This window comes from Lachnospira hominis (ex Hitch et al. 2025) (assembly GCF_040096395.1).
In the GTDB taxonomy this organism is placed as follows: Bacteria; Bacillota; Clostridia; order Lachnospirales; family Lachnospiraceae; genus Lachnospira; species Lachnospira hominis.
Genome location: NZ_JBBMES010000002.1, coordinates 1 through 115343, shown reverse-complemented (window position 1 = coordinate 115343; position 115343 = coordinate 1). Strand labels below are relative to the sequence as shown.

Here is a 115343-nt window from a genome sequence, read left to right as displayed (position 1 = left end):
CGTAGCAGATTAAAGCGATATTTGCTGTTCTGTTTGGATCGTATTCGATACCAATAACCTTTGCAGGAATTCCTTCCTTATTTCTCTTGAAGTCGATTAATCTATACTTCTGTCTGTTTCCGCCGCCGTGATGTCTTACAGTGATTTTACCCTGATTGTTACGTCCGGCTGTCTTCTTCTTAGAAGCGAGTAATGATTTCTCTGGTGTCTTCTTTGTGATTTCTGAGAAATCAGAACCAGTCATATTTCTTCTGGAAGGTGTATATGGGTTATATGTTTTAATTCCCATTATATTCTCTCCTTTCGAGTTGTGTAATATTGTTTTCTACACTGTTGCGTATATTTTAGAGGCCTTCAAAGATTTCGATATCTTTGCTGTCTTCTGTGAGCTGAACGATTGCTTTCTTTGTCTTAGCAGTCATACCTTCAACTCTGCCTCTTCTCTTTTTCTTACCAACGCTGTTCATTGTGTTTACTTTAGCAACTTTTGTTCCTTCAAACATCTTCTCAACAGCTTCTTTAATCATTGACTTATTTGCTTCAGGATGTACAAGAAATGTATATTTCTTTGTAGCCATATCAGCCATTGATTTCTCTGTGATAACAGGCTTGAGGATTACATCATAATACTGTACGTTTGCCATTATGCATACACCTCCTGGAGTTTCTCTACAGCAGCCTTAGTAACAACGAGAGTATCATACTTTAATACATCGTATGTGTTAATCTCATTTATAGCTGAAACTTTAACTGTAGGAATATTTCTTCCTGAAAGAACAACGTTCTTGTTCTCGCCCTCGAGAACTACGAGTGCCTTAGAAACCTTTAAGTTGTTCATAACTTCTGCGAATTTCTTTGTCTTGATTTCATCAAGTTTGAACTCATCAAGAACAACAATCTTGTTGTCAGCAACCTTTGAAGTTAAAGCTGAAAGAAGAGCAAGCTTCTTTTCTTTCTTGTTCATCTTGAATGAATAATCTCTTGGCTTTGGTGCGAATACGATACCGCCGCCAGTCCACTGTGGAGCTCTTGTAGAACCCTGTCTTGCATGACCAGTTCCCTTCTGTCTCCAAGGTTTTCTTCCGCCACCAGAAACTTCTGAACGTGTCTTTGCGCTCTGTGTTCCCTGACGATTATTTGCAAGCTGGTTTACTACAGCCATGTGTACAAGATGTTCGTTAATCTCAACACCAAATACAGCATCGTTTAATTCGATAGAACCAACTTCCTTGCCTTCAATATTGTAAACAGATACGTTTGCCATCTGTGTGGTCCTCCTTCCTTAGCAAAAACTACTTTGCAGCTTTTACTGTTTCTTTCAGTGTTACTAATGATTTCTTAGGTCCAGGTACTGCACCTTTTACTAAGATTACGTTGTTTTCAACATCAACTCTTACTACTTCGAGATTCTGGATTGTGATTCTCTTTGAACCCATATGTCCAGGCATTCCTTTTCCCTTGAATACTCTACCAGGTGTTGTTGCTGATCCGTTTGAACCCTGATGTCTGTGGAATTTAGAACCGTGAGCCATAGGTCCTCTTGACTGGCCCAATCTCTTGATTGCACCCTGGAAACCTTTACCCTTTGAAATAGCAGTTGCGTCAACTTTGTCTCCTGCAGCAAAGATATCAGCCTTGATTTCATCTTTAACTGAATACTCTGAAGCATTTTCAAACTTGAACTCTCTTACAAATCTCTTGTAAGGAACCTCTGCCTTGTCAAAATGTCCTTTAACAGGCTTGCTGACTAACTTTTCTTTAATATCAGCGAAACCTACCTGAACTGCATCGTAACCGTCGTTTTCTACAGTCTTAACTTGTGTAACAACACAAGGACCTGCCTGAAGAACAGTTACAGGTGTTAAAACACCGTCTTCATTGAAGATTTGAGTCATTCCGACTTTTGTAGCTAAAATTGCTTTCTTCATTGATCTTCCTCCTGTTTTAATCTACAGCGGACAAGATGATATGCCTGATTAAACATATGCACAGCGCATCCTGTCATCCTAGAACAGCTAATATAAGTGGAACCTGCACCACTGTTGCCAAGTTGCTTCTATATTAAACCCTTAGGATTAATGCTCTTAAAAATAATGAAAAAAAGTTTAAGGAATGATTAGTTCATAACCTTAAGATTGATGAATACACCAGCTGGCATCTCTAACTTAGATAATGCATCTACAGTCTTCTGTGAAGGTGTTAAAACATCGATAAGTCTCTTATGAGTTCTCTGTTCAAACTGCTCTCTAGAGTCTTTGTACTTGTGAACAGCTCTAAGAATTGTAACAACTTCCTTCTTTGTTGGAAGAGGTACCGGACCACTCACCTGAGCTCCTGTTTTCTTAACTGTTTCGATGATTTTCTTCGCAGACTGATCAACTAACTGATGATCGTAAGCTTTCAGTGTAATTCTTATTACCTGATTTGCCATAAAAAAAGTCGCCTCCTTTTCGCACTTTATAATGTAAGTACGACAAGCGGTGACTGTACACACTCCCACGCGTATCGAAAATTCTCATCTCAATAACTGCGTGTCATCTCTGCTCATGCAGATGATTAATATTTGTACAGTGACTTGTCGCCAGGTTCATCTGCCGGTTAATACCGGCCTTGACATTCGCTCCACGGAAAACCTGCCTTGCGGCAGCAACCTCACGCTTCTACGCTATCAATGTCACAGCAAGTGATAGTATACATGATAAGTTTGATAAAATCAATAAATTTTATTGTTCTTTTTTTAGTACAATATTAATATAATTTTCCTTCTTTCACATTGCCGTCTACAATTGTAAGAACTCTGTCTGCATGGTCTGCCATCTGCATATCGTGCGTCACCATTATTATTGTCTGGTTATATTTTTTTGATGCCATTGAAAGCATATCTGCAACTATTTTTGCACTCTCGGCATCAAGATTGCCTGTAGGTTCATCTGCAAATATTACGGCTGGATGCGTGGCAATTGCCCTCGCAATTCCCCCACGCTGCTGTTCGCCACCCGACATCTGTGAAGGATATTTTCCTTTACAATGTGATATTCCAAATGATTCAAGTATTCCATCAATCTCTTCTTCAGGTGCATTCTTATTGTCAAGTGCAAACGGAACTACAATATTTTCATACGCTGTAAATTCAGGAAACAGGCTGTAATCCTGATATATAAAGCCTATCTTCTCACGCCTGAACTTTGAAAGCTGTTTATCTTTCATCTCAAACACATTCATCCCTTCAATTTCCACAGTTCCTTCATCAGGTCTGTCCATAGTTCCTATTATCCTTAAAAGTGTAGACTTGCCCGAACCGCTCTTTCCAACTATAGCCGTAAACTCCCCCTTTTTAAATAATACATCACTTTTCTTCAAAGCCTCTACATCAACCGAACCTGCATGGTATGTTTTTGAAATTCCTGCTGCATTTAAAATTATATTTTCCATAATAACCACAACTCCTTTATATTTTCTTAATCTGACTTCTGTATACAATAAACTGAATTATCATCTGAAGTGGAAGCGTAAATACGCACCACAGCGATTCACGCAACACTTCTATCATAAATATGCGGACAATTCTTGACCTGCCGGCCCCCAGTCTTTTTAACAGTACTATTTTATCAGTCCTGTTCTCAATCCGGTTCTTTGTAAGCACCGTTATAATAAGAAGATTAATTATAATTACCGCCAGCATTGTTATGCCATATTCAAGAAATGCATTAAGCACATTCGTGCGGTACTCGCTTTTAAGCTCAGAATTGGTTGTAAATATTACATCATTTGACTTGCAGTAAATCTGTACAATATTATCAGTTGCCGAATAAGAAGCAGCAATATTATATTTTATTGTAAATGTATTATCTTTAAGTTCACACTTCAATTCTTCCGGCAATTCTTCGCCGTAAATTTTTTCAAGAAGTTCATTCTGTTTTTCACATTCTGTCTCAGCGAGTTTCTTGGATGCAACTGCTGTATAATATCCAAAATCCGGAATAATGTCTTTTAGTTCATTTTTTATTTCATCAGTGACATACACAACTCCTGCAGCTTCAGGTGATACGCATGTACCATATTTCATATCATATTCCAGACCGAGATATTCCGATGAAGCCCCATATTCTGTTCTTAATAAACTCTGATAAGTTCTTCCTCTTTCTGATGTCACAAGCTGATAGGCATATATCTTATCCTCAAGATGTTTTTCAATTGCAGCATCGTAAAAGAAATTATATTCTACATCATCTTTACCTCTATCAAATATATTAAAATAAGAACTAGACGACATCTTTCTATCTGCTCCCGGAAGAAGCACATTATAATAATGAAAGTTTATTTTACTTCCTTCCTTTATAGAATCGTCATACTGCTCATATGGATTCTTATCAACAAACACAATTATCTTTTCTCCATCAGCAAATGAATCATAGTCAAATCCGCTTCCTGCATACTGTTTTAATCTGTCATATAATATTTTGTCCGCATCAAGATAATATGTTGTATAAAGATATTTATCTGCATATCCAATCATTTTATCTTTTGAATTGGATGAAGATTTTGAAAAACGTCTTGCCCCCATTTTTTCATAATCCATACTATCCCAGGTCCAGTTACGCATAGACTCAAAACATGAATATGTTATACTCTCTACTCCATTTAACTGTTCTACTTTATCAAGAAATGATTTATCTATTCCTTTTAACAGACTTGTATTTCCGGGTTTACAATATATATCATGTGCTGTTATATCGAGTTGTCTTACCACCTCTTCATTAGATTTTGCATAAGTATATATGCCGTTCTTTGCTTTTTCGTTACTCTCCTGCTCTTTTGTGATATACTCATCTCTTGTAATAAGCGGTATCTGTTTCTGAAGAAGATACTTCATTGTATCCATATTGCTGTTGTCTATATAATTTTCCAAAGAATACTTTGTAGTCATTGGAAGTGTATATTCAAGGCTCCTGTCTGACTGCTGGAAACCAGTCATATCATACATATTCTCAATGGACTTATAATCTTTAACTGCATTGCTTATATTAAGGAAGCAAAAAATTATAACCGCCGTAACACCAAGGGAGAAAATCCGGACACCAAGTCTTTGTCCCAATCCACTGCTTCTTGATATTCTTACCTGCATCTGCCATGTAAGATTATTCTTTTTAAGCTTTCCTTTATAATTATAAGAAACTTTTGATTTGCTTTTCTTCCTTGAATTCTCTGTCCAGACACCTGAACTTTTCCTAATCATGCTTACATTGACAAGCTCTGACATAACAATTGCAATTAATATAGTCAGAATACATTTAAAAATAATGGCCGCTGTAATCTTAAAAAATGAAATTCCTTTATACCACTCAAGATACCAGCACAAAGCTCTCGCACCAAACATTGCAATAAAACTTCCAAGCACACCCGCAGCAACCAGTATTGTGACATTTTCCACAAGACGCATCATATGTACCTGTTTTTTTGACGCACCTATAAGCTGTATTCTTTTATAAAATCTGTTTCTGCCATGCTGATAACCTATAACCTGATAAGTAAGGGATGCAACTCCGATTATCATTACAAGTATGTAAATATAATTATAAATATCTTTCGGTCCCCACGCCTCAAAATCATACACACTTGTATTATAGAAAATCTTTGATGTTATGTTGCCCTGAAGTTCATTATAAATACTGTTGTAATCCTTATTTCTTACTGTATTTTTAAGACTGTACAGCCACACTTTGGATTCTTTTGAATCAAGCTGTTCACACGCTTCCTTCGTTATTACTCCGCATGGGATATATTTTCCGTATTCCCATACATCTGAATAATCTCCGAACACACCGCAAAGTGTGTATACAGCCTGTCTTTCCGGGTCCTCACGGCTTTTATTGTCATTCTGATAATATTTTATTACTATTTCCTGTCCCAACTGACCGTTATATCCGAGTTTTGCGAGCGTCGTCCAGTCACAGGCTATCTCATTTTCATTTTCAGGCAATCTTCCTTTATCAAGTTCTATATTAGCCTGTTCCATAAACTCAGGTGTCATGTAACCTATACACCCTCTTGCCTTGTCCCAGTTTCTGTTATAAATTGTACCGTATACTCCGGCTTCTACAGGTTCATCAAGATAAATACTATCTTTCAAGGTATTGTATGGCTCTCCACTGCTTTGCATTACAAACCAGCTTCCGAACCTCATAAAATTCTCCGCCACCTGCCATTGATACATATTTTCCTGAAAAAGCAATATACATGTTATAAAAAATGATGCCAGCATTGTCGCTATACACACACCGGCTACTTCTTTTTTTCTGTGCCACATCCCTCTGTAAAAAAGTTTTGAAAGCTTCTTATTCATAAATCAGCCCCGCCTTTCGTCATTTTGTGATACACCTCATTCAAACTCAACTTCGTAAAACGTATAATGTGTAAATGTGTTATTGTTATATGTCTTTATCTTGTAATATTTTGTCTCGGCAGTTCCGTCAGTATATGTCGTGTCTATTCTTATTACTGCTTTATTCAATTCTTTACAGAACTTGACATTCAAATCATTGTAGCTGGTCGCACTTGAATTTTCATCTCCGAACAGTACAATTATCGGTCTGTGAGTATCACCATTTTCTATAATCTGTTTGTCTGTCCCATTTACCTTAAAAATATCATCAGCCTCTGATATTCCTATCTTATCAATAGTTTCCTTATAAGAATCTCCGAGCTGTTTAATATAACCTTTTGCGTTATATAATGAATACTCTTTTTTTACCATCTTATCGTCTCTGTCCACATACGGCAGTGCCACATACTTATACCAGCAGGTTCTCTTTTTATAATCAAATGACCTGTCACCAATAAAAAAAGATTTATCCGTTCTCAGTGAAAATGATTCCTGCCTGATTTCCGTCTCTGATTTAACCTTTTTTTCAATCAATGGATATGTGACAATCATTTTCTTTGTCTTAAACTCATGATACCTGATGCCGTCTTCCTCAAAATCTCTCTCCTCAACATCCGACGCCAACACTATCTTTTCAAGATATTCGTCACCAAGTGTCATATCCTCCGGAACTCTTTTACGTTTTTCGCATCCCGTTCCTGCTAATATCATCCCGATTGCAAGAACAAGACAACTCCCCCTGATTAAAAATCTTCTTTTCATAAATACCTCTTTTCCCTTTAAACTCCCCATACAATTTAAAGATTTTAAAATTGCAGATTGAATTTTGCTCTTCTAAATCTATATACGAAGTATTTTATTTTTTAGTTGTAAAATGTTTATATTTTTTTAACATTTAAAAACCGGCCGCAAAAGCCAGATTTTACTGACTTTACGACCGGTTTCTGATATTATATATAATTTTATTTTTGAAAATTTTTAATTCTGCTTCTGGGCTTCTATCTTTTCTGCAAGGTCGTTAAGATACACCCATCTGTCCATCTTGTGTTCAAGCTGTGCTTCAACATCCGCTTTTTCCTGCATCAGTTCATTCAACCTGCTGTACTGTGTTGCAGCACCTGCAATCTCACCATCAAGTTCCTCAATTTTTGACTCAAGTGATGCAATATCATCATCTATCGTATCATATTCTTTTTGCTCGGCATATGTAAACTTCAGCTTGTTTTCTCTTTCCTTATAATACTTTTTAGGTTTTGCAGATGTCGTATCACCAGATACAGCTTCTTTTACTGACTGTACGGCACCATCAGATGCAATACCGTTTTCTGCCTGTTTTTTCTCATAATAATCCGAAAAACCACCCTCGTACTGCTTTAATCTGCCACCGCCCTCAAATGAAAAGATACGGTCAACAGTTCTGTCAAGGAAATATCTGTCATGCGAAACCACTATAACTATTCCTGCAAATCCATCAAGATAATCTTCTAATATTTCAAGTGTCTCAATATCAAGGTCATTAGTCGGCTCATCGAGTATAAGGACATTAGGTGCACTCATAAGCACGCTTAAAAGATACAGCCTTCTTTTCTCGCCACCGGACAGCTTGGATATTGGTGTCCACTGGCTCTTTGGTCCAAAAAGAAACTTCTCGCACATCTGCGAAGCAGTAGCTTTTCCTGTAGCTGTTGTCACATACTCTCCTATGCTTCTTACAAATTCAAGAACAGTCATCTTTTCATCAAGAGGTTCATTTTCCTGCATAAAATAGCCAATTCTTACAGTATCGCCAATCTCCACACTGCCCGAATCAGGCTTAAGATTGCCTGTTATTATCTTCATAAGAGTAGACTTGCCACATCCGTTTTTTCCGATTATGCCGATTCTGTCATCACGCAGAAAAATATATGTAAAATCATCTATCACTTTCTTTTCTCCAAAGCTTTTACATATATCTGACAATTCTATAGTCTTTTTGCCAAGACGCGTGCTTACAGAATTCATTTCAAGTGCTTTATTTTCAAAGCTTGCTCTTGCCTGCCTTGACGCTTCTTTCATATCTTCATATCTGTCAATTCTTGCCTGCTGTTTTGTCGAACGTGCCTGACAGCCGCGTCTTATCCATTCAAGTTCCCGGCGTAAAATATTGGCACGTTTAGCTTCCGTCGCACGCTCCATCTCCTCACGCTGGGTTTTTAACTCAAGAAACCCGGAATAATTTGTATCGTAACCATATAATTTGCCACCGTCAAGTTCAACAATCCTGTTTGTTACATTATCAAGGAAATACCTGTCATGCGTTACCATTATAAGTTCGCCCTTGAATTTCTTAATATATTCTTCAAGCCATATAACCATATCACTGTCAAGGTGGTTGGTAGGCTCATCAAGTATAAGAACCTCGGCAGGTGACACAAGTGTTCTTGCAAGTGCAATCCTTTTTCTCTGTCCGCCGGAAAGAGTATTGATTGCAGCGTCAAAATCAGTTATTCCAAGCTTTGTAAGTATTGTCTTTGCCTCAGCTTCACTTGCATTATTTTTATCTTTAATAACATAACCCACAATCGTATCACCCGGATTAAACTGCGGTGCCTGTGCAAGATATGACACTGTAACTCCACGCCCGGAAACAATTTCTCCCGCGTCAGGTTCCTCAATTCCTGCAATAATTTTTAAAAATGTTGATTTTCCTGTACCATTTACGCCGATAACGCCTATTTTGTCGCCTTTATTTACGCCAAGCACGACTTTATCAAACAATACCTTTTCACCATATGTTTTACTGATTTTTTCTGCATTTAAAATATTCATGATTCACTGTCTTCTCCGTGATTATAAAGTTCCTTTAATTTCTCTGCAAGTTTTGGATCACTCTTTTCAAGCTTTTCTATATGCTCTTTTCTTACCTGTATCATATGTTTATAAGCCTTAGGGTTGGCATTTTTAAAATGTGCTGCCATCTTTCTTCTGTGTTCATGAAGTGCCTTGATAGCTTCCGGATTAAGGCTCTGAAGCTTCTTCTCAACAACAGCACGCCTCTCTTCAATTCTTTCCTCAAGCTGTTTTGGATCATGATGTCCTCGCTGTGCTATTTCTGACAGATGCATCTCAAGTCTGTCAAGAAGTTCATCTTCATCAAACAAACCGATACGTCCCCATGACGCATGCTGCTCAGCATCTTTAATAATACCTTTTTCATCTATATCGCCATCAGCAACTTTTCCGGCAACTTCAAGTGCAAGTTTTTCCATCCGTTCATCAGCATCATCCCCGAAAGCCCATTCAAACTCGGCAAGTTCATCATTGCTCTCAAGCACTGTGTCCATAGGAGTCATGCCATCCCTGTCTTCAAGCGGATATGGTCTAACTACTCCGGCGTCTCTTAAAGCTAATGAAATGGTTCTTCGCACAGCACCTTTTTCAATAAGCTCACCGGCTCCAAGCTTTCTTAGCAGATCATTTACTGCACCGACATGCTCGGTTATGTAAAATTTTATTCCTTTGTTTTCAAGCTTTCCTGCAAGAAGCACAAGTCTGTCTGCCGCGGTTATATCAATGCTTCCAATACCGCTGGCATCAACTATAACCCGCTTTGTGTCAGGCATTACCGCCTTTTCTATATCATTTACAAAAACATTGATATTTGCAAAAAACAAAGTACCGCTGAACCTGTAAATAACAGTATTTTTTACAGCATGTGCATTACGGTTTCTCTCCATATCATAAAAACCGTTCTGTCCCGGAATAACACCCAGAAGTCCTCTCGGCGGAACCGACGCCTTTATAATAACTGAAACAAATGAAAGCACAATACCAATTATAACGCCGTAAATAGTTCCAAAGATAAGAACACCAAGAAATGCTCCCGTAAATATTGCAAACTCTACTTTATCAGTCTTCCAGAGCTTCTTTGCCATTCCAAATTCAAGAATTCCTATAAGTGCCGCAATAACTATACCTGTAAGAACCGGAACCGGAAGATATGCAATAAATCCTGTTCCAAACATAAGAACAAGAAGCATTGTCACAGCAGCTACAAGAGACATCATCTGTGATTTAACGCCAAACTGCTCTGCAATACCCGTTCTTGATACACTACCGTTAAGCGGACAGCATCCGTTAAATGCGGCACAGAAATTAGAGACAGAATATGCAAGAATTTCTCTGTTATTTTGTATTTTGTAATCATTTTTTATTGCATAATTGCACGCAGTTAAAAGTGTAGATGACACAATTACAAGTGCAACCGTAAGACCAAGTGTTATAATCTGTGCCGGATGTTCTGACAATACCGAAAAATCAAGCATTTTAAACTTTGGAAGTCCCGGCTCAACCTTAGGAAGCAGTTTGACACCATATCTGTCAACATGAAATACTGCAGTGGACAATGCACCGACAAGCATCATAATTACTGACATTGGAAACTTTTTTGATATTTTTTTGCTTATAAGCACAACAGCAATCGTACCCACACCCATAATGAGTGAAAGCAGATTAAAACTTCCAAGCTGTGAAATTATGTGGCTTACAAGTTCAAATACTTCACCTGTTCCGGCTGTTCCACCAAAAAGCTTTGCAACCTGCATAAGTATGATTGTACATCCGATTCCCGATATAAATCCGCCAAGCACAGGCTTTGATATATAATTAACAAGCTTTCCCGCCCTTACTAAGAAGAAAAGCAGAAGCCAGCATGCAGTAACGAATGTTATGACAGGCACAACCCGCATCGCTTCTTCACTTCCTGATGCAATTCCAAGCGTTGCAATTGTTCCGCCGACAAGTGCCGCAGGAGCCGCATCAACACCAAATACAAACTGTGGTGATGAAGAGATAAGTCCAAACACTATTACAGGAAAAAGTGAACCATAAAGACCATATACTACAGGAAGCCCTGCTACCTGGGAATATCCCATGGAAATAGGGATTGATATAAGTGCAACTATAATACCTGATATTATGTCTTTCATCAGATATTCACGTTTATAATTCTTAAAATTCAAAATGTCCCTCCTACTATTTTTTGCAAGAGAAATACAGTTATCTATGCAGAATCCCTGTATCCTCTCTTTGTTTATGCGAAGTAATTTTTCTTTGTGTATTTTATTTTATATCATAATGGCTTACATGTCTGCAAATTTTTTATAAAAAATATCGTTCTGATTGTGCAAATGATTATTTTAATGTATACTGATAGCGGTATACTTTGTATTATTTATAAAATGAAAGGTAATAAATTTTATGTTTATCGCACAAAACTGGAAAGATTATGAAGTTATAGATACATCTGACAAAGAAAAACTTGAACGCTGGGGAGATTACATACTTGTAAGACCGGACCCACAGGTTATCTGGAATACTCCAAAGACTAACAAAGGCTGGAAGCATATGAATGCCCACTACCACAGAAGTGCCAAAGGCGGCGGCGACTGGGAGTTCTTTGATTTGCCAAAACAGTGGCAGATTTCATATAACAGTCCTTCATTTGACACGCCTCTAATATTTAACCTGAAGCCGTTCAGCTTCAAACACACAGGCCTTTTCCCTGAACAGGCTGCTAACTGGGACTGGTTTGGCAAACTTATATCAGATGCAAAAGCTGCAGACCCTGAAAGAACAATCAAGGTTTTAAATCTTTTTGCTTATACAGGCGGTGCAACACTTTCATGTGCTGCTGCCGGTGCAGCCGTAACACATGTAGACGCTTCAAAAGGCATGGTGACATGGGCTAAGGAAAATGCCGCTTCAAGCGGACTTTCGGATAAGCCGATACGCTGGATTGTAGATGACTGTGTCAAGTTTGTAGAACGTGAAATCCGACGTGGCAATCACTACGATGCAATTATTATGGATCCCCCATCTTACGGACGCGGTCCTAAGGGTGAAATCTGGAAAATAGAAGATGCAATCCATCCGCTTGTATCTAAGTGTGCCGGACTTCTTACAGACAAGCCTTTATTTTTCCTTATCAACTCATACACGACAGGACTTCAGCCTGCAGTTTTAAGTTATCTTTTAAATACCGAATTAAAGAAATTTAACGGTCATGTTGACTCTCAGGAAGTCGGACTGCCCGTAACATCTAACGGACTTGTGCTTCCATGCGGAGCATCCGGACGTTTCTATCTGTAAATTAAATAAAAAGCAAGCCATGCACATGATGTAACTTTGGAATGTAATCCATGAATCACAACACTGCATGGCTTTTTTATACTCTTTATTGAATCTTCATATTAGGATAAATTCTTTCTATCAGCTTATCCTTATAAATGCTGTCACACATATGCTCAACAGGATTTGACGCTTCAACTCCGGCTTTTCTTGAAACATATCTGCCTATCGCTGCACCTGAAACAGCCATGTCAAGCACCATAAATATAACTATAATCCATGTCATTATCTTTCCCGCAACAGGTGGTATCTTTTCAAGTAAAAAGCTTGCCGCCGGATATAGAAGTTTTACCCATGCTATTGCCGCTATTCCCCAGTATACGCAAAAAAGGAGATTTACTCTTCCGTTAATATTATATGGAAGATGACTGTAATCCCAGAATACTGTTCCGAATACAACTTCCGTAAAAACAGAACAGCTATATTCATAAACTCCGCCGAGGAAAAAGCCTCCTGCAAATATAAAAAGCGGATTCTTATCCTTTAAAGGATAAAGCATGGCAGTTGCCAATGCACCTCCAAGTCCCCATACAATACTGAATGTTCCGTATATAAGACTGCTTCTGCTCATAAATACACCGGAAGTAGCCCACACAAACACAGTCTCAACCCAGTCTCCGATTAATGCACTAACAAAAAATATCCACACAAGCTTATCTATGCAAAGCCCCTTTGCAAATATTCTGTCCTTAGTCCTTCCAAAACCTACTTCGTCATTAATTTCCTGACCTATAAGTTCAGGAAATGCTTTATACATACGCCTTGAAATAATTTCATATGTTTTTCTTCCGAGCGTGCTCTTTGTCTTTTTGAGCGTGTCAGCCACATTACCATATATTCCGCCTGCATAATGCCATTTTAACATAGTTGCTGCTGTCACAAACAAATCAATTAAAAACACAACTATCGCAATAATCTCAAGAACTTTTACAACATTTACAGGAATAAGCGAATAGACAATGCACACCAGCGGATTGATAAGCCATACAGTAACTGCTGCCGTAAATCCCCAACCAAACACGCTGAATGCACATGTATATCCACCGACATTAAGCTTCATATCAGAATAATCCCAGAAACGTCTTCCTGTAATTCTCTTCAAAATTGCACCTGACGCATATTCCGTCATAAATACAATAACCATACATGTAATAAACTGATAAAGTGGGTAATCCCACAAATCATTAATATCAAGAAGAACTATAATCATAATAATTCCATACTGGATACTGAGTGGTCCATTAAGAAATCCTCTGTTTAAAATCTTTCCATATCTGATCGCAGCCACTGTCATATCAAAAATCCATCCGAGGAAAGAGTATACAAAAAATAAAAATATCAACTGAATAAACGTATATTGCATATTATATCTCCATTATAAATTAAAATTATAAAGCCGGGCCAGTGCCGTGTCTGCCTACACAGACATGTTCATATTATATAATAAAAACATTTTTACCACAACCAAAAATTATATTAATAAGTAGCTTTTTATTTACATCCAATACTCCGGTGTAAACTTTCTGTAAAGATATTTTTTAACATGTGTCTTGTCACATGTAAAGTCTTATGCTATAATCTCACGTAATATTTTAGCAAATACCAAAGGAGGCCGCCTCATTACCGGGGCTTTATTTAATTATGGATATTATTGAAGAAATCAACCGTCTTAAAAAAGAAAAAAATGCAGTCATTCTGTCTCACTACTATGTCGATGATGATGTCAAAGAAGTAGCCGATTATACAGGTGATTCATATTATTTAAGCAAAGTTGCAAAGGAGACTGATGCCGATATTATCGTTTTAAGCGGTGTGTCGTTCATGGGCGAAAGTGCAAAGCTTTTAAACCCTGAAAAAACAGTACTTATGCCCGACAGTCATGCTGACTGTCCGATGGCACATATGGCAACTGTTGAATACATAGAAAAAGTAAAAGAAAAATATGATGACATTGCCGTTGTCTGTTATATAAACTCAACTGCACTTTTAAAAAGCCACTCTGATGTGTGTGTAACTTCCGCAAATGCTGTAAAAGTTGTCAAAGCTCTCCCTAATAAAAACATTCTTTTTATACCTGACGAAAATCTCGGAAGATATGTTGCAAGCCAGGTTCCTGAAAAAAACTTCATTTTCAATCCGGGATTCTGTCCTATCCACAAAGGCATAAGTGCCGCAGAACTTGCCGAATGTAAAAAGAAGTATCCTGATGCCGAAGTTCTTACCCACCCTGAATGTACACAGGACGTGCTTGCACTCTCCGACTTCATCGGCAGTACATCAGGAATTATAAAGTATGCCGGAGAAAGCAAAGCCGCTTCATTTATCATATGCACAGAATGTGGCGTATTATACGAATTAAGAGAAAGATATCCTGACAAAACATTCTATACTGTCGGACTTCCTACATGTGTAAATATGAAAAAAGTCACTCTTGAAAAAATACTTGATGTCTTAAAAACCGGTAAAAATGAAATTTTCTTAGACAACGATTTAAAAGATAAAGCTCTTGCATCACTTGATAAAATGCTCGAACTTGCAAAATAAGCAGACATTAACACAATCGTTTGCAGAATGGAGATTATTATGCAGAATAATTCAAACCTGAAAAAAATCAATGCAGATATAGTTATAGCAGGCACAGGCGTTGCCGGAATGTATGCAGCACTCAGCCTTCCTGAGGATAAAAACATAATCATGATAACAAAATCAACTGCCGAAGAAAGCGATTCATTTCTTGCACAGGGCGGTATATGCATGTTAAAAAACGATAATGACTACGACAGCTACTATGAAGACACTATGCGTGCAGGCCATTACGAAAACAATCCTGAGGCTGTAGATATAATGATTCGTTCATCACAGGAGACAATCCGTGAACTTATAGGTTATGGGGTTGACTTCAAACATAATGAAAACGGCAGTCTTGCATTTACAAGAGAAGGTGCACATTCAACATCTAGAATTCTTTTTCACGAAGATATAACAGGAAAAGAAATCTCATCAAAACTGCTTGCACAGGTACGAAACCGTTCCAACATAACAATAATGGAAAACACTACAATGCTTGATATCATCGAAAAAGATAACACATGCTACGGCATCATTGCAGCCGATGAAAATGATACTCTCTATGCAATAACGGCACCGTACACATTATGGGCATGTGGCGGCATCGGCGGTCTGTATACACACTCAACCAATTACAGACAGCTCACAGGCGATGCACTTGCAATAGCCTTAAATCACAATATTGAACTTGAGCATCCTGATTACATACAGATTCATCCTACAACACTCTACTCTTCAAAACCCGGAAGACGTTTCTTAATCTCAGAATCCGTCCGCGGTGAAGGTGCCGTTCTTCTTAATGGAAAAGGTGAGCGTTTCACAGATGAATTACAGCCAAGAGATGTTGTTGCAGCAGCAATATTTAATGAAATGGAAAAGGAAAACAGCAATCACGTATGGCTGTCGCTTGCACCTATTGACGAAGCAGTGATACAAAATCATTTTCCTAATATATATGAGCACTGTCTTGAGGAAGGCTATGATGTCACAAAAGAACCTATTCCGGTTGTTCCTGCACAGCACTATTTTATGGGCGGCGTAAAAGTTAATATGAAGAGTAAAACAACAATGAATAACCTGTATGCAGCTGGTGAAACAAGCTGCAACGGCGTACATGGTGCCAACCGCCTTGCCAGCAACTCACTTCTTGAAAGTCTTGTATTTGCAAAACGTGCTGTCAATGACATGGATTTTGACAATACATCGCAGTGCCCGGATTTTATAATTGATAATATCAACACATCACTTTATACTAATAAAGAAGAAATCGCTGCAAACTACCGCGAATCTGTTTTAAATGAAATAGAACGTGCTAAAAATGAAACAAATGCCAAAAAATCAGCTTAAATATTATTTTTATAACAATAAATACCAATATTGCACGAAAGGATTTTTACCATGAATTCAATAACAATGAAATTAAATGCAGACCATCTGATACAGCAGGCTCTTGCTGAAGATATAACAAGTGAAGATATAACAACTAATGCCGTAATGCCTGATGCATGTCCGGGAGAAGTTGAACTTATATGCAAACAGGACGGAATAATATGCGGACTTGATGTATTTATGCGTGTGTTCAGCCTCCTTGATGAAAATACTGAATTTGATATGAAAGTAAAAGACGGCGACAAAGTTACAAAAGGCCAGCTTATGGGAGTCATAAAAGGCGACATAAGAGTCCTTTTGTCAGGCGAGAGAACTGCACTTAACTACCTTCAGCGAATGAGCGGAATTGCAACATACACAAGAAGTATCGCCGACCTGCTTTCCGGCTCCAAAACCCGTCTTCTCGATACAAGAAAGACAACTCCAAACAACAGAATCTTTGAAAAGTATGCCGTTACAGTCGGCGGCGGATACAATCACCGCTACAATCTTTCCGACGGTGTTCTCCTTAAAGACAACCACATCGGTGCAGCCGGAAGTGTCAGAAAAGCCGTTGAAATGGCAAGAGACTATGCCCCATTTGTAAGAAAAATCGAGGTTGAAACTGAAAATCTTGACATGGTACGCGAAGCTGTCGAAGCTGGTGCAGACATCATCATGCTTGACAACATGACACCTGAACAGATGAAAGAAGCTGTAAAAATAATAGACGGCAGAGCAAAAACAGAATGTTCAGGAAATGTAACAAAAGAAAATATTGACAGATTAATTAATATCGGCGTAGACTATATTTCAAGCGGTGCACTTACACATTCAGCACCTATTATGGATATTTCCCTCAAAAATCTTCACAGAATATAATTTTATTTTACATGAAATATTTATATAACGAAGAAATGTAGAAAGGCATGGTTAAAAATAAAATGAATGGAGAAGAACGTCGCAATAAAATAATAGACTATATTGAACACAGTCCTGTTCCTGTATCAGGCACTGCTCTTGCTAATCATTTCAGCGTGAGCAGACAGGCAGTTGTACAGGATATTGCTCTTCTTCGTGCTTCAGGAAATGATATCCTTTCAACAAACCGCGGATATGTTATCGCTCCAAAGCCAAAGGTTTTTACTCGCACATTTAAAGTTTCACACAGCGATGACCAGACTGCTGATGAGCTTTCTTTAATCGTTGATTTAGGCGGCAAAGTTCTCAATGTATTTGTTGACCACAATGTATACGGCCGTTTTGAAGCAAAGCTCGATATTACCTCAAGACGTGATGTCGCCCGATTCATTAAAGATGTGGAAAGCGGCAATTCATCACTTCTTAAAAATGTGACATGTAATGAACATTTCCACACTATCGAAGCTCCAAGTGAAGAGATTCTTGATGAAATTGAACAATCATTAAAGCAGAATGGATATATAAAATAAACAAAAACCGCAATTCCGGTATTTACTCCGGAGCTGCGGTTTTTATCATAAAATGATGTTCTATTTATTATTTTACCGGGATTTTTTTATCCATCTTCAAAATATGGTTTTTAAGCCATCCGAGAAGGAAATCTATAAGTTCGCAGAGGTACTCATGCTGGCTGTCATCAACCTCTTCCATATTAATTTCTGCAAGTCTTTCAACAAATGACTCATGTGCAAGTTTCTGTGCTGCAAGTCCCTCATAACCGATTTTTTCCATATAATTCTCTTCATCCTTAAAATGAAGTTCTGTATAATCTTTAAGTTCTGCAATAATAGAAACTATTGAATCATATTTATCTGCAAGAAACGGATTATTAATTACATCATATGTACGCTCAATAATCTCAAAAAGCTTTTTATGTTCATCATCTACAAAATCAATATCTGTTTTGTATTCATCTGTAAATTCAAACATGCTCTTTTTCTGATTGTCTCCCGCACCTGCCGGCTTTTCAGATATCATTTTGCCAATCATTATATCGCTGCCAAGAATATGATGATAAAGCCATTTTGCAAGGAATTTCACAAGTTCTGTAAGCTCTTTTACAGCCTCCTCATCTGTCATTGAATCAAAATCAACACCGGCAACTTTTGCCGCAAATGAAGCATGTTCTTTTTTCTGACGTGCAAGCTCCGGGTCACCTATCTTTTCCATATAAGCTTCCTCATGTGCAAAATGCTCTGCCGCATAATCTTTCAAATGATTAACAACATTTTTTACGGCAGGAACGCTTACCTGTCCATCGTTAAGCATTTTTGCTGCATCGTTTATCATCTTAAAAAGCTGCTCATGTTCTTTATCTATTGCTTCTATTCCAATAAGACAATCCTTAGTAAATGTATACATACTTATTATCTCCTATTCTGTTGTTTTTTATAATTTTATCCATTATAATCCATAAAGAAACATGTCGCAATAACAATTTTGTACCAGAAAGGCCGGTAAAATATTATGTATGAAAATATGATTGCAATAACTAACAGACATCTTTGTGATGAATTTTCTTATTTTGAACAATTACAATTTATCGCATCACTTCACCCAAAAGCAATAGTTCTCCGTGAAAAGGACTTATCACCGGAAGAATATGCGGAACTTGCCGGGAAAGCAATTGAAATATGCAATAATGAAAATGTAATGCTTATTCTTCACAATTTTTATGATGTTGCAATAAAATGTAATCACCCATTTATTCATCTCCCACTGCACATATTATCAGAACTTGACAAGCAGAAAGGCTCATTTTTTAAGATAAAAGGTACTTCCGTTCACTCTGTTGAAGACATGCTTCTTGCCAAAAAACTTGGTGCAGATTATGCATTTGCCGGTAATATTTACGAGACCGACTGCAAAAAGGGTCTTGCAGGAAGAGGACTTGATTTTCTAAAAAGTGTTGTTGAAATTGCAGATTTTCCTGTCTATGCGATAGGAGGAATAACGGCAGCACGTATGCCTGAAATTCTTCAGGCAGGTGCTGCCGGTGGATGTATGATGTCTGGTTTTATGAAAATGACACCGTAATAATGTTATTTATTGTACTTTTTTATCTTCGCCATCTGCGAAAACTTTTCTGAATCCATAAGGGAAAGTGAATCAATAAGACCGATATGATATGTGCCAAGTCCTCTGGAATCATCAGCCAGTTCGCCACTTATACCAAGCACTGCTGCTGCAAGCACACAAGCCGTAAGTGCATCTGTAACAGACATAAATACTGCTGTTATACAATTAAGTATACATCCTGTACCAGTTACATCTGCCATTCTGGATGAACCATTTGAAATATGATAAACTTCTTTTCCATCGCTTATAATATCTGTCTCACCGCTTGCCATAACAACACAGCCATTAGCAGCTGCATAATTCTTAACAATATAAGACATCTCTTCTATTGACTTTGGATTGGCTGAATCAACCTTATCCTTATCTGACACATCTATTCCAGATGATGCATCAAATCCCATTCCACATACCGCCTTTATCTCTGATACATTTCCCTTGATAACTGCCGGTCTGCACTGGGTAATATATTTCTTTGCAAGGTCTGCACGCATTTTACTGCATGTAACACCAACCAGGTCAATTACTGATGAAATACCGGCTTTGCATGCTGCTTTACCGGAAATCATAATTGACTCCGCTCTTGCATCAGTAATATTAGCAAGACTTACTGCAAGTGATTTTGACATTAATGTTATATTTTCCACTTCCAGCGGATGTTCTGCCATAATAGGCTTTGCTCCAAGTGCAAGCACTGCATTGGCACAGTCATTAATTGCAATCGGGCTTGTAATACAATGAATAAGCGGACTTTGGCTGTCAATTTTTCCTTTTACATCATTCCATTTATTATACATAAGATTCTTTTGATTCCTTCTTTGGTTTCTTCACGAACCAGAATACCACAGCTGCTATAATAAATACAGCAAAAACTATGTATTTTATAATTGAAACAAAACCTGTCGGATTTGTTACAAAATTATTTACAATTACAACTGTTGCAAGATATCCGATAAATCCAAGACATGCTATGCCAATTGCATCATTTGTGACAACATCTGAACCTTCATATACATTTGAACCAAGTGCTGTCTGGAATTTTGATAAAAGCTTTGCTTTCTGAAGCTGCTTTAAGAAAATAAATGCAATACTTCCTCCGATAAGTGTTCCTGCGATAAATGAAGGAACATAGAAAAACCATGTAAGACCTGTTTTTCCCCAGAATAATGTCATTACAGGATAAGAAACTATTGCACCGATGATACCTGTTCCTATTACTTCTCCTAAAAATGCACATATAAGCTTACCCTTTGAAAGACGGTAAAGCATACCTGAAAAAAATGCACCGAATATCGCTCCTGTAAGTGCAAGTGGCGGAATTCCCATAAATGCCATACGGATAATTCCGATTGCAAGTGCACAGATAAATGCATACCATGGTCCGAGCATAACAGCACATGTTACATTAATAAAATGTGCCATAGGACACATTCCCTCTACTCGAAGAATCGGTGAAATTACTACGCCGATTGCCACCATCATAGCAAGGAAAATAAGCTTTGTTAATTTTTGACTTTTGTTCATGTTTCTCCTCTTTTCCGCTGTATAGACGTATACCGGCTATGAGAAATACGCTTTGCAAATTGAAAAAGGATACGCCTTGCGACGTATCCTTAATATCTTCTATAATTTGTTCAGCTTATATGCAAACCATATCTTTTTGTAATATGTCTGCTGATTATAATTCACTCATAATATAGAACTTCCAGATATAACGATTACGCCAAAAACAGCTATTAAAATTATTGGCGGTCGATGCTCACATGCATCCTCTCAATCCGAAACACGGACTCCCATCGCTATACTTTCCATACACAGTACCAGGGCGCTCCCCCTCGTACCATACCTGTATTTTCAAATACACATACAAAAAGTTCTTTTATTATTATACGAATTCATTCTGTTTTGTCAAGCCTGATTACTCAGCTGTGCTGAATAATGCTGTTGAAAGATATCTGTCACCTGAATCCGGAAGAAGTGCAACAATAGTCTTTCCTTTATTTTCAGGTCTCTTGGCAAGAATGTCTGCTGCCTTTAATGCGGCACCTGATGAAATACCTACAAGTATTCCTTCGCTTCTTGCAAATGTTCTTCCTTCTTCAAATGCATCATCATTTTCAATTGTAATAACTTCATCATATACCTTTGTATTCAATACTTTTGGAACAAATCCGGCACCTATTCCCTGAATCTTGTGTGCTCCAGGTGTTCCCTTTGAAAGAACCGGGCTTGTTGCAGGTTCTACAGCAACAATCTTAATATCAGGATTCTTTGACTTCAAGTATTCGCCTACACCTGTAACTGTTCCGCCTGTACCAACACCGGCAACGAATATATCAACTTTTCCATCTGTCTGTTCCCATATTTCAGGACCTGTTGTTGCCTTGTGTACTGCTGGGTTAGCAGGGTTATCAAACTGTCCCAGAATAACAGCTCCCGGAATTGACTCTTTGAGCTCTTCTGCCTTTGCAATAGCACCTTTCATTCCCTTAGAACCTTCTGTAAGTACAAGTTCTGCACCATATGCTGCCAGAAGATTTCTTCTCTCAACACTCATTGTATCAGGAAGTGTAAGAATTGCTCTGTAACCTTTTGCTACAGCTACTGCTGCAAGACCGATACCTGTATTTCCTGAAGTTGGCTCAATAATTGTAGCCCCCGGCTTTAATTCACCCTTCTTTTCTGCATCTTCAATCATTGCAAGTGCTACTCTGTCCTTAACTGAACCCGCCGGGTTAAGATATTCAAGCTTAACTAATATATCCGCATCAGTTGCACCTGCCTTGGCTGCATATCTTGATGCTCTTAAAAGAGGTGTTTTACCGATTAATTCCAAACTGCTCTCAACTATTTTACTCATATCAAATCCTCCTTGTTTTTGCGAAGCAAACAAGAAAAACAAAGTTTTTCTTGTTATCGCGGTATTCGCCAAGGTTTTAAGCAAGCTTAAACTTTGGCTCATTACTCGCGTAAATCCGACTCCCATAATAGGCATAGGATTTTAGTCTCCTTGTTTTTATTCCTACTGTTTTAGTATGATTGCTATGTTTTGAATTATATTCCCTATATTCCTAGTTGTCAAGTAGGTTTTTGACGTTTTTTTATTCTCTTTTTTAAAATGAGCCACTTGTATTTCTATACTTACCGTAATACCACATTTTATACACACTGTATCTGTCATTTGAACAGTCAAGCAAGGCATTAAGTTTATCTTCTCCACGCATACCGCCATTCATTGCCGAGACACGGAATGTAACTTTAATATATGGTCTGCCGTCACACATTACCAACTCTTTGTCGCATGATTCTATGTCCAGCTTTAACATTTCAGATTTTTTGATATTCTTGACATTATAAAATTTGTTATTATACCACTTTTCTATTATTGATGTCATATCAGCCTTCACATCATCTGTAATTAATTCTTTTGCATCCGAATTGCCATTATATATGCTTATAACTTTTGATAATGTTTCATCAACAGCTCCCGACATATCAATATTGCTATCATACAATGGCTCTTCTTCCCATATATACTTCGATTCCGATTTTGACGGCACATTATCATTATCGGTCCGTGACTGCATCTGTGACTCATTCTGTGAATTATTGCCGGCTGGTTTATTATCATTACCACTTGTGCACCCTGTCACCATAAACATTGCAAGACATATAATAAATATTAATTTTTTCATGATACCCTCCATTTTCTCAGAGCAATAATATAAATAACCAGCCCTGATATAATCATCATAACAGGCATAACAAACATTCCTATGCCTCCTGCAAACCTTATATAATACCTGTTAAAATCAACCGGTATTACAACAGAAAGATAATACATAAATGGAACTTTCAATATATAAAGAACGTGTGGCAATAAAATTACCACGGAAAGTGCAACTGACCTCTTATAATCCATAAAAAATGAAATTCCCAATACCATAAATCCTATGACAATAAACATTATCAGCCTTATAATCTGACACAATGCCATATACCCACGGATTGAAACTTTTAGTGGAAATGCTGCAAACGTAATAAGGCTTTGAACCGGTGCATTTATATTGTTAAATGTATATAAAGATACTTCATTAGTGTAATTAAAAGCTAATGATATCCCCCATATTACAACTGCTGTCAATGCCACTTTCACAGTCTTATTAATCCATGTAATATTCCTCTTTTTTGATGTTCTCGAAAGTACATACATTCCACATTTTCTTTCATATGAAAAATCCCCGGCAGTCATCAGTATAATTGCAATTATACAAATAAGATTAATGCTCTCCTGATTATTATAATTACGCTCTCCCAGAATATCATTATAAGTATCCGGCTTTACAATAACTGCATTGATAGATTTTTCATTGCTGATTTTTCTTACATGTTCAACAGTTGAAACCATGACAGCATATGCACTTTCCATATCTGAAACAGACTTTTTCTGGTTATATGTAAGATTTTCAATCTTTTTTAATTCATCTATATTATTTTTTAAAGCAGATATATATGTATCACATTCTTCATCAGGTATCCGCCCCGAAAATTCATCATAAAAGTTTACAAGATACAAATTGTTGTTACTATAATTAACGCCTCTGTATATCTTACAATTTGCAAACAGATATATTGCCAGAATAAGAATTATAAATCCTTTCTGAATTATAAATGACTTATAAAATTCCATAAAAACCGAATTGGTTCTGCCAAAAATCTGCTGCCATAATTCTCTTAATCTCTGATATACTTTATCTAAAAATCCCTGTTTCCGGTCCGGATAGATATAATATCCCATTAAAAGCATGCCACAAAAACCAATACATGCAATAACTGCCGTCAACACAAATGTTGTCCCCGATATATCGGCAATAAATCCCGTATATCCCCAATTTTCATATATAAAATACGAATATTGCGGTATTATCACATTAATAATATTTACATAATGTAATATACAAAGTGCACTATTCTTTTCAATATTGTTATATAAAAGATATTCACACAAAAATATTGCAAGAATAACAACCATTGCAATCTTATAATTCTTAAACATACTCACAAACAAATACGAAATTAAACCAAAAGATATCATTGCAACAGCGAATATCGCACAATACATGATAAAAAACTGCCATATGCTTATTTTTAGCGGAAACATTGAAAACATCTGTGAACTTTGTATCGTAACATTCAGATACCTGATGCCTCCGTACATATAAAGAAACATTCCGTATATTAATGTATTAAAAATATATGAACATATAAAACTGAACAGACACAATATTCCACATCTTTTTAATATAAGATTGACTCTTCCGCAGGATGATGCATGTGTAAGATAAATCATGCGGTTATCACGCTCATCCACAAAAATAACAACGAGCATTATAATCATTATGGCAAATATAACAGAGCCTTCCTTAAAATCCATGAATTTCTCAATCGCTGCGGTATTTGCCGGAGTAACATCCATATCCGCCAGTTTTTTTATGTCTTTTGCATATTTTTTTGCATTTAATCTTCCGAAATTATCCTCGTCGGCATACAGGCTGCTATTTAATATCTTTTCATATCCTGCCATATCCGTTACTTTGCTTTTATAATTTTGTGCATATTCTATTTTATCTTTTAAGACTGCCCTTGCCTGACGTATATACTGTGCTTCTTCGTTATCTTCAAGTTTCACCGAAAACACAGACTTATAAGCTTCGTCCTGTGACATTTTATTAAGATTGCTTATATATTCATCAGTCAGGCTGCTATAATAATCATATGCCTTTTTATCATTATCATTGTTTGTTTTAAAAATGCACATGCCTGCAGCTATAACCAATATAACAATAACAATGCCCCAAATTTTACGAAAAACTCTTACAATTTCCATATACCACACCTCACTCCCCATATATAAAACTAAGGTGTAACATTAATAATCTTACAATTTCCTGTTCCTATATCTTTCTTGTCAATAACAGCATAAGAATATGTTGTAACAGTTTTTTGCTGTCCTCTTAACTTTTCAACACATTCTTTATATTTTTTTATATTCTGTTCTGAAAATTCAACCCCTGTTTTAGAATATCCTTCTACAGCAAACAACATATATCTGCTGTCTCCGTTAAAAAAATCAAACTGTAATCCATTCCCCTCTGTTCCCACTTGATTTTCTTTTGCATACTCGTCATTTGTTGTGAATTCTATAACGTCAACAATATTTCCTTTTGTATCCAATATATCAAGTTTGTTTTTTAATTCTTTATTTTTTCTATTTTCGACAATGGAAAAATCAACACGTTCAAGAATATAAATATACTTATCATCAATTCCGAGAAAGTCTGTATACGCTTCCTTTTTCCCTGTGTCCTGTGATAAATCAATAACAAATATCTCTTCATTATCTTTTGAAACTGTATTCATCTTATTAAGTATATATGAATCTTCTGTCAGTGAAATAAAATACATATTTCCCGATTCATCAATATATGCACCATTATTCCAATCATCAGCCTCGCCTCTGAAAATACTTCCGTCTGACATGTGATCGTAAACTTTTGACACATTATTGTCATTAATATCTATACTCTCAAGTACATAATCATTTGTAACATCTGTAATGCCGCTTACAAGTTTTACATATACCTTTTCGCCAACAGGATACAATGTAATTGTCTCTCTTATACCATATACAGTCGAATATTCTTTTATAAACTGTGGCTGTGTATTTGTGCCAACCTGTACGTAATACAGATACTGCGTCTTTTCGGAAGTTAAAATATAATACAGCTTTCCGTGGCTGAAACATGCTCTCTGCCTGCTGCTTACAACAGACATTCCATTAACCGAAAGTACCGCTTCTGTCTTTTTGTCACGTCCGGTTTTATCATATGAAACAAGCAGGTCTTTCTCATCTGTTCTTTCAATCATATAAAGACGGTTATTATAATACCATAAACCTCCGGTTACTCTGCTTTTATCAGACACATATGCATCACAATCCTGCGAATTATGTTCACAATTAAGCTTAGTACAAAGAGGCATAACACTCTTATTAACCATATCAAAATAATACAAAAATCTTTCAGAGCCTGTAGATATTGCAGCATCACCTATAAAATAATACCCGCTTGGTGATGCCGCACTGCTATTACTCATATAATACTGAGGTGCATCATTATCAAACACGTAATCACTGTATTCATAATCAACATTTTCAGACGATCTGCCTTTATTTGAACAGCCAACAAATATCATTACCGCAAATGCCGGTATTAAATAAAAAAGTTTCCTGTATCTTTTCATATATTTCCCTCACCATACATTAATTAAATTAATAATCACTATCTTCTATTATCTTTCTGTACTTCCCAAAAATATTATAAATATTCTTCCTCTTTGACTGACTTACAGGAAGAACAGCTCCGTCCATTAACTCAACATGATTATAGCTTGTATTTTTTATGTATTTACAATTTACCAGATAAGACTGATGTGTCCTCACAAATGGCACTTTATTCAAATCAGCTTCTATATCACTAAGTTTGCCATAAAACTCAATTTTTTCATTGTCTGTTTTTACCATGCATATTTTTCTTTTATCGCTGAAAAAATACTTTATTTCATCGGTCATTATATTCTTTATACTTTTATTTGAAATATAATTAAATATGTAGTCATCATTTTTTATCGTCTCAGTCATCCCCGCCACCTATATAATGTACCTCTCAAATAACATATACTCACGAATTTGATTTCAACTTTTTTTGTTAGAAAATTTAAAATCTTTACTTATATTTAACACTTTTCGACATGTTTTTGCAATACTTTTTGAATAAATTACAACCTAATTGTAATAATCAATCAGTTTGCGGTCTTTTTTTTACAATTTTCTTTATTGCAACTACAAATGCATCAACAAGAAAGATTGCAATCGCAATCGCTCCAGCTGCACCTATCGTATATACGAGGCTTGATAATGCACCATCCATGTCTGACAGAAACAGATTATAGACGGTCTGATACATTCCTGCTCCCGGAACAATAGTAAGAATTGCGGGAATAAGCATCGTCGTAACCGGTGTCTTTAATATTCTTGCAAGTATATGTGAAGCAACAGCAAGCACCAGCCCTGATACAAAAGTTGCCGTAAGCATTGTTGAAATTCTGTCTATATATAAGTAAACTGCCCAGCCTGCCATTCCAAGAACACCATTTATAAAAAGGCACTTTTTAGGTGCTTCATTTATCACTGAAAAACTGATAATTGCACAAAAGGCAAATATACACTGCATAATCATCTCACAACACCTCCCATTATAAGAAATCCGACATATACACCAAGTGCAATCATTGCTGCACGGACAAATGATTCAAGAATTTTGGCATTTCCAGCCGCATAATCTCCATGAAGTGTATCACGTATAGCATTGGTTATTGCGGCTCCGGGAACAAGAACCATTATTGCACCAACAATAACATGATTAAGGTGAAGCTGCGGATTAAATCTTACAAAAAGCGATGCAATAACCGAAATAATCACGGAAGAAATCAAATCCTGTATCAAATCATTAAATTCAGTTACTTTTCCAATATGCAGCCATCCGACAAGACATAGCCCCACTATTCCTGTATAGAACATGTCTTGCCAGTTTCCTCCAAACATACCTGTAAAAAAAGCAACTCCAAGAATTATACATATATCTTTAAGCCACCATGGATATACATTTCTTTTCAGGTGTTTTATCTGATAAAAAGCCTCCTCAAGCGTAATTTCACCTTTATAAAACTTTCTTGAAATATCATTGACGCTTGCTATCATATTAAGATTAGTTGTGCTTTTATTTACACGACGTACAACTGTAAGTGCGTCAATATCAGGGTCATCAAGAGAAATCATAAATCCAGTCGAAATAACAAACGCCTGTGTTGTTTTAAGTCCTGACACTTTGAGAATATAATTTATTGTCTCTTCAACCCTGTAAATTTCAGCACCATTTTCAAGCATTACCGTTCCTGCCAGTGCCGCCGTATCTATCAGTAATTTGTAATCCATATTTTCCATTAATTTCATCCTCTATTCTAAGCAGCCTGTTATACTTTGCGACTCTCTCACTTCTGCTTGGTGCCCCGCATTTTATCTGGCCTGCATTAAGGCCTACAGCAAGGTCTGCAATAGTCGTATCTTCTGTCTCACCCGAACGATGCGATATAATCGCTTTATATCCGGCTTTGTGAGCCATCTTTACAGCTTCAATTGTCTCAGACACGGTTCCAATCTGATTAAGCTTGATAAGAATTGCATTGGCACATCCGCTCTCTATTCCTTTTTTTAACCTCTCAGTATTGGTGACAAATAAATCATCTCCTACAAGCTGACATTTGTGTGCAAGCCTGTTTGTAAGCATTTTCCAGCCTTCCCAGTCCTCTTCGTCTAGTGCATCTTCAATAGATATAACCGGATATCTGTCAACTATCTGCTCCCAGTGTATAACAAGTTCTTCAGAAGTAAAAGTATTTTTTGACTTAGGAAGCTCATATTCTCCACACACACTTCCCTTCCATTCGCTTGCTGCCGCATCAATTGCAAGTGCAAAATCTTTTCCCGGAATATATCCGGCTTTTTCTATTGCATTTACAATATAAGACAATGCCTCTTCATCGCTTACAAGGTCAGGTGCAAATCCTCCCTCGTCTCCAACTGCTGTCGAATACCCGTCTTTTTTTAATATACTCTTCAAAGTGTGAAATACTTCAGCACACATACGAAGCCCTTCCCTGAAATTCCCGGCACCAACAGGCATTATCATAAATTCCTGCACATCAAGCGTATTACCCGCATGTGCACCACCGTTTAATATGTTCATCATAGGTACAGGCATAGTATCAGCTGCAATTCCACCAAACAGTCTGTAAAGAGGAATCTTTAATGACGCAGCCGCAGCATGTGATGCTGCTATAGACACCGCAAGTATTGCATTGGCACCAAGTTTTGACTTATCTTTTGTTCCGTCAGCTTTAATCATTGCCGCATCAATGGCATAAATATCACAAGATTCCATGCCCTTTAATGTGTCGTTAATAACTGTATTAACATTTTTTACAGCATTAAGAACACCTTTTCCCATATACCTTTTTTTATCATTATCTCTTAATTCCAGTGCCTCATATATACCTGTTGATGCACCACTCGGTGATATCCCATATCCTACACTTCCATCCGATAATTTTACACACGCTTCAACAGTCGGATTTCCTCTTGAATCCAATACTTCTCTTGCAGTAACTTCTTCAATAATGCTTCCGGATTTCATATATGCACTCCTTAATTAACTGTTTTAATATGATTTTTCAAAAGCATTATTCCCCAAAAAATCATTTATTAAACAGTGCATATTATTTTTAATCTAGTTCTGCTTTTCCTGTATATAATTCGTAATATCTTCCTTTCATTGCAAGAAGCTGCTCATGTGTTCCCCATTCTATAATTTCTCCATTCTCAAGAACCATAATGGCATCCGCATTTCTTATAGTAGACAATCTATGTGCAATTACAAATGTAGTTCTGTCTGACATAAGTCTGTCCATTCCATCCTGAATCTGACGCTCTGTAATTGTATCAACTGAACTTGTCGCCTCATCCATTATAAGCACCGGTGCCTTGGATAATGCCGCACGGGCAATATTAAGAAGCTGCCTCTGGCCCTGACTGAGATTAGAGCCATCTCCCTCCAGCACAGTATCATATCCTTCTGACAAATGACGTATAAAGTAATCAGCATTGGCAGTCTTTGCTGCCGCTATAACCTCCTCATCAGATGCATCAAGCCTTCCATATCTTATATTCTCCATGACTGTTCCCGTAAAAAGATGTGTGTCTTGAAGTACAAGTGCTATATTCTTACGCAGTTCTTCCATATTTAATGTTCTTATATCCCTGCCATCAAGCGTAATTCTGCCGTCCCATATTTCATAAAATCTTGTCAGCAGATTAGTTATTGTTGTCTTTCCCGCTCCTGTTGAACCTACAAAAGCAATCTTTTGTCCCTTTTTCGCAACAAGACTTATATGTTTTAATACAGGAGTATCTTTTCTATATCCGAATGTAACATCATCCATGACAATCTCACCTTTCACATTGTCAGGAATATCACCCGTTACATCTTCCACTTCCATATCACATATATCAAACACTCGCTCTGCACCGGCAAGTGCAGAAAATATTGTATTCATCTGCATTGTAATCTCATTAATCGGTCTTGAAAATTGTCTTGCATAAGTTACAAATATCGTAAGTCCTCCGATGTCAAAGCCTTTAAGCACACATAAAATACCGCCAATCATAGCTGTAAGCGAATAATTGACCTGTCCGAGATTTCCTACAACAGGTCCCATAATTCCACCAAAAAACTGTGCTTTTATCTGCTTGTCTTTCAAGTCATAATTATATTTTCTAAAATCTTCCACTGCCTGTTTTTCATGGCAGAAAACCTTGACAACTCTCTGGCCGCTTATTGTCTCCTCTATACACCCGTTTAGGGCACCGAGCGACTTCTGCTGTGCTGCATAATACTTCCTGCTTCGTGACACAAGAAATCTGCCGGAATAAATAATAACAGGTGCCATGACAAATGTTATTAATGAAAGCCATATATTGGTATATATCATCATCGCAAATGTTCCGACGAGCGTCATTATTCCGGAAAACAGCTGTACTGCCGTGCTGTTTAACATCTCACCTACAACATCAACGTCATTAGTATACCGGCTCATCAGATCACCCTTGCTGTTCATATCAAAAAATGATACCGGAAGCTTCTGCATATGTACGAATAAATCACGCCTTAAAGAAAACATTGCTCTCTGTGACACTTTTAACATAAGCTTTGCCTGGAAATATGTTGCCAGAACTCCCAGAAGATAAACCGATGCCATAACAACAAGTGCCATCGCCAGACTCTTTATACCGCCATTTTCATTAAATCCTATAATATAATTATTAATCACCGGTCTTAACATATACGATGCCGCAAGCGTACTGGCTGTACTCGCGAGAACACAACACAATGCACCAGCCAGCTGAAGTTTTGTCTCTTTCATATAAGAAAAAAGACGGATTATCGTATTTTTAGTATTCTTGGGTCTTTCTTTCTTTTTTCCCATAGACCCGCCGGTTCCTTTCATGGCTCCGGTAACTCCGCCCATTGGTGGCATATTACCCCACCTCCTTACTTATCTGGATATCAAATATTTCCTTATATAAAGGACATGTCTTTAAAAGTTCTTCATGTGTTCCAAATCCCTTTACACATCCATTATCCATGACAAGAATCTCATCAGCTTCCATAACTGATGTAATTCTTTGTGCAATAATTATCTTTGTCATATCTGAATACTTTCCATATAATACATTTCTTATATATTTTTCAGTTGCAGTATCAACCGCACTTGTCGAATCGTCAAGAATCAATATCTTAGGATGCTTTAATAAGGCTCTAGCAATACAAAGTCTCTGCTTCTGTCCGCCCGACACATTAGAACCACCTTGTCCAAGCTGTGTATTATATCCTTCTCTAAAGCCTCTTATAAACTTATCAGCCTGTGCGTCTGCCGCTGCCTGTGCAATCGTTTTTTCATCTGCATTTTCATTGCCCCACCTGAGATTTTCATAAATATCTCCCGAAAACAGCGTATTTTTCTGAAGTACCATGCCTATACCATTTCTTAAATTATCAAGCGAATACTCTTTGACATTAACTCCATCCACACATACTTCACCCGCATCAACATCATAAAGACGAGAAATAAGGGACACAAGTGTAGTCTTGCCACTTCCTGTCGGACCGATAATACCAAGTGTCTGTCCTGCTTTTACATCGAAGCTTATATTCGACAAGACATTTTCTTCACTGTTCTTATAATATCTGAACGACACATTTTTAAATGATATATTTCCATCCTCAACTTTTCTTTCCTTATATAATGCATTATCATCTGTCAGGTCAATCTCTTCTTCAAGCACCTCTCTTACTCTTCTAAATGATGCGACTGCTCTTGCCCAATTTAAAAATACAATTGAAAGCATCGTAAGGCTTCCCATAATCTGGACTATATAATTAGTAAATGCCGTAAGGTCGCCCACCTGCATCTTCCCACCTATAATCATGTTGCCGCCAAACCATACAACAGCAACGGTCGTAGCATTGAGTGCAAGCGTCATGACAGGCTGATACTTAATCATAATATTCATGGCATGGATATTTTTATCAAACAAGTCCTTATTATGCTCATCAAAACGCTTTTCTTCATAATCTTTTCTCACAAATGACTTAATAAGCCTTATGTTGACAAGCCCCTCCTGAACGCACGAATTAAGACAGTCAATGCTGTTTTGCAAAGCCTTGAATCTTGGAAATGCCTTTTTCATTATTATAATAATAGAAATAACAAGTACAGGAACGACAATTATAAATACAATAGCAAGCGATGGACTTATTACAAATGCCATAGTTATTGCACCTATAAGTATTCCCGGAGACCGAAGGCACGCCCGGAGTGTCTGCATTATCATATTCTGAATCTGCGTAATATCATTGGTAAGCCTCGTAATAAGCGACCCTGTTGAAAACTTATCTATATTGTTAAATGAAAACTTCTGTATCTTTTCAAATAAATCCATACGCAGGTCAGCACCAAAATTCATGGCTGCATTAGCCGCAAACCATGCACCAAGCACGCCTCCGACCGCCATACATACTGCCACTAAAACCATGACAAGCCCGATTCTTGTTATATATCCTACATCATGATTGGCTGCTCCGACATTAATAATCTTTGACAACAGCCATGGCAGGATAATCTCACCCGCAACTTCAACCAGCATAAAAATTGGTCCTAAAATATAATAATAAACATATGGCTTTATATATTTTAAAAATAGTTTCATAAATGCCTCTTTTCTTTTCTATATCTACTTATACGCTCATACTATATAGTTATAGTATATAGTATATTACTTGAAAAATCAACTATATTATTTCTCATTTACATTGTTTTTTTTTATAACTTGTGCTAATATATCAATGAGCGTTATTCTTTAAAGAAAATGCATCAGCTTTATTCACTATATTTTATTTTAAATACTTTTAAAAAGAACCGACCTTTAAGGCGGTTACATAACAAACTGTTCTGACAGATTGTATTAGCAAAAGTATTTATTCTGATGTCAGACATTCATGTTGCTAACAAGCCTTGATGTCTCTTTAATTTTAGCGTTCATTTTTATCCCTATATTTAATTAAAAAAGAAGAAAATCCTTTCATCATCATGAGGCATATTGCATCAAAGATGCACATTAGGATTTTGCTTCGCAAAACAAGGAGGCAATCCTCTCCTCGCTTGAGGAGCTCGGATTTTGCTTCGCAAAACAAGGAGGCAATCCTCTCCTCGCTTGAGGAGCTCGGATTTTGCTTCGCAAAACAAGGAGGATATTATGAATTCTAAGGGAAACACAAAATTTTTAGTCGAGCTTGCGTTAATGGTCGCAATTATTATCGTTATGGCTCTCACACCACTCGGTTATATTAAAACACCGGGACTTTCTGTAACACTTTTGACTATTCCGGTAACTGTCGGTGCCGTAATGTTAGGTCCTGCCGGCGGTGCGGTATGCGGTGCGGCTTTTGGTCTCACAAGCTTCTACCAGACTTTCGGCATGAGTGCATTCGGTTCTGTACTTCTTACAATCAATCCGTTTGGAACATTTATCACTACAGTTGTAATGCGTGTACTTGAAGGCTGGCTTACAGGTCTTATATTCAAAGCACTCCGTCAATCAAAGCACCTTACAAAGGCATCATTTTACATTGCAAGTCTTGCATGCCCTCTTCTTAATACTCTGCTTTTCATGAGTTCACTTGTAATATTCTTTTACAACACTGAGTATATACAGGGCTTTGCTCAGGCATTTGGTGCCACAAATCCATTTATGTTCGTAATCGCATTTGTAGGAGTTCAGGGTGCTATTGAAGCCGTAATCTGTTTTGTTGTAGGAAGCATTTTAACACGCACGCTTTACAAGGTTTTAAAAGCAGGAGGCGTTAAAAATGAATCAGCAAAATCTGTTCTTTAATGAAATTGATGTAAACACTGCAACCAACGGCACACTTGGATTTAAACTCGGTCATGCAGCAGACAATAAATCCAAAACCGGCGTATCGGTAATATACTTTCCTGACGGTGCAAAGGTTGGCTGCGATATAAGCGGCGGAGGTCCCGCCTCAAGAGAGACCCCTCTTACAATGCCGCTCACAGCTGACAATCCCGTAAATGCAATCGTTTTTTCAGGCGGCTCAGCATATGGACTTGCCGCATCAGATGGTGTAATGAAATGTCTTGAAGATAATGGTATCGGATATGATACCGGCGTCGCTAAAGTTCCGCTTGTATGCCAGTCATGCATATTCGACCTTGGTTATGGTAATTCGCATGTCCGCCCTGACTACAAAATGGGTTACGAAGCATGCACAAACGCACTTAACCGCTCATCTGCTGATTTTACAGCCGGTGATTCCGTTGAAGCAAAAAATCATGAAACATCAGAGATTATCGGCAATGTCGGTGCCGGTACAGGTGCAACCGTCGGTAAAATCGGAGGCATGAATTACGCACAGAAATCAGGTCTTGGAATACATTCTGTGAGAGTCGGAAAACTCACACTCACAGCCATTGTTGTCGTCAATGCACTCGGTGACATTTTCAATCCCAAAACAGGAGAAAAAATCGCCGGATTCCACAAACCTGACCGTTCAGGCTTTGCCGACAGCATAACAGCAGCACTCCACAATATGCTGCCAAAAGACCCATTTACAGGAAATACAACAATCGGTGCAATTATAACAAATGCTGAATTTTCAAAAGCCGAGATGGGTAAAATCGCTTCAATGACACGAAATGCCTATGCAAGATGCATCAATCCTGTAGGCACAATGGCAGACGGCGATACAATATATGCTGCAAGTATTCCATCCGGTAATGAGCCTGTGAAAGCAGACATTAATATTGTAGGTACTCTCGCAGCCGAAGTTATGTCAGCAGCCATTTTAAAAGCAGTTAAATACTCACATATTTCTGATGAAGAATATTTAAAAAACATTTAAATAATCACAAAAAAATCATGCCGGCTTTCAAAAACTACCGACATGATTTTTTTGTTGTAAATTATCCGAATACAGACTATAATTATTTTATACAATTTCGTAAACCAATTTAATATCTATGTTAATTACACAGAAATGGAGATTTTATGAAAAAACAGACAGATAAAATAATTAATAAAAATTTCAAAAAAGTAGAAAAGAAAATCGAGAATCATGCTTCCGAGCTGGAACGCAACAACAAAATTGCAATGTATTCACACCTTGTTGAAGTTATTATTATAACTTTATTCTGCATCCTTGAAGCCGCAACAAGAGGAAAATCATGGCTTTTTGTAATAATTCTTACAACAATCGGCTTTGCACCTGTCATATGCGAATTCATAGCATGGGGGAAAAACCATGAATCACAGGCAATACGCCATTTTGTAGCAATTGGTTATGCCGTATTTTATACATGCACAATATTTACAACTTCATGCAGTGCAATATATGTTATGGCTCTTCCAATGATATTCATCGTATCTGTTTACAATGATTTCAAATACATGCTTATGGTAAACACAGGTGTTGTAATTGAAAGTTTCATATCCGTATTTATCGGTGCGTCAACCGGAAAATTTGGTTATCTCGGACTTGATGCAGCTGCAATCCAGATTGTAACAGTATTAATAACAGGTGTACTCGCATGTCTGCTCGCACTTACAACAAAGGCAAATGCACAGCAGAAAATTGATGTCGTTAAAGAATCACAGCAAAAGACACAGGAAGTTCTTGACGATATTTCCCAGATGTCTGCACATATGCAGAATGGTATTGCAGAAATATATACGCAGCTTGAAAAGTTAAATGATTCAGCAAAACTTACACAGTCAACAATGGTTCAGGTTTCTACCGGTGCTGCCGATACAGCAGACGCAGTACAGAACCAGCTCTCACAAACTGAAGAAATCCAGAAAAAAGTCAGCCTTGTTGACACTGCTGCAAATGAAATATCTGACAGCATGATGGAAACATTAAACATACTTACAAGCGGCAGCAAAGATGTTGAACAGCTTGTTGCAAATGTAGATATTTCAGTTAAAAACGGTCAGCATGTGGCAGACAAGCTCTCTAACCTCAGTGTACGTATTAAAGAAATGCATTCAATCATAGCAATGATTGAAGAAATTGCTTCACAGACAGAATTACTTGCCCTCAATGCAAGCATTGAAGCCGCACGAGCCGGAGAAGCCGGTAAGGGCTTCGCTGTAGTTGCAACTGAAATTTCAAAAATGGCAACTCAGACAGGTGATGCTACAGAAAATATAACAAAACTTATTGAAAATATTTCAACTGCTATTGAAGAAGTTGTAACTGTAATCTACGAAATGATTGACGGAATCAACACAGAAAAAACTTCAACCGAAAGTACAGCAAAGAGCTTTGACAATATTCAGAATAATACATATGCAATACGCGATAATGTTGAACAGCTCACACATAGCATAATTGAACTTAAAAATGCCAACAATGTAATTGTCGATTCTATCCAGACAATATCCGCTGTTTCACAACAGCTTTCAGCACATGCTTCTGAAACTACTAATAATGAAGAAGAGAATGTCAAAATCCTTGAAAGTATTGCAGATAAAATGCATGGTCTCATTGATACCGTCAAGGAAGACAACTCTGCATCTTTATAAAATTCAACATAAAAAACATCTGGCAGTGTTAAAATCTGTCAGATGTTTTTTATCTTAATTATAATTTATCTTACTTCAGTTTCTCGTTCAATTCATCAATCATTGCCAAGGCCTTGTCTTTATCCTTTTCACCTATATATTTTGTAACTGAAAAAAGCCAGCTTCATTGCTATTATAAGTGCAGCCTGCAAAATAAGTGATATAATTACACTTTGCATGCCGCTGTCGTCATTGACATAGAAAAACTTATATGTGGCTCCGAAAAAAATGACATAAACATAATAATAAATGCCGATAATTTTGATTTTTTAGGTGTCAGCATAAATGTAATAGCTACCAGTTCAATACCAGAGCCAAAAAAATACAAAAAGAAATTAATCGCAGTTATCATATGCCTTCCTCCTGATTATTCGTATATACAAGAGAAAACATAGTACTGTATATGCCATCTTTAAAACCGTATTCAAGCCTTCCGTTATACTGCTGTGCTATGTCATCAAGAATTTTCATTCCCCATCCGTGTTCTGAGCTTCTGATTTTCTTTTTCCGATTCTTATCTGCCGAATTTTTAACAAGATGGTTGCTGCCCTCTATATATATTATTGATTTATATGCTACAGTCTGAATCTGTCCACGCTGTTTTATTACAAGCTTTTGTAAATTCATGTTTCTTTTTGAATTTTCAATCTTATATTGAATCATCACAAACTGCAATATCCATATTTATACGCTCCCGTTTATACATATTAATAAAATATGCCTTTTACTTATAAAATAATATTAACATTATTTTTGACATTTTTCTATATTTTTCTTGAATTTTTTTAACATTTTTACTTGCAATTTAAAAATATTGTGTTATATTATCAATATACATTTTATAAATTTGGTGGTTATATATGGATTTGCAGTCTCTTACAAAACAACTTATATATGATGAACACAATATCGAAACTCCCGATATCTATCAGAAGTTCGGCATTGTCTGTCCTGAATATTCATCCCGTGATATAGAAGTAAAGGAATATCCCATGCCCGACAAGGAGCATTTATTTACTCTGCTATGGGATATACCTGATAACAGCAGCCTTTATGCAACTATTCTTCCATGTGATACACCATTTACATACAGCTGTCATTTTAAACATGGCATGAGAACCCAGATGCACTCACATGAATATCTTGAATTATTTTATATTATTGACGGAGAATACCGTCAGAAGATTCTCGGCAGCGAATTCACATTCCATAAAGGCGAACTGTGCCTTATAGATAAGAACTGCCAGCATCAGGAGATTCTTGACAGCAGCAATGCAACTATTCTGTTTCTTGGCATAACTAACTTCATGTTTGACGATATTGTAAAGCATCATGTTACGACAGAACGTATTTCTTCTTTTTTAAGCACTGCATTACTTGAACAGAAAACATTACAACAATATCTTCACTTCCGTCCACATTCCGATGGAAAAGTTTTAATGGAGCAGACACTTACAAGCCTTGTTGAAGAACTAAAGCGTCATGATGAAGCCTCTCCTTTTATATGTCAGGGACTTCTCATAAGAATTTTTCACATTCTTAGTACCAAATATGAATTTTCTCTGTCAAAGCAGCTCCGCAAACGTATGAATTGGATTCTTTTTGAAGAAATCACTAATTATATCAATAATAATCTTAATAATATTTCAATTATGCAGCTTTCCAATGAATTTCATTTTCAGGAAGATTACTTTAACCGGCTGCTCAAGAGCCAGACTGGTCTTACATATACGGAATATCTTCAGTCACTGCGTCTCAAAAAAGCTGAAGACATGCTGATTAACACTGACCACACAATTGACACGATTTCTCACGAAGTCGGATACCAGAACAAAGGATATTTTTATAAAATTTTCACTGACAAATATAAGATTACGCCGGCACAGTTCCGTAAGAAAAATAAGTCATAAAAAACTTTGTTGATTTAATTTTACATAAAAATGAAAATGCAGAGCCAACCATTTAGTATGCCCTGCATTTTCTATAGAATTATGTAAGAAAAGGTATCTATTATAGCAAATTTATTTAATCATATAGTTACATATCCCATTTCCAATCCCTAATTTCCGGCATATCAATACCATATTCATGGATATACTGTTTATGTTCAACAAGCTTGTCATTCATTTCCTGAACAAGATATGAACCCCTGTTGCCAAGCTGTGGAAGATACTTAACAGCATTCTTTACAAGATGGAAACGGTCAATTTCATTCTGGACACGCATATCGAATGGAGTTGTGATAGTTCCTTCTTCCTGATATCCATATACATGAATGTTTCTGTTAGTTCTTCTGTATGTAAGTTCGTGAATAAGTGTATGGTAACCATGGAATGCAAATATGATTGGTTTATCTTTTGTAAACAATGCATCATATTCTGCATCACTTAATCCATGTGGATGCTTTGACTTAGGCTCAAGCTTCATAAGGTCTACTACGTTGATAACACGAATTTTAATCTCCGGAAGTGCCTTTCTTAAAATTGTAACTGCTGCAAGAGTCTCAAGTGTAGGTGTATCACCGCAGCATGCCATAACAATATCAGGTTCCTGACCCTGGTCGTTACTTGCCCATTCCCAGATACCGATACCCTGTGTACAATGCTTTACAGCCTGCTCCATTGTGAGCCACTGCTGTCTTGGATGCTTAGATGTAACAAGTACGTTTACATAGTTACGGCTTCTGATACAATGGTCAAAACATGAAAGAAGACAGTTAGTATCAGGTGGAAGATAAAGTCTTACAACATCTGCTTTCTTATTGGCAATATGGTCAAGGAATCCCGGATCCTGATGTGTAAATCCGTTATGATCCTGCTGCCATACATTTGAACTTAATATAAGATTTAATGATGCAATAGATGCTCTCCATGGAAGCTGGTTACATACCTTCAGCCATTTTGCATGCTGTGCACACATTGAATCTACAACTCTGATAAATGCTTCATAACTTGCAAAGAATCCATGACGTCCTGTAAGAAGATACCCTTCAAGCCAGCCTTCACACATATGCTCACTGAGCATTGAATCCATTACACGTCCGTCCTGTGCAAGGAATTCATCTGTATCATATTTTTCATTATTCCAGTCACGGTTAGTAACTTCAAATACTTTTCCAAGTCTGTTTGACATAGTCTCATCAGGTCCGAATATACGGAAATTCTTGGCATCATCATTCAACTTAAATATATCTCTTACAAATCCGCCAAGTTCAATCATATCCTGTGCTTCAACGGCACCCGGCTTAGGAACGTCAATTCCATACTCACGGAAATCTGGAAGTCTCAAATCTCTTAAAAGCTTACCACCGTTAGCATGTGGATTAGAACCTATTCTTCTGTCACCTGCAGGTGCAAGTTCTTTAAGTTCAGGTATAAGCTTTCCGTTCTCATCAAAAAGTTCTTCAGGATGATAACTTTCAAGCCAGTTCTTAAGCATATCAAGATGTTCAGGCTTATCCATCATGATAGGTACCTGATGTGCCCTGAATGAGCCTTCAATCTGATTGCCATCTACTTCCTTTGGACCTGTCCAGCCCTTTGGTGTACGAAGTACAATCATAGGCCACTTAGGTCTTTCTGTATTATTATTTTCTCTTGCGTCTTTCTGGATTGCTTTAATCTCATCCATTACAGTATCAAGAGCTTCTGCCATCTTTCTATGCATTTCCATAGGATCACTACCCTCAACAAAATATGGCTTCCAGCCGCATCCGTCAAAGAAATGCTCAAGTTCTTCATGTGAAATACGTGCAAGAACTGTAGGATTGCTTATCTTATATCCATTAAGATGAAGAATAGGAAGAACTGCACCATCTGTCTTAGGATTTAAGAACTTATTACACTGCCATGATGTTGCAAGAGGACCTGTCTCTGCCTCACCATCACCAACTATACAGGCTGCAATAAGATCAGGGTTATCAAATACTGCACCAAATGAATGTGCAAGTGAATAACCAAGCTCACCACCTTCATTGATTGAACCAGGTGTCTCAGGTGCAACGTGGCTTGAAATACCGCCCGGAAACGAGAACTGCTTGCAGAGCTTTTTAAGTCCATCCATATCCTCACCGATGTTTGGATATACTTCACTGTAAGTTCCTTCAAGATATGTATTGGCTACAAAGAAATTTCCGCCATGGCCCGGACCTGAAATAAGAATCATATCCTGATCATATTTTTTAATTACTCTGTTCAAATGAACATATACAAAATTCTGTCCCGGAACTGTTCCCCAGTGACCAACAATCTTCTTTTTTACATGTTCCATAGTAAGCGGCTCACGTAAAAGTGGATTATCAAGTAAATAAAGCTGTGCTGCTCCGAGATAGTTTGCTGCACGCCAGTAAGCATCCATCTTTTTAAGGTATTCATCTGTAACAGGCTGTTTTTCAACAACATTTGTTTCTGCCATGTCGCTTTCCTCCTAAACTCATTCTTCTATAAATCTTTTTGTTTGATTTTGTTATATTTTAGACAATGATTTTATTCATTACAATACCCAAATCCTATTACTTTTTTCAAAAGTTACCTATTCCGACTTGTATTAATGTGTATAAAGCAAGTCAAAACTACAGCTTTACACAGACTTTATAATCATAATCAATTTATTACATATTTTTATCAGAAAACTTAATACAAATCTACCAAATTATTTTGACATTTTGGTACTAATTTGTTAAAATAATAGCAAAGGTATTTACATCTTGATTTTTTAAATAAAACATGGAGGAACTATTATTATGGTAAACAGAATTGTATTAAACGAAACATCTTATCATGGTGCAGGAGCTATCAACTCAATTCCTGATGAAGTAAATGTACGTGGATTTAAAAAGGCATTTGTATGTTCAGACCCTGACCTCATCAAGTTTAATGTAACAAAGAAGGTTACTGACGTTCTTGACAAAGCAGGGCTTGCCTATGAGATTTATTCAAATATCAAACCAAATCCTACAATTGAAAATGTACAGACCGGTGTTGCAGCATTCAAAGCTTCAGGTGCTGACTACATAATTGCAATCGGCGGCGGTTCATCAATGGATACAGCAAAGGCTGTCGGCATTATCATCAACAATCCTGAGTTTGCTGATGTAAGAAGCCTCGAAGGCGTTGCTCCTACTAAGAAACCATGTGTTCCTATTATAGCAGTTCCTACTACCGCAGGTACGGCAGCAGAAGTTACTATTAACTACGTTATCACAGATGTCGAAAAGAAACGTAAATTCGTATGTGTTGATACACATGATATTCCTGTAATCGCAGTTATTGACTCAGACATGATGTCAAGCATGCCAAAGGGTCTTACAGCCGCAACAGGCATGGATGCACTTACACATGCCATCGAAGGTTATACTACAAAAGCCGCATGGGAAATGACAGACATGTTCCACTTAAAAGCTATTGAGATTATATCTAACTCATTAAGAGGTGCTGTTGACAATACTCCAGAAGGACGTGAAGGCATGGCTCTCGGTCAGTATATCGCAGGTATGGGTTTCTCTAATGTAGGTCTTGGTATCGTTCATTCAATGGCTCATGCACTTGGTGCTGTATATGATACACCGCATGGCGTTGCCAATGCTATTCTTCTCCCAACAGTAATGGAATACAATGCTCCATTCACAGGCGACAAATACAAATACATCGCAAAAGCAATGGGCGTTGAAGGCGTTGAAAATATGACTCAGGAAGAATATCGTAAAGCTGCTGTTGATGCAGTTAAGAAACTTTCTTCAGATGTTGGTATTCCTGCAAATCTCAAGGAAATTGCAAAAGAAGATGATGTTCAGTTCTTATCTGAATCAGCTTATGCTGATGCATGCCGTCCTGGTAACCCAAGAGATACATCAGTTGAAGAAATTGCAGCATTATATCGCTCACTTATGTAATTTCACTAACTCCTTTCACTAAATTATGTTATTGCGGCATCTGACTGATTCATATGTAATTACGGATTTTACCTCTCTGTACGCAATAAAATTAAAATCCCACCGGACAACATTTAACTACTGCCCGGTGGGATTTTTCTATTCTTGTATATTACAGAGAACCCACATTTTTTTGATGTGGTTTTATTTTTTATGTAATTTTATTTTTTTTGCATTTATCACTTTTTAAATTTCTCACAGAAAACTAAATAAGCTTTCTTCCCATAAGGACACCCATCACAGATGCCATCATAAGACCTCTTGTCCATCCGCTTGAATCGCCAAGACAGTATAGATGTTCTACATTTGTATTCAGATTTTCATCCATTTTAACCTTATTACTGTAAAATTTCAATTCCGGAGAATACAAAAGAGTCTCTGTACTTGCAAAACCCGGAACAACATGGTCTACTGCCTGTATGAAATTAATAATATTAACCATTGCACGATATGGCATTGCTGCTGTGATATCGCCAGCAACCGCATCAGGCAGTGTCGGTTTTACATTGGACTGTGCAAGTTCCTTCTGCCATGTTCTCTTTCCGTCAAGAATATCACCATAACGCTGTACCATAATCTGACCGGCTCCAAGCATATTTGTAAGTTCTCCGACTTTTTTAGCATATTCAATCGGCTGGTTAAATGGCTCAGTAAAATTATGCGAACATAAGATTGCAAGATTTGTATTGTTAGATTTTAAATCTTTATATGAATGTCCATTTACAACTGCAAGATTGTCATCATAATTTTCCTGGCTTACAAATCCTCCCGGATTCTGACAGAATGTTCTAACTTTATTCTTAAATGGTCTTGGATATCCTATAAGTTTTGATTCATACAAAACATTGTTGACATCCTCCATAATTTCATTGCGTACTTCAACACGCACACCTATATCAACAGTTCCCGGCTTATGCATGATATCATACTTTGCACACAATTTTTCAAGCCACTCGGCACCTCTTCTTCCTGTTGCAATAATAACATCATCGCCATAAATTTCTGTTTCATCACTGACACCAACAGTCTTTTTAATACGTATGCCGACACACTTATTTTCCTCTAAAATAATATCTTCACATGTATAGCCAAACATTATCTCAACACCTTGCTCAACAAGGAAATCTTCTATGCTTGCATATATTTCTTGTGCTTTTTCTGTTCCAAGATGTCTTATTGGACAATCTACAAGTTTAAGCCCTGACTGAATTGCACGTTTACGGATTTCCTTTACCTTTTCACCCTGATTAATACCCTCAACATGAGTATCAGCTCCAAATTCCAGATAAATTTTGTCTGTATAATCAATAAGGCTCTGTGCAAAATCTTCCCCTATAAGTGATGGCAGATCTCCACCAACTTCATATGACAAAGACAGTTTTCCATCCGAAAATGCCCCGGCTCCTGAAAAACCCGCTGTAATATTGCAAGGTTCACATCCAACACATTTTTTGGTTTTACTCTTAGGACAGTTTCTCTTATGAATACTGCTGCCTTTTTCAACCATTATTATCTTTTTCTTACTTCCGTTCTTTATAAGTTCAAGTGCCGTAAAAATACCGGCTGGTCCACTTCCTACAATAACAACATCTGCTTTCATAATCTGACCCTCCATCAATAACCATATTTGTACATTATCAGTTCATTACATACTATTTTACTATATATTAGCAAAAAAGTATACGTTTCTTTTTATATTATATATCGTGCTTTAACTACACATGTGTAATATTATGGTTTATTATTTCATAAAAGCAGCCCTTAAATTATATATGGTTTTTCCTGTTTTTTTAATGTTTTATGTGGGATTTCCCTTATTTTTGCTTGTTATATGCCGATTAAGCTTATAAATTTCACTTTTTAATTATCAATATTGACATTATAATATCCATTGCATAAAATTATACATGTATTATATTTAGAAACAAGGAGGTCAAATCCTCTCCTCGCCATAGGACTCGGATTTTTGCTCCGCAAAAACAAGGAGGTCAAATCCTCTCCTCGCCATAGGACTCGGATTTTTGCTCCGCAAAAACAAGGAGGATTTTATATGAAGGCATTAATTTACACAGGTCATCCTGCATGGAAGGAAAGTCTCAATCCCATAATTAAGTCAAGATGGGAACAGCATATCAATGAAATCCCAGAAATTGAAAGTTTCCGTCTGTACAGCGTATACCACCAGTCTCAAAAGGACATCGAATCGCAGCTTAAAGAAGAGGAAATACTTATAGGTTTTAATATAGATAATTATCTTGACGAATCATTTTTTGAACGTCATCCTAATCTTAAATATATTTCGACACTTGCTATGGGATATGGCAATTTTGACCGTGACGCTGCAAAAAAACACAATGTGACTCTTACAAACACAGTTTATGGTGCACAGACAATTGCCCAGTTTACAATGGCACTGCTTCTCGATATATGCCATGATATACGTGGCAATAGTGACTTTATCAAAAAAGCTCCTGATAATGTACTTTCAGGCGGTACTTTTTTTAATCCTATTGACAGGCAGATTGAACTATACGGCAAAACACTTGGCATTATCGGACTGGGACACGTAGGTCTCTGGGTTGCACGCATGGCACAGGGCTTTGGAATGAAAGTCATCGCATCCAGCCACCACATAAAAACCGGTCCCGAATATGCTTCAATTGAACAGGTAAGTACAGAGGAAATTTATGCAAGAGCTGATGTAATCTCGCTCAACTGTTCTGCTAACCCATCAACTGTCAACATTATTAATAAGGAAAGCATCGACAAAATGAAGAATGGTGTTATCATTATTAATCCTTCGCGAGGCAGTCTTATCGACGAGGACGCACTCTGTGAAGCACTTAAAAGCGGCAAAGTATACGCTGCCGGACTTGATGCAACATCAGCAGACAACTCGCACTCACACATTCCGCTTATGGATTGTCCTAATGCCATAATTACTCCACATATTGCATGGTCACCAAGTGAGGCTCAGCTTCGCGTTGTTGATGTTGCAATGACTAATGTAAAAGCCTGGATTAACGGACACCCTGAAAGCTCAATAATCTGACATAATGCGTATCAGTTCCCTTAAATCCGTATTTTTACTTATATTTTTATAAATTTTTGTTGCTACCTTCTACCGTATTTGGTAATCTAGAGAATATAAAAATATACACGGAGGCTATAATGAACTTTTTAGAGGAAAGAATTATTAAAGATGGCATCGTTAAAGAGGGTAATGTATTAAAGGTTGACAGTTTCTTAAATCATCAGATGGATATTGCATTATTTGACCAGATTGGAAAAGAATTCAAACGCCGTTTTGCTAAAGAAAAGATTAATAAAATTGTAACTATTGAAGCTTCAGGAATCGGCATTGCATGTATCGTGGCAAGACATTTCAATGTTCCTGTTGTATTTGCCAAAAAATCAAAAAGCATTAATATTGAGGGCGAAATGTACGTTGCCGAGGTTGAGTCATTTACGCACAAATGCAAAAATCAGGTTATTGTATCTAAGAAATTCTTAAATCCAGAGGACCGCGTTCTTATAATTGATGATTTCCTCGCAAACGGATGTGCACTTCAGGGACTTATTTCTATAGTAAATGAATCCGGTGCTTCAGTCGAAGGTATCGGGATTGTAATTGAAAAAGGATTCCAAAGTGGAGGACAGATTATCAGAAATCTCGGTTATCATCTTGAGTCACTTGCAATTGTTGACGCTATGGATGCTTCCACAGGCAAAGTAACTTTTCGTGAACAGCCTGAATGGGATTCAGAGCAGCTATAACATATGTACAAAAAGAATTCTGCTTATGGACAATGCCCGGATGCAGAATTCTTTTTGTAATAGTTAATCAATTCTGATAATTTATATGCTGTCCGTTGACAAGCGGATATCTCTTTAATCCGCTGCTTTCAAGGTCTTCCCTGTTCATATCAACAGCTGAAATCTGACTGTTTTCATATGTTGTATAATAATATATTCCTTTTGCAGCATTCCAGCATGACGTATATATTGTTATCTCATATTTTCCATCTGCAACTTCACAGCATCCACGCTGCTGTTCAACACTTCCGAGTATATGGAAAAACTGGCTCACACTTTCATTTTCAGAATCACCGGAACGTGAATTCATCTTCGTATAAGCTACTCTTGCAAATCTTGAACGGGATGATAAATCCCCCGGAAGTCCCATAGCTCCCATTCCTCTGCTGTACATATTCAAATTAACACCTGATGCAAATGTATTAACAGGCTGCTTTGGTGAAAGTCCTGCATAATCCGCAAGCATAAGCATCTGAATATCAAATGGTGGATTGTTTGTAAGTACACCTACATGATTATCGTATACCTTTAACCCTTCTTTTACAGATTCTACTGTTATAGCTTCATTCTCATCTGCAATAATCCAGTGAAGCTGTGCTGCCGGAAACATCTCACTGTAAGGTGTGCCGACAAGATTAATCCTCATCAGCAGACTCCTTACCTCTTTTACACTTGAACACTGGCTTAAAACCCATGGTATAAATTCATACTGTGATACATTTTCTTTCTCATCAGCCTCTGTATCCGGTTCTGCATAGACTGCATTTCCAACGAAATTAAGTCCTGCCATTCCAAGCCCCTTCTCATTGACTGCATCATAATACAATGGATAATTATCAGCAACATGTGCCATTCCGATTATTGCAAAATGTTCTGACATATCCCCCATATATCTGAAATGAAGCGGATAATTTCTTGGCATAACTGTTACTTCTTCGCCATATGCGAATTCATAATCAAGTGTCCTTCCCATATAAAAATCTTTTGTCTTATAAGTTGCTGCTGTACACATATAACACTCTCCTTTTCATTTATTTTGATTTTGAACGGACAAATATATAAAATGATACTACCGCTGTTATTAATTCTGTTATCCAGAATGCATGCCATACTCCTGCTGCTCCGATAATACGGCTTAATATAAATGCTGCCGGTATTATTACAGCAACGTATCTTAAAGCAGAAATAACAAGTGATGGACCACCTTTTCCAAGTCCTTCCAGTGCACCTGATGAGGCAACTGACACAGAAGATACTATAAATCCCATACCAATTATCCTTAGTGCTGTCCGTCCTGCACTTATTGTGTCCGCATTTGTTGTAAACAAACCAATAAGCTCTCCAGGAAATACAAAGCAAAGTATTGTACCTGCTGCCATTATTAAAGCAACCAGAACAAGCGATGTTCTGTATATTTCCTCAACTCTTTTATGCTCACCGGCACCATAATTATATCCTATAAGTGGTCTCATTCCCTGAACAATTCCGTTTGCCGGAAGGTAAAGAAATGTCTGTAATTTATAGTAAACACCAAGTACAAATACGTAAGTCTGGGAAAATGCCGCAAGAATAACATTTAATGCTGATATAAGAAGTGATGGCAGTGCAAGGCTAAGACTTGCCGGTATTCCTATTGCATAAAGTCTCTTACACATATCTTTTTGCGGAATCATATACTCTTTTTTATATTTAACAGAAATAGGTTTTACTATGTATAAAATTATATATGCAATTGCACATACCGACTGACCTATTCCGGTCGCAAGTGCTGCACCTTCTATTCCCATTCTCGGTGCCGGGCCAAGTCCAAATATAAGTACCGGATCAAGTATTATATTTACAATACAGCCTGCCAGCATACATACCATTGATGCCGTCATTCTGCCGACTGCCTGAAATGTTTTCTCAAATACAAGTTCCCACGAAAGTGCCACTGAAAATGCAAATGCTACATTTGTATATTGCACACCAAGACTTAGTATCTCACTATCATCTGTGAACATTCTAAGGAACCATGGCATAACTGTTATACCAATTACAGTAAACACAAGGCCATGGACAGTACCCAGAAATAATCCCTGACTGGCTGCTTTATCAGCTCTTTTCCTATCTCCTGCTCCGAGATAAAATGATACAACTGCATTAATTCCTATACCAAATCCAATCATAATTGAACTTATAAGATTCTGAATTGGAAATACGAGTGAAAGTGCCGTCATGGCATTCTCGCTCATCTTCGCTACAAACAGGCTGTCAACAATATTATACAACGAATTTACCATCATTGATATAACCATTGGCATTCCCATCTTTAATATAAGTTTTAATACATTTTCTGTTTTCATATTTTTCATTATCTTCCGTTCTCCTCAAAAAAACATATCTTAACTTCAATATCACAACAAATAACATCATAATAAGTGCCACAATACCAAGTATAACAAGAAGCTGCGAAGCCACATTTGACCTCACAGCTTATATTATAATTATTTATTAACTTTTAAAATATAATATGGCGTATAGTCATATTCAAGTGTATCGGGCTTTTCAACTTTCAAAACTTCCCACTTGGAAATACACGGATGGGTTTTTGCATACAAATCCTTTTTCCCTGCTTTTTCATATTTGAATCCACGGGTAATCATAAACACATTCCATCTTCTATGTTCAATTCTTTCCAGTTCTTCCTTATTATCTTTAAGCGAATATGCCTTTTTATCATACACAAGCCATCTTTTTACATCCTGATGAAGTGATTGTGCAATGCTTGACTCCCTGTCGAAAATACTCATCTTATGCCATGCATTATTTAATTCTGTCTCATCCTTTTCGATTCTTAGTGCATCCTCTTTAAGATGATTTTCTATTTCAAGCATAAATTTATCATCTACAACTATATTTTTATCTTTCTTATAACCGCTTATCACATCATAAAGCAGATTGTATCTGTGATTAAAAAGCTTTGCTTCATTTGTAATTTCCTTGTTTGTTATTGATTTATACGAATAAATATCCTTATCGCGGTTTATTGTATACAGATTCTTTTCACCATAAATACTTGCAAAATCATTATTTTCTTTTACTCTTACAATAACAGGAATGTTTATACATGTGTCACCTTTTTTATATAAAAGCTGCTTTAATTCTATAATGGTATTTGCCATTGAGCGTGTATCTGCCATCGCAATTATAAGATATGTAAATGGATTTTCATCATTACATTTTTTAAATATTTTATTAAAATGTAACTTTGTTGCATCTGTGTTAAAAAATCTGATATTTATTTCTCCATCCATTCCAAACTTGTCCGGTGAAGTGTTAAAAGGCATTTTTAATTCGTAACAACCTGTACTTTTTCCTTCATAAATATCTTCTTTTATAAATTTCAGACCCTCAAGTGCATCAACCGAAAAGTTTTTCATAAATCCACCGATTATCGAATCAATATCTTTATCAAAAACATCTATACATATTTTTGAATCCGCCGATAGAACTGACATATTAAGCCCCTGTATAAGTGAACTCTGTCCAAAATCGCCAAAACCTATAATTCCGATATGGACATCATAATTATCATCTTTGTTTGCTATGTATACAGGATGTTCTTTATACATCTTATTAACAGCCATTTTATTTACATCTACTATATCAAGATCAAATAATTTTGTATCAAGATTATCATAATACTGTCGGATAAGTTCCGCCATCGAATTATCTGCACTGCTAACATGAATCTGCTGATAAGCTGAATTGCCTGCATCACTGTATTTTGATGATTTTTCAGATAAAGATTTCAAATATTCAATATTAGCAATTGCACTTTCATCACAGAGAAAGATATCATTAAATTTACGTATATCAAGCGATTTGAATATGGTTTCAATTGACATATCACCATATTTCTGGATAATCTTTACTCCCTTATTTATGTACTTCAGTTTCGTATCTTCTGAAAGCATTCTGCTTACAATAACTGTCACACGGCAGTCTTTTACCTGACCATCAATAAATGCAAACTGATACTTTCCTTCTCCTATTATAAGCACATGCTTCTTGTTTCTCTGGCTAAAAAATCCTCTTACATAGCTTGCCGGCTTTTTTATAAGCACAGCCAATGCACCTACTGTACAAAATGGTGCCACTATAACAGCAAGACAGTAAACATATGTTATTATGACGCTTATAATTCCACCACCAGACTTCTGCATATAGGCAAGTGCTTCTGCCTGCTTTATGTCTGGGTCAATCTTATATGCTTTTATCGCATTCTGAATATTAAGCGTAACTTTAAGGAAAGGATTTTCTACATTGTGATAGAAAAATACGCCTTCAATTACACATATGATAAATACTGCAAGAGCTGTATACCACAAATAATCTTTATATTTATTTCTTTTCATGCAATCTCCTCAAAACTTATCAGTTCTTTTTGAATGTTTTTCTTATAAGTGCCTTTTCATCTTCATTGCCTGCCGCATTCATAACTATGTCATATAATGTATCTTTGCCTTCTTCGCTGTAATCGCGGACATGTTTTGCAAATTCCATGGCAGTAAGACCGAGCTGTCTGTTGCACTTGTCTACAACTGGAGATTTGCTTATATTAAGTTCACTTGCAACAGCTCCGTAAATATTCTGAAGTGTTTTTGTATAATTCTCAATCGGTTTATTTTCCTGATTCACCTTTTCAATTACCATGCAAATCTGATTAATCTTAGAACTTACACCTGTACTCCGCACTCCGGATGAACTTTTTCCCACTGTTTTTGCATTCTTTTTTCCTGATTTCCATGCCAGCTTTCCGTTGACACTTGTACCCGACACAAAACATGCCGCTCCCGAAAGGCTCCTGAACTCCATATCTTTTTGAAGGACATAATACTCACCGTCGTCCGTGATACTTCCGTCTAATAGCGAGCTGTTTCTCTTTTTCTTTGCTCCCTCAGGGCATGAATTCGCCTCGCTCCTGCTGATTTTTGAACCTTTAAGAATCACAATTCCGCCAAGCATGTTGTCCCTGCCAATTGCAGAATCGTAATATAACAAGTCATCACTTAAATCTTGTGTATTTGCTGCGTCATTTATATCTTCAACTGCCTCGGCTGTAGCGGCTGTTTCAACGACATCATCTGCACTCTTGACAGCTTCTGTTTCATCTAAAACTTCCGGCTCTCCATTATCTTTGTCAAACATATATATGGCATTTTCACTGTCCTGTTTAAATCTGTTTTCTTCATTATACTTTGACGCATCAATATAATTGCCATAAAGATTACTCTTTTTTCTTACCTCACGGACTATCATAGCAACAGAAGGATAAAAATTAACCATTTGAGAAGAATCATATGCCTGCTTTATACCCTCTACAGCTGCTTTTACACGCTCTTCATCATTGTTGTAAAGGCTTCTTAAGCCCTCTTCGTAACATTCTTCCTCGTGATGATTATTTTCCCACAATCTGTCACCTACTTTTTGTCTTAAATTTGTGAAATACTTTTTGTAATCATTCTTAATTTCCTGTGAACTAAAATTTTTTCCTTCATCTTTCGGCTTGTTTTCCAGACATATAATATCTACCGGTAAAACAGGATTTGTAAACGGTTTTCTTTTCTTTGCCGTTTCATCTGAGCAAACCGTAAGCAGTTCAAGCATAGATGGATAACTGAAGCAGTAATTCTCGCTGTAGAAGCATGCAACAAGCTGACATGATGCAGACCTCAATGCTTTTGTCATCATTTCAACCCAGTTTTCATTGCCGCTGTGATTTTCAAAATCCACATCAAGATATATGTTATATCCCTTTCTTATCCATCTTAAAACCATTGGATATACCTGTTTATAATCCATATGCGAATAACTTACAAAAACATAATTTTCATTAGCATCAAACTTAGCCATTTTTATTTCATCTTCTATTTCTTTAATGGTCATTTCTGATATATTCTTCATGTAAAACCTCTTGCACATTAGTATTTAATATATTTATTATATAATTTTTTATATTTCTTTACAATAACTATTTTAAATATTAAACATCTAAAAAGTGGGGGCGATAAAACGCTCCCACTAACCAACACGGCCTATTATAATTCATTCGGACTCATCTGTCTGATATTGACATTCTGGATTCCATATGACTGTATTAACTTCTGAATTGTAACTGCCTGACTCTTTCTTATTTTCTTGATTCTTATTTCAGTATAATATATGTACACATTATTTGGTTCGTGTATATTATAAATACCTGTTTCTTTGCAATGCTTTTCAACAGCTTCACATGCCTTAAGCGAAGAATCAACGCTTTCCATGGCCCCTCGTCCGACTTCTACTATCCAGTAGCCTGATATGTCATCTTCCTGTTTTATTCTCTCATTTTCTATAATCTCATCTGAAGAACTACAGCTTTTTGAAATATCATTTATAACGGATTCCATATCGGAAATTGTGAATTCTTCTTTGTCATTTAGTCTTTCTTCTTTTGTTTTCCAATAATCAGCACGCGTCTGATTGCTGTTAATGCTGTCTTTCCACTTATTACTGTCAGACGAATCATCATCCCATTTTACCGGAGATGCCGTTGAGAGCCATGCCCATATTACTGCTATTATAACTACAACCCATCTGAAAAATCCATGTAAGAAAATTAATGAAATCACTCCGATTATTACAGGCGGAATAAGTTTTAAAAGTTTTTTCTTCTTCTTTTCTTCATCAGACATCGCACTGTATTTTTCGTAATCTTTTATACTTGACTCTCTATATTTTTCATACTGTTTTTCAGTAATATCCTTTTGTTTTTCATAGAATTCTATTAATGCTTTTATGCCATCCTCTACACCATTGTTCTTAATTCCGTTTTCAGCACACGCATTATTAACTTCATTTTTCAAATTACGACTTTCTGTTTCAGTTTTTTCTGCGACATATTGCTGCATCATAGGTGTTAGTACAGCTTCTTTATCGCAGTCTTTACAGCTTATCATTTTATTTAATAGGTCATAACCAGCATATTTGTCTTTTTCTGTAGATGTATTACCTTTTAATTTTAATATAACTTTATACATTCCTTCATATCCGACACATGAATCCGGTTCAAAGCCTGTATATTTTTTAAATCCGGCATAAGCCTCGCAATATTTTCCTCTGTCGAAATTATCCTGTGCTTCAATAAGGATTTCTCTTGCTCTTGAAGCCTGTGCATTGGAATTTACAGTTACAGAATTAACATTCTTACTTAAATTATCGAGTTTTTCATTAATATCCTCGTGCATATCTGTAATATGTGCATCAGTCTGTCTGAATTCTTTTGAAAGATTATGTACTAAAAATATGTTATCGCATGCAAGACACGCATATTTTTCTTCTGTCAGCTCTTTTACCTTTTCACTTCCGCAATTAGGACACTTTATAGCCTCCATTGTTTAACCCTGCTCCTTTGTATTCTTTATTTTCCTTATATCAAGCTGTTTTTCTATCTCCAGGCATTTAGCCTCAAACTGTGAAGATTCTGTAATTCCCGGTAATTCAGCTATCAATTCGTTTATTTTTTCATTTTCCTGTGCAACTTCCGGTGAACTCACAGGATCGGAATATCTCATTTTTTCATATAATTTATCTATATATTTTTTATTTTCTTCAGAGACATCCAAGCGGCATATTTCAAGCTCTTTGATAAGATTTTTAAAATCACGTATTGAATTCTGCTCATTCTCCTGGACTCTTTTTATATATTTGTTGCTGCCTGACAAAGCCAGCTCCAAAGCTATAAATACTGCCAGAATTACAGCCTGAATCAGATAAGAAAATATACCGTATTTTCCCGGAATTTTTATACACAGTTTGAAGAACGCATATACCTGCACAACAAGATAAAGCACACTGCAGCCAATCATCGGAATCTTTAATGCAGCCTCTCTTTTATCCTGCTTATGGTACACATACCACACAAATAATGGCTGTACTAAAACAGCAATCACGCAAAAAATATATCTTGTCATACGTCCCTCCTTGCTCCGCAGTGCATGCAGAATTTAGCTTCGGGACTTATCGGCTGTCCACATTCCGAACAGAAAACCGTCTTTGGAATCTCAACTTTTTCTCCACAGTTAAAGCAGAATTTTGAATTTGACGGAAGTTCAGTGCCGCATTTTGCACATTTTATAACAGAAACATCCGTATTATTTTTCGTTTCGGCTGTCGAAGCCACTGCAGAATCTACATTTGATTTAATCATGTCTCCCATGGCAAATGCCAGCGGAATCTGTGCCATCATATTGGCAGGATTACCCGCAAATCCCTCGTTTTGTGCAAACGTCTTACTAACGTCAAACTGCTGTTCCTGCTGCCATGTGTAGCCCTGAATTTCTCTCGCTTTCGCCATTCCCTGTGCCTCGATAACATTCGCATCCCTGTTACCCATAGCCTCAAATCTTTTCTGTGCCATGCTGTTGTCGAGATTTTTTAATGCTTCAAGATCATCAGGCTTTATATTGACCGAAGATAAAAAGAAATTAAGTATCTGTATACCGTAATCGGAAATATCTTTTTCAATCTGTGACGCAACGCTTTCAGAAATGTCACTTAAATGCTGGTTAAATTCATTGTAGCTGTATCTGCCTAGTTCAACCGCAATACAATTTTTAACTCTCGTAACAATCAGATCTTTAAAATACTTCTGAACATCAGACGTCTCCATCTTCTTCTCTGTACCGACAAGATTAATAAGGAGTCTGCGTCCGTCTGTTATTTTAAGTCCGAATGAACCACTTGCACCAGCACTGTAACTGTATCCGTAATTCGGGTCTCTCACAGTTACCTGGCTCGGCGTGCCCCACGGTATGTCCATCATCGTTGCAAGATTTATAAAATAAACCTCTGTGTGAAACGGTGATACGCCGCCCGATACAAGATTTCTAAGCTTGGAAATTAACGGGATATTCTTTGTCTCAAGAGTATATCTTCCTGCCCTGAAGCTGTCCAAAGCCTGTCCGTCACTAAAAAATACCGCTTCTTGCGACTCATGGACAATAAGCTGTGACATCGTATTAAAATCCTCAGCAGGATGCTTATATATCAGAACAGAATTTTCTCCCTCGTACTTTATAACTTCCTGTATTGCCATTAAAATTTTTTCCTCCCTTGTAACTTTATATTTCTGTCCAAAATGGAAGTTTTTATCATTGTAACATATAACTTCTATTTTGGACACTTTTTTCTTCTATTTTGGATAAAATTTTACATATGATTTCTTTGAGGTGAATATCATGAGTGAACGAATCAACCAGCATCTTAATCCGCTCATCGGCTCAAACATACGGCGTTTGCGCAAAGAACGCCACATGAAAGCTGTTGATGTCATTGCCAAACTCCAATGCGAAAATATCAATGTCACAACAGGAATTTTCAGTAAAGTCGAAAACGGATACAATAACCCGACCGTTGATATGCTTATCGCATTAACCAAAGTTTTTGAATGTGATTTTAATGAATTTTTCAAAAAATAAGCGGCTGTTTTCCGATACGGATATTCAGCCGCTTTTTTTAGTAATTCAGCACTTTTTTGAAGGTAATTCGATGCCTTTGTTGAAGGTAATTCAGCCGTCTTTGTTATTGACAACCGGCGTGTCGTGTGCTTTAGGTTATAAATCTATGATTTAAAAAATACTTCACCGCCAAAAACACGCTCTATGGGTCTCAATGACTTTTCAACGAATTCAATATCTTCTTTATTAATATCTTTTATAATGTCTTTTTCATGTTTTACAGCAGCTATATTTCCCGCAAATATTTTCTGCACTTTTCCGTCTTCGCCGCATACCGCACGGTTAAGCGTTTTTCCCATAATAACGGCATCTTCTTCATATAAAATGTCGATATTTTTTGTAAGTGCAAATTTTTGTATGTCGGGAATTTTAATCATGTCCGAATAATCTTGTACATCACATTCATACCCACGATATACATTTCCCGCCGAATCTGCTCTTAAAATATATATTTTAGGCATTTTTAATTTTCTTCTCCATTATCAAAGCCATCATCACAGCTATCATTATCATAGCTGTCATCAGCCCACAAATCATCATTAAAAATATCTGTTTCCTCAGTATTGTTCTGCGGAAATGAATTTACTCCGGTATCTGTATTTGAAATTCCGTTTATCGGAAAATCCATATTCTGTCTCGGTGCAAACATCATTGCAACATTGCTTCTGCAAAAATACGGATGCGATTTGCCTTCGTCAAATACAGGCTTGTCGTTGATTCCGATTTCCGGCTGGTAATCAAATCCGCTCAAATCACAGAAACCGTCTTTTGCAAGATTTGTGACAATTTTCTTTACTGTATCAACGGGAAGATTTCCAACAAGAAGATTTCCTTCATTTGCAATAGTAAAAACCGACTCCGTTTTTACCGAAAAATACAATCCGCTGGCAGGCTGGCTTTTGTCTTTTGCCGTCTGACACAGTCTGATGTCCCTTCCGTTAAAGCTGACTCTTTTCTCGACTATTGCTTCTGCCTTTTCTACCTCAATTACATTTCCGTTTGGTGTCAATACTCTCATCATAATAATTTCTCCTTTCGCTTGTGCGTTTGTTTTTGTTTATGAGCTTATTATAAATTCCGGATTTTAATCATGCTATCAGCCTATAAATAAAAAAGAGCACAGGTTTTCTGCACTCTCTCAAAAAAAATTTTTATCCCGTCGCACGATTTTTACACTTATGAAAACTTCACATAATTCTTTTTAAATTCACGCCACTTTAATTTTAATAACTTTTCTTTTCCGTTAAATTCCATTTTATATTTTCGGAAAAATGATTCACAATCAATTTCATCAAAATCTATATCAGTAACAAAAACGATATTCTGCTGCTTGTTTTTATTCTTATCCCTGTAAATGAAAACAAATAAATTCTTGTCTTTGTCTATCATATCAAACATGTTATATATAACTTTCACAGGCACTTTTTCCTCAAAACGCTCGTAGTTCCCATGTGCTATGTATATATCGGACTGCATTTCCTGTTGTGTATACAACATATCGTAGAGCGTAGGATTTTCATCATTAAGGCCTTTCTGTAAAAATGTTGACCATGTCATAATCCAGTTGCCCTCGTAGTGATGGAGCATTTTTAAAAGGCTTATCATCATAGTGCCGTCAAATCCGAAACGCTGATATTCTTTTATATATTTCGGTACATCTATATAAAGAAGAAACTTTTGTATGTCACCGCTGCTATAATTTTGATTGTCTGCATTTTTTCTTATTATATCAATAACCCTGCTTATATCGCAGTTTACAAATTTCAACTCCGAAAATTTCTTGGCAAAATCCACAAAATCTTCCTGCGATAACTTCACAAAATCCGTCACACATTTCTTATATGTCTTTTCATCGTCAAGCCACCCAGTAACCATTTTATTGTTTTTTACTTCCAGATTAGTCTCCACCCAATATTCCGGTGCAAAACACAAACATATAAATATATACTTGGCAATCTGCTCTTTCGTATATCCCGTAGATTCATACGAATACTGTCCTCCGACATTCTTTCGTACTCCGTAATAGACAAGTACCTTGATTTGTCCAAGATGCTGTATCTGTGACTTCATTATATCTTTTATCTCATTGTCGGCAAGCTTGATTTCCAGATATTTTCTTTCCTCATCTATCATTTTATAAAACTTTACGGGCTTTCGCATCACGTCCTGAAGAAGCGAATACAAATAAAAATTCTGCTCATTAAGGCATACTATTTTATATTTATATCCACCTGCACACAATGCCGCCGCCAGCCCGAATTTCCCGAAAATATCAACAACCGTATCCGTCGGCACGTCCGCCCCTGTTATCATATGATGAATCATAGCCCTGTATACGCTATTGCACTCAACCTGTGCGTAATTAAACGGCAGCTGCACATTACTGTATTTTTCCTGTCTTATCTTACTGTCGGGCGAATACATATTCCAATATTTTTTCCCGAAAACATCTTTTGGCAGTCCAAACATTTTTTTAAGTATATTGCTCTGGCAGACACCGTCAGCTGCTTTGCTGACGGTATTTTGTCTGCTGCCATTTTGTTTCCCGCTTTCATTTAATTTACTGCTGCCATTTTGTTTCAACTCGCAGTAAACAATTTTCCACACAGAATCCCTTAAATTCTGCGGCAAATCCACAACACCGATTCCGCATGCTCTTAACCTATCTATTTGATTTTTTATGTTGATTATGTCAGTTTGGTTATATTTTTTAAAAATCAAAGCTTAAATCTCTCCCGGTATAAAACTATCCTTTTCGCACACACAATAAATATTCTTAAAGAATTCCAAAAATCCGTCCTCAACAGCAACCTGTTCTAATTTATCTTCCGGCAAATCATAGTAATATTTATTCGTATTTATCTCCAACGATATGCTGTCCAGCGGAAACCCCTCTTTTCTGATTGTACTGTGTGGTTTATCTGTCAAAATAAACTTCTCACTTTCCATAGACGGCTCCATTGCCTCATACATATGTGTATCGTCCATCACAAAGCAAATCGCATTCTTGTATCTCGCTACCAGATTACCGTAAATTTTCACCAATCCAGAATAGTAATCTATCATCTCATCATCTGACAAACGCTTTCCGTTTACATTGCGTACATGTACGCCCGGCTGAATCTCATCAGGAACATTATCAAAATACAATCCTGAATCACACGAAAATACAGGAATACGAAAAGCTTCATAATAACCTTTTGCTTTTAATCGTGCATTTTCAAGCGGAGTATTGCCATTTTCCACTACCTTAGGAATATCCAGCCCATCAGCCTTCAAATCATTTAATCCTACTAATTCTATCCCAATTTGCCTGAGTCTGCTTCTCATCGCAGCTAATTTTGCCTGATTTCCTGTTCCGTATAATAATTTCATTTACTCATTCTCCCCTGATTTTTAGCATGGCTTTCAATCCACTCGTCAGTCATCTCAAAATGCTGGTAGTCTTTTGCGTGCTCCCAGTCTCCTCCCCACTCAAATCCGTGTTCCACAAACAGATTGTAACACAAATCATCATGGTCTATTTTATGCAGAAAATCCACGCTCCTGTCTGTATACTTTTCAGCATTGGCAGGCTCCACATTTCTTCTGCCATCAACTTTTTTCACATAAGGATTATAAAGTGTATTAATGTCAACCGCCAGCCCTAACGCATGCTTTGACAGCGTCGTTGAATAGGAAATGTACCTGAAATTAAATGCCGAAGAATTATTATCTCTCATCGACCTTTCATCATCGGCATCATATTCATCAATCAGGCGGATTTTTTCAATCTCATAACCCGCTTCATAAAGCTGCTTAAATATATCAAGCACGTCATCAGCAATCACTCTGTTCACAACCAGCTCACCAACATGTGTTTCACCATCAAACCCAACATGCAAAACTTTAATATACCTCAAATCATCTCTTGACACGATGCAGTTGTCCTTAAATGATTTTCCCTGCATCTTAGCAAATATGTCGTCTGGAATTGGTGATATTGTGAATGTCTGTGTGCTCATGTGCATGCTCCTTTTTTTTTTATATCTAATATTCAAATTGTACTATCCTGCAATTCTCACATATACATGCCTCGATATTCCAATAACTTCTGCAATATCTTCCTGCGTCTTACCTTCCTAATGGTCTATCGACTGTGACAGTTACTTTTCTACCAATTATTACATTATCAGCACTTTTGTCAGTATGCAACACAAACTTTTGATTAGGATATCCAAATTCTTCAATCAGCTCACCTTCTTCAAATCCAAATTTCTTATATAATTTTCTAGGTGCAATTCCTTTAACATCATTTCCTCCAAATGTAGACACAGTTATATCTTTATCTCTGTCAAGCTTATCAAGTGCCTCTTTTAAAAGAATCGAAGCAATTCCCCTTTTTCGATAAGCCGGAGCAACAGCCAAACAACATATCATATTATACTTCCTTGAATATAAAAGTACGCCAACAATCTCTTGTTCGTTCTTCACGCACAAAGCACGTTTATCATTCATGAATCAATATCTGATGTTCTGCCAAATTCTACCTTCATATTTTCTATCATTGACTATCTCCTCAAATCTGCTTTGAAACAAAATGTACAATTTCTTTCCCTGGCTCAAGGATATATGGTATCAACTCTAAAGGATATACCTTAGTACCCTTCTTTAAATCTTCTAGTGAAACCCAGCAGAAATCCAAATCAATTCTTTCATTATCCAGCTCATCATATCCATGAAACACTCCATCTAATGGAATATTATCATCCATCAGATGTACATTATAATATAAGCATATCTGATGACAGGGTCTTTTTCCCCATGGAAAATAAATTTCTCCGATTGCTAAAAGATTATCTATCTCTATCTTAGCATGAAGCTCTTCTTCAAATTCCCGTTTAAGAGTTTCCATACTTGTCTCCATAGCCGCAACATGTCCGCCAATAATGGCATAATCATCATTCTTCGGACGCTGTAACAAGATTTTACCATTATGTTTCAATATACCGCCAACTCTGTATGAAAATACAAAATCATCATTCTTAAATAAAATATCCACTTAACCACCTCCAACCTGTTCATAAAACTTGTAGTAAAAATATATTTATAAGATCATAAATCTCCTGGTGCAAATGTATCTTTCTCACATATAAGGTAAATGTCTTTATTCATTTTCCCCTCAAAATATTGCTTCAAATTCATATTGGAATTCCACTTGTCCTGCGGATAAAAGCCATACCTTTTCTTTATGTCATTCATCCTATTTTCTATATCAAGAACTCCTTCCGCTCCTGCCAAACAATCGCACAATTGAATTAACCGGTCATATTCATCATATGTGGTCTTTGCTAATTCAGTTTTTATAATTGTCAATTCTTCATCTGTAACATCAAATTTTCCGATGTATTCATCTATCGTATGATTATTAAAAGAATGGGTTAAACATATCTTTGCTACTTCATCATATCCCAATGATTTCATATATACGTATCCATCATAAACATGTCCAAGATGTCTTACACCAAATTTTCTTCCTATATCATGTAGTAAACCTAATATATATGCTTTCTCAACATCCATATCACCACATGCACTTGCTATTTTTTCTGCACAGTGTGCTGCTGTTAAACAATGTTTTCCCCAAGGTCCCGGATTAAATAATAACCCATCACGAATTAACTTCAGTGCTTCTTCTCTTGTTGGCAACATAGCTTGTACCTTCTTCCTTTTTTATTTACCTTTTCAAAACTGATAACTCCATTACTCCACCCACAAATAGAGCCAAACTAGAGTCATTCGATAAAGCAAATGCCGGAAACCAGCATAAATACAGGCTTTCGGCATTTTAATCCGTTATTCAAACTCGGCAAATCCAAAGATGTTCTTAAATATATTTGTTTAAGTTTTATGTCTTTTTTGCCGTTATTTTATTTCTGTTACATATATTATTTTGGCTCGCTGATTTTCTGTTGCCAATTTGTTGCCATTTCATTATAACTGTTAGGGAAATACTTGACAACCTTTATTTTATTCTAACGGAGGTATGCTGCTATCACATCTTTGTGCATTTGCATGGGCTAATACAGTTCCAACAGTAGTTATGTCAAATGCCATTGGAATATCATTCCACCATTTTAGTAATGAACTGAGTGCTTCTCTTTTTTTCCATTCTAAAGAAAAGTTCTCTGTTACCATTTTCTTCTGTTCTTCATTCTTATCATATAAGTCATATATTTGCTCAAGAATACTTCGTTGTTCATTTGAAATTTCACTAGGTAGTTCCACTAACTTTCCAGAAGATATTTGTTTGTTCACTAATTTCAAGGAACCTATTTGTTTCTTATTAATAACAGGCAGTCTAACATACCCTTCTAATAATTCATGATCACACAACAATTCTCTTGGCAAATTGCCACTACTCAATAAAGATAACGCTTTCTGATAATCCTCAGATTCTTTTTTTATTCCTACGCATACATAACCATCTAATTGTTCCGCATAAAATAAATCTAAATCTTTCAATGAACTAATATGATCTAATCTCACTGCATCTAAAATTTCTAAGTGATCTAACCACTCTTTTCCTTGGCACAAATTTGTATAGCACAATTTTGAAAATACATTCTCTAAAATATTTAATCCTCGTATGATTGATCCCGTCGCTGGAAATAATCGTTCTATAGTATACGCAACAGTCAAAGCACATAAAGCATCATCATCTACTTGATCAACAATTTCTATTGCTTTTTTTATGCCCACACGTACTTTTCTATCCTTATCCTTTTTTACTCTATGTAACAGTAATTCCGAAAGTAAGTCATAATCTGCTTCCCTTTCTGTTGATGCTGCTGTTTTATGTGCCTCTGTTATAAGAAATTGAAATGAAGGATCAGAAAATTTTTGTAATGCCCCTTCTACTTTTAACATTTTAGGCATAAGTGCTTCTTCAAATTTTGCAACTCTTTCGTTTGCACATTGATAGGCATCTTGTGTAAAGTCCTTTCTTGCTATAGCATACATTTCATTAAAAATCTCGCGTGCTCTCTTTTCATCTATACCAGAAACATTCGTTATATTAATTATTTCAGCCTGCATCTGCTGTGCATTGTTTCCAGCCTTTTGTACTTGTTTATCGCTCATTGACATTAACTCTCCCTATTTGTGTTTGAGAAGCCTCATCCTTTGCTTTTTGTTCTTGCTTAATTTTAATATTATTAACATTGAGATTTTTTTCATCTAATACAATTGTTTTATCACTTTCGCCTATTTGTTTCTGTTTAGAAGCAGTCCCAGCTTTCTGTTTTTGTTTCATACTTTGCTTATTTACCCCTATTTTATAACCAATTGTTCCTCCTGTCACCGCCCCCAAAATTACACCTATAATTATACTAATCAACTCAGTACCCAAACCATCAAAAAACCATTCCATTTATTTTGTCCCTCTTCCTTATATCTTTAACAGCTCTGTGTAAATCTTTCTCCTAGCAGTATTTGATTTATTAGTAAATTCAACGCCATTATACCAATTTATCAGCTCCTCCTTTTGCTTATCTGAAATATCTTCTCTATGGAACACAAAATATCCAATAAGATAATTCACATAATCAGAACGATTATATTTTTCCAAATCATTATTTTCTATAAACTTCAAAGCCCTTTCCAAAGCCTCTAATGTCATTTCAAAACATTCTTTTAATTTATCTGGCTCTAAGTTACAAAGCTGATTTTCTTTTGTGTCAGATGAAATAGGTGCAAAATTATTCGAATGCTTACCAGAAACAAGCACTTCATACGCTGGATTTAATGCTGCAATTGAATATGAGACATTTGTCTTCTGCGGTGTAAAGAAATCATATCCATATTCCTGTACCTTATTACGATATACATGCGTATATTGTGTATACACATCAATACCATGTGCTTTCAATTTAGAAAATCTCATTTGGATAATACTTACACGACTTCCTGCATTATTCAAAACCTCAAACCAGTTAATCTGCTCATCTTCAGTAAGATCTGTTGCAAAATTAATTGTATATTGGTAAGTCTTTATTTTATTTCTAATCTGCAGTAATGCATTTACTACCATTGGTGATGCCAAAGCTTTATTTTTTTCTGTATAAGCAATTAGTTTGTTATCATCTTTATTCAAAAGCACACCAACTGGCACCTGATTTTTCCGATATGCCTCTGCATTTATAACAAATTCACCTTTCCCTAAATCTAACACTACACTTTTTAAATCTGGATGATTGCAATATGCCTTATAATTTGTTGTTAGCCTCTGCTGCCCATCCACAACAGACATTTGCCCTCTTACAGTTTCAGAAAGTAATTCCCTTTCTATAAAAGAAACTTGTGGTACTGCAAATTCCTTTTCTGTATTATTTATTATGTTAATGGAGATTGCAGATATGGGAGATTTACTTAAAAGTTGATAATTTAACAATTCAACACATTTTGCCAATGTCCAACTAACATCTCTTTGATATAAAGGCAATGTTAATTCATTCTTTTCTATATACTCACATAACGTAAAAATATATTCTTGTCTATTATTTTTTGTTGGATTAAGATTTGCAGCCTCCAACAATTGTTTGTTAATATTCATTCCGTCTCCTTTCTAGCTGCTTTTTTTAGCAGCTTCTATATTTTTTATTAAATTTATCATTTTTTATTCGTTTTGTCAATAGCTGCTACAATATTTCAATTTATATGTCAATACAATTTGTGACTTATAATCCGTTGTCTTATAATCTTCTTGATTTTATGATAAAAAAGAGGTGACAAACTATAAACAGTCAAGTGGTTTTAAAAAAATTTTTGAATTGTAAAAAAGGGTAACCTTAATAAGCCATCTGAACATACCGTATTTTAGATGGATGTAGTCAACTTTGAAGAGTTGGATTTAATGAAGCTTTTGAGTATTAAAGTCTATATCTAGCCTCTCCAATGCATAGATGACTCTAATTAGCTTCTTTGCGACACGAGTAATGGCTACTCGGTGCGGTTTGCCTTCTCCACGTTTCTTGGAGTAATAAGTTGCAAATGTCATATCAAAACGGATTAATGGAAGGCAACAATTTATCAATGTATAACGAAGTTGAGAAGATCCACGCTTAACCATTCTTCCACCGTGAAATTCGGTGCCTGAATCATTTACGCCGGGCTCTATTCCGGCAAACGTGAGCATCTGTCCGGGATTGGAGAAATTAGATATATCTCCGTACTCGGAATAGATTACAGCAGCAGATAAAGAGCCTATCTGTTGTTATTTCAACCCTGCCGCCTTAAACTTTTCCAATCTGTAATGGTGTTCATCATCCAATTCCTTAACACCATTTTTGTAATCATATCCAAATTTTCTATAAAACTCCGTTGCTGTAATGGATGCCGGTATCTCAATTCTGCTTGCTCTTACATAAAATTCATCCGTTTCTAATGTATTTATGATTTTTCTTCCAACACCCTTTCCATGAAATTCCGGGAGGACAAAAATTGACAAAAGTATACTTTCTGTTTCACTTTCCCAAAAACTTGAGATAGAACCTGTTCCAATTATTTTTCCATCAAATTCAAAGACATACATATGTGCATAACTTGCCACATTCAGAACTTTTTCCACATCGTAAACCTTTGCAAGTTTTTCCATTGCTGATATGCCATAATCTTTACTATTAACCTCTAAGAAGTTCCTGACAATAAGATTTCTGACCTCTTTGGCATCCTCTTCCTTAAATCTCCTTACCTCAATATAACTCTTTACATAAAAAACTAATGTCATATTTTCGTTTACAACTATTTCATCTCCAGTTCGAACAAATCCACATTTTTCATACAAATGGCAATTTTTCTCTTCCTGCTTAATAGTAGATAACCACCATTCTATTGTATTCGGATAAATATCAAATAATTGTTTGATTACGTTATTGGCAATTCCTTTATTTTGGAACTTTGGAATAACAAAAATAGGAGATATCCAATTTACATTCTTGTGTACTTTTTGCCCTTTATGCCATTTAACTCTTACAGCTCCAGCTTTCTCACCATTAAACAAAATAAAATAGAAATCTGAATTATCATCAACTATTTTCTTCGTTATTGTTTCAAGACTTTCTTTCGCCGGACTTGTAGCATCATCCTGATATTTTTCATATAAGGGCATAAATGCTTCTATCTGCAGTTTATGCAGACATTCAGCATCTTCTCTTGTTATCAATTTAAGTTCAATTAAATCATTCATTTTCTGCACCTCTTTCTTGTAAACTTAAAAAATCGCACCAAACATTCAATGTCCAGTGCGATAACTCCAATTTAATAAGATGCAATGTATGTAAAATCTTCTCTTATATTCTGGTTTTATGCACTAGACTAAAAGACCTACAAGCTATAACCTAATGCCCTAACCTTGCATGTTTATAGCCGTGTACGTCCGTAATACATGTACATATAATGTCTTGAATATAAGTTCTGATTCATGTGTATGTTCTCCTTGTTTTTATTGAACAATATAACAGTCTTGGCAATTCATGTCAACAATTTATTTGCCATTCAAAATAATATCTATCATATCTTGCTTTCCATTAGTGTATGCTACTCTATCATCTGCATACTTACTTTCCAGTTCTTCCTTTACCTTCTGATACTGCAAAGCCATATTCTCATTATCATTTAGATAATCTCTGAAATGAATATATTTTTTCCACTCAGTTCCATTCCACTTCACAACATGAATATGGTGTGTCCTGATATCCTTTTCCATATCACCCATTACATAAAGAATCTGATATTCCACATCCGAGCCACGATAAAAGATTCCTTCCTTCTGTAACTGCTCATTATGTAACATTATTCTCTCAAAATCGGTTACCCCAACGACAATATCAATAACCGGTTTTGCTTTGATTGCCGGTATTGCTGTACTCCCAATATGCTGTATATCAACAGCATCATCACCTAATATAGATTTAAGTTTTTTGATTGTTTGAATCGCAGCCTCATCCCACTGTTTATCATGTGGTTCAAGCTGCACTGTTCCTCTTTTTAATCCTAATGACATAGCAATCTCCTTAATATTACATCACAATTTCACTATCAAAATATTGCTCCTGAAAATAAATCTGCTGCCTAATCTCATCTTTTGAAAACATCATTCCGTCAGGTACAACTACCCACTTTTCTTCTATATCATCTTTTCTATGAACAATAGCCATGATTTTACCTGTAAACTTGTCTACTGGCTCATTTACACCTAATGTATAAGCGTCCTGATCTTCTCCATCTGGTGCCATAACTCCTTCAATGTAACCATAATTTATTGGATAATACATATCCTTATATTCAGGATGATAACTTCCTAATGGTCTATCGACTGTGACAGTTACTGTTGCTCCAATTATAGAATTATTTTTACCTGTAAATACTTCTCTACCAATTTCGGCTGTATCAACGGATATGTCCAGTTCTCAGGCAACTCATCCATAAGCACAACTTTCTCCATTTCGCTATGTAATTCTTTCGCAAACTCTGTTATCTCTGCAAAGCAAAGCAGTCCAAATGTTTCTTCACCAGTATCATTTACTCTAGTCTTACCTGTCACCGAATATACGCATATTGGTTTTATCTCAAATTTGATAGCCCCAGTCTCTTCCTGCAACTCCCTTTTAGCTGTTTCAAAAATATCCTCCCCAGCTTCTCTATGCCCTCCCGGCACTTCATATGTATCTCTTTCTTTATGTTTGCAAAATACCCACTTGCCGTTACTCTGTGAAATTATTACTGCAAACTTCAGTAATGAATCATCTACTGTATCATAAAATTTAACTTCTAACATATTTCTTCTCCATCGACACCTATAATCTCATCTTCTAAATTTGCTTTGAAACAAAATGTACAATTTCCTTCTTTGGTTCAAGAATATAAGGTACCAACTCCTGCGGATATACCTTTACATCATTCTTTAAATCCTCAAGTGGAACCCAACAAAAATCTAAATCAATCCTTTTGTCATCCAGACCATCATAACCATGAAATACTCCATCTAAAGGAATATCATAATTAACGAGATGTACATTATAATATAAACATATCTGATGACATGGTCTTTTACCCCATGGAAAATATATTTCACCAATCGCCAGCAGATTATCTACCTCTATTTTAGTGTGAAGTTCTTCTTCAAATTCCCGCTTCAAAGTTTCTATACTTGTTTCCATTGCTGATACATGTCCACCTATAATGGAATAATCATCATTCTTAGGACGCTGTAATAGAATTTTTCCATTGCGTATCAATATTCCACCAACTCTGTATGAAAATACAAAATCATCATTCTTAAATAAAATATCCACTTAAAACTCCTTTGCATTTATTTAAACTATTTCAACTCTTCTATCCATTTGCCATTTTCTTCAAAAAAGAAATACTCACTAATATTGTCATTTAAAAATACTTCCAACATCTTATCCATTCCATAAGCAAGTTTTCTCTGCTTCATTTCATCTAATGTCAGCCAGAATACATCCCCTTCTTCAGACGAAGTAACTATTCCTTCAAACTTATCTGTCTTATACAATAACACTATATATCTTGTTTCCTCATCCTTCATCCAGTCTTTTATCCCACAAAGTTTTGGTTCTGAAATTTTCAATCCAGTTTCTTCCCACACTTCGCGTATCACAGCATCTGTAAATGATTCTCCTCTTTCCACATGTCCTCCCGGAAATGTTATTCCAGAGTAATCATCATCCGTCTTATCTTGGACAAGTATCCTATTTTCACTAAACACCATACACATATTAGTCATTATCACTTTTTCTGTTCTTGCCATTCGTAATACCCTTATCCTTCATTTGCTGAATCCATATATATCATTTCAACAATACTGTCTGCATCAATATCAGATGTAATAATTTTTTCATTAAAAACTGATGAAAAATCCTTTTCTCTCCACCATCTACGCATATCTTCTTCACCAAATTCCTGTTTTTTATCTCTTGTATTATGCCGCCTGACCGTCTCTTCAAATGGTATATCAAAATAGTACGCATATATATCCATTCCATACAATTCATTTGCCGTTTTGAACAAAGGACTATACCACTCATCATACATGATGCCCTCTAAAATAACCACATCACAATGCTCATACCCATATTTCATAAGTTCTATCATAAGTGGTAATGCCTTAGTATCAACGCCATCTTTAACCCACAAGATATTTCTCCTAATCTCATCTTGTGAAATCATCATTGTATTATATCCAAATTTCTTTTGCAACGCTCTAGCTACTGTTGTTTTTCCACTTCCAGAGTTACCTCTTAATATGATTATCTTTTTCATAATTTCTCCTTAACCTTGCTATTACTCTCCCCACAAATAGAGCCAAACTAGAGCCATTTGATAAAACAAATGCCGGAAGCCCGCATAAATACAAGCTTTCGGCATTTCAATCCGTTATTCAAACTCGATTTCGGCAACTATATATTGTATCTAATCAAATTATAAACATCTATATTTGGTATGATTATTCTTAAAATTCTACATATTCTTTGCCGTTTCGGAACTTTTTGCAAGCATTTTGCAATCACTACAAGTTTCGTTATTTTCAAAATGTCATTGTTTATGGTTTATAGTAATATTTTTTTGCATCTGCCATTGTATTTACCATAAAATCTTCATTATTCAATGCTGATATAATAACGCTCTTAGTGCATGGAATATGCAATGTAGCTACCGAGGACATATTATCACGAAAAGCCGGCAACTTATCCCACAAATCTTTAATTTGCTTCTTAAAATTTCCATTACTATCAACTATATCTGACTTCTTGTCGTAATCTGGATAAATTACAATTACCGGTAAACCTTTTGTACCTATTCCATAATTCATTTCCTCCCTCAATGCATGACTATTGGCAGTAATGGAACTTAAAAATAAAATAATGTTCTTAGAATTGTCAAGCCTTGTATGAAGTCTAGGCTTAAGAGTCTTTTCCCAATCACTACCATCTCGCACATTATATGTCTTATCATGTGCATCATTAAAGGGAAAACTATTATCCTCCCCTTTCCACATTCTTAGCATATTGTAGTAAACAAAATCATGTGTTGAATTTGCCCCTAAATTACTTTCGCTAAATGGTTCCGAAACATAAAACGCACTATAATTTGCATTTTGATATGACATATTAAATTCCTCCTTTACCATATGTCTAATGTTACTTTATCTTTATCTCCTTTATATATAACAACATCAACTTCTCCATGTATTTTATCTCCATACAATTGAAATAACGATGTTATTACTCTCAGTGAATCATTATGTGACAATCCTGCTCTCGAAAGGTTTGTTCCCATCAATGGAATTACCAATCTATGCCCTTGACCATGTTGATCGTAAAAATTAAGAAGTGACTTTATGCACATTTCTAAATCATCGACAGAAGTATGAGCGATATTATCTTTATCGTATTCCGAAATTGCAAGTAACAAAAAGGTACTATTGTTATTTCCCCTAATCATCGCCACTGTACCTAACTCATATACTTCTCTTTTCCCACGTTCCTTATCTTCGTCAGCAATAATACTTTTGGGCGCTAAATTTTGCATTTCCAAGCAATTATGTATCTTGTTGTCTATTTCTTCTATAGTAAATCCCTTATTAACCATTTTTTTTATCCATCTTCCATGTAACGAATTAGGTGATACCAATGGCTTTGAACATGTTGATATATCTTCATCTACAATAGTGTCAAAACATGAATTAACTGGAATTACAAATAACTTTTCTTCCTTGTTCCTTTTGTCAAACCCATCTTTCATAATATCAGAATAACATACTTTTATTTTCCCAGATGGACTTTCCCAAATTGTCTTTGTTCTCTTAAAAATACACGTCCATAGGATTGCAAGTATGAGTGCAAGCACACATAATAATATTATTATCACACATTTATATTGCGTTGACGTAATGCGTATATCATCCCAAGTCCAAAACAAAAAGAAAAGCGATAATATACTTGCAAATGTGCCAATACACTTCATCCACGTTTTACCTATGAACTCCAAATTTTGTTTTATCACATTCACTTTGTTCATAATATAACTTTTGTACTCTCCTTATACTACTCTATTTGTTCATTAATCTCCTCAATCCACCCACTGTCATCACTCTCAAACAGCTTTATGAACTTTCCAAAATTACTGCTTCCAGTAACAGAATCATCCGAATCCAGTTTTCTCACTCGTTGACTCATATCCTTGTAATTCTCCGCAGTAACATGTTCCATAACTTTCTGAATCTGGTCTGCTCTACCTTTGTAATTCTCTACTCCGGTATATTCCTTTATCAAGGGAGCATTCACTGGTTTTGCCGGAGATTTCAGTTTTTCATCGGTCCAGTGCTTAGATATAATCTGCATCGTACATGGATTACCAAATATAATCACTTCCTTCGCTGCACTATCCACACCATGAAACTCATTGATTTTACGCTTTATATCCTCATACTGCTCATGTGGTTTCTTTTCCGTATCACAGAACACAAGCACAAGTTCATCTGCTCCATTTTGATATCGGTCCTGATACCTTGCCGGGATATTACCATTTCCACCGGCATTGACCAATGAAATATCATATTGCTCATTCCATACTTTTAAATTTTTTAATCGATTTAGATACTCATATTCCTCATTACCTTCACAGATAATACAGATTTTATGGTTATCCAAAAACTTAGGGAGCTTATTTGGCATCGGCATCATCCCCCTTTACACCACTTTTAATACTAAGCAATGAGTTAATCAATTCAGGATCAGGCAAAGCTCCAAGCGCACCTTTCCGATATTTTTCCATAACATCTGTCGTATCTCGTACGCCCTGCTGTGCTGTAAAATCTGCAAGTGAATATACATACACACCTTCTTCATCCTTATGAACAAACCAAATCTGCTCCTTTCGAAACATTCTCTTGCAATCCATAAGATTTATATCATGTACTGTAAATATCATCTGTGCACTTGTATTTAATTCATTATTAAACATCGCAACAATCGCCCTGGTAAGCTTAAAATGAATACTGCTATCCAACTCATCCACGACTAAAATCCTGCCTTGTTCAAGTGCTTCAATTACATAGCTGGCAATAGCTGCAATCTTCTTTGTTCCTGTGGAGTCAAACATCATACTTGGCACATGGACTCCTTTATAAGTAGAAACCAATCTGATTTGATCCATAATGTTCTCTGGAATATCAAGCACTTTCTCATCTGGCTTTTCGTCACCTTCACCAGTTTTCAGCTGTATCTTATCCATATCCACATATTCAAAATTATCCATATATAAGTCTGCATTTTTTATGAACTCAACAACCTTTTGCTGTAACTGATTCTTATTCTTCATAAGTTCAATCGTGTGCTGCATAGGTATGTTATTCATATTGATGATATCAATTTTTTCTGCAAATCCGACAAGAATCTGCTTCATCTCATTGATATGTTCGAATTTACTTGTATCTACCACATAGCATAGCAAATTATTCTTCGATACAACTGAAATCATATTCTGAACAGATTCATCAATACACTCATATATTTCACTAACAGTATCTTTTTTTAACCAACAAACTTCCTTTTCGTTGTTGTACTGATCTTTAAATATCTCCGAAAATGACTCATATATATATTCTTCTTTTTCTGCATCATACTTAAAATCATAAGAAAACTTTCTTCCAGATGCCATAAATGTAACACCTAACTCGCATACATCACTATCAGTAAATATATTTGGCATCAGTCCATTCTTCTTATTTAAAAGTACATTTCTTATTGCCCTAATGCACTTGATTAGACATGTTTTACCGGCATTGTTTGGTCCATATATTCCTACCGTTTTAAGGACATTAAAATTATTCTCTTTGTGAACATTTGCTCCAAATTTTTTATTTCGCATATCTGCTTTCATCGAAAATGTAATGTCATCCTCAAATGCATAACAGTTTTTTGCTCTTATCTCTATAATCATGGCTCATTCCTCCAAGTCACTTTTCTTCTTTACTTATCATTATTATATCATTAATTATTTTTTATGCAACTATTTTTCACTAAAAATATTTAATTTTACAATATATCATATAGCAAAAAGGCAGCCTTTCTACTGCCCCAAATTGTAAACCGTAACTTTCCACGCTTCTTTTTTCTTCATTTTCAGGCAAATTAAAAGAAGGTACAGCCTAAATTATTCTGATGCATTATGCGTCAGATTGTTTTAGTCTGTACCTTCTGTTATTATAGTCTCGTCACTAATAAACAAAAAGCAGGAACCTCCCCGACCAAAGTTTGGTTTCCTGCTTCATACACCAAAATAGGAAAATTAACATTAACCTATGAAAATCATTACTCCACCCACAAATAGAGCCAAACTAGAGCCATTTGAAAAAACAAATGCCGGAAGCCCTCATAAATACAGGCTTTCGGCATTTTAATCCGTTACTATGAAATACCTTTGTATATTCCGCTACAAATTGAACAAATCCGCGTGTGTTCCGGTATCAACTAAAGTCAATGTTAGAACATCATTCTCCTTCAGATAAATCAATAACCAATCCGGCCGAATGTGACATTCCCTGAACCCCTGGTATTTCCCTTTTAGTTCATGGTCACGATATTTCTCTTCGAGAGGAATATCATTCTGCAGCATCGTAATAACTTTATCTAAAAGTTTCAAATCCAAGCCTCGTTTCTTTGCCAGCTTGAGACTTTTCTTAAATTTCCCGGTTAGTATTAATTCATATTGCATCAATCAATATCCTCCAAAGCCTCTGAAAAGCTAGCGTATCTCTTTGTATTAGGATCTTTGCTGATTCTCTTTGCTTCTTCCATTGCCTCTAATACTTCCGGCTTATACTGTGGCAATTCAACACTAAAAGGAAGTCCTCCTCTTAATACACACTGTTTCAAGAATATATTCATTGCACCGGACATATCCATTCCTAACTGTGAGAAAAGTTCACTTGCCTGTTTCTTTAAATTTTCATCTATTCTTACTTGTGTAGGTACTGTAGCCATAAAATCGCCTCCATCTCAAAATACAATAATAATATTATATGCACCTCTTATAATTATATTATACCGTTTTAATTTACATTGTCAATCATTTGTATTGTTTTTGAAAATATAATTTACAGGGGATTTCTTCAAATAGTAACCGTTCTCCTAAAAATTTCCCATTACAATCCTTGTAGTCTACTCTTGTGTCATTGCAGTTTAATTCCTTAATCTAATTTATGAAACTATTGTCCACATTTACCTATCTCCATCCAAATTCATCTAACTTAGGACATTCTATTTCATAATGATGTATATTCCCCAGTTCAAGAAGTTCCTCCGCTGCTTCTCTTGCAAGTTGTTCCGTGCTGTACACCCCATAAAGAATTGACTCATAATTATCATTGTCACATATATATGGTGTTGTTAAAACACAAGTTGATTTTGGTGAATTTTGAATTATTAAAATAATTATATCTCTATTCTCATCCCCATATGCTCAATAACTTTTTTATATTCTGCACACTTTTTCTTTCCCGCTATATACTTAATCTTCTCTACCACCATATATGCCTCTCCTTTTCTCGTATTAACTTTCAATACATCTCCAGGCACAACAGGTTCTTTTTTATTATATATCCATGCAAAATACTGTGGTCCTTTTATTATTATATCAGTTCCTGACATATCAACATGGCGTCCAATAACAACCTTTGCACGAGGAACCAATGCATTTACTTTATATATCGCTGGATTCTGCCACTTTTTCATATTATCCTTGTGTTTATCTGCAATAAGCAATGATACATATCCATCTACAATCTGATTGTTCTCATCTATTAATATATTATGAGCCATCCTGCCTGTTTTCTTGAAATAATCCTCATAATACTTATATTTTTCGGATTTAGGTTCTACCATTCCAGAACAGTCAATATCGCTAAATGAAATACTTATTATGTCATCAATCACAAATATACCTACATTTTTATTATCAATCCATTCACATTGAGACAGTAGTTTCATTGCATCATACATGATATCATCCCTTCTATCTGGATCCTCAGGCTTATACAAACTACGTCCAGTAAAGTATCTCATACCACACGGTTTTAAAATATCAGTCAATCTTTTCTGTATTACTAACGTATCTCCTATACTATAGTATGTATCATCATATGCTATCAAAATCCCTTCATTCATAAATATCAGCCTCCTAAATATATAATTTATATATAATATATTAAGATATACTGATACATTTGTCATGGAACTTGTAGTATAAAAATATTATGCAACACATTTCTTTAAAATATTATAATATCTAAAAAGTCTTCTATAACTGTAATCTTTTATATCAGATTTATTTCCACGCACAATATCATCCATTGAAACGCCAAACAAACTACTTAACGCATAAAGATTATCTATAGTCGGCATGCTTATTCCGTTAAGCCAATGATATATACTCTGCTGACTTCCTAATCCAAGATATTCCTGTACATCCTTTACTGTTAGATTGTATTTATCCATAAGTATTCGGATATTCCATCCTGTTTCTCTTTTATTAATTGCCGGTATCATATTCTCCTCCTTTTTACTGGATATTAAATTCAAATTTTATTTTAATATCATTCTTATCAAATTTTCCGTATAATTTCTCCTACATATCCATTCTTATCTTATCAATCAAAATAACATCTGCTGGCAGCCATTCAACCTCATCAAGATGCTCCTTAGTCAGCCATTTTGCATTTTCATGTTCCTTTAACTTCAATTCTCCGCTTACTATCTCACACCAAAAACAATCCATTAAAAGGTGAAAATTGGGATAATCATATTCAATTGTATCTATTAAATTCCCAATTTTAACTTTTGTATCTAATTCTTCCATAATCTCTCGTTTTAATGCTTCCTGTGGTGTCTCTCCTGCCTCTATTTTTCCTCCTGGAAATTCCCAGCCATCCTTGAATTCTCCATACCCGCGCTGCGTTGCGAATATAATTGGCTCCCCATTATCATTAACTTCTTTTATTACTGCTGCAACTACTTTAACTGTTTTCATATAATTCTTGTGTGACAATTATAAAACTAATTATCTCACTTTCCTTCTTTCTTTTAATATCGTGATTTAATGCAATAAATTAAGTAAAAAAGTCTTTTTCTGCAAGCACAAACGACTTTTTATACTTTTGACATATACATAATATTTATGAATTTACAATATACTCATATATATCTTCACGTACTGGAACATCAAGTATCCACTCTATTTCAACTGCTGTTTTCTGTGTATTTGGCATTGTAAATTCCTTAGTATTTCCACTAGCCGTCATATGCCCAAGATAATAAAATTCCTTAGAAATCTTATCGTCCTTATTCTTTCGCACAAAAAGTTCTACTCTAATTCCTCTCTCTTTAGCCTTAAGAAAATTCTGTACATCCTCAGATTGCAGACTCCTTCCCGATTTTGATATTGCTATCAATCGATCCCTAAATCCTTGTTCAAAATGATCCTCATATTTTGTTGTGTCACTAATATCATCCGATTTATCATAATTAATAAATACTGGAAATGTCTTTGTTTTCTTATCATATTTATAACCACCAATATTTAATGGAACTTCATTCTGTTCCCAATTAAGCAGACGACATACGTCCTCATACGTATATTTTTGATAAAGGACAAAATCTGTTACATCATAACTTTGTTTATAATCTCTCTCATATCTGCTTATTCCAAAATCAACAAGTTCTTTAATAATATTATAAAAATCTTTATTTGATAGCATTTCAAGAAATGTTTTTGTTGGCTTATAATCATTGCCTTCCTTTTCTATAAAAACACACTGTGCATATGTTTTCTTACCAGATCCTGCCGGAAATTCATTAGTCATAACATTTATAATATTTTCCTTCTGTTCCTTGCTAATTAATTTACCATAAGTCAACATATCCTGTGAAAGACTTGAAAATAATCCACATTTGGACAATCCTTTTGCATACATAAGCATTCTCTTAAGTAATTGTAATTCTTGAATTCTCTTGCCATTTGCCAGTTTCTTGGAAATAAATTCGACTATCTTTTCTTCTTCCTGTGAGAGACGAAGCTTATAATCCTTCTCATATTTAACTAAAAACTTATAATACGAACCCAGACTATTATTATCAAAAATACGGGCAACATCCATTTCTCCATAATCATCAAAATCCCGTAAATGTGGTATTCTTCCTAATTTATTCTTAAGATTTGTGTAATTTTCTTTTATCAGTTTAATATCACTAAAATTAGCATTATCAACAGATGCAAATATTCTTTTCTTACTTATTTCATCAAAATGCACTGTAGATGCACCTGGAATAACCCTTCCACCTTCCATTATGTATCTACGTATATTATCTTTATTGTAAGTTCTATCCCCTGACAGTGCTATTGGAATCATAAAATTATTATTATAATTACCAATAAAATCAAGAATAACAACATACTCTTTTCCATCGGCCTTTCTAAGTCCTCGTCCCAACTGCTGTATAAATATTATAGGTGATTGTGTCGGTCTAAGCATAATAACCTGATTAACCTCTACAATGTCAACACCTTCATTCAATATTTCTACAGAAAATATATAGTCTAACGGCTTCTTATTAATATTTTCCTCATTCTCATCCATTGCAAGTCTCTCAAATGCATTCTGCCTTTCCTGTTCCGTTGCATCACCATTCAACGCTATCGTACGAAAATATTTCCCTGTATCTGGATTAACTATATTATTAAATTTATCTGATAACTCCTGTGTTTCTTTGATACTGCTACAAAATATAAGACCTTTAACTTTTTCTCCACTATATCCATAATAATTTGCCTGCTGGATTATATGCCTTACACGTTCATCGCTTGTAAGCATACTAAAATCATGATTTTCTTTAACATCTCCAACTATAGACAAATCAGTAATTCCAAAATAATGAAATGGGCATAACAAATTTTCTTCCATGGCCTGTTGTAAACGTATCTCATATGCAATCTTATAATTGAACAACTCATAAACATTTCTACCTGCAATATTATCATCCCGCTTATCAGGAGTTGCTGTCATTCCAAGCCACAACTTAGGCGTAAAATGTTTCATAATCTTCTGATATGTATCAGCAGTTACATGATGTGCTTCTGCTCGTGTCAAGTAAGAAACAAAAAAAAATTAATTTTTTTTATCAATGGGGAACCTTTAGCAAGATTCCCCATGTTACTTCTTTATAATTTTGTTTTCTCGCTATTACTACTGATTATACCATCATCCAGCCTGAAAGTCATCAAAGTTCCATCTGATTTCAATATGCTCATTATCATACACCAACACATAATCAATGAGATATCTGATTACTTCTTCATCAAACTCATCCAACTTACTAAGCTTTGTTAGCTGTTCCTGCTTTGCATCAAGAAAGAGATCCTTTTGCATATCAAGTGTTTCCTGCTTCTCTGTAATCAGACTTTCTATCTCTGCGATTTTCTGCTTAACTTCTGCAGTCTTTTTTGCCATCTGATCACGAGTGATATTTGTTTTTGTATAATCATCGTATATCTCAAACTTTAGCTTTGCATAGTGTGCCTTTGACTTTTTAAGTGATTCGATTTCCCTTTCAAGATTATCTGGACAATTACCGCCATCAGTTTTCAACTCAAATTCCTGCAACTGAGCCAATGCCATATTTCTAGCAATGTCTAGAAGTGTCGCCTCAAGTTCTTCACCTCTAATACGTGACACATGACCGTTGTGGCATCTGTATGAGGATTTATTTCCGTATTTATAAAGTCCCTTACCACATATTCCACAGCGAATATACGATTTACGCCACTTTCCATTTGGTTTTCTCTTCGTCACTTCTCGTCTTGCTATCATCTTGTGAGCAAGCTTGAAGTCTTCCACAGAAACTAATGGTTCATGACAGTTTTCAACAATTATCCAGTCCTCTTTATCTCTCTGCACAACCTGATGACCGGTATCAATATTATCAGCCGTCTTGTTATTGATTACAGAACCAATATAGACTTCATTATATAAAATCTCCATTACTGTACTGGCACTCCACATGTGCTCACCAATATCCCTTTCATAACATCTCTTAACTCCAATCTTTTGGTAATACTCAAATATGCTATCATATCCATTATTATTCAGATAATTTGCAATCTCGGTGTATTTCATGCCTTTAATAGCCAGTTCAAATATCAGCTGGACAACAGGTGCTGTTACTGGGTCAGGCACTAACATATGCTTATCATCTTCACTTTTCTGGTATCCAAAAGGAGCAAATGCAGCAATGTACTTTCCCTGCTTAGCCAACACTGCCTTAGCGGCTCTTACCTTTTTTGATGCATCCTTACAATACAATGCATTCACAAGATTTTTCAGTGCAACACTCATACCTCCGGTTGAACCAAAGCTGTTAGCAGAATCGTAATTATCATTCACGCTGATATATCTTACCTGAAGAACCGGAAATATACATTCCATATAGTTACCAACTTCAAGATAATCTCGTCCGAGTCTGCTGTAGTCCTTCGTCACAATAACCTGAATCTTACCAGCCTTTACCAGATCCATCATTTTTACAAAATTAGGTCTGCTAAAGTCTGCTCCGGAATATCCATCATCTGAAAATTCCATTATGTTGCAGTCCTTTAGTTCAGGCAGTTTCTGGATATGATCAAGCATTAACTTTCGCTGATGGGAAATACTGTTACTTTCCTCATGAGCAGCCAAGTTGTCATCTTCATCTGATAATCTCATATAGAGAGCTATCGTCTTATCCATTGCTGCTCACCTCTCTTTCTTCTGCCACTTTAAGCAACTCCTTTAGGAAATCATCATACAAGAGCTTAACTTCTATATTGCCATCATAAAAAACAATTTCCGATACAAAAGCATCCACAAGCTCCTTTGTAAGTTTTCTTTTAGCCATATATTTATTGACAGTTTCTTCCCATCCTTCATCAATATGAAATTCTTTTTCATACAGACTTCTTCGATGAAGCAATTCAGTAATCTGCGCTTCAATCTCATTTACTCTGCTTTCATATTCTCTCTGATACTGGCACAGTTCTTCCGCAGTGATTAACTGTTCCCTATAATCTTCATACAAACCACTTTTGTTAGCGGTAATTCTTCTTACATCATTTTGAAGTTTTGCTATCTGCTTGGTATAAATATCATATTGAAGAACATTCTCTTTTCTGCTGTTCATCTTCTGAACAAACTTTGTTTTCTCAACACACAAACTCATATGCTGACGGATAACAGAAAAAACACTATCCATAACCTCAGAATAATCATAAGAGTACTTATTTTCACATAGCCTAGCTAATTTTCTACGGTTCTTACACTTATAATAGAACTTTTCTGAATAAGTGTGATGCCTGCCAATCAATACACTGCCTCCACAACAGGCGCATTTTGTTTTATATACCAGAATATTATCCGGCTTATTTGGAACATCAGCTTTAGGTTTTGATGCTTCTAAATGCTTCTTTTTGATATGCTCCATTCTCTCCCTTGTTTTGTAGAAAGTGTCCTTATCAATTATTGGTTCATGAACATTTTCTATTCGCTGCCATGTTGATGCATCTGTTTTAACATTCTTTCTCCCGGTATCAAGAGCCTTCCTTTGCTTTCCATGAACAATATTTCCAATGTAATATTCCCCTTGGAGTATCTCTTTTACATGCGAATAGTGCCATTCTCTTGCTTTTTCAGCAAGTTCAATCTTTCCTGACTTATAGAATCTGTATTTCGGAGGTGAAAGAATTCCTTCGTATTGCAAAGTCTTTGCAATACCAGCATATCCCTTCCCATCCAAAAACATATTAAAAATTCTAACTACATTGTCAGATACCTCTTCATCAATCAAAAGCTTTCTTGAACCATCTGTAGCCCTGTAATATCCATATGGTGGCGTTCCCTCGCTGAAGCCGCCCTGTGCCCAAATACTATGCTTTCCGGTCTCTACTTTCTTTGAAAGGTCTTTGGAATAATATTCGTTCACAATATTCTTAAACGGTACGGATAAATCAGTTCCCGGTCTTGCAGTATCAAAATCATCTGTGATAGCAATATATCTCACATCAAGAAAAGGAAATACCCTCTCAATGTAGTTGCCTGCTTCCACATAATTTCTGCCAAGTCTGCTAAGATCACGAGTAATAACAGTATTGATTTTGCCTGCCCGGATATCATGAATCATACGGTCAAATTCCGGTCTTTCAAAAGTTGTTCCTGTAACAGATATATCAGCATACACACAAACTTCTACCATATCATCCTGCCCATTAATAAACTCTCTGATATATGCAATCTGTGTATCTACAGTATCTCTTTCCTTATTCGCCTCTGATTCGAATGAAAGTCTCGCATAGATTCCAACCTGATATGGTTTTGCCTCCTTATCCAGGCTTAAAACTGCTTTTGTTGTCAGATTGTCAGTTGGCTCTGCAACTGCAATCGGCGTATTTTTTCTACTCTTTCTTGCCATACTACACAGCCTCCTTTAATCTGATATTCAGTTTTCCCGTACTGTCCACTTCAACAAAATGTCCCTGACTTTCTATTACATCAAGACATTCCTTGTAGCAGTCATCAAAGTCAAACACTACTTCAATGTGATTCTTATCAAATACCTTTATTTCACGGATAAGAGATACAACCACTTCCCTCGTGAGTTTCTCAATGTTTTTATGTTCCGTAAAATAATCAAGCCATACAAAGCCTTTGCTCTTACGATTCAACACATCATCCATTTCCAATTCAATCTGATGAATAGCAATCTCAGCATTCTTTTTTCTCTGCTCATATGCTGCATGAAGTTCCTTGTAATCTTCCTTTGAAATAATACCATCCTTCATATCCTCATAAAGCATTCCTCTGAGATCTGCACATCTGTCTACTTCTGCCTGTTTCTTTTCACGCCTTTCCTCAAGCTTTTTCATATCAAGCTGCTGAAACGGCACGTTGCCGATAAAAGAAAGAATTCTTTTAAGGTCAATCATGTTATCAATGTGTGTCTGTAAAAGCTCTAGCACCACTTCTTCCAACTTATCCGTGGAAATTCTGTGGGAACTGCACTGCTTTGAATCCTTATGGGTTGCACACAGATAATAGGCATAAGTTTTACCACCCACTTTTGAAGTTTTTCTTACCATGGGAATCCCACAGCCGCCACAGGTAACTACCCCTGACAGCGGATAAACTTCCTCTCTGTCCGGTGATGTTCTTGTATCCATTGCAAGCAATCTCTGTACTACTTCAAAATCCCTGTCCGTGATAACCGGCTCATGGTTCTTTTCAATCCTTATCCATTCGCATTTTTCTTTGATTATGGTCTTTTTGACCTTGTGATTCGGTGTTGTCTGTTTTCCCTGTACGAGATTACCTATATAAACCTCATTTGTAAGGATTCTCCTTACCATGACTGAAGTCCACTCCGACTTTTCTTTTGTCTTAAAGCATGTCTGATAATTGCTTCCTGTGCTTGCTTTATACTCAGCCGGTGGAAGTATTCCTGATGAATTAAGTTCACATGCAATTGCATCCTGACTTTTTCCATGCAACTTCATTCTGAAAATATCTTTCACAACATTTGCTGCATATACATCAATTTCCAGTTTGTGCTTATCTTTATCATTCTTTTTGTATCCATATGGCACAAATGCCGTGATTACATCTCCCTGCTTTCTCTTAATTTCAAGATGTGAACGTATCTTAATTGAAATATCACGACAGTAAGCATCATTAATAAGATTTTTGAATGGAATAATAATCTCATCTGACTGCGACTTTGCCTCTCCGGAATCAATACCATCATTGATTGCAATAAATCTTACTCCCATAGCAGGGAATAATCGCTCAATATACATACCTGAATCTATATATTCTCTTCCGAATCTGCTCAGATCCTTAGTGACAACGCAATCAATTTTGCCTTTCTTAATATCTTCAAGCATCATCTGGAATGCCGGTCGCTCAAAATTAGAGCCGCTGAAACCATCATCAACATACTCCTGCACAACCTCAATATCATTTTTGTTTTCGAGAAAATCTCTAATCAGTGATTTCTGATTTGCGATACTGTTACTCTCAGTTTTTTCATGTGAAGCAACAGCGCCATCTTCCTTCGATAAACGAACATAGATGGCTGCATGATAGATCTTTTTGATCTGACTTATCTGACTCATATGCACATCCTCCTATTGTTGTTTAAGTTAGAAGATAACTTTTCAATAAGGTGATATGCACTAATTTAGAATTTTTATACCAAAAACATCATAGCACATATCACTTTGAAATTCCACCACAAATTTTCAGACATTCAAAAGCAGATTTTCAAATGCCTGTTCCATCGACAGTCCATTATTCGCAAAGCTTACCTTAATCATCATACTTCCACGACGCAGCATATATGGATTTCCCACCTGTTTTAAGAACTGTGCCTGCCTCTTACTCTGTGGCTGATTTTTATCTATTTTAATTTTTCTAATATCAGTCAGATCTTCTATTTTTACATTGTTAAAATCCACATCTAATAGTGCTCTGTATTCTTCTGCTGTCATAAAATCTATCCCCCCTTTCAGTAAAAATGCCACCCATAAAATACAGGTGGCTATGTAACCCGGAGCAAATGCCCCGGTAATATTTAATTGTACTTTTCATATGCCCCAATCTGGATTTTTACACATTCTGTAATCTTATCAAGTAGTTCTGTATCTGAAATTGAAGCAACTACCCTCTCAATCTGGACATTTACATCAATGGATACAATCTGCTCACATAATGCCATACTGTCAAATACCTCAAAATCTGTGTCAGTAACCTTTACCTTTGCAGCCGGTATTGGACAGTGGGTTGGCAGATATTTCTTTTTCCATGTTTTTGTGGACATGGCTACTGCTGTGACAACCGGTGAATACTGATTTGCTTTGTTATTTGAGATAATAATATAAGGTCTTGTATACTTCTGAATGCTCCCTTTACTTACTGACTCCAGATTTGCAATAACAATGTCGCCCCTGTTCAGTTTCATCTATGTCATTCCTCCTGTTCCCTGATATATTCTTCTGCCTCATCCTCTGTCGGACAGGCAACAATCCGTTTCCCATATTCATCAATCACTACTGTTTCGCCCGGAAATATAATCAGTTTTAATTTTCTATTTTCTTCTGTCATATCATTCATAAGAAATGAGAGCAGGTTCATAGCCCCTGCTCTCTGCATTAATACTGATTCCATGTTCCGCTGCAAGTGTCATTACAGCTTTAATCTCATTAAGTTCCATTGAAATGTCTACCACATCTCTTACCAGCACACAGATAATGACATCTCTTTCAATATAATATCTTAATCGTTCAACCGCTTTTTTATCTGTATTAAAAATTGTCTCAACAACTTTCATGCCGGACTTTTTTGCATATGCCTCGATACGGTCAGCTGTATCATTTGCATTATTCCTTACAAATATCAGACATTGCTTTTTTTCTCTGGAATCCTGCATATTGCCTCCTATCTGCCGTCCCTGATGTTATGATAGAACTTTGATACCGTATCAAGCACCAGCCCTCTTATATCACTTTCCTGAACAGGCTCTTTGTACATCATCTCATAACACTCTTCAAGTTCTCCATTAATATCCTCCACATAGATATCATATTCGCTGAGTTTTCCAAGTGTATCAATAACGGTCTCATCTGTTGCACCAATCATATCCTTTGAAAGTGTTATGATTGTATTAACATCTTCCTCCATATTTAAACCGATAAAGGCATATTTCATCGGAAATGAAACTCCTTCTGTAGAAGCAGGCTCTGAAAGCATAGCTACAATTTCATAGCCATTATCCTTACAATACTTTTCAAGCAGCTCCGGCACAAAATGATCTGTAGCCTCTAATCCTGTTTTTGCACAATATATAATTGCTCTTTCCATCTTAAAATCTCCTTATAAATAATATTGATTTGATACTGTGCGCACTTTATCTCCTCACATAAGCTGACTTATCTGTACTCTCCACACCATCACACCTAAACATTTCTTTTCTGTCGGTGACCATAAATCAGTTTGTGTGGGAAGATAAAATACTATCTTCCCGGTTTCTTAACCATCCCCATATCGGGTAACATATCCTTTGCCAGCCACAATCACTTCGTAGTTTCCTGCCCATCTGGACTTACGAAAGTAGCCACTCTCTGAAAATGCGTTTTGCTGAAATTCAGGTGCACTTATTATCTCATTACCTCCGGCTGCTAACCCGGTAGGCACAACCCTCTGCTCTTATCCTTAAAGGCTCCTGCTGTTACGTTTCTCATAATCGGCTACAGTTCTGAGGATAGTCATCGCACGAAATGGGATTCTGCCACCCTGTCATAGACAAGGCGATATAAGCTCGTGGGATATGCGTGTCCTATTCTGTTTTCAATATTCAACGGTTCTTTTCTCAGAACCTGAACAAAGTATAACTGACACCACGCATCTTCTACAGTAACCGACACTCTTTTGAACTAAGAGTAACACTCCCACCTGTTCCAAATCCTTATAAAAAAAGCCGGACTGCATTATCAAAAATGCAATCCGACTTTTTTATTCTGTCAGAAGTTTCATATTGTCAACGGCATTTAATACCATATTCCGGATAAACTGTACTTCCTTCTCCTTCAGACCAACCAGCAGATCATCGACTTCTGCCTTTCTTTCACACCCACACACAAGATAATCCAACGTTATATGAAACAATTCAGCAATACTAATCAGCGTATCTATTTTTGCTCCATTTACACCAGCTTCAATTTTCCGCAGAGCATCCACTGACAATCCAATCTGCTCGGCAAGCTGCTGTCTTGTCATTCTTCTTGCCGCACGCAACTCTTTTATTCTTTCTCCACTATTAACAATATCGTAGTACACCTTCCACTCTTTTCCGGCACCTTATATATTCGCTTAAGCTGTATTCATTGTACCGTAAGCGAATCTTTTGTCAGAGTGACTAAACCAGCTATTTCAGGTGGAATATTGTACACCTTAATACCAAGAATATAAATATTTGAGGATTAAAAAAAAGAGATATTTCCAAACTCTCATTACATTTTGGAAATATCTCTTTACTTAATATCCTCATCCGGCACAAACTCCATGATGTCCTCTATCTTACAATCAAGTATGGAACATAATCTGTTTAGGATTACCGTTTTTACGACCATATTCTTTCGCAATCGCTGTAACTGTGCTTTATCTATTCCATAATCTTTAATTAGTGCATACTGGCTAATATTTTTCTTCTTGAGTGTAATCCATAACCTGTCATATACTATCATTACAAAGACCTCCTCCTTGTATTCTACGCAAGAGTGTCCTATAATGATATGGTGCGTGTATGCACCATACTGTATGTATATGATAGAATAGAAAATAGCCATAATCTGCATAGAAAACAGCTCTCAAGGTTATTATGTAATATAGAACGGATTATCTGTTTTACTTTTATGGTATTCAACCGGGACAATTCAATCACCTGACAATTTGCTCGCAGATACCCTTTTCAGAAAGGATTCACAACAACACTATGAATGATAAAAACACATACTCTGTTGATAAATATTTGGAAATCATTGCCGAAAAAGAAGGAATCACAAAAGAAGAAGTCCAACAGGAAATTGGGCGGGCAGTTTCCATTGCTTTAAAAAGCCCTGATCCACAAATGCAACGCTTCTGGACAGACTTTCCATGTGATAATGAAACTCCCACCATTGAAGAAATCATATACCATCTCGCTGAAAAATTTGCAAAAGAGTCATAGACAAAGGACAGGATAACTACCCGTCTATTCACTCAGATAATCTTCCTGTCCTCTTAATATTTGTTCAATCATATGTAATGCAAATTCTATTTCTCTTTCGTCACACCGATTCATCATAAATGCAAAACGCTCAATGTGTTTTTCTGGGTGCTGCTGGCTCATCAGAACCGTAGGCGATGACTCCAATGCATGAACAATATTCAAATATGTATCAAGACTCATTGCCCTTCTGCCATTTTCAACACTTTTGATAGTATCCAATGATACATCCGCCCGTTCTGCAAGCTCTGCCTGCGTAATTCCAAGCCTTCTGCGTTCTTTTCTGATATTCTCTGCAATAATTTCGTATATGTGCTCTCTTTTCCCCATAGCCCCATCATCCTTTCTGACTTATCGCATTATATCAGAAACTATTATGGGTTTTGGTAAACTGTAATCCTTTGACATTTTCGTGTAATACTTTGCATATTCTGTCAAAATCCCTTTAATTTTATGCTATCAGGATGTTTATTATTTATCGCCAACGGAATACCTTTTTGCCAACAGTCCATTTCATACCCTTGCTGTTTTAATTTTTCCAAACACTCTCCCTTAACAATAATATATTCTGGTTTCGCTCTTCCAAAAAATCCTTGATCATACCTGTCAAAATCTTCCGGAACATACTTCATCTCATATTTATCCTCACCCTTAGGCGATAATACCATATGCCCAATACTTTCTTGACAATTCCTTATTAACGATATTGGATAAGAAATTAGGATTCTGTGCTTGAAATGCTTTCAAACTTTCAATAAAAGCAGACTTACTTTCTGTTTTCAAATCCGAAAAAATTGAATCTACTTTTTGATTTTTTACATTTTTTTCAATATACTCATCCGATTTAGCTTCATATTTCTCTACCATATGCGGATTTTTCGTTACAGCATTAGAATACCAATTTGTCAAGTATTTTAAAGTGTTAAGCTGTCTATCAGAATTACTACTTTCTCTACTGATCCTTTGATATTCATCATATGCACCTGAATCCATTGACCTCATCATATCAAGACCATCTGTAGTGTAAACAAGATTACTACCATGTCCTAAATAATTTCCTTTTTTTACCCCGTAATCCATATTTCCATCTGCATTCATCTTTCCGGCACTTGCCAGCTTTGCTATAGATTCCATTGCATCCAAAAAGGAACTTTTTTTATCTTCTGATATAAAATTATTTGCAGCATATTCCGCTTTTTTCATTCCTAATGATATATTAGCCTGACGCTCCTCCTCACTCACAGAGCTGCCATTTCCAATAAGAAAATTTTCGCGGATAATATCATATACAAATCCCTGTTCCTCTTTGCTACAATTTTCAAGAGAAGACGATATCGTCTTGTCAACATCATACATTCCTGAATATGCTGGTAAATCATCTGCACTTTTATCCACTTGAACAATATCCTGCTCAAATTCGTTTTTCTCTTTTAGCTGTATTGCTCTTTTACCTTTTGCACTTATTTCCAGAATAACCGCATCATCTTTTTCCTTAGAAATATCAATTTTCTCTTTTCCATTCCAGTGATTATTACCATACGGAGTGATCACGCTGTCCTGATAATGTTGGGTAGCTATCTTCATTTTAACCCTCCTGTATTTTGCATAATAGGTTGACACACCAAATCGTGTGACAACCTATTTTTATATTTTCTTAGTTACAATTTACACATTAAAACGGATGATACATAGTATATGCCAAATGGAAAATAGTCTCTGAAGCACTTATGCTACTATCATCACTTGGCGATACAGAAACTCCACATATATCAAAATAATGAGTGGATGTTGAACCATAATACGAATATACACCAATTCCAGGTGGTAAAGAAATATCAATTTCAAATTTACCACTTGAGTCTGTAGTACCTGTACCTCGCCTTATTGCATTCGCAGAGGTATTATTAGCCTCCCATGCCGGACTATAATATAATCCGTTAATCTGCTCTCCCCCAACTGCATACGTTACACCCGTCGAACTGTCTGTTGCTGTCAGCACTCCATAAACAGTTAATGTTCCAGATCCCTGCGTTCTGAAATGTGCTCCATATCCAGGATAATTAACAACCTTATTTAACCCTTCTGAACCTTTAAGATCAGTTATAACAATACCTGTAGCCTTCAAAATAGGAGTAATAGACAATTTATAATTCTGAATGTCCAAATCATCAAAATTCTCCATAGTTTTTGCATTGGAAACTCTAATATAATATTTTCCTGACGAAACAGAAATAGTGTTTCCGCTGCCTACTCGTTTCATTTGATACCCTTCTGATGCAACATTCTGATATACTTCTACAGAACAGGTATTTGTTGAAGCTGTAGTAGCAGAAATTTTTAATTTGTCATAAATTCTACTGCTTGGCACTGTAATTACATACCAATCATTATCAATCGGAGAACTTAAATTTCTTGATTCAATATAAGCCCCTCCTGCTCCATATGTAAATGCTAATGCCTGTCTTACAGACTCGTCAATCTCATAAGAATCACACGCTGTACTTACTGAATAATCCAATGTGAATGATTCACTTACACTTCCGCCCTCAGATGCTAATACATACAAATAATATGTTGCTGTATCACCTGATGTTATATAGCCTAACGCTTCCGGCAATGTACCTGCGGTGCCATTAATATAAGTATAATAATCTGAGCCCGTTAAAATATTGCCTTCTGCATCCAATAAATACAAATCGTAATCCAAATCTGCATTAGCAGGCGTTGTTAACTGTGCTTGCAAATATACCCCTGCTGGCAAATTAATATTATAAAGTTTTGCATCGCCCTTTGCTGTCAAATAGTCACTAACCGTACCGACTACAACCGCAGTATCAGCTTGTGTAGCCAAAATATCCTCTGCAATACTTTCATCTACTGTAATACTTTCTGACGATTTCGATAAGTCATTATTTTCGGTTGTTTCCAATTCTGAAATTTCTACAGGTTCCTGTTGCTGGATATCCACCGATTCATTTCCAACATTAGTATCTTCTGCTGCGACTAAAGAATCCTCTGTGATTTCTGCTGCTTTAACATCCATTCCATTAGCCAATGAAAATGTCATTGTTAATGCCAATGCTGTCGCAACCACTGTTGTTATAAATTTATTTTTCATATCAATTCCCGCCTTTCTAAGCTTATTTTGTACAACAATTTGAACATTATTTTCAATAACCTTTTACCTTTTTTTTATGTTCGGACGTTTCGGCTGATGCCATATTCCTAAACACGCAGGTGGAAATCCATCTATCCCATATACAGCTTCTTTTCTCATGACACGTTCTACAACCTTCAACACTTTCTTATTAACCTGCTTCATTCTCTCTCACCTCCTGTTTAAAAATTTTTGCTATACACAGCAAAGCTGCACATAATATAACAGCTATTGCCATATAACTAATGTAAACCATATCCGCATCTAACAGAACACATCCCAATATTATACACCCCTCAAGTAAAACAATAGTCCTTGCGGATTTTTTCGATTCCATCAATTCCTCTGATGTCATGTGCATATTAGGATGATTCACTGTACCAATCAATCCTATCCCCGTTATAGCAATTACCAATATTGCAAATAACCATTGCGGATGTTCTGACAGTCTTGCACTGATAATTACAATAACTAAATAAGAAACAACGGTTGCCAAATAACATTTATAAAACTTGTCCAAATGATATCCGCCAGTTCGCTTTCTTAATTCTAAGAAAAACACAAGAAAAAATATAGTTGGAAACAGTTTATGGAACGCCAAACTGATTACGATAATACTGCCAACCGTAATAAATTTCTCAATCCAACAGATAAAGACATAAATATATCTTTCTTCCATGTCTTTATCAATTAACCTTGCTTCTGTCATCTGACCAATTAAATCATCCGCTATTTTTTCAATCATAGTTATGCCTCCTGCCAAATTAAGTATAACTTTATCTGTTTACAAAACAATATCCATTGCAGAAAGTGACCTTTTTTTGCAGAAAATGACAAAAAAGTGATTTGCTGACAGCAAATCACTTTTTTAAGGTTCATCTTAGTTTGGCAATATAACTGAGAAGTAGAACTCATTATTATCATTTCGTATAGCATAAGAACCTTGATATTTTGTTATAACCTCAATTATATTTTTTATTCCAATCCCATGCTCATCCATTTCATATTTCTTTGAGGTCTGTATTTCTCCATCTTTAATATTAAGTTTACCATCATATGTATTCTTTACAGATATAATAATGTTGTCTTTCTCTTTAACCAGTTTCATTTTCATAACTTTTTTGCCTGAGCACTTTTCACAAGCCTCTATTGCATTATTCAAAAGATTCGATAATATAACAACAATATCCTCATCACGCATTTTAATTCCTGATAGATCATTGATTTGAAAAATAAATACCATTCCTTTATCCAATGTTTCCTTATATTTGCTATTTAATATAGCATCAATAATCACATTATTTGTTTTAATATAATCTAATTCTGTACTTAAATTTCCGCTTATGCTTCTCACATAATCCTTTAGTTCATCATAATTTTCCATCTCTATCAAAGACTCAATGCACATAATCTGGTTCTTATATTCATGTGTTTTTTTCCGTTGTTTAACAAAATTTTCTGAAATAGAGCGGTACATGTCTGTCTGATTTCGTGCTTTCAGTTGAAATACTTCATTTTCACGAATCTTAATTTCACGCTTTAATATGTCATTTATCATACAGAACACAACTATATTCATTCCTGCCAAACACAATGCTATAACCAAGAATACATTTTCCTGCTTTTGATTCTCAATGCTTCCAGATGTTATGAACAATGCAATAACTGTGAAAATTGTAAAAAGTGGAAAAAAGATAAATCGAAGCCAATCTGTACTTCTTAAAACATCCGAGGACTCCCCTCCTATTTTCTTCCTGATAAGCAGAACAACTAGAAAAAGAATTATTTTTGCCAAAACTGTTATTAAACTTCCACCTACAAAATGTGACTCATTAATTTCTGCTACACTATGAAAGAGAGAGACATTTAGCCAAAGTGTAAAATAGTCTACAGAAAGCAGCAATGCTTGAAATAATAATGATACGATTATTGCTTTTTTTAAATGGATTTTAAAATAAAAGCTCATAAACAGCGCAATGACAACAATAGCTAACATCTGCTTTAGAACAAACTGATCATAAAATAACAAAGCTATTATATATCCACATATTACCGTTCCTAAAATAATACTACAGTTTCTCCAATTATTTTCGGATCTCTTTTCAGCAAAACTTTCAAAAAATATTTTACAACATATTATTTCCAATACCGTCAGCATTATACTTTGAATGTAATTAACCAACATCTATATTTCTCCTTTATACGAAACAAATGTTTCTTCAACAAATTTATACCGTGCTTTTGGAATTTCTAATTTAATACCATTGTTCAATAACGCCTCATACCGGCTGACTTTCTCAATATGTTTCATATTAACCAGATAACTTTGATGTATCCGGATAAAATCATTACCTTGCAACTCTTTTTCCAGCTCATCTAGTTTGCCATATATTGAATATTTTTTTAACTTGTCCTCCATAATGTAAAACTCAAGTTTATGCAATCTGCTCTCTATGTATAATAAACGCTCTAATGCTACAATCTTTGTACCCTCATTAAAGTTAAATTTCTTCTTTGGGGCTACATAATTCATATTCAAGCTGATTGCATCCATACACTCAAATATTAATTCTGGAAAATTTACATTATTTTTCAAAATATATCTTATAGCTCCTACGCTGTATCCTTGAGGGGCACATGTAATAAATGCTGTAACAAAAACTATAAAAACATCATTGCTGACTTTTCTTATTTTCTGCGCAGTTTCCATTCCATCCAGTTCATCCATATTTACATCCAGAAAAACAATATCATACTTTGCTAGATTGATACCTAAACTTATAAAATCCTTTCCTGATTCAAATTCATCAATTTCGTACAATATATCATTTTCGTTCATATATTCTATTAAAATATCATGAATACGTTTTCTAAAATGTCTTTCATCATCACATATAGCAATTCTGAACATATGCTCATCTCCTTCCACACACAAATTTGACATACTTCTTTCATTTGGTTGGATTATTTTTTGTATATTTTCCTATTTTTTATTATATTTCGGCATTTTCATCCAAAATTTTAACCATTACTCTATATTGCTAATATCCCATGTTCATCTACAAAATTATATATCAATACCTATTTTTAATACATTTTGCTATTGCACATATCGTTTCACTGCAATCTTTCCCATAACCATAAATACTGCTATCAGGACTATACTTACATACCCGGCATAAAAATAATCTTGCAGATCCAGACAAAACAAAATGATAAGAACACATACCTGCAATGCCGTTATGCAATGTGTTACCCTTGCATAATACCTTCTTTCTTCCTCATCAAGCGGTTTATTGATACTTTCCACTGGGGCAAGGACAATAATAATTACCACGGCAAGAACTCCGATCAATAAAATCAAGGCATTAGGAACATTTTTCATTACAGGCTCATATGTATAAACCGGAATAAATAAAATTGCCATTGAAATCAAAAAACAGCCGATTCTACTCTTACAGTGGCTGCCCCCACTATAGCTTCTCAACGAGGCATAAAATAACAGGAAGACCAGAACAAGTCCCGGTCTCCCCGTCACAATGCCAAATATTCCAGAAGCCAAAAGGTTTCCTGCAACAACAATACCATTTTCTATCCCATATTGGTACAGTTCTGCCTCCTCTTTTTGCACAATCCCCTTTTGTATCAATATTTCATTTATCTTCTTTGCAAATTTAGCAATCATACCCTGTTACCACCTTAAAATTTTCTAAGTTTTTTCGCATTATCCGGTAACTTGTCCTGTCCGAAAATAAACCAGCAGCAACGGTTCATATTTGTTGCAGTTACCGTAAGGGCAAGTGCTGCCACGCTGCTTAATGCTCCATGACTGAGTCGGTTCATCAATCTTCTTAATTTTGACATATATGTATGTCCTCCTTTTCATTTGATGAATGCACTATATCATACTTTACAGGAAAATCCGTCAAAGTGTAACAGATTGACATTTAAGTGTAACACTTTGCATTTATTCCCTCACTTCAATTCCATAGAGCATTGCTGAAACCTCAAATATATCCCCTTTATCTGTAAAACTGACCGTTCCATTGTATTTTTCTATCACTTTACGGACACTCTGAACACCATGCCCATGTCTGATATTATCTTTCTTGGTTGTTTTCAGGCTTTTATTTTTCTTTCCTGTTTTGCTGTTTGTTATTACAAGAAGCAAAATCCCCGACTGGTACTTATTTTCAATCTTTACAAAACGCTGTCCCTCCGGCACCTTGCTACAGGCTTCTACCGCATTATCCACAAGATTTCCATACAATACACCTATATCCCCGTGATCAAGCTGCATCTGCTTTGGAATACGAATAGATGTTTCTACTTTTATTCCCCTCGCCTTTGCCCTGCCAAATTTAATGCGGAGCACAGAATCTACGATTGGATTATCAGAATACTGCTTTTCATCTATCTGCTCAAATTCCTTGCACATCGCACCGATTTTCTCTGAAAGTTCCTGCCCATCACTATTTTCCACCAGATAATACAGTTCATGCAATTTATGTTTCATATCGTGCTTTAACTTCTGCACTTCCTTATTCTGTTTTTCTGCTTCTTCATAATAGATGTCTTTATAGTGCATTTCTTCCCTGTACATTGCATCCTCATACTGTTTTTGCACAAGATAATTAAAGCGTTCCATCATATACAGCATAAAATAATCTGTCAGGACAATGGAAATTACAATACTGGCACACATAAGCAGGCTTTTTTCACTGCCAGCTTCCAATGACAAAAGAATAACAAAGCAACAGTTCAACACCGTAAAGGCAAATACCATAACAAGCACACCCAAAATTTCTTTCGGAAAATCAGCAATCTGCATCCCTTTCTTTGAAATCAATTTTGACAGAATATACATCACATTTCCACGAACAAAGCTGCATATTACCATTACAAAATAATATTTATAACTTTCTCCCATATGAAAATTCATCGCATGGAGTAACAGCAAAGCTACAGGTTCAAACAGCATTCCAATACCCATGAATGTCACAATATTTATAATTCTCGTCCACATTCCTGATATATAATAAAATGATAACAGTATAAGCACAATCAAAAGAGTCGCAAGATTCAGATACGGATTTTTTATGCTACTGACAAATGTCCATATAATTGCAGCAATGGTAAATCCAGCCAATATCCATACCTTTGATACTGGTTTCATTTTCTTATTGGAATGAAAATAATACATAAACACTGCCAGATCAAACAGGCTGATGGCAAAGCGTATCACATATTCCATCCTTAAACCATCCTCCTTACAAACTCCATATGTTTTTCTTTTAAATTCTGCTTATGGGAACGGGCAATCAGAAGTCTTTCTTCATTGTCCATCACTACTTCATCTCCCTCAATCGCCCTGATATGCCCAAGATTGATGATATATGATACATGAATATGGGCAAAAACCTTATCATCAAGCTGTTTCCATATTTCTTCAGTTGTCATATTTGCCTTGAAATTTTCTGAGATCGTATGTATCACTGCCTGACGACCTTTCTTCTCAAAATACACAATATCATCGCAGCTAATACGAAACTGATTTTTTCGGAACTGAAAGACAAAGTCACGCTTTATCATATGAAGATACTGCATGGCTTTTAAAAGGACGGACTCCAGCTTTTCCACTGTAATCGGTTTAGAAATATAGTCAAAGGTAATAACCTCAAAAACATCCATAACATACTGCGTATATCCAGTCAGGAATACAAACAATGCTTTGGCATCTATTTTCCGGATTTCTTTTGCAAGCTGCAAACCATTCATCTCCGGCATTTCAATGTCAAATATATACAGATGATACATTTCCCCATCATCTATAACATGCTTCAGCAACTCCTTCGCTGTAAAATACACTTCATAAGAAAACTGGTACTGCGCTAACTTATCAAAAGCACTTTCCAGCATTTCTACATCTGTTCTGCTGTCATCACAGACCGCAATATTAAGCATAACACTTCCTCCTTTTCGGGCTTGGAAGTAGGAAGCACTTCAATTTATCTAATCAACTTAGATAAATAAGCCAGCACACGGTCAAAAAATCATTTCTCTGCTCCTTTGTGCTGTTCGCAACATAGTAATCCAGATTAAAATCTTTCATACTGCTCTCACCTGTTATCAGATATGTAGGATCAATTCCATATTTATGATAGAGTGTCAACACTTTATCTACAGATATTCCCGTTATACCCGCCTCAAGCTTTCGATAATGTTCTACTGTAACATCCAATACATCCGCAATTTCTGACTTTTCGAGGTTCATATTCAGTCTTGCCTCTCTTAGTCTCTTTCCTATCTGTATATTGGCATCTTTTCTTCCTGTGTCCAAGATTTTGCACCTCTTTTCCATGTTAATCATATCAATGGGACTTTGATTCTCATAGTCCAGAAAACAACCCAATGTACATCATTTTATGCTCGTAAGTAGGTTAATTTGTGCTTTTATTAAAAAAACGAATGGCACATCTGATACCATTCGTCTTTATCTGCTTTATATTCTGTTGTAAATCCTATTAGCGGACGTTTTTTGGCTATTTATCATATCCATCACTGCATTTCTTTTACTCTGACATCCACAGTATTTTTAAAATTTTCAATCTGATGTGAATACTGTTCATTCATAAGCGTGGAATGAATCATAAAATCCGCTGTTGCAGAAGAATTGTCATCCAATTGCTTTTATCCATGTAATATCCCGGCAGAAAGCCTTTCATGTGTGTCATAACACTTATCATATCCGGCTTACATTTTACAACCATAATATCAACCCTATCTTTTGTATCCAATCCGATTTTAAAGCCTTCCAAATTCATAAATACTGCGTACCATTTTCCATTGTCATTACGAAGTATTGCACTATCTGGTAAATCATTCCACAGATATTCTGGAATTGTTCCATATTGTTTTTTTACATATTGAAATATAGTGTCTCTGTACATACTGTGTATATCTCTGATCTTGTACTTTCATATTTATAAGTTTTGTACCAATAAAATTTCTGATAGTATATTCAATTTATAGAAAAAAGCGAAAATATTTAGTATAATGCTTCTTATAAAGAACTATATTTCATTTTGAATTATATATTTTCAAGGAGTATTTATATGAAAATAATAAAAATTTTGAATTATATATTTCCATTGATAATAGGCGCCTTATGCTCATATATGGGATCATTGACACATATTGGAAAAAATAATATATTGCAGATTATTATGATTTTTACATTAAGTGTCATTTTTTCTATTTTATTATTTTATGATGCAAAAACAGAACTTGATAAGTTGCAGAAATCTTATCACAATAATTATTCGAATATTATAACCAAGTTCCTAATTCTCAAAAATATTGTTATACAATTGTTTGCAATAATTATTGGAGCAGTTTGTTCATCTTTAGGAAATTGGGATAAAAATCAATCTGGTTTTTCTATTAAATCTAATATCCTTATCATTTTGGGAATTATTTATATATTGTTTGTTATATACAGTATATATAATGATGAAAAAATAGATAGCAATATTAAGAAATATGTTTCTAATATTGAAATGTTGAATGAGATATATGAGAATGTTCAAACAAGCATAGTCTGTATTAATCATGCAATTATAAAAGAAGCAGATAAAAGCCGAATAAAAAATCAGCCCCGAACTGTCATAGTTCAAAGACTGATTTTATTTAATGTTATTCATGCAAATGTGTATGTAGGGAATATTTAATTCTACTCTTCTAAAATATAAGTTATCGTCATTTTAGGTCGTGAATATTTTGTACCCCCGATAAATGCAGAACCAAGACTCGGAGATGCAATATTGGTTCCTGTCATATACACAGACCATGTTCCGGCAGCTTTTTCCGCAATAAATAAATTGGTAGTAGTCACATTACCTCTGCCCCAACCAACAGTATGAGTTTCTCCACTTGGGCTGGTAATGGTAAGGCTCTGCGCCAATATTGCTCCTTTTCCACCAATCACAGATGCATTGGAACAATCAATCTTAACTTCTTTTACAATCGCATTATCTGGCAGACCGTTATAATTAAAAGTGACCGTATTGGAATCCCCTGTAACTCCCGGCATCAATGCAATCGACATATCTTTATTTGCTGATTGCATTGCATCTTTTGTACCTGCTGCAAACACTGTTACCTGTGAAGCAAACAACATTGTGAATACCAAAGCAACCGCTATTATTCTCTTTACTTTCTTCATTGACTTTACCATAATCGTATTCCTCCTGTCTGTCAAATTCCCCTTATATACATTTGTTGAATTACATGTTTTATGCTTTCATATCGAAATTACTTTGCACCACAACACTTTCATTTGTGATTTCTACATTTGTTCCAGTGTTCAGCGCTTTTCTTGCATCATGATATGCCTCATAATATACTGATTTTAACGTTGAATGCACATCTGTCTCTGCTTTTGTCTCTTTCTCATGCCACCCTACTCCTTGTGTGTATGTAAGAACTTCTTCCCCTCCTTCATTATATATATGAATCGCAGAACCAGTTCCCTCTCCCTGATATTCAGCCTCATATGGTATCCCAAATAAAATACACATCCATCTTTTGTCTGCCTCCTGTATCTCTTTCATATCCCCCATATTTTCAGAACTCATTGATTGGTTGAACTTACCTATCAGTGCCGCCCGATTTGGTGCCACTTTAGTAACCTCTGCTTTCCGCAAGTTCATAAACTCATTTCCCATATATACATTGTTTTTCGCGTCCTTCTTAGCCAGTTCAACAATTTTCTCTTTCAACGAATCCGTTAATTGCCACTTGCTCTTTTCAGAAATTTTTTTAACACTACTGCCAGAACTGCCCGACACTTTTACCGTATTGATAGTATTTAATATATCCATCTCTATTACCTCGTATTATGTTTAAATTCATATCCTACACTCTGAGTTTGCATTACTGTATTATGTATAACAGCCATTTAATTTCTTCTTTCGTTATTCGATATAAATATGTTAAAATATGTCCATATCTACAAATATAAGTAAAATATTTAATATTTCAATTACCCTTGCAGAAAGTGAATTATTTTTTGGAGAAAGCAGCAAAATTTTCTTAACAGCTACATATGTTCTGTAACCAATTCTAATATTATCTTAGAAATATCATTATACGAATTAAACTTCCCATCTGCTATGTACTCATCAGGAATCCTTATACCAAATTCTTTCTCAATTCTTGTAAAAAAAACAAGCATTTGGTATGGCATCACATCAAATCTTTTAGACAACAGAGGATAGTCTTTCTCCTCTTCTGTCATATTGTCTATATTCACATTAAGCGTTGCCTTGATCATTTCTTTAATCTTTTTTTCCATTTTACCTCCAATTACAATGATTGAAACTCATCATACTCGCCTAATTTTTCAATCATGTTCTGGTATAGTTGTGACACAGTGCTGCAAGTATAAACGGGAATTTCGGTGTAATTTACATCCTTTACCCTTTTGTCTACTGTTAATTGTCCTAAATGTATATATTCTATTGGTGCCAATTTATCCAATGAATACGCATCTTGTTCCATATCACCTACATAAAAACTATCTACTTCTACATTAAACTTATACTTCATTACGTTACGTAATTCATCTAAGTAATTTTTACCTAAAGTATTGCCATAGAGTGACATAATAAAATAATCAGGATTTATTGCATTTAAAACCTCAAAGGAAGTTATTCCAAAATATCCTACCTGTTTTTTGCTATCTGGCATTATCCCCCCTGGAATACCTATTAAAATTACATCCGGCTTTTCCGACTGTTCTATCCATTTTAGATAATGATTATACATTAGAATTTTTTTCTTTTCTGATACTCCCTCATCATACATAAACGTCGGAAATTTCTGCCCATTATACAACAATGCCTCATTTCTACTGGATACCCATACAACCTTATACTTGTCTTTTTGTAGTGAAATAACTAAATCCATTTGCAATTCCATTTTATTAGTCTTTTCTCCCATACCAGCAACTGTTATTATAGGCGTACTAATATCATACAAAATTTCTTCTCCATCAAAAACAACATTTTCTATATCCTTAGAAAAAAATTGAACTTCAACTTTATTCTTTTCACATATAGTATCTATTTTGGTAATTATCTCATCAGATAGACTTTTAAAGATCCAAATTGTTTTATTCATCTGAGCCATTCTGTCTATAATTTGAACTATGTAATTTTCATCTATATTATGCTCTGGTTCAGCCAGTAGAAAAATATCAAATTCCTCTTCATTCAATTTCTCCGATATATCTTCTACGTGTATATTTCTTGAAGTCGTATCCGAAACATCAAATATATTTCTTCCCACATACCCCCACCCACGAATGCTAAATACCTTGCTTATTTCAAAGCCAACCATACTTTCTGAATTTTTTAACAAAGGATAAAAATTCTCATCATATGGAAATACTGCAATTCTATTCAAAACTACACCCCATTTCTCTCAATGTACAATATTCAATCATTCTTAACTCACAACCCTTTTTAATATCATTACATCGTGCCAGCCGTTTTTCTGGACATAATTTATCTCCATCATCTATACCAGATGCACACGAATTACAATATTCTATCGCCCAACAATTCTTACATTGTTCTGCTGTTAATGCCCCTACGTTTAATAAACTTTTAATTTTTTCTATATCAAATCCATCCTGTAAATTACCTATAACATAAGCGTTACAGGTTTCGCTTACTCTTTCACAAGGATAAAAAACTCCTTCAACTGTCACAAATAATCTTACTGCTCCAGCTATACATGGTCCTGATGGATGGCATGTCTTTCCTCTGCTATATGGTGCTTTTATTTTCTCATGTATTTCTTGTTTCAATGATCCCACTTGATTATCCACTATTTTAGATGTAAACTTTTTATCCAGTCTTCCAATATATTTTAAATAACATTTAAACAATTCATACCGATAATTTATGTCAAACATCTCACTATATTGAATTTCATGTTTATTGCCATTTTCATTTAGCGTTGTTGCGCCAACAACAGTATTTTTCATAAAATCATATGTAAAAAAATTACTACTGCATTTAAAATCATTTGTTGAATCTAAAACGGCATTAAAACTTATATTAGAAATATAATCCGGATATCGACCTATCATTTTCTCCAAATTTTTTATAATACACTGAAAAGTACCCGTCTTACTATCCGCAAATACTCTGCTTTGGTTATGTACTTCTTCCGGACCATCCAAACTAATTGTAAGATTAAAATTGTGCTCATACAAAAAATCTGCTATTTCATCCGTTAATAAAGTAGCATTTGAAGTCATATTAAACCTCAATTCTTTTCCCTCATATAGCTTTTCACTATATACAACAATTTTCTTAATAAGTTCCATCTCCAGCAATGGTTCTCCACCGTAAAAGCTAATTACACCTGCATCTTTATTGGTATTATGGGCAAAGTAAAAATCCACTGCCTGCTTTGCGATTTCAAAACTCATTCTTTTTTTCGTATGAGTTCGATTAACATATGAACCGGAATAAACACAATACTTACACCTTAAATTACAATTCTGTGTAACTTGTAAAATAAGTTGTCTTAAATTACCGTTCATATATTCGCCAACTGTATTTAATGCTGAATGTTCTACTATAATATTCTCATTATTAGCTTTCAAATACCCACGCTTTTTTAATCTCGCAATATCCATATCCTGATTCAGAATATCGTTTCCTGCAATTAAATCCTCTATTTTATGAGATACAGCCTCATTAATACGCACTATCGAATTACTATTTACGTCAAAAAAATAAAAATTATCTAATGTCCTGAACAATTTTATAAACGGAATTTTATCATTCATCTCAATCCAACTTTCTTTATAATATTAGGTGGACAATACATAGTACTGCCCACCCTCATATGCTGCGTTGACCTAGCCATTAGTATGCCCATGTGCCTGAGATTGCCTTTGACAACAATTTGGAATAATTCTGCAATCTTAAAGTATTGCTTGCCGTATCGCCTGTACTGCAATCGCATCCCAAAATGCTGCACATTGAATCACAACTGCAACTAGCAAAAGCCACCAGTGTGCCATCCTGTACACAGTTTTTCTTTCCTAATGTTCTTTTCATGCCCATTCCCTCCTTTCCAAATGTATTTATATAATTTACCTAAACACGGTAATTACATATCTTCCAATTACTTTTTGACTGTTTTTTCTTCGTATAATTTTGCAACATCTTCTTTGTGTTGAAATATCTCTTTCAGACGTAAGCTTTCCATATACTCATCGTCAGCCTTTTCCTGATATTGGCGTTTTTTCAATCTCTCTTTCTCCCAAAGTTCATTTAATTCATCTTTTTTACACTTTTTTGAATAAAAACTGTCTTTATCTTTGGAATGCGCCTCAAACGCTCTCCCTGCCTCTTTTGTATGACTCTGCATATAGGAATAACCTTTATATCCATTTTCATCAATGTTTATTAAAGTTCCACCACACATCATATTTGAGCCACGGGCATCCTCTCTGATGATGTTCATCATTTTGTTTTTAAACTCTTTGTCCACCATCATTTTTTCAAATGCACTATCCGTTATTTGTACCGAAATATTCGATCCCCACGACATAGAATCTATTTCTTTCCAAATCTCTTTTTTAAAATTTTCTAATTTTTCTGACTCTGATAGCCCCTGTGTTTGATTAGCACCTGTTGCACCTAATGTAATTCTTTTTGTAAAATTCTTTGTTTGAACAGATAAATTATATCCTAATATAGAATCAACACCCATGCAATTACCTCCCTTTTTCAGATTTATTTATCTATTTCAGATAACTATTGAACTCTCGCTTTTGTGTATATTATCGTGTAAATTATTGCATATATCAAGATGTGTTGCAGAAAGTGACCACTTATTGCAGAAAACGGCACAAAAAAACTTTTCAGACAATCCCTACTATTCTGAAAAGTTTTCTCATACTTAACCCACTTTTTCCATCATAATATTTAATTCTTCATTTTTGCCCACTAACTCGTCATATGTCCCGTTGTCAATAACCACGCCCTCCTTCAGCACGACAATCTGATCCACTTTATTCAATATCTCTTTCTTATGTGTTATCACTATTACCGTTTTTTCTTTTAGTTTTGTATCCAACAGCCCGTTAATCTGCTGCTCCGAATAAGCATCCGTATTTGAAGTGGCTTCATCAAATATAACAATTGGCTTATCATGTATCAAAGCTCTCGCAAGAGCTATTTTCTGTTTCTGTCCACCAGAAAGCATTGCCCCGTTCTGCCCTACCACATAATCAAGTGAAACCTCTTTTATGAAATCTTCCAGTCCGCTGTCCTTGCAGGCTTCTTCCACTATAACATCGTCCACCCGCTTATACAGGCAGATATTATTTCTTATTGTATCATTAAAAAGATAAATCTGCTGGCTCACTACAGACACCATGTTACGGTACTCTGGCAGCGGCAATTCTGAAATATCCTCTGTCCCAAGCATTATCTTACCACTTGTTGGCTCATACATTCTGGTAAGAAGATTGATAATCGTTGTCTTTCCCGAACCATTGCGCCCGATTATAGCTGTCTTACTGCCTTTTGCAAACAAAATATCCACATCTTTTAAAACATATTTTTCTTTTTCATATGCAAAAGAAACCTGTTGCAATTTCAGGTCATCCGGACACAAAGCAGCAGTTTCCCCATTATCTGTTTCTTCCTCCAAGTCCATAAACGCATAATACCTTTTTGTTGACGGGATAATCCCTGATAAGAGATAACCTATGTTAAGGATTGCAGAAATCGGTCCCGTAACATATGAACTGTATGTAATGAAAGCAAACACGCTACCGACTGAAAGCTGTAGGTCAAACACCAAGTTTGCCCCCAATATATATAACAGTGTGGAAAGGAACTGCACCATAAGGCTATCTGTAATCGTATTCCACTGTCCCAGCATATTCATCTGCTTCTGCTTCTCAATAATATCCTTCTGGTTCTGATCAAACTCTTCATGTTTCCTGTCTAAAATATTAAACAGCTTAACTTCCCGTACCCCTCCGACGGTATCCCCAAACCATTTCGCATATTTTTGGTTTTTCTTTATGAACTCGTCCATAATCTGCTTTTGTTTTTTAGCGAAGTATTTCATCACAACACACTTGATCGGTATGAACAGAAGAACCAGTATCGTCATTCTGAAATCTATGATAAATAACCCGATAATGCCGCCTGTCATGCTAAACGCCTGTGTTATTACAAAGAAAACACTGCTGTCGGCAACAGATGTCATCTGGTTAATATCCATGTTAATATTGTTTAACGTCTCCGCATAATTGGTATTGTTAAAATAGTTCACCCGCAGCTTCATAAGATGTGAAAAAGACTGTTCTGAAAGGAAATACTGTATCTTTGCCGAAATGTCAACACGTTTTTTTTCTTTGATTAAATCTATAAGGGAATTTATAGTGTAAATTACCATAGACACCAAAACCAGCTCTATCAGCAATTTCTTGTTTCCACCAATAAAACCATCATCCATGATCCGCCTGCTGATCAGCGGCACACAAAGATTTAATCCGGTAGAAACAAGCAGACAGCCAACAATCACAACTATTGTTTTTTTATATTTGCCTAATAGCAGAAGTAATCTTCTTACAGCCTCTTTGTTACTCATCTTCTTTCTCCGTCAGTTTCGATTCTATAACATGATATATCTCCCCAACATCTTTCCTGTCAATCAGTCCCGGTATTTTTTTCTCAATCTTTTCTCCCTCAAAAGAGAACCATACAGTATTATTATCTCTCTCATTGTAAATATTGATTTGCACATCACAATCAGGATAAACATGTAAAAATTTATCCTTCTCTTCCAATGGAACACACCATATGACCAAATCCCCTTGTTTATAAAAAACCTGGCTTTCTACAAAATTTTTCCAAGCATTAATATCCGATACAGGCTCCGGCATATATTCCAGTGCATATAATACACACTCCGGTTCCATTCCTATCGTATACGCATTATAACCGCCACTTGCAAACGCCCTCTTTAATTCTGTTAGTACATAGAACTTATCTATTGTATCTTCGATTGCCAGTATCACCACTGGAACCTCAAGACCATTTCCTTGATAATGATTATACAAAATCTGTCGCTGTCTGGTTTCTTTGCTCCAAAAAAAGCCCTGCACATCTATATTATGAATATCCTCTTTCCCAAGATAAATTGCACTCTTATTTTTTATCTCCAGCTTTTCCAAATCAGCCATAGAAAAAGCTATTATAGTATCTACTTTCTCCCGTATTTCGTTCAAATCTCCCGAAATCGTTTCAAAGTAATAACTTGCCCTGCTCGTTTTCTTTCCGCCTATTACATAAGCCTTATAAACCCAATCCGGTTCATATACTCCTTCAACCATTTCAATATGGCTTTGCTCTTTTGCATATTCCTTTAATTTTTTTATGCTAAGTGTTTTATCTATATTTAACCTATTTGCAATTAAAGCACATGCATATGGAGCTGCATAACTATTACTCAATGATGTTCTAATCTCTTCATCAAACATTTTAATTATATGTTCAGATGGCACAACAGTATCAATCCCCATTTGCATATAATCTTCGGAATAACTTAAAGGACTTCCTGTTGTTGCCACACCGATTACATTCGTAAAACTAGCTGGATATGATACGAAACCTGAATTTGCCGTTGCCGCCACAATAATCATACCATTATATACATACTTATTAATCAATTTTTTTAGCTTTTCACACTCATTAAAATTCGTAGTTCCAAAACTCAAATTAACAATCTTTATGTTATTCTGATAACACCATTCAAGGGCAGGTTCTATCTTTTCGACCCCACCCTTTCCATTTTTATCTAAAATTCGCACACTATTTAATATGCAATCAGAATTATATTTTTCAAAAATCAATGCACAAAATGTTCCATGCTGAAAATCTGTAATCTGAATTTCCTCTTTATCTTCTATACACCTATTATTATCATATATAACCATTTGTGATTGTATTTTTTCTTTACACATTAAATTACTATTTATTCCATTATCAATAATTGCTACTCTATCTTCTCTCAAATATCTCATTCCAATCTGCACATTATTTGACATTCTTCACAAAACGCTTCTAATATCTTTCAGATAAAAATTACCCAATGATTATTTTATATTAAATTTTATAAAATACAATTAGTCTTGCAGAAAATAGCTACTTATTGCAGAAAATGACCAAAAACCATATTCGTCCCACCCCCACACAGTTCAATAGTCATCCGAGATTCCCGTTTTGTAAACGAGTTTCACATTTTGAAAGCGACCTGCAAATTTTGTACCCGACTTTCCACTTTTGTAATGACTTTCCCGTTTTTCCCTTGCTTTTATGATATAATCACCTTATGGCAGAGTATTTTTTTGCACAAAAACCGGACGTCAGTTTTGGCTTACAAATTTTGCAAGCCATAATTCACGTCTTCTGCTGTTCCTATTTCAGCCGGCGGTCTGTGCTTTATTCTGTCTTCTGGTTACTTTTTGAGAAGTCTTGCGGTGAGGTTGATGTCTTTGGCTGCAACCTCGTGGCATCTAAGCCTCTCCGCCAGGTCTTCTCCATAATAAAAGCTGAACGCTTCATACGGACTTTTTCCGTTCAGTTTCTTTCTCCGGTAGGAATTGATATGGTTCATCATCAGCTCTACGTCTGCCTGCGTCAGTTCATCAAAGCTTCTTCCTTTCGGCAGGATCCTGCGTATAAATTCATGTCCCACCTCGATCTCTGCTTTCTGGTACGGCGCACTTGGATTGCAGTAATAGATCCTCGTCCTTTGAAATCCTTTTCCATCCGGTCCGTTCTCTATACACTTGGGATTGGAAAACTCACTTCCGTTATCCGTCAGGATGACCGGAAACAGCTTCCTAAAATCCTGCCCTCCCAGCCGGTGGTACAGTTCATCATAAATATCTATCACTGACTTTGAGGTGTTCGCTTCCCGCAGGAACCCCAGCATCAGTGACACATTTACAAAATATATCGTCAGCAGGACTTTCCCTCCCTTGCTGCCGATCACGGAATCCATCTGCACCACTGCTGTGTCCGGATGCTGTTCCATATATACTTCGTAATCATGATAATTCCTTCCCACACGGCATCCACGGTCTACTTTCAGCTCCGGTTTTTTATATCTCGGACGGTACTTTACCTTTCTTGGCAGGTCTATGTTCCTGATATCAAACAGGCATCCATCCACGTAGTTGTAGAGGGTCTTTTCACTGCACATCAGTTCATCCTTATGTGTCAGGTAGATCTGATGGATAGACTGCCCCTGTTTTACCAACGGCACCAGGATTTCATTGAGTCTGGCGATTTCCCCTTCCGTAGCAAGGATCCCGCTTCGGGATTCCGATATCTTATCCGTTGCCCGCCTCTGGGCTCCCAGAGCATCGTAAACAGTTTTTGTCAGCGTACACTTCTTTACTTCACTGCATCCGTTGCATACATATGGCGGTTTAAAGCGATGGGTACATATTTCTTCTTCATAATGCTCGCAGTAACGGTTGCATATGAGTTCACACTGTTTACAGACAGCTACCAGTGGATGCCTGCAGTCATTTGTCCCACATACTTTTTTCCTCTTACATGCTTTTCTGTACTTGCAGGTATTATGCGGGTAACTTCCATAACCGGTGTCCTGTTCGATGGAATAGTTCCTGATCTCCTTTGTGATGGTAGTCCTGTCCCTTCCCAGTTTCTCTCCAAGCTCTGTGAAAGTCATATGCTCCTTTAGTCCGCTTTCTATCTCCAGCCGGTCCTCATAATTTAAGAACTTTGCCATACTGTCTCCTTTCCCCGCCAGCTGCTGAAGTTCTGTTAAAAAACAGGAAGAACATTTCTGCTCTTCCTGCATTTGTATCGTCACTTTCACTGCTGTAATTTATTCTGTTTGTAATCAACTTTCCCCCTCACACGGGAATTTCAAAAAACTATTGAGGGCAACATTTTTCTATATAGATACAATAATACAAGGACTAATTTTAGTCCACATTCTTCCTTTTATCCAAAATCAATGATATAATGCTAATAGTTTTATTTATACAGATAAAGGAGTCAAAACAATGGATACCCAAATTGAGCAGCTTAATCTTTCTTCTATTACCAAATTTGCATTAGCATATGCCGGAATTACTACTGTTTCCGAACTTAAGGAATATAATTATATCTCTTTAGCAAATGTTCTTCCTCGTAATTGTTCTCTCAATCCCATTATGAAAGAGCTAAACACATACGGTTACATATTTCCTCCTGAAAATGAAATTCCTATTAGCAGCATTCCTATGTCTAAACGCCTTTATAATATTCTTGATCGTAATAACATACTGTATATCTCCCAGCTAACACATTATGCACGGGAGGAAATCATGCAGTTCCGCAATCTCGGAAGTACTACATTAATTGAACTTGACGCTCTGTGCCAAAAATATCACGTAAAAATAAATTCTCTTTCCATTGTAAAGGAAAGTCTCCAACAATTTAATTTTCCTTCTAAATTATATATTTATCTCTTTAGGAACAATATCCACCACATCAATGACTTTAACGACAAAACCGTATATGACCTCTATTGTATATGTAATAAGGACTACCTCCTTACCATGAAAACATACCGTATATTAAGAAAGCATGGGAACACACCTAAAAGCTGGCATGACAAATTTCTATTTGAAATTACGTCTGAGCCAAAATCTATTACTCTTTTTAAAAAGAATAAACTTACTACCTTGTCTCAGTTTTCAAATTTAACTGAAGCGGATAAAAAAAGAATAACTCCTGCCTTGCTCAAAGATATTTTAAATTATCAGCACAAGAGCTAATTTGATTATCCTAATTTCTACATAAAAAGACAGTCAATTCCACATTATATGAAACTTGACTGTCTTTTTCATTCTCTATTTTAATAACTCATCATAAGTAGTCTCTAATACATTTTTTATTGCCCGGAGCTGCGTTGCCTGAATATGCTGGATTCCACGTTCTATCTTTACCAGAGCTTCTCTTGTAATCATTACATTCTCCAACTGCAACAATGCAACCATTTCCGTCTGCCTGATTCCTTTTTCTTTCCTTATACGCCGGATATTCTTACCAATAAATATCTCATCTTGCTTTATTTTCTGTTCCATCCATTTTCACCATGCCCATGAACCCATTTTGGTTCTTTTTGCATTATTTTATGCAATACGCATGGTGAAAATGGACTTGTTTTAGTCCATGTCACGAAATAAGTGAAAACTTCCGCAATAAAAACTCTATTAATGTATAATGCTCTTACTTATATAAGAATATATAAAATTCCCTTGAGCTGAACCACACTTTCTAGTCCACCTCAAGGGAATCCCTTATTATTCTTCAACTTTTTTACCAAACTTATAATTACTCGGATACTCTATATTATAAATATCCTCTCCGTATGGTATGTCCAATGTATGAGATTCACTTAAAACATATTCCTTATTACCAATCTTAAAAATATCTCCAGCTTCATATTCGTCAAGCAAAATACCACCCGAAGTCAAATTCTTATATCTTGCATCATATCGTTCCTTAGACTGAATTGGACTTGTTGTTTTAGTGGCAGAATAAAATTGTGTTGCTTCCCTATCTCCCATTTTTACTGTGAAAAAGCCATTTTTTATCCCTGCATTTTCCATATATCCTCTTATTTCTTCATCTGAATAAGACAACTGAACATATACAGGGTCTTTTGTCATCATATAATTCCAAAAGCTCGCATACCTTTCCAACACCGGATCATAAGGCTCGCCACGCATAATCTCGGAAACAATAGCGCCTATCCCCTTATTATCTGTGTATAAACAATGCTCCTGTCCGTCACGGGAGACATATTTAAAATACTTATTCTTCCCAAAGTCAATGATATTATCTTCCGCTTTAATTTCATTCAAAGAAGTTCCACTGATTTTAGGTATCTGCTCCGCTGTAAAAAATGTTCCTTCGCATTCGTATATATCGCCTTGTTTTCGTACCTTAGAAATATCATTATTCATAGCAGATAATATACTGTTTGAAATCATTTTATTTCTTTTTCCTGCTGAAGCTGTATAAATTCCTGTATCATACATTGTATTTCTAACAAATAAATCTTTTTTCCTACTTTGAGTAACACTTTGCTGATTGCACATAATATTTGCCAAACTCTGTCTACGACCTAGAATTTGAAGTGAATTACTAAAAGGAAAAAAATTAACATTCATAGCATCACTCTTTCTAAAATTATTGTATAATCACAACATCATCCTCAACATATGTTGATGTAACCGGATATGCATAATACAAAGAAATAGTAGGAGTGAAAGATATATCCTTACTATAGCCATACGTTATTGACCATCTGCCTTTTAATGGCATGTTTAAAGATACTAACCCCGATTTATCCCACGTATATGTAGATAAGTTAACTGTATTATTGCTACTAAGATTTCTAACTGAAATACTATCTACCGCAGTAGTTCTTATTCCACTCATTGAAAGCATATATACTACAGCATCTTCTGGCAGAGCATCCTCAAATCGTAAATCTATAGATGATGAACTATCGCTGCCATTTGCCATGTTTACAGTAGGCATTTCCACTTTACAACTTGCAACAGAATAGGTTGGACCACCTACTAGCAATATATAGTCTGAAGATGATGATGTAATTCCTTTAATTTTTACATAATAAAATCCATCTGTTGATGCCACAAACGGATATGCTGTTGAACCAAATCCTATCTTTGTATATATTTCATCTAAAACAAGACTGCCGTTTGGATCATAAACCTCAAATTCAAAAGGATCATCGTTACAAGTAACATACTGCGTTCCGGCTGACAAATATACCTTAAACCAATCCTCGTCAGTATTACTTGTACTTCCTGTAACTACATGCTGGCTAGGACGACTACCACTGACTGCCTGTGCAGCGGTTTCATGATTTGCCATAATCGTTTCAGCGGTTTCCATAGTATTATTAGGCTCTGTTTCTCTCACACTTTCTGCATGTACAGTCATGCTTGCAGTACCAATAATAAATACAGACATTAAACAGGTTGTCAACATTTTTGCTAATTTTTTTTTGATCATAAAACCATACCTCCTAAGATTTTTGTTTTTCTCAATAATTGAGTACCTAAACTACACTTCTAACATAAACCCGATTCAAACATTTTTACAACTACCTGTGCAGAAAGTGACCTTTTATTGCAGAAAATGACACTCAAAATATAAAAATCCCCTTGAATCAAACCTTAATTCAATTCAAGAGGACTTTTCTCTATCGGCTTTTTCCGCTCTTTGCAGGCTCATTCTTTGTTGCATTATCCTTAATCATTGTTTTCTCTGCTTGCTGAAAATACAAATGTCAAAAAAATATTGCTTGAATATAAAAACATATATTCATCAGAAATCAATCTAATCATTTTTTTGTAAACCCGTCAGGCACTCCTTTGTCAGATCAAACAGTACGGAGAATGATTAACAAATACACTTCTCTTGCTGCTATTGAACAGCATATTACACCTCATATGTTCCGTCGTACATTTGCAAGCTCACTGTTAGATGCAGATGTTGACATTCGATATATTCAGGAAATGCTTGGTCATAGTTCTATCAATACAACTCAGATTTACACTCATGTCACTATGGCAAAGCAAAAAAACATATTAACAACAAAACATTCACGAAATAAGTTTAATTTTTAACCTCTGGTCTACCTTAGCTGACTGATAATACCTGATTATCAGTCAGTTGTCTTTAAATCAAATTCTAATATCAAAAAATAACAATTGATGGAAATAAGTATCAGGTTAATCGTGGAATACGCAGAGCCTTCACGCTCCAATAGCTCCCTGTACTGTATAACCAGCTCCTTTGTTATCTCATTTCCATCCACATATTTCAAAAATTTTTTGACATATCTGGTATAGCTTTCAATCGTTGATTTCGATTTTTCTTTATCTGTCAGGTATCCCACAAATGCTGCTAGGTGCTCATTCATTTTTATCTACTCCCCTCGCACAATTATATTATTACGCAATTACGTGTGTCATTTATTATAAAATGCCACATGTATATAACCAATCTGCCGTAGCGATGACAATAGTGTAGAATCAATAAAATAGGGACGCAGGATATTCTCCCACGCCCCAATTACTATCTGGCTTTATCTTCTCTTACCTTCGATACTTTCTCTGCTGTCCCCACTTTCACATCGGCACCACCTCTAGCCTCAAATGCATCGGCATTATACTGATACTCATGTGCTTCAGCCACCATTGGAGTATACACAATCTCAGCATTGACTCTCTCCGGCTCTGCTTCTGCCCTGTCAGGTACATTCTGCTTCTCACTCTTCGTATTCTCCACACGCTTTTCCTTATCTATCTGCACATTCATCGCCAGATTATCCAGCTTATCAATCGAAGCGTCCAGATGCAGCTCCATTGATACAAGCAGTTTTCTCACTGCTTTCATAGGGGTAAGTACCGCCTTTGTGAGAGGGTGTTTCTGTTCCTTCTGCGAATAATCCACCTCCGGCTTATCTGCAAAAGTACGGAATGCATTAGCTGCTGTCTGACCAGCTTCACGAAATCCTTTTGCAAGAAGTGCTGTCTTTGCTATATCCGTATCCGTGGTCTTTATTGCACCTCTTACATTCTCTCGGATATCAAGAAGCCTTTTCTTAATTCCTAAGAACTCCGACACTCTGTATAATGCAGCTCTTCCCTTTACCTTTGCCTCATCAACTATGCTCTTTGCTGTAGATTTGACCTGTGCTTTCACTTCCAATACCTGCGACTTTATCTGCTCACATCTGGCATTAAGTCGCTCCTTTGCTTCCGACAATGCCTTTTTAGCATTATTGACAAGTGTATCTTCCTGCATTTCCTTAATCTGGTTCTGCATATTGGTGAGTTCTTCCGTCATGGAATCAATCTTTTTCTCCAGTCCATCCACATAGCTGCATATCTCAAATACATCATTTGCCTGCTCTTTCATGGCATTCTTCTTTAATAATTCGAGAAGTTCTCTTATGACCTCCTCGTTGGTAAGTGTTTTTCCTGCTTCTATATCCATTCTGTTTCCTCCATTCTGTAAATGGGGCAGCCTTGGCCGCCCCTGTAACATGATTACTAATTATCGAAAGGGCGTTGCCTCTTTGTCCTTCTCTTTATCGGGATTGCCATGATGTTTCTCGGCACTCTCCCTCGCCTTTTCGTTGCTCTTATCCTTTGCTTTCTCATATTCAGAGATAATCTCATTATAGAGTTTTTCCCTGAAATCCTTTGTGACCGGATAGCAGACATCCTGGTAGATAGGCTTGCCCTGCTCGTCCACCTGCTTTGTCTTATAAGAAGGCATTGATACAAAGATTTTCTCTTTGCCCTGCACGATATTGATGTTATTTACGATGAAACTGTTTTCAAAGTAAATACGGGCAAGTCCTTTGATGTTACTGCCTTCCCTCTCATAAGGTGTCACAGTTACGGAAAACTCAGGCATTTCACGTGTTCTGTCCTGCTTCTGTGTCTCCTCTTTCTCCGGTTCCCTGATTCTTGCATAGGCATCAAGGATATTGGTATAGAGTTCCTCACGAAACTCTGCTGTGATAGGATTGCACACATCCTTATAGATCACACCATTGCTTTCATCACGCTCATTGGAGCGGTATCTAGGCATTGAAACAAAAAGCTCTCCCTTGTCCTTATTCTCAAGGATTGCAATATTGGTGATCTTAAATGAATCACCAAATACTACTGTTGCAAATCCCTTGATGTTGCTGCCCTCTTTTGCCCTTACTTCGTTTACTTTAATTGAATACTTCATATGCTATTCCTCGCTTTCTTTTTGTTCTTTGTTTTGCTCCGGTATGATAAGCTCACACCAAAGCTGTTCTATCTGTTCACAAGACAATCTGCCATTAAGCCAGTTGCCAAGTGTAACGACCATTCCGTCCTGCTCGTAGTAGAGCCACTCCTGTGTTTCAATGTTCCCCTCATACACGATAGTCACATCAAAATCAGGCATAAATAATCCTTCCTCTGCATCCCATACACAGGCTATTCCCTGTCTGAGTGTCAGATTCAGACTTTCGACATACACAGACCAGCCGCTTACAACTATCTGAAAGTCATCATTAATCTCTGCAATATCATCCTCGATGTCAATTAACTCTTCCATTTCCGATACTGCCTCTTCTATCTCAGCTAACCGGTATCTCTTATTCATCCATAACCGCCTCCTTATAAATGCACCTGACCACAAAACGCATGGTTCCTTTCTGGGAACAGGTAAAAAGAGTTAATTCTTTTTCATCTCCCTGTGTCTTGATGCTGTTATCATACGGATTTACTACCTCTGTCTCTGTTACCTCATAGATATGCTCCTGTCCCTTTTTGTCGGTTATCATCACTTCATCACCTATGGATATCTGACTTAGTGGTGTAAAAAATGTGCCATATCTGCTGCCATTGTGACCGCACAATAC

The 115343-nt window shown here is 35.9% G+C and carries 124 protein-coding genes and 2 pseudogenes (1 of these 126 running past the window's edge); 18 read left to right on the top strand and 108 right to left on the bottom strand.

The window, feature by feature from the left end; translation table 11 throughout:
- From rplB to WMO38_RS02305, 10 genes are all read right to left on the bottom strand, one after another.
- On the bottom strand, positions 1-289 hold the beginning of the coding sequence (gene rplB, locus WMO38_RS02350; RefSeq protein WP_021865996.1) for a 50S ribosomal protein L2. 554 nt of this gene lie to the left of the window's left edge; only the first 289 of its 843 coding nucleotides appear in the window; the start codon lies at positions 287-289; the stop codon falls past the left edge of the window.
- 55 nt (positions 290-344) lie between these two features.
- On the bottom strand, positions 345-644 hold the full coding sequence (gene rplW, locus WMO38_RS02345) for a 50S ribosomal protein L23 (RefSeq protein WP_186835876.1): 300 nt from the start codon (positions 642-644) through the stop codon (positions 345-347).
- A complete protein-coding gene (gene rplD, locus WMO38_RS02340) occupies positions 644-1264 on the bottom strand; it encodes a 50S ribosomal protein L4 (protein ID WP_349161291.1) in 621 nt (206 codons plus the stop codon). Before rplD ends, rplW begins: the two co-directional genes overlap by 1 nt.
- Positions 1265-1292: 28 nt before the next feature.
- Entirely contained in the window at positions 1293-1928 is a 636-nt protein-coding gene (gene rplC / locus WMO38_RS02335) for a 50S ribosomal protein L3 (RefSeq protein ID WP_186835878.1), read from the bottom strand.
- 188 nt (positions 1929-2116) lie between these two features.
- Positions 2117-2431: a 30S ribosomal protein S10 gene (gene rpsJ, locus WMO38_RS02330; RefSeq protein WP_021865189.1), complete on the bottom strand. Its 315-nt coding sequence runs from the start codon at positions 2429-2431 to the stop codon at positions 2117-2119.
- Positions 2432-2748: 317 nt separating this feature from the next.
- Complete coding sequence (locus WMO38_RS02325) at positions 2749-3432, bottom strand: ABC transporter ATP-binding protein (protein WP_349161289.1); 684 nt, start codon at positions 3430-3432, stop codon at positions 2749-2751.
- Between the two features lie 16 nt (positions 3433-3448).
- Complete coding sequence (locus tag WMO38_RS02320; RefSeq protein ID WP_349161287.1) at positions 3449-6343, bottom strand: ABC transporter permease; 2895 nt, start codon at positions 6341-6343, stop codon at positions 3449-3451.
- A 36-nt stretch (positions 6344-6379) separates the two neighbouring features.
- Positions 6380-7144, bottom strand: a complete 765-nt coding sequence (locus WMO38_RS02315; RefSeq protein ID WP_349161285.1) for a hypothetical protein — start codon at positions 7142-7144, stop codon at positions 6380-6382.
- Between the two features lie 216 nt (positions 7145-7360).
- Complete coding sequence (locus WMO38_RS02310; RefSeq protein ID WP_349161283.1) at positions 7361-9190, bottom strand: ABC-F family ATP-binding cassette domain-containing protein; 1830 nt, start codon at positions 9188-9190, stop codon at positions 7361-7363.
- Positions 9187-11382: a SulP family inorganic anion transporter gene (locus tag WMO38_RS02305; protein ID WP_349161282.1), complete on the bottom strand. Its 2196-nt coding sequence runs from the start codon at positions 11380-11382 to the stop codon at positions 9187-9189. Before WMO38_RS02305 ends, WMO38_RS02310 begins: the two co-directional genes overlap by 4 nt.
- A gap of 238 nt (positions 11383-11620) precedes the next feature.
- Here WMO38_RS02305 and WMO38_RS02300 point away from each other — a divergent pair, with 238 nt between their 5' ends.
- Positions 11621-12511, top strand: a complete 891-nt coding sequence (locus tag WMO38_RS02300) for a class I SAM-dependent methyltransferase (RefSeq protein ID WP_021865765.1) — start codon at positions 11621-11623, stop codon at positions 12509-12511.
- 85 nt (positions 12512-12596) lie between these two features.
- On the opposite strand, the gene WMO38_RS02295 is transcribed toward WMO38_RS02300, so the two are convergent.
- Positions 12597-13913, bottom strand: a complete 1317-nt coding sequence (locus WMO38_RS02295) for a putative ABC transporter permease (RefSeq protein WP_349161280.1) — start codon at positions 13911-13913, stop codon at positions 12597-12599.
- 278 nt (positions 13914-14191) lie between these two features.
- On the opposite strand from WMO38_RS02295, the gene nadA reads away from it, so the two are divergent.
- Genes nadA through WMO38_RS02275 form a run of 4 tightly spaced genes read left to right on the top strand, consistent with a single transcriptional unit; the run spans position 14192 to position 17937 of the window.
- Positions 14192-15094, top strand: a complete 903-nt coding sequence (nadA, locus tag WMO38_RS02290) for a quinolinate synthase NadA (protein WP_349161278.1) — start codon at positions 14192-14194, stop codon at positions 15092-15094.
- Between the two features lie 39 nt (positions 15095-15133).
- Positions 15134-16465, top strand: coding sequence for an L-aspartate oxidase (locus WMO38_RS02285; RefSeq protein WP_349161276.1), 1332 nt, complete (start codon positions 15134-15136; stop codon positions 16463-16465).
- Between the two features lie 51 nt (positions 16466-16516).
- Positions 16517-17368 carry a carboxylating nicotinate-nucleotide diphosphorylase gene (gene nadC / locus WMO38_RS02280; protein WP_021865769.1) on the top strand — a complete coding sequence of 284 codons (852 nt, stop codon included), beginning with the start codon at positions 16517-16519 and terminating at the stop codon, positions 17366-17368.
- Between the two features lie 47 nt (positions 17369-17415).
- Entirely contained in the window at positions 17416-17937 is a 522-nt protein-coding gene (locus WMO38_RS02275; protein WP_021865770.1) for a transcription repressor NadR, read from the top strand.
- A 67-nt stretch (positions 17938-18004) separates the two neighbouring features.
- On the opposite strand, the gene WMO38_RS02270 is transcribed toward WMO38_RS02275, so the two are convergent.
- Positions 18005-18829, bottom strand: coding sequence for a bacteriohemerythrin (locus WMO38_RS02270; protein WP_186835887.1), 825 nt, complete (start codon positions 18827-18829; stop codon positions 18005-18007).
- A gap of 105 nt (positions 18830-18934) precedes the next feature.
- Between WMO38_RS02270 and WMO38_RS02265 the strand changes: the two genes are divergently transcribed.
- Positions 18935-19504 (top strand): thiamine phosphate synthase, encoded by a 570-nt coding sequence (locus WMO38_RS02265; RefSeq protein WP_021865772.1) that lies wholly within the window; start codon positions 18935-18937, stop codon positions 19502-19504.
- Between the two features lie 5 nt (positions 19505-19509).
- Here WMO38_RS02265 and thiM read toward each other — a convergent pair whose 3' ends face one another.
- The 12 genes from thiM to WMO38_RS02205 form a co-directional block, all read right to left on the bottom strand.
- Complete coding sequence (gene thiM / locus WMO38_RS02260; protein ID WP_021865773.1) at positions 19510-20340, bottom strand: hydroxyethylthiazole kinase; 831 nt, start codon at positions 20338-20340, stop codon at positions 19510-19512.
- Positions 20333-21067 carry an energy coupling factor transporter S component ThiW gene (gene thiW / locus WMO38_RS02255; protein WP_021865774.1) on the bottom strand — a complete coding sequence of 245 codons (735 nt, stop codon included), beginning with the start codon at positions 21065-21067 and terminating at the stop codon, positions 20333-20335. Before thiW ends, thiM begins: the two co-directional genes overlap by 8 nt.
- A 394-nt stretch (positions 21068-21461) precedes the next feature.
- On the bottom strand, positions 21462-22403 hold the full coding sequence (gene cysK / locus WMO38_RS02250; RefSeq protein ID WP_021865775.1) for a cysteine synthase A: 942 nt from the start codon (positions 22401-22403) through the stop codon (positions 21462-21464).
- Positions 22404-22656: 253 nt separating this feature from the next.
- The gene (locus WMO38_RS02245; RefSeq protein WP_349161272.1) at positions 22657-23238 is read right to left on the bottom strand and encodes a hypothetical protein; all 582 of its coding nucleotides are present in this window, start codon (positions 23236-23238) and stop codon (positions 22657-22659) included.
- Complete coding sequence (locus WMO38_RS02240) at positions 23235-25430, bottom strand: hypothetical protein (protein WP_349161271.1); 2196 nt, start codon at positions 25428-25430, stop codon at positions 23235-23237. The genes WMO38_RS02245 and WMO38_RS02240 overlap by 4 nt, the downstream gene beginning before the upstream one ends.
- A 29-nt stretch (positions 25431-25459) precedes the next feature.
- Positions 25460-26845, bottom strand: coding sequence for a hypothetical protein (locus tag WMO38_RS02235; protein ID WP_349161269.1), 1386 nt, complete (start codon positions 26843-26845; stop codon positions 25460-25462).
- Positions 26846-26873: 28 nt separating this feature from the next.
- Positions 26874-27242, bottom strand: coding sequence for a LytR/AlgR family response regulator transcription factor (locus WMO38_RS02230; RefSeq protein ID WP_349161268.1), 369 nt, complete (start codon positions 27240-27242; stop codon positions 26874-26876).
- A gap of 157 nt (positions 27243-27399) precedes the next feature.
- Positions 27400-27840 (bottom strand): threonine/serine exporter family protein, encoded by a 441-nt coding sequence (locus WMO38_RS02225; RefSeq protein WP_021865780.1) that lies wholly within the window; start codon positions 27838-27840, stop codon positions 27400-27402.
- Complete coding sequence (locus WMO38_RS02220; RefSeq protein ID WP_186835895.1) at positions 27837-28604, bottom strand: threonine/serine exporter family protein; 768 nt, start codon at positions 28602-28604, stop codon at positions 27837-27839. Before WMO38_RS02220 ends, WMO38_RS02225 begins: the two co-directional genes overlap by 4 nt.
- A complete protein-coding gene (gene eno, locus WMO38_RS02215) occupies positions 28540-29853 on the bottom strand; it encodes a phosphopyruvate hydratase (RefSeq protein WP_349161267.1) in 1314 nt (437 codons plus the stop codon). Before eno ends, WMO38_RS02220 begins: the two co-directional genes overlap by 65 nt.
- A gap of 88 nt (positions 29854-29941) precedes the next feature.
- Complete coding sequence (locus WMO38_RS02210) at positions 29942-31753, bottom strand: ABC transporter ATP-binding protein (RefSeq protein WP_435390969.1); 1812 nt, start codon at positions 31751-31753, stop codon at positions 29942-29944.
- Between the two features lies 1 nt (position 31754).
- The gene (locus tag WMO38_RS02205; protein WP_349161266.1) at positions 31755-33485 is read right to left on the bottom strand and encodes an ABC transporter ATP-binding protein; all 1731 of its coding nucleotides are present in this window, start codon (positions 33483-33485) and stop codon (positions 31755-31757) included.
- A 546-nt stretch (positions 33486-34031) separates the two neighbouring features.
- On the opposite strand from WMO38_RS02205, the gene WMO38_RS02200 reads away from it, so the two are divergent.
- From WMO38_RS02200 to WMO38_RS02190, 3 genes are all read left to right on the top strand, one after another.
- On the top strand, positions 34032-34670 hold the full coding sequence (locus tag WMO38_RS02200; RefSeq protein ID WP_349161265.1) for an ECF transporter S component: 639 nt from the start codon (positions 34032-34034) through the stop codon (positions 34668-34670).
- Positions 34645-35697, top strand: coding sequence for a P1 family peptidase (locus tag WMO38_RS02195; RefSeq protein WP_349161264.1), 1053 nt, complete (start codon positions 34645-34647; stop codon positions 35695-35697). The genes WMO38_RS02200 and WMO38_RS02195 overlap by 26 nt, the downstream gene beginning before the upstream one ends.
- A 146-nt stretch (positions 35698-35843) precedes the next feature.
- Positions 35844-37379, top strand: a complete 1536-nt coding sequence (locus WMO38_RS02190) for a methyl-accepting chemotaxis protein (RefSeq protein ID WP_349161263.1) — start codon at positions 35844-35846, stop codon at positions 37377-37379.
- A gap of 205 nt (positions 37380-37584) precedes the next feature.
- Here WMO38_RS02190 and WMO38_RS02185 read toward each other — a convergent pair whose 3' ends face one another.
- Together WMO38_RS02185 and WMO38_RS02180 are read right to left on the bottom strand one after the other, a co-directional pair.
- Entirely contained in the window at positions 37585-37770 is a 186-nt protein-coding gene (locus tag WMO38_RS02185) for a hypothetical protein (protein ID WP_349161262.1), read from the bottom strand.
- Entirely contained in the window at positions 37767-38081 is a 315-nt protein-coding gene (locus WMO38_RS02180; RefSeq protein WP_349161503.1) for a GHKL domain-containing protein, read from the bottom strand. Before WMO38_RS02180 ends, WMO38_RS02185 begins: the two co-directional genes overlap by 4 nt.
- A 197-nt stretch (positions 38082-38278) precedes the next feature.
- Here WMO38_RS02180 and WMO38_RS02175 point away from each other — a divergent pair, with 197 nt between their 5' ends.
- The gene (locus WMO38_RS02175) at positions 38279-39328 is read left to right on the top strand and encodes an AraC family transcriptional regulator (RefSeq protein WP_021865790.1); all 1050 of its coding nucleotides are present in this window, start codon (positions 38279-38281) and stop codon (positions 39326-39328) included.
- Between the two features lie 127 nt (positions 39329-39455).
- Here WMO38_RS02175 and WMO38_RS02170 read toward each other — a convergent pair whose 3' ends face one another.
- Positions 39456-41831, bottom strand: coding sequence for a phosphoketolase family protein (locus WMO38_RS02170; RefSeq protein WP_021865791.1), 2376 nt, complete (start codon positions 41829-41831; stop codon positions 39456-39458).
- Positions 41832-42159: 328 nt separating this feature from the next.
- Between WMO38_RS02170 and fucO the strand changes: the two genes are divergently transcribed.
- On the top strand, positions 42160-43308 hold the full coding sequence (fucO, locus tag WMO38_RS02165) for a lactaldehyde reductase (protein WP_349161261.1): 1149 nt from the start codon (positions 42160-42162) through the stop codon (positions 43306-43308).
- A 244-nt stretch (positions 43309-43552) separates the two neighbouring features.
- Here the strand turns inward: fucO and WMO38_RS02160 are convergent, their stop codons facing one another.
- Positions 43553-44947 (bottom strand): NAD(P)/FAD-dependent oxidoreductase, encoded by a 1395-nt coding sequence (locus WMO38_RS02160; protein WP_349161259.1) that lies wholly within the window; start codon positions 44945-44947, stop codon positions 43553-43555.
- Between the two features lie 450 nt (positions 44948-45397).
- Between WMO38_RS02160 and WMO38_RS02155 the strand changes: the two genes are divergently transcribed.
- Together WMO38_RS02155 and WMO38_RS02150 are read left to right on the top strand one after the other, a co-directional pair.
- Positions 45398-46399 carry an NAD(P)-dependent oxidoreductase gene (locus tag WMO38_RS02155; protein ID WP_349161258.1) on the top strand — a complete coding sequence of 334 codons (1002 nt, stop codon included), beginning with the start codon at positions 45398-45400 and terminating at the stop codon, positions 46397-46399.
- A 119-nt stretch (positions 46400-46518) separates the two neighbouring features.
- Positions 46519-47124, top strand: coding sequence for a xanthine phosphoribosyltransferase (locus WMO38_RS02150; protein WP_349161256.1), 606 nt, complete (start codon positions 46519-46521; stop codon positions 47122-47124).
- A 67-nt stretch (positions 47125-47191) separates the two neighbouring features.
- Here the strand turns inward: WMO38_RS02150 and bsh are convergent, their stop codons facing one another.
- The 7 genes from bsh to WMO38_RS02115 form a co-directional block, all read right to left on the bottom strand.
- Positions 47192-48175 (bottom strand): choloylglycine hydrolase, encoded by a 984-nt coding sequence (gene bsh / locus WMO38_RS02145; RefSeq protein WP_349161255.1) that lies wholly within the window; start codon positions 48173-48175, stop codon positions 47192-47194.
- Between the two features lie 19 nt (positions 48176-48194).
- Positions 48195-49517 carry an MATE family efflux transporter gene (locus WMO38_RS02140; protein WP_349161253.1) on the bottom strand — a complete coding sequence of 441 codons (1323 nt, stop codon included), beginning with the start codon at positions 49515-49517 and terminating at the stop codon, positions 48195-48197.
- A 132-nt stretch (positions 49518-49649) separates the two neighbouring features.
- Positions 49650-51563, bottom strand: a complete 1914-nt coding sequence (locus WMO38_RS02135; protein ID WP_349161252.1) for a hypothetical protein — start codon at positions 51561-51563, stop codon at positions 49650-49652.
- 19 nt (positions 51564-51582) lie between these two features.
- Positions 51583-53112, bottom strand: coding sequence for a DUF4357 domain-containing protein (locus WMO38_RS02130; protein ID WP_349161250.1), 1530 nt, complete (start codon positions 53110-53112; stop codon positions 51583-51585).
- Between the two features lie 134 nt (positions 53113-53246).
- Positions 53247-54581, bottom strand: a complete 1335-nt coding sequence (locus tag WMO38_RS02125) for a hypothetical protein (protein ID WP_349161248.1) — start codon at positions 54579-54581, stop codon at positions 53247-53249.
- A 3-nt stretch (positions 54582-54584) separates the two neighbouring features.
- Positions 54585-55160 carry a hypothetical protein gene (locus WMO38_RS02120; protein ID WP_349161246.1) on the bottom strand — a complete coding sequence of 192 codons (576 nt, stop codon included), beginning with the start codon at positions 55158-55160 and terminating at the stop codon, positions 54585-54587.
- Positions 55157-56284 carry an SPFH domain-containing protein gene (locus WMO38_RS02115; RefSeq protein ID WP_349161244.1) on the bottom strand — a complete coding sequence of 376 codons (1128 nt, stop codon included), beginning with the start codon at positions 56282-56284 and terminating at the stop codon, positions 55157-55159. Before WMO38_RS02115 ends, WMO38_RS02120 begins: the two co-directional genes overlap by 4 nt.
- 142 nt (positions 56285-56426) lie before the next feature.
- Between WMO38_RS02115 and WMO38_RS02110 the strand changes: the two genes are divergently transcribed.
- On the top strand, positions 56427-56666 hold the full coding sequence (locus WMO38_RS02110; protein WP_021866844.1) for a helix-turn-helix domain-containing protein: 240 nt from the start codon (positions 56427-56429) through the stop codon (positions 56664-56666).
- Between the two features lie 143 nt (positions 56667-56809).
- On the opposite strand, the gene WMO38_RS02105 is transcribed toward WMO38_RS02110, so the two are convergent.
- From WMO38_RS02105 to WMO38_RS01910, 40 genes and pseudogenes are all read right to left on the bottom strand, one after another.
- Positions 56810-57166: a hypothetical protein gene (locus tag WMO38_RS02105; RefSeq protein WP_349161242.1), complete on the bottom strand. Its 357-nt coding sequence runs from the start codon at positions 57164-57166 to the stop codon at positions 56810-56812.
- Positions 57167-57168: 2 nt separating this feature from the next.
- Positions 57169-57726: a hypothetical protein gene (locus WMO38_RS02100; protein ID WP_349161241.1), complete on the bottom strand. Its 558-nt coding sequence runs from the start codon at positions 57724-57726 to the stop codon at positions 57169-57171.
- A 155-nt stretch (positions 57727-57881) separates the two neighbouring features.
- The gene (locus WMO38_RS02095) at positions 57882-59426 is read right to left on the bottom strand and encodes a hypothetical protein (protein ID WP_349161239.1); all 1545 of its coding nucleotides are present in this window, start codon (positions 59424-59426) and stop codon (positions 57882-57884) included.
- Positions 59427-59429: 3 nt separating this feature from the next.
- Positions 59430-60080, bottom strand: a complete 651-nt coding sequence (locus WMO38_RS02090; RefSeq protein ID WP_349161238.1) for a non-canonical purine NTP pyrophosphatase — start codon at positions 60078-60080, stop codon at positions 59430-59432.
- The gene (locus WMO38_RS02085; protein WP_349161237.1) at positions 60077-60709 is read right to left on the bottom strand and encodes a M15 family metallopeptidase; all 633 of its coding nucleotides are present in this window, start codon (positions 60707-60709) and stop codon (positions 60077-60079) included. Before WMO38_RS02085 ends, WMO38_RS02090 begins: the two co-directional genes overlap by 4 nt.
- 109 nt (positions 60710-60818) lie before the next feature.
- Positions 60819-61202 carry a GNAT family N-acetyltransferase gene (locus WMO38_RS02080; RefSeq protein ID WP_349161236.1) on the bottom strand — a complete coding sequence of 128 codons (384 nt, stop codon included), beginning with the start codon at positions 61200-61202 and terminating at the stop codon, positions 60819-60821.
- A gap of 61 nt (positions 61203-61263) precedes the next feature.
- The gene (locus WMO38_RS02075) at positions 61264-61746 is read right to left on the bottom strand and encodes an NUDIX hydrolase (RefSeq protein WP_349161234.1); all 483 of its coding nucleotides are present in this window, start codon (positions 61744-61746) and stop codon (positions 61264-61266) included.
- Positions 61747-61799: 53 nt separating this feature from the next.
- Positions 61800-62396, bottom strand: a complete 597-nt coding sequence (locus tag WMO38_RS02070; RefSeq protein WP_349161232.1) for an HD domain-containing protein — start codon at positions 62394-62396, stop codon at positions 61800-61802.
- A 318-nt stretch (positions 62397-62714) separates the two neighbouring features.
- The gene (locus tag WMO38_RS02065) at positions 62715-63827 is read right to left on the bottom strand and encodes an LPO_1073/Vpar_1526 family protein (RefSeq protein WP_349161230.1); all 1113 of its coding nucleotides are present in this window, start codon (positions 63825-63827) and stop codon (positions 62715-62717) included.
- The gene (locus WMO38_RS02060; RefSeq protein WP_173745634.1) at positions 63817-64116 is read right to left on the bottom strand and encodes a hypothetical protein; all 300 of its coding nucleotides are present in this window, start codon (positions 64114-64116) and stop codon (positions 63817-63819) included. The genes WMO38_RS02065 and WMO38_RS02060 overlap by 11 nt, the downstream gene beginning before the upstream one ends.
- Positions 64117-64134: 18 nt before the next feature.
- Positions 64135-65298 (bottom strand): DUF262 domain-containing protein, encoded by a 1164-nt coding sequence (locus WMO38_RS02055; RefSeq protein ID WP_349161228.1) that lies wholly within the window; start codon positions 65296-65298, stop codon positions 64135-64137.
- 297 nt (positions 65299-65595) lie between these two features.
- Positions 65596-65952, bottom strand: coding sequence for a transposase (locus WMO38_RS02050; RefSeq protein ID WP_349161501.1), 357 nt, complete (start codon positions 65950-65952; stop codon positions 65596-65598).
- Positions 65953-65958: 6 nt separating this feature from the next.
- The gene (locus WMO38_RS02045; RefSeq protein ID WP_349161226.1) at positions 65959-66930 is read right to left on the bottom strand and encodes a GNAT family N-acetyltransferase; all 972 of its coding nucleotides are present in this window, start codon (positions 66928-66930) and stop codon (positions 65959-65961) included.
- A 297-nt stretch (positions 66931-67227) separates the two neighbouring features.
- Positions 67228-67746, bottom strand: coding sequence for a GrpB family protein (locus tag WMO38_RS02040; RefSeq protein WP_349161224.1), 519 nt, complete (start codon positions 67744-67746; stop codon positions 67228-67230).
- Positions 67747-67762: 16 nt separating this feature from the next.
- Positions 67763-67978, bottom strand: a complete 216-nt coding sequence (locus WMO38_RS02035; protein WP_349161222.1) for a hypothetical protein — start codon at positions 67976-67978, stop codon at positions 67763-67765.
- 104 nt (positions 67979-68082) lie between these two features.
- Positions 68083-68520, bottom strand: coding sequence for an NUDIX hydrolase (locus WMO38_RS02030; protein WP_349161220.1), 438 nt, complete (start codon positions 68518-68520; stop codon positions 68083-68085).
- 34 nt (positions 68521-68554) lie between these two features.
- Positions 68555-69037: an NUDIX domain-containing protein gene (locus WMO38_RS02025; protein WP_186835931.1), complete on the bottom strand. Its 483-nt coding sequence runs from the start codon at positions 69035-69037 to the stop codon at positions 68555-68557.
- A gap of 26 nt (positions 69038-69063) precedes the next feature.
- A complete protein-coding gene (locus tag WMO38_RS02020; RefSeq protein WP_118344901.1) occupies positions 69064-69516 on the bottom strand; it encodes an 8-oxo-dGTP diphosphatase in 453 nt (150 codons plus the stop codon).
- An 11-nt stretch (positions 69517-69527) separates the two neighbouring features.
- Positions 69528-70028 (bottom strand): kinase, encoded by a 501-nt coding sequence (locus tag WMO38_RS02015; protein ID WP_186835932.1) that lies wholly within the window; start codon positions 70026-70028, stop codon positions 69528-69530.
- A gap of 280 nt (positions 70029-70308) precedes the next feature.
- Positions 70309-70875: a TIR domain-containing protein gene (locus WMO38_RS02010; RefSeq protein ID WP_006859139.1), complete on the bottom strand. Its 567-nt coding sequence runs from the start codon at positions 70873-70875 to the stop codon at positions 70309-70311.
- A gap of 14 nt (positions 70876-70889) precedes the next feature.
- Entirely contained in the window at positions 70890-71786 is an 897-nt protein-coding gene (locus tag WMO38_RS02005) for a macro domain-containing protein (RefSeq protein ID WP_349161218.1), read from the bottom strand.
- Positions 71787-71812: 26 nt separating this feature from the next.
- Positions 71813-72442, bottom strand: a complete 630-nt coding sequence (locus WMO38_RS02000; protein WP_349161216.1) for a hypothetical protein — start codon at positions 72440-72442, stop codon at positions 71813-71815.
- On the bottom strand, positions 72432-73709 hold the full coding sequence (locus WMO38_RS01995) for an AAA family ATPase (RefSeq protein WP_118083948.1): 1278 nt from the start codon (positions 73707-73709) through the stop codon (positions 72432-72434). The genes WMO38_RS02000 and WMO38_RS01995 overlap by 11 nt, the downstream gene beginning before the upstream one ends.
- Before the next feature lie 492 nt (positions 73710-74201).
- Entirely contained in the window at positions 74202-74483 is a 282-nt protein-coding gene (locus WMO38_RS01990; RefSeq protein ID WP_349161215.1) for a type II toxin-antitoxin system YafQ family toxin, read from the bottom strand.
- Positions 74483-74752: a type II toxin-antitoxin system RelB/DinJ family antitoxin gene (locus tag WMO38_RS01985; RefSeq protein ID WP_186835937.1), complete on the bottom strand. Its 270-nt coding sequence runs from the start codon at positions 74750-74752 to the stop codon at positions 74483-74485. Before WMO38_RS01985 ends, WMO38_RS01990 begins: the two co-directional genes overlap by 1 nt.
- A 450-nt stretch (positions 74753-75202) precedes the next feature.
- Positions 75203-75934 carry a hypothetical protein gene (locus tag WMO38_RS01980; protein ID WP_186835938.1) on the bottom strand — a complete coding sequence of 244 codons (732 nt, stop codon included), beginning with the start codon at positions 75932-75934 and terminating at the stop codon, positions 75203-75205.
- Positions 75935-76021: 87 nt separating this feature from the next.
- Complete coding sequence (locus WMO38_RS01975; protein ID WP_186835939.1) at positions 76022-76315, bottom strand: helix-turn-helix domain-containing protein; 294 nt, start codon at positions 76313-76315, stop codon at positions 76022-76024.
- Positions 76316-76394: 79 nt separating this feature from the next.
- Entirely contained in the window at positions 76395-76796 is a 402-nt protein-coding gene (locus WMO38_RS01970) for a (deoxy)nucleoside triphosphate pyrophosphohydrolase (RefSeq protein ID WP_349161212.1), read from the bottom strand.
- A 145-nt stretch (positions 76797-76941) separates the two neighbouring features.
- Positions 76942-78900, bottom strand: a pseudogene (locus tag WMO38_RS01965) (DUF3427 domain-containing protein); the annotation flags it as partial.
- A gap of 123 nt (positions 78901-79023) precedes the next feature.
- A complete protein-coding gene (locus tag WMO38_RS01960) occupies positions 79024-80547 on the bottom strand; it encodes a recombinase family protein (RefSeq protein ID WP_007889590.1) in 1524 nt (507 codons plus the stop codon).
- Positions 80540-82261 carry a recombinase family protein gene (locus WMO38_RS01955; RefSeq protein ID WP_055195973.1) on the bottom strand — a complete coding sequence of 574 codons (1722 nt, stop codon included), beginning with the start codon at positions 82259-82261 and terminating at the stop codon, positions 80540-80542. Before WMO38_RS01955 ends, WMO38_RS01960 begins: the two co-directional genes overlap by 8 nt.
- A 1-nt stretch (position 82262) precedes the next feature.
- Positions 82263-83960, bottom strand: coding sequence for a recombinase family protein (locus tag WMO38_RS01950; RefSeq protein WP_055195972.1), 1698 nt, complete (start codon positions 83958-83960; stop codon positions 82263-82265).
- A gap of 126 nt (positions 83961-84086) precedes the next feature.
- Positions 84087-84335 (bottom strand): DUF6870 family protein, encoded by a 249-nt coding sequence (locus WMO38_RS01945; RefSeq protein ID WP_021923722.1) that lies wholly within the window; start codon positions 84333-84335, stop codon positions 84087-84089.
- 83 nt (positions 84336-84418) lie between these two features.
- Positions 84419-84805, bottom strand: coding sequence for a type II toxin-antitoxin system PemK/MazF family toxin (locus WMO38_RS01940; RefSeq protein WP_006859319.1), 387 nt, complete (start codon positions 84803-84805; stop codon positions 84419-84421).
- 5 nt (positions 84806-84810) lie between these two features.
- Positions 84811-84978 (bottom strand): hypothetical protein, encoded by a 168-nt coding sequence (locus tag WMO38_RS01935; RefSeq protein WP_156337705.1) that lies wholly within the window; start codon positions 84976-84978, stop codon positions 84811-84813.
- Entirely contained in the window at positions 84950-85273 is a 324-nt protein-coding gene (locus WMO38_RS01930) for a hypothetical protein (RefSeq protein ID WP_055225167.1), read from the bottom strand. Before WMO38_RS01930 ends, WMO38_RS01935 begins: the two co-directional genes overlap by 29 nt.
- A gap of 8 nt (positions 85274-85281) precedes the next feature.
- Positions 85282-85704, bottom strand: a complete 423-nt coding sequence (locus WMO38_RS01925; protein ID WP_021923717.1) for a hypothetical protein — start codon at positions 85702-85704, stop codon at positions 85282-85284.
- 168 nt (positions 85705-85872) lie between these two features.
- On the bottom strand, positions 85873-86037 hold the full coding sequence (locus WMO38_RS01920; protein ID WP_005602814.1) for a hypothetical protein: 165 nt from the start codon (positions 86035-86037) through the stop codon (positions 85873-85875).
- 318 nt (positions 86038-86355) lie between these two features.
- Complete coding sequence (locus WMO38_RS01915; RefSeq protein WP_005602820.1) at positions 86356-86679, bottom strand: helix-turn-helix domain-containing protein; 324 nt, start codon at positions 86677-86679, stop codon at positions 86356-86358.
- A 194-nt stretch (positions 86680-86873) separates the two neighbouring features.
- Positions 86874-87086 carry a helix-turn-helix domain-containing protein gene (locus tag WMO38_RS01910; RefSeq protein ID WP_014081251.1) on the bottom strand — a complete coding sequence of 71 codons (213 nt, stop codon included), beginning with the start codon at positions 87084-87086 and terminating at the stop codon, positions 86874-86876.
- Between the two features lie 248 nt (positions 87087-87334).
- On the opposite strand from WMO38_RS01910, the gene WMO38_RS01905 reads away from it, so the two are divergent.
- Positions 87335-87568: a hypothetical protein gene (locus WMO38_RS01905; protein WP_044999568.1), complete on the top strand. Its 234-nt coding sequence runs from the start codon at positions 87335-87337 to the stop codon at positions 87566-87568.
- A gap of 24 nt (positions 87569-87592) precedes the next feature.
- Here WMO38_RS01905 and WMO38_RS01900 read toward each other — a convergent pair whose 3' ends face one another.
- From WMO38_RS01900 to WMO38_RS01835, 14 genes are all read right to left on the bottom strand, one after another.
- Complete coding sequence (locus WMO38_RS01900; protein ID WP_006859583.1) at positions 87593-87937, bottom strand: helix-turn-helix domain-containing protein; 345 nt, start codon at positions 87935-87937, stop codon at positions 87593-87595.
- A 104-nt stretch (positions 87938-88041) separates the two neighbouring features.
- Complete coding sequence (locus WMO38_RS01895; RefSeq protein WP_226947687.1) at positions 88042-88239, bottom strand: hypothetical protein; 198 nt, start codon at positions 88237-88239, stop codon at positions 88042-88044.
- Between the two features lie 19 nt (positions 88240-88258).
- Entirely contained in the window at positions 88259-89191 is a 933-nt protein-coding gene (locus WMO38_RS01890) for a hypothetical protein (RefSeq protein WP_349161210.1), read from the bottom strand.
- Positions 89192-89279: 88 nt separating this feature from the next.
- Positions 89280-90725 carry a hypothetical protein gene (locus WMO38_RS01885; protein ID WP_006859580.1) on the bottom strand — a complete coding sequence of 482 codons (1446 nt, stop codon included), beginning with the start codon at positions 90723-90725 and terminating at the stop codon, positions 89280-89282.
- Positions 90726-90788: 63 nt separating this feature from the next.
- Positions 90789-90929, bottom strand: a complete 141-nt coding sequence (locus WMO38_RS01880) for a cyclic lactone autoinducer peptide (protein WP_006859579.1) — start codon at positions 90927-90929, stop codon at positions 90789-90791.
- A complete protein-coding gene (locus WMO38_RS01875; RefSeq protein WP_117996888.1) occupies positions 90916-91509 on the bottom strand; it encodes an accessory gene regulator B family protein in 594 nt (197 codons plus the stop codon). Before WMO38_RS01875 ends, WMO38_RS01880 begins: the two co-directional genes overlap by 14 nt.
- A gap of 135 nt (positions 91510-91644) precedes the next feature.
- Complete coding sequence (locus tag WMO38_RS01870; protein ID WP_349161207.1) at positions 91645-92949, bottom strand: sensor histidine kinase; 1305 nt, start codon at positions 92947-92949, stop codon at positions 91645-91647.
- On the bottom strand, positions 92950-93675 hold the full coding sequence (locus WMO38_RS01865; RefSeq protein WP_330615695.1) for a LytR/AlgR family response regulator transcription factor: 726 nt from the start codon (positions 93673-93675) through the stop codon (positions 92950-92952).
- A 189-nt stretch (positions 93676-93864) separates the two neighbouring features.
- Positions 93865-94449, bottom strand: coding sequence for an accessory gene regulator B family protein (locus WMO38_RS01860; RefSeq protein ID WP_118375753.1), 585 nt, complete (start codon positions 94447-94449; stop codon positions 93865-93867).
- A 14-nt stretch (positions 94450-94463) separates the two neighbouring features.
- On the bottom strand, positions 94464-94628 hold the full coding sequence (locus WMO38_RS01855) for a cyclic lactone autoinducer peptide (RefSeq protein WP_006859755.1): 165 nt from the start codon (positions 94626-94628) through the stop codon (positions 94464-94466).
- A 103-nt stretch (positions 94629-94731) separates the two neighbouring features.
- On the bottom strand, positions 94732-96018 hold the full coding sequence (locus WMO38_RS01850) for a sensor histidine kinase (protein ID WP_118332359.1): 1287 nt from the start codon (positions 96016-96018) through the stop codon (positions 94732-94734).
- Positions 96019-96020: 2 nt separating this feature from the next.
- Positions 96021-96728: a LytR/AlgR family response regulator transcription factor gene (locus tag WMO38_RS01845; protein ID WP_015567858.1), complete on the bottom strand. Its 708-nt coding sequence runs from the start codon at positions 96726-96728 to the stop codon at positions 96021-96023.
- A 52-nt stretch (positions 96729-96780) separates the two neighbouring features.
- Positions 96781-97104 carry a helix-turn-helix domain-containing protein gene (locus WMO38_RS01840; RefSeq protein WP_349161206.1) on the bottom strand — a complete coding sequence of 108 codons (324 nt, stop codon included), beginning with the start codon at positions 97102-97104 and terminating at the stop codon, positions 96781-96783.
- A gap of 307 nt (positions 97105-97411) precedes the next feature.
- The gene (locus tag WMO38_RS01835) at positions 97412-97714 is read right to left on the bottom strand and encodes an MmcQ/YjbR family DNA-binding protein (RefSeq protein ID WP_227701398.1); all 303 of its coding nucleotides are present in this window, start codon (positions 97712-97714) and stop codon (positions 97412-97414) included.
- Positions 97715-97879: 165 nt separating this feature from the next.
- Here WMO38_RS01835 and WMO38_RS01830 point away from each other — a divergent pair, with 165 nt between their 5' ends.
- Positions 97880-98494, top strand: coding sequence for a hypothetical protein (locus WMO38_RS01830; RefSeq protein ID WP_227701397.1), 615 nt, complete (start codon positions 97880-97882; stop codon positions 98492-98494).
- Positions 98495-98496: 2 nt separating this feature from the next.
- On the opposite strand, the gene WMO38_RS01825 is transcribed toward WMO38_RS01830, so the two are convergent.
- The 11 genes from WMO38_RS01825 to WMO38_RS01775 all read right to left on the bottom strand — a co-directional run bounded on the left by WMO38_RS01825 (position 98497) and on the right by WMO38_RS01775 (position 108750).
- On the bottom strand, positions 98497-99000 hold the full coding sequence (locus WMO38_RS01825) for a hypothetical protein (protein WP_207734401.1): 504 nt from the start codon (positions 98998-99000) through the stop codon (positions 98497-98499).
- A gap of 58 nt (positions 99001-99058) precedes the next feature.
- A complete protein-coding gene (locus WMO38_RS01820) occupies positions 99059-99646 on the bottom strand; it encodes a hypothetical protein (protein ID WP_195287306.1) in 588 nt (195 codons plus the stop codon).
- Between the two features lie 218 nt (positions 99647-99864).
- Positions 99865-100119 (bottom strand): hypothetical protein, encoded by a 255-nt coding sequence (locus tag WMO38_RS01815; RefSeq protein WP_195287307.1) that lies wholly within the window; start codon positions 100117-100119, stop codon positions 99865-99867.
- An 11-nt stretch (positions 100120-100130) separates the two neighbouring features.
- Positions 100131-101231, bottom strand: coding sequence for a TIGR04066 family peptide maturation system protein (locus WMO38_RS01810; RefSeq protein WP_195287308.1), 1101 nt, complete (start codon positions 101229-101231; stop codon positions 100131-100133).
- Positions 101224-102630, bottom strand: coding sequence for a Cys-rich peptide radical SAM maturase CcpM (gene ccpM / locus WMO38_RS01805; RefSeq protein ID WP_195287309.1), 1407 nt, complete (start codon positions 102628-102630; stop codon positions 101224-101226). The genes WMO38_RS01810 and ccpM overlap by 8 nt, the downstream gene beginning before the upstream one ends.
- A 79-nt stretch (positions 102631-102709) precedes the next feature.
- Complete coding sequence (locus tag WMO38_RS01800) at positions 102710-102904, bottom strand: CLI_3235 family bacteriocin precursor (protein ID WP_195287310.1); 195 nt, start codon at positions 102902-102904, stop codon at positions 102710-102712.
- Between the two features lie 67 nt (positions 102905-102971).
- On the bottom strand, positions 102972-103562 hold the full coding sequence (locus WMO38_RS01795) for a hypothetical protein (protein WP_195287311.1): 591 nt from the start codon (positions 103560-103562) through the stop codon (positions 102972-102974).
- 189 nt (positions 103563-103751) lie between these two features.
- On the bottom strand, positions 103752-105458 hold the full coding sequence (locus WMO38_RS01790; protein WP_195287312.1) for an ABC transporter ATP-binding protein: 1707 nt from the start codon (positions 105456-105458) through the stop codon (positions 103752-103754).
- Complete coding sequence (locus tag WMO38_RS01785) at positions 105451-106893, bottom strand: S8 family serine peptidase (RefSeq protein ID WP_349161203.1); 1443 nt, start codon at positions 106891-106893, stop codon at positions 105451-105453. The genes WMO38_RS01790 and WMO38_RS01785 overlap by 8 nt, the downstream gene beginning before the upstream one ends.
- 434 nt (positions 106894-107327) lie before the next feature.
- Positions 107328-108632: an IS30 family transposase gene (locus tag WMO38_RS01780; protein WP_069432380.1), complete on the bottom strand. Its 1305-nt coding sequence runs from the start codon at positions 108630-108632 to the stop codon at positions 107328-107330.
- The gene (locus WMO38_RS01775; RefSeq protein WP_157579697.1) at positions 108610-108750 is read right to left on the bottom strand and encodes a hypothetical protein; all 141 of its coding nucleotides are present in this window, start codon (positions 108748-108750) and stop codon (positions 108610-108612) included. Before WMO38_RS01775 ends, WMO38_RS01780 begins: the two co-directional genes overlap by 23 nt.
- Positions 108751-108912: 162 nt before the next feature.
- Between WMO38_RS01775 and WMO38_RS01770 the strand changes: the two genes are divergently transcribed.
- On the top strand, positions 108913-109668 hold the full coding sequence (locus WMO38_RS01770) for a DNA-directed RNA polymerase subunit alpha C-terminal domain-containing protein (RefSeq protein WP_022155153.1): 756 nt from the start codon (positions 108913-108915) through the stop codon (positions 109666-109668).
- 75 nt (positions 109669-109743) lie between these two features.
- Here WMO38_RS01770 and WMO38_RS01765 read toward each other — a convergent pair whose 3' ends face one another.
- From WMO38_RS01765 to WMO38_RS01755, 3 genes are all read right to left on the bottom strand, one after another.
- The gene (locus tag WMO38_RS01765) at positions 109744-109977 is read right to left on the bottom strand and encodes a helix-turn-helix domain-containing protein (RefSeq protein ID WP_118548248.1); all 234 of its coding nucleotides are present in this window, start codon (positions 109975-109977) and stop codon (positions 109744-109746) included.
- Between the two features lie 219 nt (positions 109978-110196).
- Positions 110197-111009 (bottom strand): hypothetical protein, encoded by an 813-nt coding sequence (locus tag WMO38_RS01760; RefSeq protein ID WP_331866311.1) that lies wholly within the window; start codon positions 111007-111009, stop codon positions 110197-110199.
- Positions 111010-111088: 79 nt separating this feature from the next.
- Positions 111089-111940 (bottom strand): hypothetical protein, encoded by an 852-nt coding sequence (locus tag WMO38_RS01755; protein ID WP_022155156.1) that lies wholly within the window; start codon positions 111938-111940, stop codon positions 111089-111091.
- Between the two features lie 267 nt (positions 111941-112207).
- On the opposite strand from WMO38_RS01755, the pseudogene WMO38_RS01750 reads away from it, so the two are divergent.
- Positions 112208-112557, top strand: a pseudogene (locus WMO38_RS01750) (tyrosine-type recombinase/integrase); the annotation flags it as partial.
- Positions 112558-112595: 38 nt separating this feature from the next.
- Here WMO38_RS01750 and WMO38_RS01745 read toward each other — a convergent pair.
- The 5 genes from WMO38_RS01745 to WMO38_RS01725 all read right to left on the bottom strand — a co-directional run.
- Positions 112596-112853 (bottom strand): site-specific integrase, encoded by a 258-nt coding sequence (locus WMO38_RS01745; protein ID WP_117690987.1) that lies wholly within the window; start codon positions 112851-112853, stop codon positions 112596-112598.
- A 155-nt stretch (positions 112854-113008) separates the two neighbouring features.
- Positions 113009-113932, bottom strand: coding sequence for a DUF6674 family protein (locus tag WMO38_RS01740; protein WP_117690986.1), 924 nt, complete (start codon positions 113930-113932; stop codon positions 113009-113011).
- A 60-nt stretch (positions 113933-113992) separates the two neighbouring features.
- On the bottom strand, positions 113993-114682 hold the full coding sequence (locus WMO38_RS01735; protein ID WP_008395320.1) for a SpoVG family protein: 690 nt from the start codon (positions 114680-114682) through the stop codon (positions 113993-113995).
- A 3-nt stretch (positions 114683-114685) separates the two neighbouring features.
- Positions 114686-115084 (bottom strand): hypothetical protein, encoded by a 399-nt coding sequence (locus WMO38_RS01730; protein WP_117690985.1) that lies wholly within the window; start codon positions 115082-115084, stop codon positions 114686-114688.
- A partial coding sequence (locus WMO38_RS01725) for a sortase (RefSeq protein WP_349161199.1) occupies positions 115077-115343 on the bottom strand: 267 nt, incomplete at its 5' end. The genes WMO38_RS01725 and WMO38_RS01730, both read right to left, overlap by 8 nt.

Bases quoted from the DNA above. Each gene is read 5' to 3' on its own strand.
- rplW (WP_186835876.1), bottom strand. From the start codon at position 644: ATGGCAAACGTACAGTATTATGATGTAATCCTCAAGCCTGTTATCACA.
- rplD (WP_349161291.1), bottom strand. From the start codon at position 1,264: ATGGCAAACGTATCTGTTTACAATATTGAAGGCAAGGAAGTTGGTTCT.
- rplC (WP_186835878.1), bottom strand. From the start codon at position 1,928: ATGAAGAAAGCAATTTTAGCTACAAAAGTCGGAATGACTCAAATCTTC.
- rpsJ (WP_021865189.1), bottom strand. From the start codon at position 2,431: ATGGCAAATCAGGTAATAAGAATTACACTGAAAGCTTACGATCATCAG.
- WMO38_RS02325 (WP_349161289.1), bottom strand. From the start codon at position 3,432: ATGGAAAATATAATTTTAAATGCAGCAGGAATTTCAAAAACATACCAT.
- WMO38_RS02320 (WP_349161287.1), bottom strand. From the start codon at position 6,343: ATGAATAAGAAGCTTTCAAAACTTTTTTACAGAGGGATGTGGCACAGA.
- WMO38_RS02315 (WP_349161285.1), bottom strand. From the start codon at position 7,144: ATGAAAAGAAGATTTTTAATCAGGGGGAGTTGTCTTGTTCTTGCAATC.
- WMO38_RS02310 (WP_349161283.1), bottom strand. From the start codon at position 9,190: ATGAATATTTTAAATGCAGAAAAAATCAGTAAAACATATGGTGAAAAG.
- WMO38_RS02300 (WP_021865765.1), top strand. From the start codon at position 11,621: ATGTTTATCGCACAAAACTGGAAAGATTATGAAGTTATAGATACATCT.
- WMO38_RS02295 (WP_349161280.1), bottom strand. From the start codon at position 13,913: ATGCAATATACGTTTATTCAGTTGATATTTTTATTTTTTGTATACTCT.
- nadA (WP_349161278.1), top strand. From the start codon at position 14,192: ATGGATATTATTGAAGAAATCAACCGTCTTAAAAAAGAAAAAAATGCA.
- WMO38_RS02285 (WP_349161276.1), top strand. From the start codon at position 15,134: ATGCAGAATAATTCAAACCTGAAAAAAATCAATGCAGATATAGTTATA.
- nadC (WP_021865769.1), top strand. From the start codon at position 16,517: ATGAATTCAATAACAATGAAATTAAATGCAGACCATCTGATACAGCAG.
- WMO38_RS02275 (WP_021865770.1), top strand. From the start codon at position 17,416: ATGGTTAAAAATAAAATGAATGGAGAAGAACGTCGCAATAAAATAATA.
- WMO38_RS02270 (WP_186835887.1), bottom strand. From the start codon at position 18,829: ATGTATACATTTACTAAGGATTGTCTTATTGGAATAGAAGCAATAGAT.
- WMO38_RS02265 (WP_021865772.1), top strand. From the start codon at position 18,935: ATGTATGAAAATATGATTGCAATAACTAACAGACATCTTTGTGATGAA.
- thiM (WP_021865773.1), bottom strand. From the start codon at position 20,340: ATGTATAATAAATGGAATGATGTAAAAGGAAAAATTGACAGCCAAAGT.
- thiW (WP_021865774.1), bottom strand. From the start codon at position 21,067: ATGAACAAAAGTCAAAAATTAACAAAGCTTATTTTCCTTGCTATGATG.
- cysK (WP_021865775.1), bottom strand. From the start codon at position 22,403: ATGAGTAAAATAGTTGAGAGCAGTTTGGAATTAATCGGTAAAACACCT.
- WMO38_RS02245 (WP_349161272.1), bottom strand. From the start codon at position 23,238: ATGAAAAAATTAATATTTATTATATGTCTTGCAATGTTTATGGTGACA.
- WMO38_RS02240 (WP_349161271.1), bottom strand. From the start codon at position 25,430: ATGGAAATTGTAAGAGTTTTTCGTAAAATTTGGGGCATTGTTATTGTT.
- WMO38_RS02235 (WP_349161269.1), bottom strand. From the start codon at position 26,845: ATGAAAAGATACAGGAAACTTTTTTATTTAATACCGGCATTTGCGGTA.
- WMO38_RS02230 (WP_349161268.1), bottom strand. From the start codon at position 27,242: ATGACTGAGACGATAAAAAATGATGACTACATATTTAATTATATTTCA.
- WMO38_RS02225 (WP_021865780.1), bottom strand. From the start codon at position 27,840: ATGATTATGCAGTGTATATTTGCCTTTTGTGCAATTATCAGTTTTTCA.
- WMO38_RS02220 (WP_186835895.1), bottom strand. From the start codon at position 28,604: ATGGAAAATATGGATTACAAATTACTGATAGATACGGCGGCACTGGCA.
- eno (WP_349161267.1), bottom strand. From the start codon at position 29,853: ATGAAATCCGGAAGCATTATTGAAGAAGTTACTGCAAGAGAAGTATTG.
- WMO38_RS02210 (WP_435390969.1), bottom strand. From the start codon at position 31,753: ATGCCACCAATGGGCGGAGTTACCGGAGCCATGAAAGGAACCGGCGGG.
- WMO38_RS02205 (WP_349161266.1), bottom strand. From the start codon at position 33,485: ATGAAACTATTTTTAAAATATATAAAGCCATATGTTTATTATTATATT.
- WMO38_RS02200 (WP_349161265.1), top strand. From the start codon at position 34,032: ATGAATTCTAAGGGAAACACAAAATTTTTAGTCGAGCTTGCGTTAATG.
- WMO38_RS02195 (WP_349161264.1), top strand. From the start codon at position 34,645: ATGAATCAGCAAAATCTGTTCTTTAATGAAATTGATGTAAACACTGCA.
- WMO38_RS02190 (WP_349161263.1), top strand. From the start codon at position 35,844: ATGAAAAAACAGACAGATAAAATAATTAATAAAAATTTCAAAAAAGTA.
- WMO38_RS02185 (WP_349161262.1), bottom strand. From the start codon at position 37,770: ATGATAACTGCGATTAATTTCTTTTTGTATTTTTTTGGCTCTGGTATT.
- WMO38_RS02180 (WP_349161503.1), bottom strand. From the start codon at position 38,081: ATGATTCAATATAAGATTGAAAATTCAAAAAGAAACATGAATTTACAA.
- WMO38_RS02175 (WP_021865790.1), top strand. From the start codon at position 38,279: ATGGATTTGCAGTCTCTTACAAAACAACTTATATATGATGAACACAAT.
- WMO38_RS02170 (WP_021865791.1), bottom strand. From the start codon at position 41,831: ATGGCAGAAACAAATGTTGTTGAAAAACAGCCTGTTACAGATGAATAC.
- fucO (WP_349161261.1), top strand. From the start codon at position 42,160: ATGGTAAACAGAATTGTATTAAACGAAACATCTTATCATGGTGCAGGA.
- WMO38_RS02160 (WP_349161259.1), bottom strand. From the start codon at position 44,947: ATGAAAGCAGATGTTGTTATTGTAGGAAGTGGACCAGCCGGTATTTTT.
- WMO38_RS02155 (WP_349161258.1), top strand. From the start codon at position 45,398: ATGAAGGCATTAATTTACACAGGTCATCCTGCATGGAAGGAAAGTCTC.
- WMO38_RS02150 (WP_349161256.1), top strand. From the start codon at position 46,519: ATGAACTTTTTAGAGGAAAGAATTATTAAAGATGGCATCGTTAAAGAG.
- bsh (WP_349161255.1), bottom strand. From the start codon at position 48,175: ATGTGTACAGCAGCAACTTATAAGACAAAAGATTTTTATATGGGAAGG.
- WMO38_RS02140 (WP_349161253.1), bottom strand. From the start codon at position 49,517: ATGAAAAATATGAAAACAGAAAATGTATTAAAACTTATATTAAAGATG.
- WMO38_RS02135 (WP_349161252.1), bottom strand. From the start codon at position 51,563: ATGAAAAGAAATAAATATAAAGATTATTTGTGGTATACAGCTCTTGCA.
- WMO38_RS02130 (WP_349161250.1), bottom strand. From the start codon at position 53,112: ATGAAGAATATATCAGAAATGACCATTAAAGAAATAGAAGATGAAATA.
- WMO38_RS02125 (WP_349161248.1), bottom strand. From the start codon at position 54,581: ATGGAGGCTATAAAGTGTCCTAATTGCGGAAGTGAAAAGGTAAAAGAG.
- WMO38_RS02120 (WP_349161246.1), bottom strand. From the start codon at position 55,160: ATGACAAGATATATTTTTTGCGTGATTGCTGTTTTAGTACAGCCATTA.
- WMO38_RS02115 (WP_349161244.1), bottom strand. From the start codon at position 56,284: ATGGCAATACAGGAAGTTATAAAGTACGAGGGAGAAAATTCTGTTCTG.
- WMO38_RS02110 (WP_021866844.1), top strand. From the start codon at position 56,427: ATGAGTGAACGAATCAACCAGCATCTTAATCCGCTCATCGGCTCAAAC.
- WMO38_RS02105 (WP_349161242.1), bottom strand. From the start codon at position 57,166: ATGCCTAAAATATATATTTTAAGAGCAGATTCGGCGGGAAATGTATAT.
- WMO38_RS02100 (WP_349161241.1), bottom strand. From the start codon at position 57,726: ATGATGAGAGTATTGACACCAAACGGAAATGTAATTGAGGTAGAAAAG.
- WMO38_RS02090 (WP_349161238.1), bottom strand. From the start codon at position 60,080: ATGAAATTATTATACGGAACAGGAAATCAGGCAAAATTAGCTGCGATG.
- WMO38_RS02085 (WP_349161237.1), bottom strand. From the start codon at position 60,709: ATGAGCACACAGACATTCACAATATCACCAATTCCAGACGACATATTT.
- WMO38_RS02080 (WP_349161236.1), bottom strand. From the start codon at position 61,202: ATGAATGATAAACGTGCTTTGTGCGTGAAGAACGAACAAGAGATTGTT.
- WMO38_RS02070 (WP_349161232.1), bottom strand. From the start codon at position 62,396: ATGTTGCCAACAAGAGAAGAAGCACTGAAGTTAATTCGTGATGGGTTA.
- WMO38_RS02065 (WP_349161230.1), bottom strand. From the start codon at position 63,827: ATGAGCGATAAACAAGTACAAAAGGCTGGAAACAATGCACAGCAGATG.
- WMO38_RS02060 (WP_173745634.1), bottom strand. From the start codon at position 64,116: ATGGAATGGTTTTTTGATGGTTTGGGTACTGAGTTGATTAGTATAATT.
- WMO38_RS02055 (WP_349161228.1), bottom strand. From the start codon at position 65,298: ATGAATATTAACAAACAATTGTTGGAGGCTGCAAATCTTAATCCAACA.
- WMO38_RS02045 (WP_349161226.1), bottom strand. From the start codon at position 66,930: ATGAATGATTTAATTGAACTTAAATTGATAACAAGAGAAGATGCTGAA.
- WMO38_RS02040 (WP_349161224.1), bottom strand. From the start codon at position 67,746: ATGTCATTAGGATTAAAAAGAGGAACAGTGCAGCTTGAACCACATGAT.
- WMO38_RS02035 (WP_349161222.1), bottom strand. From the start codon at position 67,978: ATGGCACCAGATGGAGAAGATCAGGACGCTTATACATTAGGTGTAAAT.
- WMO38_RS02030 (WP_349161220.1), bottom strand. From the start codon at position 68,520: ATGTTAGAAGTTAAATTTTATGATACAGTAGATGATTCATTACTGAAG.
- WMO38_RS02020 (WP_118344901.1), bottom strand. From the start codon at position 69,516: ATGGCAAGAACAGAAAAAGTGATAATGACTAATATGTGTATGGTGTTT.
- WMO38_RS02015 (WP_186835932.1), bottom strand. From the start codon at position 70,028: ATGAAAAAGATAATCATATTAAGAGGTAACTCTGGAAGTGGAAAAACA.
- WMO38_RS02010 (WP_006859139.1), bottom strand. From the start codon at position 70,875: ATGTCATATCAAAATGCAAATTATAGTGCGTTTTATGTTTCGGAACCA.
- WMO38_RS02005 (WP_349161218.1), bottom strand. From the start codon at position 71,786: ATGAACAAAGTGAATGTGATAAAACAAAATTTGGAGTTCATAGGTAAA.
- WMO38_RS02000 (WP_349161216.1), bottom strand. From the start codon at position 72,442: ATGCCAAATAAGCTCCCTAAGTTTTTGGATAACCATAAAATCTGTATT.
- WMO38_RS01995 (WP_118083948.1), bottom strand. From the start codon at position 73,709: ATGATTATAGAGATAAGAGCAAAAAACTGTTATGCATTTGAGGATGAC.
- WMO38_RS01990 (WP_349161215.1), bottom strand. From the start codon at position 74,483: ATGCAATATGAATTAATACTAACCGGGAAATTTAAGAAAAGTCTCAAG.
- WMO38_RS01985 (WP_186835937.1), bottom strand. From the start codon at position 74,752: ATGGCTACAGTACCTACACAAGTAAGAATAGATGAAAATTTAAAGAAA.
- WMO38_RS01980 (WP_186835938.1), bottom strand. From the start codon at position 75,934: ATGAATGAAGGGATTTTGATAGCATATGATGATACATACTATAGTATA.
- WMO38_RS01975 (WP_186835939.1), bottom strand. From the start codon at position 76,315: ATGATACCGGCAATTAATAAAAGAGAAACAGGATGGAATATCCGAATA.
- WMO38_RS01970 (WP_349161212.1), bottom strand. From the start codon at position 76,796: ATGAAAACAGTTAAAGTAGTTGCAGCAGTAATAAAAGAAGTTAATGAT.
- WMO38_RS01960 (WP_007889590.1), bottom strand. From the start codon at position 80,547: ATGGATAAGACGATAGCTCTCTATATGAGATTATCAGATGAAGATGAC.
- WMO38_RS01955 (WP_055195973.1), bottom strand. From the start codon at position 82,261: ATGGCAAGAAAGAGTAGAAAAAATACGCCGATTGCAGTTGCAGAGCCA.
- WMO38_RS01950 (WP_055195972.1), bottom strand. From the start codon at position 83,960: ATGAGTCAGATAAGTCAGATCAAAAAGATCTATCATGCAGCCATCTAT.
- WMO38_RS01945 (WP_021923722.1), bottom strand. From the start codon at position 84,335: ATGACAGCAGAAGAATACAGAGCACTATTAGATGTGGATTTTAACAAT.
- WMO38_RS01940 (WP_006859319.1), bottom strand. From the start codon at position 84,805: ATGAAACTGAACAGGGGCGACATTGTTATTGCAAATCTGGAGTCAGTA.
- WMO38_RS01935 (WP_156337705.1), bottom strand. From the start codon at position 84,978: ATGAACCTGCTCTCATTTCTTATGAATGATATGACAGAAGAAAATAGA.
- WMO38_RS01930 (WP_055225167.1), bottom strand. From the start codon at position 85,273: ATGCAGGATTCCAGAGAAAAAAAGCAATGTCTGATATTTGTAAGGAAT.
- WMO38_RS01925 (WP_021923717.1), bottom strand. From the start codon at position 85,704: ATGGAAAGAGCAATTATATATTGTGCAAAAACAGGATTAGAGGCTACA.
- WMO38_RS01910 (WP_014081251.1), bottom strand. From the start codon at position 87,086: ATGATAGTATATGACAGGTTATGGATTACACTCAAGAAGAAAAATATT.
- WMO38_RS01905 (WP_044999568.1), top strand. From the start codon at position 87,335: ATGAATGATAAAAACACATACTCTGTTGATAAATATTTGGAAATCATT.
- WMO38_RS01900 (WP_006859583.1), bottom strand. From the start codon at position 87,937: ATGGGGAAAAGAGAGCACATATACGAAATTATTGCAGAGAATATCAGA.
- WMO38_RS01895 (WP_226947687.1), bottom strand. From the start codon at position 88,239: ATGAAGTATGTTCCGGAAGATTTTGACAGGTATGATCAAGGATTTTTT.
- WMO38_RS01890 (WP_349161210.1), bottom strand. From the start codon at position 89,191: ATGAAGATAGCTACCCAACATTATCAGGACAGCGTGATCACTCCGTAT.
- WMO38_RS01885 (WP_006859580.1), bottom strand. From the start codon at position 90,725: ATGAAAAATAAATTTATAACAACAGTGGTTGCGACAGCATTGGCATTA.
- WMO38_RS01880 (WP_006859579.1), bottom strand. From the start codon at position 90,929: ATGAAGCAGGTTAATAAGAAAGTGTTGAAGGTTGTAGAACGTGTCATG.
- WMO38_RS01875 (WP_117996888.1), bottom strand. From the start codon at position 91,509: ATGATTGAAAAAATAGCGGATGATTTAATTGGTCAGATGACAGAAGCA.
- WMO38_RS01870 (WP_349161207.1), bottom strand. From the start codon at position 92,949: ATGTTGGTTAATTACATTCAAAGTATAATGCTGACGGTATTGGAAATA.
- WMO38_RS01865 (WP_330615695.1), bottom strand. From the start codon at position 93,675: ATGTTCAGAATTGCTATATGTGATGATGAAAGACATTTTAGAAAACGT.
- WMO38_RS01860 (WP_118375753.1), bottom strand. From the start codon at position 94,449: ATGATTGCTAAATTTGCAAAGAAGATAAATGAAATATTGATACAAAAG.
- WMO38_RS01855 (WP_006859755.1), bottom strand. From the start codon at position 94,628: ATGTCAAAATTAAGAAGATTGATGAACCGACTCAGTCATGGAGCATTA.
- WMO38_RS01850 (WP_118332359.1), bottom strand. From the start codon at position 96,018: ATGGAATATGTGATACGCTTTGCCATCAGCCTGTTTGATCTGGCAGTG.
- WMO38_RS01845 (WP_015567858.1), bottom strand. From the start codon at position 96,728: ATGCTTAATATTGCGGTCTGTGATGACAGCAGAACAGATGTAGAAATG.
- WMO38_RS01835 (WP_227701398.1), bottom strand. From the start codon at position 97,714: ATGTACAGAGACACTATATTTCAATATGTAAAAAAACAATATGGAACA.
- WMO38_RS01830 (WP_227701397.1), top strand. From the start codon at position 97,880: ATGAAAATAATAAAAATTTTGAATTATATATTTCCATTGATAATAGGC.
- WMO38_RS01825 (WP_207734401.1), bottom strand. From the start codon at position 99,000: ATGGTAAAGTCAATGAAGAAAGTAAAGAGAATAATAGCGGTTGCTTTG.
- WMO38_RS01820 (WP_195287306.1), bottom strand. From the start codon at position 99,646: ATGGATATATTAAATACTATCAATACGGTAAAAGTGTCGGGCAGTTCT.
- WMO38_RS01815 (WP_195287307.1), bottom strand. From the start codon at position 100,119: ATGGAAAAAAAGATTAAAGAAATGATCAAGGCAACGCTTAATGTGAAT.
- ccpM (WP_195287309.1), bottom strand. From the start codon at position 102,630: ATGAATGATAAAATTCCGTTTATAAAATTGTTCAGGACATTAGATAAT.
- WMO38_RS01800 (WP_195287310.1), bottom strand. From the start codon at position 102,904: ATGAAAAGAACATTAGGAAAGAAAAACTGTGTACAGGATGGCACACTG.
- WMO38_RS01795 (WP_195287311.1), bottom strand. From the start codon at position 103,562: ATGGGTGTTGATTCTATATTAGGATATAATTTATCTGTTCAAACAAAG.
- WMO38_RS01790 (WP_195287312.1), bottom strand. From the start codon at position 105,458: ATGAGTAACAAAGAGGCTGTAAGAAGATTACTTCTGCTATTAGGCAAA.
- WMO38_RS01785 (WP_349161203.1), bottom strand. From the start codon at position 106,893: ATGAGATATTTGAGAGAAGATAGAGTAGCAATTATTGATAATGGAATA.
- WMO38_RS01780 (WP_069432380.1), bottom strand. From the start codon at position 108,632: ATGGCAAAGTTCTTAAATTATGAGGACCGGCTGGAGATAGAAAGCGGA.
- WMO38_RS01770 (WP_022155153.1), top strand. From the start codon at position 108,913: ATGGATACCCAAATTGAGCAGCTTAATCTTTCTTCTATTACCAAATTT.
- WMO38_RS01765 (WP_118548248.1), bottom strand. From the start codon at position 109,977: ATGGAACAGAAAATAAAGCAAGATGAGATATTTATTGGTAAGAATATC.
- WMO38_RS01755 (WP_022155156.1), bottom strand. From the start codon at position 111,940: ATGATCAAAAAAAAATTAGCAAAAATGTTGACAACCTGTTTAATGTCT.
- WMO38_RS01745 (WP_117690987.1), bottom strand. From the start codon at position 112,853: ATGAATGAGCACCTAGCAGCATTTGTGGGATACCTGACAGATAAAGAA.
- WMO38_RS01740 (WP_117690986.1), bottom strand. From the start codon at position 113,932: ATGGATATAGAAGCAGGAAAAACACTTACCAACGAGGAGGTCATAAGA.
- WMO38_RS01735 (WP_008395320.1), bottom strand. From the start codon at position 114,682: ATGAAGTATTCAATTAAAGTAAACGAAGTAAGGGCAAAAGAGGGCAGC.
- WMO38_RS01730 (WP_117690985.1), bottom strand. From the start codon at position 115,084: ATGAATAAGAGATACCGGTTAGCTGAGATAGAAGAGGCAGTATCGGAA.